Annotated in this window: 101 protein-coding genes, 4 pseudogenes and 2 riboswitches (1 of these 107 only partly in view); of the genes and pseudogenes, 48 read left to right on the top strand and 57 right to left on the bottom strand. The window is 72.6% G+C overall.

Annotated elements, in window-relative coordinates; translation table 11 throughout:
• Positions 1–36 precede the first annotated feature (36 nt).
• From ACQP1V_RS19885 to ACQP1V_RS19870, 4 genes are all read right to left on the bottom strand, one after another.
• Positions 37–891 (bottom strand): cytochrome c biogenesis CcdA family protein, encoded by an 855-nt coding sequence (locus ACQP1V_RS19885; protein WP_433425163.1) that lies wholly within the window; start codon positions 889–891, stop codon positions 37–39.
• The gene (locus tag ACQP1V_RS19880) at positions 888–1640 is read right to left on the bottom strand and encodes a DsbA family protein (protein ID WP_433425162.1); all 753 of its coding nucleotides are present in this window, start codon (positions 1638–1640) and stop codon (positions 888–890) included. Before ACQP1V_RS19880 ends, ACQP1V_RS19885 begins: the two co-directional genes overlap by 4 nt.
• A gap of 65 nt (positions 1641–1705) precedes the next feature.
• Positions 1706–2647, bottom strand: coding sequence for a M56 family metallopeptidase (locus ACQP1V_RS19875; protein WP_433425160.1), 942 nt, complete (start codon positions 2645–2647; stop codon positions 1706–1708).
• Positions 2644–3006, bottom strand: coding sequence for a BlaI/MecI/CopY family transcriptional regulator (locus ACQP1V_RS19870; protein WP_387415944.1), 363 nt, complete (start codon positions 3004–3006; stop codon positions 2644–2646). Before ACQP1V_RS19870 ends, ACQP1V_RS19875 begins: the two co-directional genes overlap by 4 nt.
• A 331-nt stretch (positions 3007–3337) precedes the next feature.
• Between ACQP1V_RS19870 and ACQP1V_RS19865 the strand changes: the two genes are divergently transcribed.
• The 6 genes and pseudogenes from ACQP1V_RS19865 (at position 3338) to ACQP1V_RS19840 (ending at position 8903) form a co-directional block, all read left to right on the top strand.
• Positions 3338–3724, top strand: coding sequence for an STAS domain-containing protein (locus tag ACQP1V_RS19865; protein ID WP_433425158.1), 387 nt, complete (start codon positions 3338–3340; stop codon positions 3722–3724).
• A 69-nt stretch (positions 3725–3793) separates the two neighbouring features.
• On the top strand, positions 3794–4441 hold the full coding sequence (locus ACQP1V_RS19860; protein ID WP_433425156.1) for a TetR family transcriptional regulator: 648 nt from the start codon (positions 3794–3796) through the stop codon (positions 4439–4441).
• A 37-nt stretch (positions 4442–4478) separates the two neighbouring features.
• Positions 4479–6062 (top strand): FAD-dependent monooxygenase, encoded by a 1584-nt coding sequence (locus ACQP1V_RS19855; protein WP_433425154.1) that lies wholly within the window; start codon positions 4479–4481, stop codon positions 6060–6062.
• Positions 6063–6161: 99 nt separating this feature from the next.
• Positions 6162–6719: an ArsR/SmtB family transcription factor gene (locus ACQP1V_RS19850; protein WP_433425152.1), complete on the top strand. Its 558-nt coding sequence runs from the start codon at positions 6162–6164 to the stop codon at positions 6717–6719.
• 14 nt (positions 6720–6733) lie between these two features.
• Positions 6734–7669, top strand: a pseudogene (locus tag ACQP1V_RS19845) (MFS transporter); the annotation flags it as partial.
• A 397-nt stretch (positions 7670–8066) separates the two neighbouring features.
• The gene (locus ACQP1V_RS19840) at positions 8067–8903 is read left to right on the top strand and encodes a hypothetical protein (protein ID WP_433425150.1); all 837 of its coding nucleotides are present in this window, start codon (positions 8067–8069) and stop codon (positions 8901–8903) included.
• A 283-nt stretch (positions 8904–9186) separates the two neighbouring features.
• Here the strand turns inward: ACQP1V_RS19840 and ACQP1V_RS19835 are convergent, their stop codons facing one another.
• Complete coding sequence (locus tag ACQP1V_RS19835; protein ID WP_433425149.1) at positions 9187–9357, bottom strand: hypothetical protein; 171 nt, start codon at positions 9355–9357, stop codon at positions 9187–9189.
• A 157-nt stretch (positions 9358–9514) separates the two neighbouring features.
• Here ACQP1V_RS19835 and ACQP1V_RS19830 point away from each other — a divergent pair.
• Together ACQP1V_RS19830 and ACQP1V_RS19825 are read left to right on the top strand one after the other, a co-directional pair.
• Positions 9515–10023: pseudogene (locus tag ACQP1V_RS19830) on the top strand (transposase family protein); the annotation flags it as partial.
• A gap of 606 nt (positions 10024–10629) precedes the next feature.
• Positions 10630–11007 (top strand): hypothetical protein, encoded by a 378-nt coding sequence (locus ACQP1V_RS19825; protein WP_433425148.1) that lies wholly within the window; start codon positions 10630–10632, stop codon positions 11005–11007.
• Positions 11008–11459: 452 nt separating this feature from the next.
• Here ACQP1V_RS19825 and ACQP1V_RS19820 read toward each other — a convergent pair whose 3' ends face one another.
• Positions 11460–12068 carry a TetR/AcrR family transcriptional regulator gene (locus ACQP1V_RS19820; RefSeq protein ID WP_433425146.1) on the bottom strand — a complete coding sequence of 203 codons (609 nt, stop codon included), beginning with the start codon at positions 12066–12068 and terminating at the stop codon, positions 11460–11462.
• Positions 12069–12189: 121 nt separating this feature from the next.
• On the opposite strand from ACQP1V_RS19820, the gene ACQP1V_RS19815 reads away from it, so the two are divergent.
• On the top strand, positions 12190–13116 hold the full coding sequence (locus tag ACQP1V_RS19815) for an NmrA/HSCARG family protein (protein ID WP_433425144.1): 927 nt from the start codon (positions 12190–12192) through the stop codon (positions 13114–13116).
• A complete protein-coding gene (locus ACQP1V_RS19810) occupies positions 13113–13994 on the top strand; it encodes a TIGR03620 family F420-dependent LLM class oxidoreductase (protein ID WP_433425142.1) in 882 nt (293 codons plus the stop codon). Before ACQP1V_RS19815 ends, ACQP1V_RS19810 begins: the two co-directional genes overlap by 4 nt.
• Positions 13995–14085: 91 nt before the next feature.
• On the opposite strand, the gene ACQP1V_RS19805 is transcribed toward ACQP1V_RS19810, so the two are convergent.
• On the bottom strand, positions 14086–15411 hold the full coding sequence (locus ACQP1V_RS19805; RefSeq protein WP_433425141.1) for an MFS transporter: 1326 nt from the start codon (positions 15409–15411) through the stop codon (positions 14086–14088).
• Between the two features lie 95 nt (positions 15412–15506).
• On the opposite strand from ACQP1V_RS19805, the gene ACQP1V_RS19800 reads away from it, so the two are divergent.
• Complete coding sequence (locus ACQP1V_RS19800; protein WP_433425139.1) at positions 15507–15998, top strand: winged helix-turn-helix transcriptional regulator; 492 nt, start codon at positions 15507–15509, stop codon at positions 15996–15998.
• Between the two features lie 32 nt (positions 15999–16030).
• A complete protein-coding gene (locus ACQP1V_RS19795; protein WP_433425137.1) occupies positions 16031–16621 on the top strand; it encodes a GNAT family N-acetyltransferase in 591 nt (196 codons plus the stop codon).
• Positions 16622–16708: 87 nt separating this feature from the next.
• Here the strand turns inward: ACQP1V_RS19795 and ACQP1V_RS19790 are convergent, their stop codons facing one another.
• The 8 genes from ACQP1V_RS19790 to ACQP1V_RS19755 form a co-directional block, all read right to left on the bottom strand.
• On the bottom strand, positions 16709–16978 hold the full coding sequence (locus ACQP1V_RS19790; protein WP_387415918.1) for a hypothetical protein: 270 nt from the start codon (positions 16976–16978) through the stop codon (positions 16709–16711).
• A 282-nt stretch (positions 16979–17260) separates the two neighbouring features.
• The gene (locus ACQP1V_RS19785; protein ID WP_387415916.1) at positions 17261–17476 is read right to left on the bottom strand and encodes a hypothetical protein; all 216 of its coding nucleotides are present in this window, start codon (positions 17474–17476) and stop codon (positions 17261–17263) included.
• A 32-nt stretch (positions 17477–17508) separates the two neighbouring features.
• Positions 17509–18339 carry a methyltransferase domain-containing protein gene (locus ACQP1V_RS19780; protein ID WP_433425135.1) on the bottom strand — a complete coding sequence of 277 codons (831 nt, stop codon included), beginning with the start codon at positions 18337–18339 and terminating at the stop codon, positions 17509–17511.
• A gap of 148 nt (positions 18340–18487) precedes the next feature.
• Positions 18488–19921: a lipase maturation factor family protein gene (locus ACQP1V_RS19775; protein ID WP_433425133.1), complete on the bottom strand. Its 1434-nt coding sequence runs from the start codon at positions 19919–19921 to the stop codon at positions 18488–18490.
• A gap of 20 nt (positions 19922–19941) precedes the next feature.
• Positions 19942–21384: a phytoene desaturase family protein gene (locus ACQP1V_RS19770; protein ID WP_433425131.1), complete on the bottom strand. Its 1443-nt coding sequence runs from the start codon at positions 21382–21384 to the stop codon at positions 19942–19944.
• 97 nt (positions 21385–21481) lie between these two features.
• Entirely contained in the window at positions 21482–24157 is a 2676-nt protein-coding gene (locus ACQP1V_RS19765; RefSeq protein ID WP_433425129.1) for a glycoside hydrolase family 3 N-terminal domain-containing protein, read from the bottom strand.
• A gap of 262 nt (positions 24158–24419) precedes the next feature.
• A complete protein-coding gene (locus ACQP1V_RS19760; protein ID WP_433425127.1) occupies positions 24420–26474 on the bottom strand; it encodes a catalase in 2055 nt (684 codons plus the stop codon).
• 76 nt (positions 26475–26550) lie between these two features.
• Positions 26551–31806 (bottom strand): ThuA domain-containing protein, encoded by a 5256-nt coding sequence (locus ACQP1V_RS19755; RefSeq protein ID WP_433425126.1) that lies wholly within the window; start codon positions 31804–31806, stop codon positions 26551–26553.
• Between the two features lie 320 nt (positions 31807–32126).
• Between ACQP1V_RS19755 and ACQP1V_RS19750 the strand changes: the two genes are divergently transcribed.
• Together ACQP1V_RS19750 and ACQP1V_RS19745 are read left to right on the top strand one after the other, a co-directional pair.
• Positions 32127–33329, top strand: coding sequence for an ROK family transcriptional regulator (locus ACQP1V_RS19750; protein WP_433425124.1), 1203 nt, complete (start codon positions 32127–32129; stop codon positions 33327–33329).
• A gap of 143 nt (positions 33330–33472) precedes the next feature.
• Positions 33473–34630, top strand: a complete 1158-nt coding sequence (locus ACQP1V_RS19745) for a sugar phosphate isomerase/epimerase family protein (RefSeq protein ID WP_433425122.1) — start codon at positions 33473–33475, stop codon at positions 34628–34630.
• Positions 34631–34658: 28 nt separating this feature from the next.
• Here ACQP1V_RS19745 and ACQP1V_RS19740 read toward each other — a convergent pair whose 3' ends face one another.
• Together ACQP1V_RS19740 and ACQP1V_RS19735 are read right to left on the bottom strand one after the other, a co-directional pair.
• Entirely contained in the window at positions 34659–35684 is a 1026-nt protein-coding gene (locus ACQP1V_RS19740) for a TerC/Alx family metal homeostasis membrane protein (protein WP_433425120.1), read from the bottom strand.
• Between the two features lie 239 nt (positions 35685–35923).
• A complete protein-coding gene (locus ACQP1V_RS19735) occupies positions 35924–37078 on the bottom strand; it encodes an epoxide hydrolase family protein (protein ID WP_433425118.1) in 1155 nt (384 codons plus the stop codon).
• 63 nt (positions 37079–37141) lie between these two features.
• Between ACQP1V_RS19735 and ACQP1V_RS19730 the strand changes: the two genes are divergently transcribed.
• Positions 37142–38095 carry a helix-turn-helix transcriptional regulator gene (locus tag ACQP1V_RS19730; RefSeq protein ID WP_433425116.1) on the top strand — a complete coding sequence of 318 codons (954 nt, stop codon included), beginning with the start codon at positions 37142–37144 and terminating at the stop codon, positions 38093–38095.
• A gap of 141 nt (positions 38096–38236) precedes the next feature.
• Here the strand turns inward: ACQP1V_RS19730 and ACQP1V_RS19725 are convergent, their stop codons facing one another.
• Positions 38237–38827 carry a DinB family protein gene (locus ACQP1V_RS19725; RefSeq protein ID WP_433425114.1) on the bottom strand — a complete coding sequence of 197 codons (591 nt, stop codon included), beginning with the start codon at positions 38825–38827 and terminating at the stop codon, positions 38237–38239.
• A gap of 118 nt (positions 38828–38945) precedes the next feature.
• Between ACQP1V_RS19725 and ACQP1V_RS19720 the strand changes: the two genes are divergently transcribed.
• The 4 genes from ACQP1V_RS19720 (at position 38946) to cobM (ending at position 42691) form a co-directional block, all read left to right on the top strand.
• Positions 38946–40001, top strand: coding sequence for a sigma-70 family RNA polymerase sigma factor (locus ACQP1V_RS19720; RefSeq protein ID WP_433425112.1), 1056 nt, complete (start codon positions 38946–38948; stop codon positions 39999–40001).
• Between the two features lie 218 nt (positions 40002–40219).
• Positions 40220–40636 carry a pyridoxamine 5'-phosphate oxidase family protein gene (locus ACQP1V_RS19715; RefSeq protein WP_433425111.1) on the top strand — a complete coding sequence of 139 codons (417 nt, stop codon included), beginning with the start codon at positions 40220–40222 and terminating at the stop codon, positions 40634–40636.
• Entirely contained in the window at positions 40629–41933 is a 1305-nt protein-coding gene (gene cbiE, locus ACQP1V_RS19710; RefSeq protein ID WP_433425109.1) for a precorrin-6y C5,15-methyltransferase (decarboxylating) subunit CbiE, read from the top strand. Before ACQP1V_RS19715 ends, cbiE begins: the two co-directional genes overlap by 8 nt.
• A 17-nt stretch (positions 41934–41950) precedes the next feature.
• The gene (cobM, locus tag ACQP1V_RS19705) at positions 41951–42691 is read left to right on the top strand and encodes a precorrin-4 C(11)-methyltransferase (RefSeq protein ID WP_433425892.1); all 741 of its coding nucleotides are present in this window, start codon (positions 41951–41953) and stop codon (positions 42689–42691) included.
• Here cobM and ACQP1V_RS19700 read toward each other — a convergent pair.
• Positions 42664–43779 carry a cobalt-precorrin-5B (C(1))-methyltransferase gene (locus tag ACQP1V_RS19700; protein WP_433425107.1) on the bottom strand — a complete coding sequence of 372 codons (1116 nt, stop codon included), beginning with the start codon at positions 43777–43779 and terminating at the stop codon, positions 42664–42666. The genes cobM and ACQP1V_RS19700 overlap by 28 nt on opposite strands.
• A gap of 62 nt (positions 43780–43841) precedes the next feature.
• Here ACQP1V_RS19700 and ACQP1V_RS19695 point away from each other — a divergent pair, with 62 nt between their 5' ends.
• Positions 43842–44597, top strand: coding sequence for a cobalt-precorrin-6A reductase (locus tag ACQP1V_RS19695; protein ID WP_432859471.1), 756 nt, complete (start codon positions 43842–43844; stop codon positions 44595–44597).
• On the opposite strand, the gene ACQP1V_RS19690 is transcribed toward ACQP1V_RS19695, so the two are convergent.
• The 3 genes from ACQP1V_RS19690 to ACQP1V_RS19680 are packed head-to-tail and all read right to left on the bottom strand — an operon-like array spanning position 44585 to position 48107.
• A complete protein-coding gene (locus ACQP1V_RS19690; RefSeq protein WP_433425105.1) occupies positions 44585–46099 on the bottom strand; it encodes a precorrin-2 C(20)-methyltransferase in 1515 nt (504 codons plus the stop codon). The genes ACQP1V_RS19695 and ACQP1V_RS19690 overlap by 13 nt on opposite strands.
• Before the next feature lie 5 nt (positions 46100–46104).
• Positions 46105–46731: a precorrin-8X methylmutase gene (locus tag ACQP1V_RS19685; protein WP_067126396.1), complete on the bottom strand. Its 627-nt coding sequence runs from the start codon at positions 46729–46731 to the stop codon at positions 46105–46107.
• Positions 46728–48107: a precorrin-3B synthase gene (locus ACQP1V_RS19680; protein ID WP_433425103.1), complete on the bottom strand. Its 1380-nt coding sequence runs from the start codon at positions 48105–48107 to the stop codon at positions 46728–46730. The genes ACQP1V_RS19685 and ACQP1V_RS19680 overlap by 4 nt, the downstream gene beginning before the upstream one ends.
• A 46-nt stretch (positions 48108–48153) precedes the next feature.
• Positions 48154–48327, top strand: a riboswitch (cobalamin riboswitch).
• A gap of 40 nt (positions 48328–48367) precedes the next feature.
• Here ACQP1V_RS19680 and cobN point away from each other — a divergent pair.
• Together cobN and ACQP1V_RS19670 are read left to right on the top strand one after the other, a co-directional pair.
• Positions 48368–51979 (top strand): cobaltochelatase subunit CobN, encoded by a 3612-nt coding sequence (gene cobN, locus ACQP1V_RS19675; protein WP_433425890.1) that lies wholly within the window; start codon positions 48368–48370, stop codon positions 51977–51979.
• 67 nt (positions 51980–52046) lie between these two features.
• Complete coding sequence (locus ACQP1V_RS19670; RefSeq protein WP_433425101.1) at positions 52047–53273, top strand: alpha/beta hydrolase fold domain-containing protein; 1227 nt, start codon at positions 52047–52049, stop codon at positions 53271–53273.
• A 1-nt stretch (position 53274) separates the two neighbouring features.
• On the opposite strand, the gene ACQP1V_RS19665 is transcribed toward ACQP1V_RS19670, so the two are convergent.
• From ACQP1V_RS19665 to ACQP1V_RS19655, 3 genes are read right to left on the bottom strand one after another with little or no spacing between them, the layout of a single operon-like run.
• The gene (locus ACQP1V_RS19665; RefSeq protein WP_433425099.1) at positions 53275–54615 is read right to left on the bottom strand and encodes a cobyrinate a,c-diamide synthase; all 1341 of its coding nucleotides are present in this window, start codon (positions 54613–54615) and stop codon (positions 53275–53277) included.
• Complete coding sequence (gene cobO / locus ACQP1V_RS19660) at positions 54609–55211, bottom strand: cob(I)yrinic acid a,c-diamide adenosyltransferase (RefSeq protein WP_433425097.1); 603 nt, start codon at positions 55209–55211, stop codon at positions 54609–54611. The genes ACQP1V_RS19665 and cobO overlap by 7 nt, the downstream gene beginning before the upstream one ends.
• A gap of 1 nt (position 55212) precedes the next feature.
• Positions 55213–57357, bottom strand: coding sequence for a putative cobaltochelatase (locus tag ACQP1V_RS19655; protein WP_433425095.1), 2145 nt, complete (start codon positions 57355–57357; stop codon positions 55213–55215).
• Between the two features lie 490 nt (positions 57358–57847).
• A riboswitch (cobalamin riboswitch) is annotated at positions 57848–58050 on the top strand.
• A 34-nt stretch (positions 58051–58084) separates the two neighbouring features.
• Between ACQP1V_RS19655 and ACQP1V_RS19650 the strand changes: the two genes are divergently transcribed.
• Genes ACQP1V_RS19650 through ACQP1V_RS19635 form a run of 4 tightly spaced genes read left to right on the top strand, consistent with a single transcriptional unit; the run spans position 58085 to position 60754 of the window.
• On the top strand, positions 58085–58762 hold the full coding sequence (locus ACQP1V_RS19650) for an energy-coupling factor ABC transporter permease (protein WP_433425093.1): 678 nt from the start codon (positions 58085–58087) through the stop codon (positions 58760–58762).
• A complete protein-coding gene (locus ACQP1V_RS19645; protein WP_433425091.1) occupies positions 58759–59121 on the top strand; it encodes an energy-coupling factor ABC transporter substrate-binding protein in 363 nt (120 codons plus the stop codon). Before ACQP1V_RS19650 ends, ACQP1V_RS19645 begins: the two co-directional genes overlap by 4 nt.
• A gap of 9 nt (positions 59122–59130) precedes the next feature.
• Positions 59131–59880: a cobalt ECF transporter T component CbiQ gene (gene cbiQ / locus ACQP1V_RS19640; protein WP_433425089.1), complete on the top strand. Its 750-nt coding sequence runs from the start codon at positions 59131–59133 to the stop codon at positions 59878–59880.
• Positions 59881–59917: 37 nt separating this feature from the next.
• Positions 59918–60754, top strand: a complete 837-nt coding sequence (locus ACQP1V_RS19635; protein ID WP_433425087.1) for an energy-coupling factor ABC transporter ATP-binding protein — start codon at positions 59918–59920, stop codon at positions 60752–60754.
• 42 nt (positions 60755–60796) lie between these two features.
• On the opposite strand, the gene ACQP1V_RS19630 is transcribed toward ACQP1V_RS19635, so the two are convergent.
• Together ACQP1V_RS19630 and ACQP1V_RS19625 are read right to left on the bottom strand one after the other, a co-directional pair.
• On the bottom strand, positions 60797–61438 hold the full coding sequence (locus ACQP1V_RS19630; protein ID WP_433425086.1) for a copper resistance CopC family protein: 642 nt from the start codon (positions 61436–61438) through the stop codon (positions 60797–60799).
• A gap of 163 nt (positions 61439–61601) precedes the next feature.
• Positions 61602–62273 carry a hypothetical protein gene (locus tag ACQP1V_RS19625; protein WP_433425084.1) on the bottom strand — a complete coding sequence of 224 codons (672 nt, stop codon included), beginning with the start codon at positions 62271–62273 and terminating at the stop codon, positions 61602–61604.
• A gap of 170 nt (positions 62274–62443) precedes the next feature.
• Here ACQP1V_RS19625 and ACQP1V_RS19620 point away from each other — a divergent pair, with 170 nt between their 5' ends.
• The gene (locus ACQP1V_RS19620) at positions 62444–65113 is read left to right on the top strand and encodes a GNAT family N-acetyltransferase (RefSeq protein ID WP_433425082.1); all 2670 of its coding nucleotides are present in this window, start codon (positions 62444–62446) and stop codon (positions 65111–65113) included.
• A gap of 31 nt (positions 65114–65144) precedes the next feature.
• Here the strand turns inward: ACQP1V_RS19620 and ACQP1V_RS19615 are convergent, their stop codons facing one another.
• Positions 65145–66017, bottom strand: a complete 873-nt coding sequence (locus tag ACQP1V_RS19615) for a universal stress protein (RefSeq protein WP_433425081.1) — start codon at positions 66015–66017, stop codon at positions 65145–65147.
• A gap of 53 nt (positions 66018–66070) precedes the next feature.
• Entirely contained in the window at positions 66071–66931 is an 861-nt protein-coding gene (locus ACQP1V_RS19610) for a universal stress protein (protein WP_433425079.1), read from the bottom strand.
• Between the two features lie 187 nt (positions 66932–67118).
• Here ACQP1V_RS19610 and ACQP1V_RS19605 point away from each other — a divergent pair, with 187 nt between their 5' ends.
• Positions 67119–67553, top strand: a complete 435-nt coding sequence (locus ACQP1V_RS19605) for an OsmC family protein (protein WP_387415852.1) — start codon at positions 67119–67121, stop codon at positions 67551–67553.
• 5 nt (positions 67554–67558) lie between these two features.
• Here ACQP1V_RS19605 and ACQP1V_RS19600 read toward each other — a convergent pair whose 3' ends face one another.
• Positions 67559–69046 (bottom strand): SDR family oxidoreductase, encoded by a 1488-nt coding sequence (locus tag ACQP1V_RS19600; RefSeq protein ID WP_433425077.1) that lies wholly within the window; start codon positions 69044–69046, stop codon positions 67559–67561.
• A 184-nt stretch (positions 69047–69230) separates the two neighbouring features.
• Here ACQP1V_RS19600 and ACQP1V_RS19595 point away from each other — a divergent pair, with 184 nt between their 5' ends.
• On the top strand, positions 69231–70511 hold the full coding sequence (locus ACQP1V_RS19595) for a cryptochrome/photolyase family protein (protein WP_433425075.1): 1281 nt from the start codon (positions 69231–69233) through the stop codon (positions 70509–70511).
• Between the two features lie 170 nt (positions 70512–70681).
• Here the strand turns inward: ACQP1V_RS19595 and ACQP1V_RS19590 are convergent, their stop codons facing one another.
• A complete protein-coding gene (locus tag ACQP1V_RS19590; RefSeq protein ID WP_433425073.1) occupies positions 70682–71494 on the bottom strand; it encodes a tryptophan 2,3-dioxygenase in 813 nt (270 codons plus the stop codon).
• Positions 71495–71688: 194 nt separating this feature from the next.
• Between ACQP1V_RS19590 and ACQP1V_RS19585 the strand changes: the two genes are divergently transcribed.
• Positions 71689–72117 (top strand): Lrp/AsnC family transcriptional regulator, encoded by a 429-nt coding sequence (locus ACQP1V_RS19585; protein WP_433425889.1) that lies wholly within the window; start codon positions 71689–71691, stop codon positions 72115–72117.
• On the opposite strand, the gene ACQP1V_RS19580 is transcribed toward ACQP1V_RS19585, so the two are convergent.
• Together ACQP1V_RS19580 and ACQP1V_RS19575 are read right to left on the bottom strand one after the other, a co-directional pair.
• A complete protein-coding gene (locus ACQP1V_RS19580; protein WP_433425071.1) occupies positions 72101–72586 on the bottom strand; it encodes a hypothetical protein in 486 nt (161 codons plus the stop codon). The two genes, ACQP1V_RS19585 and ACQP1V_RS19580, sit on opposite strands and share 17 nt — an antisense overlap.
• Before the next feature lie 194 nt (positions 72587–72780).
• The gene (locus tag ACQP1V_RS19575) at positions 72781–73734 is read right to left on the bottom strand and encodes a LysR family transcriptional regulator (RefSeq protein WP_433425069.1); all 954 of its coding nucleotides are present in this window, start codon (positions 73732–73734) and stop codon (positions 72781–72783) included.
• Between the two features lie 220 nt (positions 73735–73954).
• Here ACQP1V_RS19575 and ACQP1V_RS19570 point away from each other — a divergent pair, with 220 nt between their 5' ends.
• Positions 73955–74743, top strand: coding sequence for an ATP-binding protein (locus ACQP1V_RS19570; RefSeq protein ID WP_433425067.1), 789 nt, complete (start codon positions 73955–73957; stop codon positions 74741–74743).
• 47 nt (positions 74744–74790) lie between these two features.
• Here the strand turns inward: ACQP1V_RS19570 and ACQP1V_RS19565 are convergent, their stop codons facing one another.
• A complete protein-coding gene (locus ACQP1V_RS19565) occupies positions 74791–75915 on the bottom strand; it encodes a DUF418 domain-containing protein (RefSeq protein ID WP_433425065.1) in 1125 nt (374 codons plus the stop codon).
• A gap of 121 nt (positions 75916–76036) precedes the next feature.
• Between ACQP1V_RS19565 and ACQP1V_RS19560 the strand changes: the two genes are divergently transcribed.
• From ACQP1V_RS19560 to ACQP1V_RS19550, 3 genes are all read left to right on the top strand, one after another.
• The gene (locus ACQP1V_RS19560; protein WP_433425063.1) at positions 76037–77194 is read left to right on the top strand and encodes a sensor histidine kinase; all 1158 of its coding nucleotides are present in this window, start codon (positions 76037–76039) and stop codon (positions 77192–77194) included.
• Positions 77191–77856, top strand: a complete 666-nt coding sequence (locus tag ACQP1V_RS19555) for a response regulator (protein ID WP_433425061.1) — start codon at positions 77191–77193, stop codon at positions 77854–77856. Before ACQP1V_RS19560 ends, ACQP1V_RS19555 begins: the two co-directional genes overlap by 4 nt.
• A gap of 361 nt (positions 77857–78217) precedes the next feature.
• Positions 78218–80812: a collagenase gene (locus ACQP1V_RS19550; RefSeq protein ID WP_433425059.1), complete on the top strand. Its 2595-nt coding sequence runs from the start codon at positions 78218–78220 to the stop codon at positions 80810–80812.
• 64 nt (positions 80813–80876) lie between these two features.
• Here the strand turns inward: ACQP1V_RS19550 and ACQP1V_RS19545 are convergent, their stop codons facing one another.
• The gene (locus ACQP1V_RS19545; protein ID WP_433425057.1) at positions 80877–81389 is read right to left on the bottom strand and encodes an NUDIX domain-containing protein; all 513 of its coding nucleotides are present in this window, start codon (positions 81387–81389) and stop codon (positions 80877–80879) included.
• A gap of 96 nt (positions 81390–81485) precedes the next feature.
• Positions 81486–83597, bottom strand: coding sequence for a HelD family protein (locus ACQP1V_RS19540; RefSeq protein WP_433425055.1), 2112 nt, complete (start codon positions 83595–83597; stop codon positions 81486–81488).
• 64 nt (positions 83598–83661) lie between these two features.
• Between ACQP1V_RS19540 and ACQP1V_RS19535 the strand changes: the two genes are divergently transcribed.
• The gene (locus ACQP1V_RS19535) at positions 83662–84273 is read left to right on the top strand and encodes a TetR/AcrR family transcriptional regulator (protein WP_433425053.1); all 612 of its coding nucleotides are present in this window, start codon (positions 83662–83664) and stop codon (positions 84271–84273) included.
• A 351-nt stretch (positions 84274–84624) separates the two neighbouring features.
• Here ACQP1V_RS19535 and ACQP1V_RS19530 read toward each other — a convergent pair whose 3' ends face one another.
• The 3 genes from ACQP1V_RS19530 to ACQP1V_RS19520 all read right to left on the bottom strand — a co-directional run bounded on the left by ACQP1V_RS19530 (position 84625) and on the right by ACQP1V_RS19520 (position 86263).
• Positions 84625–84894 carry a metal-sensitive transcriptional regulator gene (locus ACQP1V_RS19530; protein ID WP_067126333.1) on the bottom strand — a complete coding sequence of 90 codons (270 nt, stop codon included), beginning with the start codon at positions 84892–84894 and terminating at the stop codon, positions 84625–84627.
• 60 nt (positions 84895–84954) lie between these two features.
• Positions 84955–85323 (bottom strand): VOC family protein, encoded by a 369-nt coding sequence (locus ACQP1V_RS19525; protein ID WP_433425051.1) that lies wholly within the window; start codon positions 85321–85323, stop codon positions 84955–84957.
• A gap of 76 nt (positions 85324–85399) precedes the next feature.
• Entirely contained in the window at positions 85400–86263 is an 864-nt protein-coding gene (locus tag ACQP1V_RS19520; protein WP_433425049.1) for an LLM class flavin-dependent oxidoreductase, read from the bottom strand.
• A 466-nt stretch (positions 86264–86729) separates the two neighbouring features.
• On the opposite strand from ACQP1V_RS19520, the gene ACQP1V_RS19515 reads away from it, so the two are divergent.
• On the top strand, positions 86730–87506 hold the full coding sequence (locus tag ACQP1V_RS19515) for a DNA glycosylase AlkZ-like family protein (protein WP_433425047.1): 777 nt from the start codon (positions 86730–86732) through the stop codon (positions 87504–87506).
• Complete coding sequence (locus ACQP1V_RS19510) at positions 87496–87864, top strand: DNA glycosylase AlkZ-like family protein (RefSeq protein ID WP_433425045.1); 369 nt, start codon at positions 87496–87498, stop codon at positions 87862–87864. The genes ACQP1V_RS19515 and ACQP1V_RS19510 overlap by 11 nt, the downstream gene beginning before the upstream one ends.
• Here ACQP1V_RS19510 and ACQP1V_RS19505 read toward each other — a convergent pair.
• Complete coding sequence (locus ACQP1V_RS19505; protein WP_433425043.1) at positions 87854–88075, bottom strand: hypothetical protein; 222 nt, start codon at positions 88073–88075, stop codon at positions 87854–87856. The genes ACQP1V_RS19510 and ACQP1V_RS19505 overlap by 11 nt on opposite strands.
• An 816-nt stretch (positions 88076–88891) precedes the next feature.
• Here ACQP1V_RS19505 and ACQP1V_RS19500 point away from each other — a divergent pair.
• Together ACQP1V_RS19500 and ACQP1V_RS19495 are read left to right on the top strand one after the other, a co-directional pair.
• Entirely contained in the window at positions 88892–89065 is a 174-nt protein-coding gene (locus ACQP1V_RS19500) for a hypothetical protein (RefSeq protein ID WP_433425041.1), read from the top strand.
• A pseudogene (locus tag ACQP1V_RS19495) lies at positions 89040–89540 on the top strand (DUF222 domain-containing protein); the annotation flags it as partial. The gene ACQP1V_RS19500 and the pseudogene ACQP1V_RS19495, both read left to right, overlap by 26 nt.
• A gap of 308 nt (positions 89541–89848) precedes the next feature.
• Here ACQP1V_RS19495 and ACQP1V_RS19490 read toward each other — a convergent pair.
• Positions 89849–90028, bottom strand: a complete 180-nt coding sequence (locus ACQP1V_RS19490) for a hypothetical protein (RefSeq protein ID WP_433425040.1) — start codon at positions 90026–90028, stop codon at positions 89849–89851.
• A 402-nt stretch (positions 90029–90430) separates the two neighbouring features.
• On the opposite strand from ACQP1V_RS19490, the gene ACQP1V_RS19485 reads away from it, so the two are divergent.
• The 3 genes from ACQP1V_RS19485 to ACQP1V_RS19475 all read left to right on the top strand — a co-directional run bounded on the left by ACQP1V_RS19485 (position 90431) and on the right by ACQP1V_RS19475 (position 92518).
• A complete protein-coding gene (locus tag ACQP1V_RS19485) occupies positions 90431–90742 on the top strand; it encodes an HNH endonuclease signature motif containing protein (protein ID WP_433425038.1) in 312 nt (103 codons plus the stop codon).
• 816 nt (positions 90743–91558) lie between these two features.
• Positions 91559–91984 carry a hypothetical protein gene (locus ACQP1V_RS19480; RefSeq protein ID WP_433425036.1) on the top strand — a complete coding sequence of 142 codons (426 nt, stop codon included), beginning with the start codon at positions 91559–91561 and terminating at the stop codon, positions 91982–91984.
• A gap of 24 nt (positions 91985–92008) precedes the next feature.
• Positions 92009–92518 (top strand): cytochrome P450, encoded by a 510-nt coding sequence (locus ACQP1V_RS19475; RefSeq protein ID WP_433425034.1) that lies wholly within the window; start codon positions 92009–92011, stop codon positions 92516–92518.
• Between the two features lie 210 nt (positions 92519–92728).
• On the opposite strand, the gene ACQP1V_RS19470 is transcribed toward ACQP1V_RS19475, so the two are convergent.
• The 6 genes from ACQP1V_RS19470 to ACQP1V_RS19445 all read right to left on the bottom strand — a co-directional run bounded on the left by ACQP1V_RS19470 (position 92729) and on the right by ACQP1V_RS19445 (position 96167).
• Positions 92729–93061, bottom strand: a complete 333-nt coding sequence (locus tag ACQP1V_RS19470) for a thioredoxin family protein (protein WP_433425033.1) — start codon at positions 93059–93061, stop codon at positions 92729–92731.
• A gap of 120 nt (positions 93062–93181) precedes the next feature.
• Complete coding sequence (locus tag ACQP1V_RS19465) at positions 93182–93811, bottom strand: NAD(P)/FAD-dependent oxidoreductase (protein ID WP_433425031.1); 630 nt, start codon at positions 93809–93811, stop codon at positions 93182–93184.
• Positions 93750–94121: a hypothetical protein gene (locus ACQP1V_RS19460; RefSeq protein WP_433425029.1), complete on the bottom strand. Its 372-nt coding sequence runs from the start codon at positions 94119–94121 to the stop codon at positions 93750–93752. The genes ACQP1V_RS19465 and ACQP1V_RS19460 overlap by 62 nt, the downstream gene beginning before the upstream one ends.
• A 237-nt stretch (positions 94122–94358) precedes the next feature.
• The gene (locus ACQP1V_RS19455; RefSeq protein WP_433425027.1) at positions 94359–94784 is read right to left on the bottom strand and encodes an ATP-binding protein; all 426 of its coding nucleotides are present in this window, start codon (positions 94782–94784) and stop codon (positions 94359–94361) included.
• A gap of 4 nt (positions 94785–94788) precedes the next feature.
• Positions 94789–94983, bottom strand: a complete 195-nt coding sequence (locus ACQP1V_RS19450; protein ID WP_067127488.1) for a DUF5999 family protein — start codon at positions 94981–94983, stop codon at positions 94789–94791.
• A gap of 5 nt (positions 94984–94988) precedes the next feature.
• Entirely contained in the window at positions 94989–96167 is a 1179-nt protein-coding gene (locus ACQP1V_RS19445; protein ID WP_433425025.1) for an alpha/beta fold hydrolase, read from the bottom strand.
• A 194-nt stretch (positions 96168–96361) separates the two neighbouring features.
• Here ACQP1V_RS19445 and ACQP1V_RS19440 point away from each other — a divergent pair, with 194 nt between their 5' ends.
• The 4 genes from ACQP1V_RS19440 to ACQP1V_RS19425 all read left to right on the top strand — a co-directional run bounded on the left by ACQP1V_RS19440 (position 96362) and on the right by ACQP1V_RS19425 (position 100339).
• Positions 96362–96742, top strand: coding sequence for a response regulator (locus tag ACQP1V_RS19440; RefSeq protein WP_433425023.1), 381 nt, complete (start codon positions 96362–96364; stop codon positions 96740–96742).
• Between the two features lie 117 nt (positions 96743–96859).
• Positions 96860–97708, top strand: coding sequence for a SpoIIE family protein phosphatase (locus tag ACQP1V_RS19435; RefSeq protein ID WP_433425021.1), 849 nt, complete (start codon positions 96860–96862; stop codon positions 97706–97708).
• 305 nt (positions 97709–98013) lie between these two features.
• Positions 98014–99933, top strand: a complete 1920-nt coding sequence (locus ACQP1V_RS19430; protein WP_433425019.1) for a sensor histidine kinase — start codon at positions 98014–98016, stop codon at positions 99931–99933.
• 181 nt (positions 99934–100114) lie between these two features.
• Positions 100115–100339, top strand: coding sequence for a hypothetical protein (locus tag ACQP1V_RS19425; protein WP_433425017.1), 225 nt, complete (start codon positions 100115–100117; stop codon positions 100337–100339).
• A gap of 25 nt (positions 100340–100364) precedes the next feature.
• Here the strand turns inward: ACQP1V_RS19425 and ACQP1V_RS19420 are convergent, their stop codons facing one another.
• From ACQP1V_RS19420 to ACQP1V_RS19410, 3 genes are all read right to left on the bottom strand, one after another.
• On the bottom strand, positions 100365–100853 hold the full coding sequence (locus tag ACQP1V_RS19420; protein WP_433425015.1) for a response regulator: 489 nt from the start codon (positions 100851–100853) through the stop codon (positions 100365–100367).
• A gap of 303 nt (positions 100854–101156) precedes the next feature.
• Complete coding sequence (locus ACQP1V_RS19415; RefSeq protein WP_433425013.1) at positions 101157–102911, bottom strand: glycoside hydrolase family 15 protein; 1755 nt, start codon at positions 102909–102911, stop codon at positions 101157–101159.
• Positions 102912–103002: 91 nt separating this feature from the next.
• Positions 103003–103662, bottom strand: coding sequence for a response regulator transcription factor (locus ACQP1V_RS19410; protein WP_387418066.1), 660 nt, complete (start codon positions 103660–103662; stop codon positions 103003–103005).
• Positions 103663–103805: 143 nt separating this feature from the next.
• Here ACQP1V_RS19410 and ACQP1V_RS19405 point away from each other — a divergent pair, with 143 nt between their 5' ends.
• Positions 103806–105656, top strand: a complete 1851-nt coding sequence (locus ACQP1V_RS19405) for a sensor histidine kinase (RefSeq protein ID WP_433425011.1) — start codon at positions 103806–103808, stop codon at positions 105654–105656.
• An 18-nt stretch (positions 105657–105674) separates the two neighbouring features.
• Here ACQP1V_RS19405 and ACQP1V_RS19400 read toward each other — a convergent pair whose 3' ends face one another.
• The 4 genes and pseudogenes from ACQP1V_RS19400 to ACQP1V_RS19385 all read right to left on the bottom strand — a co-directional run bounded on the left by ACQP1V_RS19400 (position 105675) and on the right by ACQP1V_RS19385 (position 108752).
• Positions 105675–106145 (bottom strand): sensor histidine kinase, encoded by a 471-nt coding sequence (locus tag ACQP1V_RS19400; protein WP_433425887.1) that lies wholly within the window; start codon positions 106143–106145, stop codon positions 105675–105677.
• A gap of 15 nt (positions 106146–106160) precedes the next feature.
• Positions 106161–106346: pseudogene (locus ACQP1V_RS19395) on the bottom strand (histidine kinase dimerization/phospho-acceptor domain-containing protein); the annotation flags it as partial.
• Positions 106347–106695: 349 nt separating this feature from the next.
• A complete protein-coding gene (locus ACQP1V_RS19390) occupies positions 106696–108408 on the bottom strand; it encodes a SulP family inorganic anion transporter (RefSeq protein WP_433425009.1) in 1713 nt (570 codons plus the stop codon).
• Positions 108405–108752, bottom strand: a complete 348-nt coding sequence (locus ACQP1V_RS19385) for an ArsR/SmtB family transcription factor (protein ID WP_433425007.1) — start codon at positions 108750–108752, stop codon at positions 108405–108407. Before ACQP1V_RS19385 ends, ACQP1V_RS19390 begins: the two co-directional genes overlap by 4 nt.
• A 288-nt stretch (positions 108753–109040) precedes the next feature.
• Here ACQP1V_RS19385 and ACQP1V_RS19380 point away from each other — a divergent pair, with 288 nt between their 5' ends.
• The gene (locus tag ACQP1V_RS19380; RefSeq protein ID WP_433425005.1) at positions 109041–109889 is read left to right on the top strand and encodes a maleylpyruvate isomerase family mycothiol-dependent enzyme; all 849 of its coding nucleotides are present in this window, start codon (positions 109041–109043) and stop codon (positions 109887–109889) included.
• 61 nt (positions 109890–109950) lie between these two features.
• Here ACQP1V_RS19380 and ACQP1V_RS19375 read toward each other — a convergent pair whose 3' ends face one another.
• From ACQP1V_RS19375 to ACQP1V_RS19365, 3 genes are all read right to left on the bottom strand, one after another.
• Positions 109951–111309: an MFS transporter gene (locus ACQP1V_RS19375; protein WP_433425004.1), complete on the bottom strand. Its 1359-nt coding sequence runs from the start codon at positions 111307–111309 to the stop codon at positions 109951–109953.
• Positions 111306–112418, bottom strand: coding sequence for a MerR family transcriptional regulator (locus tag ACQP1V_RS19370; protein WP_433425002.1), 1113 nt, complete (start codon positions 112416–112418; stop codon positions 111306–111308). Before ACQP1V_RS19370 ends, ACQP1V_RS19375 begins: the two co-directional genes overlap by 4 nt.
• Positions 112419–112586: 168 nt before the next feature.
• Positions 112587–112958, bottom strand: partial view of a phosphodiester glycosidase family protein gene (locus ACQP1V_RS19365; RefSeq protein WP_433425885.1) — the 3' portion only. Its footprint extends 3030 nt past the window's final position; only the last 372 of its 3402 coding nucleotides appear in the window; its start codon lies off the right edge, out of view — the gene reads right to left on this strand; its stop codon occupies positions 112587–112589.

Below are 112958 nucleotides of genomic sequence, written 5' to 3'. Positions count from 1 at the left end.
GAACCGAAGCAGCCGAGCCGCGAACCGCGGCGGGTGTCATCCGCCGCCGGGCGCGCCGTCGTCGCGGGAGCGGGCGGCGCGGCCGCGGTAGGCGCGCGCCGCGAGGACGGCCAGGGCGACCAGGACGAGCGCCAGCGGCAGCGCCGCGTCGGGCACGTGGCCGGCCACGTCCCGGAGCCACACCTGCAGTGAGAACTGCTCGTCCACGCCGGACAGCCCTCCGAGGGAAGCGGTGCCGTCCGTGACGAGGAACAGCACGCCGATGGCGATGAAGAGCAGCCCGGAGACCAGGCTGGTGGTGTGCGTGCGCAGCGGGCCGAGGCGGATCGGCCGGCCCCGCAGCCAGGACCTGCGGCCGAGGTCGAAGCGGTCCCACAGCAGCGCGAGGACGAACAGCGGCACGGCCATGCCGAGCGCGTAGAGCGCCATCAGCGCCGCGCCGTACGCGGGCGCGCCCCCGGCGGCGGAGACGGTCAGCACGCTGCCGAGCAGCGGCCCCGAGCAGAACCCGGCCAGGCCGTAGACCGCGCCGAGCGCGAACACCGAGGCGGTGGAGGAGATCCGGATCCGCGCCGCCGCCCGGCCGGCCGCGGCCACGCCGAAGCCCTTTCCCAGGACGGCGGCGCCGCCGAGGACGATCAGCACGACGCCACCGACGGTGGTCGCCACGTCGCGGTAGCGGGTGATCAGCGCCCCGATGGCGCCGACGCCCGCGCCCAGCGGCACGAGCACGACCGCGAGCCCCGCGTAGAACACCGCCGTGCGCCGGGCCAGCGTGCCCACCCGGTCGAAGGCGTACGCGAAGAACGACGGCAGCAGCAGCGCCGAGCACGGGCTGACGAGCGAGAGCAGCCCGCCGAGGAACGCGCCGAGGAACCCGACCTGCGTCATCCGCCCGCCGCCGCCTTGTCGATCATCGCGGTGAACTCCTCGATGGGCTGGGCGCCGAGCAGCGGCTGCCCGTTGATCAGGAAGGCCGGGGTGCTCGGGACGCCGAGGGCATTGCCCTCGAGCATGTCCTTCTCGATCGCCTCGTCGAACGCGCCGCCCGCCATGTCCTTGGCGAACCGGTCGAGGTCGGGCACCCCGGCCTGCTCGGCGAACTTCCGCAGCACGGCGGGGGTGAGGTCCGGGTGGCCGCGGTCCGGCGCGGCGCCGAAGAGCGCGGCGGCGAACTCCTTGTACTTGCCCTGGGCCCCGGCGGCGCGGGCCGCCTTCGCCGCGTTGATCGACTGCTCGCCGAAGATCGGGAAGTCGCGCCACTCGATGCGCAGCGTCCCCTTGCCGACGTAGCGCTCGACCAGTTTGGGCTCGGTGTCCCGGCCGAACTTGGCGCAGAACGGGCACCGGTAGTCCGAGTAGACGACCATCGTGACCGGTGCGTCGGTGCGGCCGATCGCGAGGGGGTCGTCCGGCGCGCGGCGGGCGGCCGAGGTCAGGGGGCCCGACTCGGCGGCGGGCGACCCGGACGGGGATGCCTCACCTGTGGAAGTCGCGCTCGCCGCGGGCGCGGGCCGCTTCGCCTCCTCCTGTGACGGACGGCTGACCAGGGAGACGACCAGGGCCACGGCGACCACCATCAGGACCGTGACCAGCACGGTGGTGCGCCTGGCGGTGGTGCGCCGGTCGTTCGTCTCCATAAGTCCTCCGTGTCGCCAGGCGTGATCTACTATCGAACATAGTAGTGACCCCGGGGAGCGCCGGGTCAGGCCGGGCTCACACTGAGGCAGTAGGTCAGTACCCCGAGCGCGACGACCCCGATCGAGACGAGCGCGGGCGCCAGGGCGAGCGCCGCCGCGAGAGCGTACCCGGCGCGGCCGGGCGGCCGTCCCGCCGCCCGCTCCCCGCCGAGCCAGCGGAGCCGCACCTCGACCGCGTCCCTGGACATGGCGAGCGCGGTGCTCGGCGCGCCCCGGCCGACCACGGCGAGGAGCCCGGCGCGTACGGACCCGGGGCCGTGCAGGCGGGCCGCGGCCGCGTCGGCGGCGAGCTCGACCAGCACCCGAATGGCTCCGGGCGCGCGGCGGCACAGCGGCACGAACGGCAGCGCCTCGGCCACGACGTCGGCGAGCAGCACCAGGAGGTGGTGCCGGCCGCGCATGTGCGCCCGCTCGTGCGACAGGATCGCGTCACGCTCGCGCGGGCCGAGCCGGGCGACGCCCCGGGTCGCCACGACGGCCCCGTCCCGCCCGCCGACGCTGTAGGCGAGCGGCGTGTCCTCGTCCACCCACAGGACGGAGCGCTCGCAGCGGGAGACCGCGCGCAGCAGCGCCAGGTGCTCCCTGCGCCACCGCCTGCGCCGCCACGACAGGCGCCCGGCCACCGCGGCCACCCACGCCAGGGCGCAGAAGACCGCCGCCGCTCCGGCCGCCCGCGCCACGTGCTCCCACACCGCCCCGCCGTCGGCGCGTACGACGTTGACGCAGCTGTGGCTCATGCCGATCAGGCCGTCGACGACGTACGCGCGAGGCGCCAGCAGCATCACGGCGGCGACCAGGGCCGTGAGGACCATCAGGGCGATCGAGCTGACCCAGCCCGCCAGGGCGAGCCCCGGCCGCACGCTCGGCGTCACGGCGGTGCGCAGGTAGAACGGGCCGGCGACGCCGATCACGACGGTGGCCACGAGCAGCCCGAGAGCGACGGTCATCCGCGGCCTCCCCGCCGGTTGAGCGCGCGGCGCAGGATGTCGGACTCCTCCGGGGTCGCGGAGCGGGCGAAGTGCAGCAGCACCCGCTCGGCGTCCCCGCTGGAGGCGAGCACGTCGCGCAGCAGTTTGGCGCCCGCCTCGGCGCGCGACTCGCTGGCGGTGTACTCGTAGGCGCGGCCGGCGCGGTTCCTGCGGACCCACCCCTTCCCGTGCAGGTTGTCCAGCACGGTCATGACCGTCGTGTAGGCCAGGGGGCGCGGCGTGTCGAGCCGTTCGAGCACCTCGCGGACGCGCAGGGGGCCGCTCGCCGACCACAGGACGTCCATGACCTTGACTTCGAGTTCGCCGAGACCGCGCATCGCCTCTCACCCTTCCCGAACGTGGGCTCCCGAACGTGGCCGCGAACCGGGCGCGAGAGCCCGCGCGCCGCCCTTGGACAGGACCGCCGGGCGAGCGGGGCCGGGCCCTCCTCGCCGTCCGCCACGGACGACAGTAACGGAGGACGCCGACACCCGGCCCGCCCCGCCTTTCCGCGTCCTCCGCCGCGCCCGGACGGCCCGGGAACGGCGGCGCCGAGCGACCGAGCCTTTACCAGGTCAGGGGAATGACGGGGAGGCAGCCCGCCGGGTTCCCTGTTACGAAGGAGACATAACCCCCACATTCATCCAAGCCGACGCACAGGAGGTCGTGATGATGTGGCTGGAGGTCGCGGTGGAAGCGGAGGGTCCGAACGCTGTCGTCCGTCCGCGCGGTGAGATCGACCTGACCACGGCGGGCATCCTGTGGGACACGCTCGACCGCGTCATCCAGCAGGTGGCGATCCCGAAGATCGAGATCGACATGGGCGACGTGTCGTTCATGGACTGCGCCGGCGTACGAACGCTCATACCGATCAAGCAACACGCCCGGGAGCAGGGCGGCACGTTCGTGCTGACTCACATCCCGCCGGTGGTCGAGCGGCTGCTCTCGGCCGTGGGACTCGACCACGAACTCGAACCGCGCGAGAGGGCCGCCAGGGCCCCGCTCCGCTCCGTGCCCGCGGAGCCCCTCGCCTGGCCATGGACGACCCCTCGATAATTACGCGTCACGCATATTTGCGTGCTCAGAATCTTTGCGGATCGCGCAAGAAATGCTACGGTCCTCGGCATGGACATCGAAAGTGAGCGTCCGGGGCTGCGCGAACGCAAGAAGCAGGAAACCCGCATCGCGCTGAGCTGGGCGGCCATCCGCCTCGCGGTGGAGCGCGGGCTGGACAACGTCCGGGTGGAGGACATCGCGGCCGAGGCCGGCGTCTCCCCGCGCACGTTCAACAACTACTTCTCCAGCAAGGGCGAGGCGATCGTGGCCCGGCATTTCGACCGGGCCCGGCAGATCGCCGAGGAGCTGCGGGCACGCCCGGCGTCGGAGCCCCTCTGGGAGGCGCTGGTCAACGCCGTGACGGCACGGTTCGCCCTCGGCCAGGACACTGGCGGCGAGAGCACGCCCGACCGGCAGTGGGTCGACGGCGTCCGGTTGATGATCAATGATCCGGCGCTCACCGGCACCTTCGCCGCGGCGGCGGCCGCCGCGGAGGCCGAGCTCGCCGCCGCGGTCGCCGAACGTACGGGCACCGACGCCGCCCTCGACCTCTACCCGCGGCTGGTGGCGGGCGCCGTCGGGGTCGCCATCAGGGTGGTCATGGAGCGGTGGCTGAACGCCGAGCCGCCCGTCCCGGCCGCCCGGCTCCTCCATGACGCGCTCGGTCAGCTCTCGGCCGGCCTGCCGGTCCCCCCGAAGGGGCCGTCCCGCCGCTGAAAATCCCCCTTTCCCCGCGTACGAGAAGGACCCCCCAATGGACGTCGACGTCGTCATCGCCGGAGCCGGGCCGAACGGGCTGATGCTGGCCTGCGAGCTGAGCCTCGCGGGCATCCGGCCGCTCGTGCTGGAACGCCTGCCCGAACGCACCGAGGAGAACCGGGCCAACGGCCTGGTCGGCCAGGTCGTGCGGATGCTCGACCGCCGCGGGCTGCACCGGCGGCTCAGCGGCAGCCCCGAGCCGCCCCGCCCCGGGCCCTCCTTCGTGTTCGGCGCGCTGCCGCTGGACCTGAGCGTCCTGGAGGACAACCCGCTCTACGGACTGCCCGTGCCGCAACGCCGCATCGAGCAGGTGCTGGAGGAGCGCGCCGTCGAGCTGGGCGTGGAGATCCGTCGCGGCCACGAGCTGACCGGCCTCACCGAGGACGACGACGGCGTGAACGCCGACGTCTCCGGCCCGGGCGGCCCCTACCGGGTGCGCGCCCGCTACCTCGTCGGCGCGGACGGGGGCCGCAGCCACACCCGCAAACTGGCCGGCATCGACTTCCCCGGCGTGACGAGGGACGACACCGTCCACCGCACCGCTCAGGCCACAGTTCCCGCGGCGCTGGTCGACCCGGCGACCGGAGAGCTCGACGTGCCCGGGTACGGGCCGATCCCGCCGTTCCGGCACCACCGCACCGAGCGCGGCATGTTCGTGTACGGGCCCTTCCCCAACCGTCCGCCCCTGGTGGGCACGACGGAGTGGCCCGCGGCCGGCGACGGCGCGGAGGCCTTCGACGCGCCCATGACCCTCGACGACCTGCGCCTGAGCGTCCGCCGCGTGCTCGGGGCCGACCTGCCGCTCGCGCCGCCCGACGGCCCGGGTCCGCACATGCTGCGCCGGCTGGTCGGCGGCAACACCCGGCTGGCGGACCGCTTCCGCGCCGGCCGGGTACTGCTGCTCGGCGACGCCGCCCACGTCCACTCGGCGATGGGCGGCCCCGGCCTGAACCTGGGCCTCCAGGACGCCGTCAACCTGGGCTGGAAACTCGCCGCCGAGGTCCACGGCTGGGCGCCGCCCGGACTGCTGGACACCTACGAGAGCGAGCGGCGACCGGCCGCCGAGCGGGTGATCACGCAGACCCAGGCCCAGTCCGCCCTGGTCGCGCCGGGCGCCGAGGTCACCGCGCTGCGCGCGCTTTTCGCGGAGCTGCTCGCCGACCGGGACGCCGTACGACGCGTCGCCGAACTCATGGCGGGGGCCGACATTCGCTACGACATCGGCGGGGCGCACCCGCTGACCGGCCGGTGGGCCCCCGACCTCACGCTGGACACGGGGAGCGGCCCGGTCCGCCTCGCCACGCTGACCGAGAACGCCCGGCCCCTGCTGCTGGACCTGACCCCGGACGCGTCGATCGCCGGGGAGGTCTCCGGCTGGCAGGACCGGGTGGACGCGGTCCCGGCCCGCGTTCCGGAGGCCGCCTCCGCCGTCCACGATCGGGCTCCGGTCACGGCCCTGCTCCTGCGGCCGGACTGCTACGTCGCCTGGGCCTCGGATTCGCCGAATCCGGGTGCCGACGAGCGCGCGGCCTTGCGCGCCGCGCTGACCCAATGGTTCGGAGCCCCCACGAGCCGGTAAGCGCGCGCGCTCACTGGTCACTCACCGCTCCGGCTTTTCTCCCGATGGATCTTCACGAGGGTATTGAGAAGATTTCTTTGCACAGTTATCTTCTCATCCATGGTGGAGATCCAACGGAGAGACCTGTCCGACCCCGAGGCCCTCAAGGCGCTCGCCCATCCGCTGCGCCAGCGGCTGCTCACCCGCCTCCAGCGGCGGGGCCCGGCCACGTCGGCGATCCTCGCCGACGAGTTCGGCGAGGATCGCGGTGCCACGAGCTACCACCTGCGATGCCTCGCCCGCTTCGGCTTCATCGAGGTGGACGCCGACCGCTCGGCGGGGCGGCGGAAGTACTGGCGGGCCGTCCCCCTCGACCTGCGGCTGCCCGGCCGCCCGGCGGACGCCGACGCGGAGGCGGCCGGGGCCGAACTGGGCCGGCGGTGGCGCGAGCAGGGCGAGCACGACCTGGCGGCGTTCCTCGCCGACGAGCGCGCCTTCGGCGAGTTCGGCGACGCGGCGCTGAGCTCGATCGGCGGCGCCACCCTGACGGCCGCCGAACTCGCCGCCTTCACCGAGGAGTACGTGGCGCTGCTCAACCGCTGGCGCCGCGATCCGGACGAGGCGCCCGAGGGCGCCCGGCACATCACCGTGATCTTCCACGCCTTCCCCACACCGTGACGGGGCGAGACGCGATGACCGAAGCCCCGGCCCGCCGGCCGTCTCTGTGGCGCAACCGCGACTTTCTCGTCCTGTGGAGCGGCCAGATCGTGTCCACCCTGGGTTCCCGGGTCAGCGCGATGGCCATGCCGCTGCTCGTGCTCTCGATCACGGGGTCCGCGGCCGACGCCGGCGTCGTGGCCGCCGCGTCCTCCCTCCCCTACCTGGTGGCGAACCTCCTCGCCGGCGCCCTGGTCGATCGCTGGGACCGCCGCCGCGTCATGCTGGCCGGTCAGCTCGCCGCGGGGACCGCTCTCGCCAGCGTCTGCGCCGCATGGTGGCTCGGCGCCCTCACGCTGCCCCACCTGGTGATCGCCGCGTTCGTCCAGGGCACCTGCTTCGTCTTCAACGGCCTCGCCGAGAAAGCCGCCCTGCCGCAGATCGTGCCCGCCCCGCTCCTGCCCGCCGCGATCGCGCAGAACGAGGCCAAGACCCGCGGCGCCGGTCTCGCCGGCCCTCCCATCGGCGGCGCTCTGTTCGGCATCGGCCAGGCCGTCCCGTTCCTGGCGAGCGCCCTCTCCTATCTGGTCGCCGCGTTCGCCCTGCTGTTCGTACGGTCCGACCTGCGAAGCGAACGCGCGGAGCCACCAGGATCGCTCTGGCGCGACACCACGGCGGGCCTGCGGTGGCTCTGGGGGCACCCGCTGATCCGCGCCGCCGTGCTCCTGGTCGCGGCGAGCAACATGATCTTCGCCGGGCTCTCCCTCGTGCTCGTCGTGCTCGCCCAGGAGATGGGCGCCTCCGCCGCCGAAACGGGGGTGATGATGGGCGTCTACGGCGGGGGCGGGCTACTCGGCGCGATCGTCGCCGGCCGTCTGCACCGCCGGTTCAGCCCCAGAACCGTGATCATCGGCGTCAACTGGGTCTGGGCCCTGCTCCTCCCGCTGATCGCGGTCGCCCCTCACCCACTGCTGGCCGGCTTGATCGCTGCGGCCCCACGTTCAAGCGCGTGCCACAGGCGTGCCAGACAGGGCGGTCAGCGAGGGGCATTCGCGGGGACTCACGGATGGCGTCGTACATCTCCCGACCTGCACACCAGCAGGTTGCGCGAGGGTGGCCTGAAGCCTTCCAAATTGGCTACGCGGGTTCGATTCCCGCCGTGCCCGTCATGTGCCAGATGGTTTCTCGTGCCCAATCGGCGGCCGGGCGTGCGGCCTGGGGGTCGGTCCCGGCCGCCAGACAGGGCGGTGACTGTGGGACAGGTCGCCATCAAGGCCATGGCAACCATCGTGCAAGCGATCGGCCGTAAACACGAGTTGCCACAGCGAATCGGGCCCGGCCCGGACCCAACCCGCAATGGAGAAGACGATGCGTACTCCTCGGAAGAGCATGATAGCCATCACGATGGCCCTGGCCGCTTTCTCGGTGACCGTCCCATCGGCGCGCGCCGACGACTCCTACAAGTACCGCGCCTATCACGACGTGAGCGGCGCACGGGTGTGGGACAGGCTCCCCATGCATGCCTCGGGGTTGCATCCGATGGCTTTCTCGGTCGGGCGGCAGAACGGACAGGAGAGATGGGCGATCTTCTCCGACAACAGGCCCGGCCCCGAATGGCAGCTGACCGTGACGGCCAGGGGGGACGCCGTCTATCAGCAGGAGTTCGACCGGTTCACCGCGATGGGCTACCAGCCCACCATGGTGACCGCGACGGGCAGCGGCGGGCAGGACGCCATGTTCACCGCCATCTGGGAGAAGAAGACGGGCAAGTTCTTCGCCCGCCACGGCAGCAACACCACCGGCTTCAACCTGGCCGACGTCCAAGCGCGACGTGACGGCTACATCCCCATCTCGGTCAACATGTACGGCACGCCGCCCAACCCGCGTTTCGCGGCAGTCTGGGCAGACAACCCCTCGCGCGTCACCTGGACCGTGACGACTTCCATTCCCGCATCGGAATACCAGGGCGTTTTCGATGTCCAGGTCAAGGCCGGATACCGGCCGTCCGCCATCGCGGTCGGTCCCAACGGCAAGTCCTACACCACCGTCTGGCGCAACGACAAGATCGGCAACTGGTCCGCCTTCCACGGGATGAGCGCCGCCCAGTACCAGGCGCGGTTCGACGAGATGACGGCCAAGGGCCTGTACCCGACCTGGATCGACATGGAGAACGGCGTATACGCCGCCATCTTCACCACCAGGTGACAGGACTCTAAGCGGACCAGTAGGCGGGGACGGAGAGTGCGCCGGCCGCGCCGACGAGGCCGGCGTCCTGACCGAGCTCGGCGAGGACGACAACGTCGGTCATCAGTCGGGGTGTTGCCGTATAGCAGCGGAGTACAGCAACACCCCCTCACACGATCACACCCGAACGGCCCGCATCTACCGGCCGAGCAGGACGAGGAGCCCTCTACATCGTGACTGGCTCCCGTTTGCAAGCAGGAAGTCAGGGGTTTGAACACCATCCCCGGTGAGGCGAGCGGACCGTCTACGGCTGGCCCAGCAGGAACATCGGCCCCTCGCCCCACAGCGCATCCCACAGCAGTGCCAGCGCCCAGAAAATGCCTGCTCCGATTGCGATACCCAACAGGAGAGTCACCACGACCAGCTTCACCAGCGCGCGCGGAGAGCGCCGGGCTGGGCGCTGGGGAGGCGTCATAGCAATGATCCTTCGTCACCAGTGAGCCATTGCCGGTAACGACCTGTTGCTCTCGGTAGCGGGCGAGGTCGACTGGCGCTCCAAGTGATCAGAAAGCGTAAAGCCCCTGGTAGAAGTGGTCTTGTCTAGAGATCAACTTCCGAACCAGAGGCTTCACGTGCCCACAAGTGTCACATACACCGCGACCTTGAGCATCCAGCGGGAGACCGTGCTGTTCCTGGCCGCTCTCCTGCGCGAGGAGCGCCACCGTCGCGGTACCCGGCGAGGCCGTCGGGCGATCACGTGCTTCACCCAGGCCGTGCTCATCCTGCGCTGGTTTCTGGACAACACCCGGATCAAGCGGCTCGCGATCGATCACGGCATCAGCGGCACGACCGCCTACCGCTACCTGCACAAGGGCATCGACGTTCTCGCTTCCATGGCACCTGACCTACGCCAAGCCCTGGAAGCCGCCAAGAATGCAGGCCTCACGCACGTCAAACTCGACGGCATCGTGATCGCCACTGACCGGGTCAGCACTCCCGGTCCCCATGGCGCCGATCTCTGGTGGTCGGGAAGCATAAGCATCATGGCGGGAATGTCCAGGTCATCTCTGCCCCGGACGGCTGGCCGTTATGGGTGTCGGATGTGCGGCCGGGCCGCGAGCACGACATGACCTGTGCCCGCCGACTCGGGAAGATCACTCAGGCGGCGCTCGTCCTGCTCAATCACGAGCACAACTGGACCATGTCGGCATCACACAACGTGATCTTCAGTTACTGACAATCGCTCATTCTCCCCGAATAGCCGCGAGCCTGCACTTCTGCAGGGGAAGACGACGGACTACTACTCTCAGAGGAGTGCCTGCAACGGGTAGTCCGCAAGCCCGAATGAAGCATTCGAGTGCGAGGGGGCCAAAGTGTCTCGTCCAGGAAGACCGGATGTGCGCGCGACGCACGCGCGGGAAATGGCTGCGCAAGTCGCGGCTGGGCTCAGCCTCCTGGGCCTCTGGATCAACTTCGTCCTGGCTGGTCTTATCGCCATGATCGGGCTAGTCCTTGCGGGCATCGGGGTCAAGGGGAACGTCAATAGAATGAGCATCTCCTACCGCTGGGTTGCAGCAGTCTGTCTGATTGTTCTCGTTGTCGTGGCGATTCGCTGGTACCTCTCGACTCCAGTGGAGTACGTTGTCGACCGAACCACGCGGCTAGGCGATGCGATTCCGAGCCCTGTCAATAACTAGCCCAGTCCTCCAGAGATTTCGCCGCAAAGCGGCCGAAAGGAAGACTGAGTATGCGGATCTCAATCCACCGATTCGTCGCATCAATCTCGGGCATCGCCGTCCTTCTCCCGGCGAGCGCGACGAATGCCGCCCCCAGCTGCCGCTCCCAAGACAACTCCTACCCGTCGATCCACGAAGGCGCATTTTCGTCGTGCAGCAGTAACGTGTACGGGTATGTGCACACGGTGCGCCTCACGTGCACAGTCAAGGGGCAGGAAAACCACTACACAGTGGATGGTCCATGGAAGCTCGTCGGCACCAACAAGGATGACCAGTCCATCGCCTGGCGTGACTGGTGGGACACGCTGACCTGGCACCAGTCGATCGTCACTGCGGTCAACACCCTCTCCAGTGAAGAACAGGCGCTGCTTTTCCAGGGCGGCTCCTGACCGAAACTCCGCGCAGTGCGCGGCGGAGAACCGCGGCCGGGTGGGTGGTCGAGGTCATCATCACGTCCATCCATGTTCGAGGCCTGGTCGCCATCGTCCCAATATGAGGTCGTGCGATCTCCAGCCTGTCGGCTACCGCCAGTAGCTCTGTAGCGGGCCCCTTGGAGACAAGTAGAGCCGTCCACCTCTTGAATGGGGTGGACGGTTCTCCTCCGTGTTCCTGGACGACAACAGTCCGTTGCTCTTCAACCACTTCTCCCACTCGGCGACAACACGTTCCGCCAACTCGGCGGCATCAACCACCTGGCCGTTCGACGCAAGCTCCCACTTGTGCCAGCCGAGCGTCATAGGCGGAGAGGCCTGCATCTGGGCGGCGCCGGCGACGATGGGCGCGAATTGATTGGGATCATCAGCGCTTTACCGGAACGAGTTCTTCGTGCAGCCACGGAGCCTCACTTGTGGGGCCGGGACGTCCGGCGAAGGCGTACTCCGTCGAGGGCGAGGTCGAGCAGTTGGCCGGCCTGGATCGGGCCGTCGGGTTCCCCTTCCGTGGCCAGGGCGATGGCGCTGACGAGTTTGAGTAGTTGGGTGATGGTGGCCTCGGGGCGTATGGCATTCGCCTGGCGGGCGCACGCAAGGAGTTCGTCGCCGGCGTTGATGATCATTGCGTGGCAGGTGCTTCCCAAGGTTGGGTCGCCGTGGCGGTCCCCGCGCATCAGCGATGCCCCGAGGCCGCGGTTGGCTACAGCGTGTGCGCCGACGGCGCGGAGCCAGGTAGCGAGCGCGGTTCCCGGGTCGGGGTCGGAGAGCAGGTCGTGCGCCGTGGCGCAGAGGGCCTCTACTCGGCTCTTGAAAACGGCTTCCAGGAGAGCCTGCCGGGTGGGGAAGTGCCGGTGGAGGGTGGCCGAGCCGACCCCGGCATTCCGGGCGATCTCCTCCAGGGAGGCCTCGGCGCCGTGTTCGGCGATGACTGTCTCGGCGGCGGCCAGAATGCGGTTGTAGTTGCGGCGCGCGTCGGCACGCATCGGCCGCGGAGCCGGGGCGACTGCGTCCTTGGGCACGGGATCTCCTGATGACTTGCTAACTGGGGTGGCCCTCCATATCGTATCGAACGATAACCGGAGGGCCACCCCAGTTATGGGGATGCGTCCTTCGTCGGCGTGGACGAAGTCGAGGAGAGACGTGGATTCGACAGCAAGGACCATCATCGTGGTGGGGGCGACCGGTCTGCAGGGCCGGGCGGTGACACAGCACCTGCTGAGCAGCGGTTGGCAGGTGCGCGCGCTCACGCGTGATCCGGACGGGGCGCCGGCCAGGGCGCTGGCGAGCATCGGCGCGCACATCGTGCGGGCGCGGATGGAGGACGTCGCGTCCTTGATCTCCGCAGCGCAAGGCACCTACGGCATGTTCAGCGTCCAGCCCACCGTCGGCTCTCCCGGCACCGCGCCGGGCTTCAGCGCCGACGACGAGGTCCGCTGGGGGATCAACGTTGCCGAGGCGGCACACGCCGTCGGCGTCGAGCATTTCGTCTTCACCTCGGTCGCCGGCGCAGACCGTCACGGTGGCGAAACGCTGCCGGAGAACCTGATCAGCAAGTGGCGGATCGAGCAGCACATCGCCGGACTCGGCTTACCCGCGACGATCCTGCGGCCGGTCTCCTTCATGGAGAACTTCACGAGCGAATACGCCCTGCAAGACGGAGCGTTGACCACCGCCCTCGCGCCCGAGGTTCCTCAGCAGATCATGGCCGTGGACGATGTCGGCTTCGTCACCGCGCTGGCGTTCTCCCGGCCCGAGGAGTGGATCGGCCGCGCGGTCGCGCTGGCGACGGACGAGCTCACGCCGGTCCAGATCGCCGCGACCATCGAGCGCGCGCTCGGACATCCGCTGCCGTATGCCCGGATCCCGATCGATACGATCCGGGCCCTCAGCGGGGACTTCGCGTTCGCCTATGAGTGGCTCAACGGACGCGGCTACCGCGCGGACATCCCCGCCACTCGCCGGATCCACCCCGGGGCGATGGATCTGCGCACCTGGCTGGAGCGCACTGGCGCTGCCCAGATCGCCGCCTTCCTGGCCACCCAGCGCACCGCGGAGGAGCAGGCGTGAGCGCCCGCGAGCGCGCCCTCGGGCGCATGGGGATCTGGGCGGGCGACCTCGACAGCTACCCCGCGACAGGAGTCCGCGAAGCCGCCGCCGCGATCGAGGACCTGGGCTACAACACAATGTGGTTCGCCGAGACCACGGGGCGAGAGGCCATGGCGCAGGCCGCGATCCTGTTATCAGCCACCCGGCGGATCACCGTGGCCGCCGGCATGACCGACATCTACGCACGCGACGCGGTGACGACCGCCGCCGCCCAGCGCACCCTGGAGGACGCGTTCCCCGGGCGATTCCTGCTCGGTCTGTGGGAGAGCCACCCCAGCCTCGCCGCGGACGTCCGCGGCCACCACTTCAGCCCACCACCAGCAACGATGTGCTCCTACCTCGACGCACTGGACACCGCCCCCTTCGGGCCACTCACCACAACGGTCCCGCCCCACCGCGTGCTCACCGCCCTTGACCCCGACATGCTCGCGCTCGCCGCCGAACGCACCCGGGGCGCCAACGTGCTGGGCATGCCTGTCGAGTACACCCGCATCGCCAGGGCGACGCTCGGCCCCGACGCGCTCCTGGCCATCACCCAACTATGTGTGCTGAGCCCCGACCGCTCTCGAACTGTCGAACTGGCCCGCACCACGGCAGCAGCGACCCTGCCCAACCGCCGCACACTCCTGCGCGACCTCGGATACAAGGACGCGGACACACTCGATGAACGACTCGTCGATGCGATCGTGGCCCACGGCCCTGCCGAGGAGATCGTCCATCGCGTCCATCAACACCTTGACGCCGGAGCCGACCACGTGAGCCTCCACCTGCTCACCGCGACCCCCACCACCCCGCCCGTTCGCCAGTGGGAGCGACTCGCCGCGCACCTCATTGTCTGATCCCGCGCATTCGGGCCAGGGAACAGCGAGGGCGACGGGCACGCCCTTGCGGGCGCTCTGAATCGACCGGCGCCTCCTCTGCCCTCCGGCCTCAGCGCCGGGTGGTGACGCGGCCGCCGTGCCGTGCGTACCGGACGTGGACGAGGGCCCACACGGCGAGCGCGAGCAGGCTGATCGCCCCGCCCAGCACGCACACCGCGCCCCAGCCGGCGGCCGCGTAGACAGCGGTCGAGGCGATGGCGCCGGTGGCGCTGCCGATCGAATAGAAGACCATGTAGCCGCCGATCAGCCGGCTGCCCGCGTCCGGGCGTACCGCGTAGATGACGCTCTGGTTCGTGACGTGGACGGCCTGGACGGCCAGATCGAGCACGACCGCGCCGACCGCCAGCGCCCACAGTGACCGCTGGGTGAAGGCGAGGGGCAGCCAGGACACGGCGAGCAGGGTCAGCGCCGTGCCGGTGGTCCACTCGCCGAGGCCGCGGTCATGCAGGCGTCCGGCCGGGGCGGCGGCCAGTGCCCCCGCCGCGCCGACCAGCCCGAACGCTCCGATCGCGGTGTGCGAGAGCGACAGCGGCGCGGCGCTCAGCGGCAGCGCGACGCAGCTCCACAGGGTGCTGAACGCGGCGAAGACGAGCAGGGCGAGCAGGGCGCGGAACCGGAACACGGGCTCTTCGGTGAACAGCGCGATCGTCGACGCCAGCAGCCGCCGGTACCCCATGGACGGCCCGCGCCGGTCGCGGCGCGGCAGCAGGCGGCGCAGGCAGAGGGCGATCAGGAGAGTGAGGACGGCGGAGGCCAGGTAGACCGACCGCCAGCCCGCGAGGTCCGCCAGAGCGCCCGAGACGGTACGGGCGAGCAGGATGCCGACGACCACCCCGCCGGTCACCTGGCCGACGACCCGCCCCCGCCGCTCCGGCCCGGCCAGGGACGCGGCGAACGCGACGAGCGTCTGGGTCACGACGGCGAGGAAGCCCACCACCGCGAGGGCGGCGAGCAGGACCGGAGCGCTGGGCGCGGCGCCCACCACGGCCAGCGCCCCCGCGAGCAGCGCCGACTGCGTGACGACGAGGCGGCGCGGCTCGACCAGGTCGCCCAGCGGCACCAGGAAGAACAGGCCGAACCCGTAGCCGATCTGCGTGAGAGTGACGACGGCGCCGACGGCCGCCGGACCGATCGCGAGGTCGTGGCCCAGAGTGACCAGGAGGGGCTGCGCGAAGTAGACGTTGGCGACCGCCGTCCCGCACGCCACGGCGAACAGCGCCGTGACCCAGCGGGAGGGCGCGGGCGGCGCCGTCCCCTCACCCACCGATGGCGGCGGCGCGCCCTCGCCCTCTGGTGAGGGCGGCGCGCTCTCCCGCGCCCCCTCCCGTGTCCCCACGTGCTCGTCCGCCGTCGTCGTCTCCTGCGGGCAGGTCACAACCCCTCCTCCAAATCGGTTGCATATTGCTACCACTCGAACGCTAGAGGAGATTGGTAGCATGTTGCAACTGGCACTGAACGAGGGAGGACGCGATGGTCAGGCGGACCCGCTTCAACGACAGCGACTGCCCGGTCGCGCGTTCGGTCGACGCGATCGGCGACTGGTGGTCGCTGCTGATCGTCCGCGACGCGTTCGACGGCAGCCGCCGCTTCGGCGAGTTCCAGCGCAGCCTCGGCGTGGCCAAGAACATCCTCACGGCGCGGCTGCGCGCCCTCGTGGACGGCGGCGTCCTCGAGGTCGTCCCCGCGTCCGACGGCAGCGCCTACAACGAGTACGTCCTGACCCCCAAGGGCCGGGATCTCTTCAACGTCATCGTCGCGCTGCGGCAGTGGGGCGAGGCCCACTTCTTCGCTCCGGACGAGCCGCACTCGGAGATGGTCGACCGCCGGGACGAGCGCCCCCTCCACGCGCTGGAGGTGCGCTCCGCCGACGGGAGGCGAATCGGTCCCGACGACGCCGTAGTGAAGAAGGTCGCGCCGCCCGCCGCCGCACGTACGCCCAGCGCTCCCAGTGTTCCCAGTTGAGACACCCTGCACCGACCCCGTATTGGAGTGGCATGTCATCGCTCGCCCGTCCCGCCGACCACGCCGACGTGGAAGCGGCCGTACGCACGCTCACCCGCGCGTTCGCCGACTATCCGTGGATGCGGCACACGGTCGCGGCAGACGACCACCTCGGCCGGATCGGCCGGTTTCAGGAGCTGTTCGTGACCCGCATCGGCCTGCCGCACGGCCGGGTCTGGGTCACGCCGGACTGCGCGGCGGCGTCCGTCTGGACCACCCCCGAAAGCACCGGCATCGGCGAGGTGTTCGCGGAGCTGGCGCCGGTCTTCGCCGAGCTGAGCGGCGACCGGGCGCCCTTCGCCGCCTCGGCCGAGGCCGCGCTGGCTCCGTACCGCCCGGCTGAGCCCGTGTGGTTCCTCGGCTCGGTCGGGGTCGATCCGGACCACCAGGGCAAGGGGCTGGGCCGGGCCGTGATCGAGCCCGGAATCAAGGCGGCGGAGGAGGCGGGGGTCCCCGCCTTCCTGGAGACGTCCACCGAGGCGAACGTCGGGTTCTATCGGCGGCTCGGATTCGAGGTCACCGCCGAGGTGGAGCTGCCGGACGGCGGCCCGCGCACCTGGGCGATGATCCGCCGCCCGCGCTGAGCCAGGTCCTCCGCAGGGGCGGCCGGAGGTCCGTCAGGCTATATGGACGCGCACGGGGCGGCGGCCGCCCCGTGCGCGGAGGTCAGATCAGTGACCGGCGGTACCCGGGGTGACCACGGTCTGCCCCTTGCCGTGCTTCTTGCCCCTGTGGTGGTGCCCCTTCCCCTTGCCCCTCTTCATGCCCTTCCCGTGAAGGACGCCGCCGCTCCGGTGGCTGTGGAGCTGGGCGGAGACGTTGTGGCCCGCCGAGCTGGCGTGGCTCTCGGCGAGGGCCACACCGCCCCCCGTGCTCCCCGTCCAGACGACTCCGGCGACTGTCAGGCCCAGTGCGGCCACGGCGAAACGCGTGACGTTCAACTTCCCCTCCGATGACTACAGACGGCGATGTCGCCATCACTGTAGATGACGAAGGGGTGCTGACAGCGAGTACTCGCGCACGTCGTCATCTTGCGTTCAGGGTCGGGCGCCGCGATGGAGATCCAGCAGAGATGGAGCGGCCCTCCCGTTCCCCGAGTGGGGACCGGGAGGGCCGCGCGGCGGATCAACGGTAGGAGCGCTCGGCGGCGGGACGGGCGCCGCTCATCACCTCGTCTGCGCAGGTGCGCGGCCTCGCCGAGGACGCCGGTTCCGTGGCCCGGCTCAGTCCTTCGGCCGGGCGAAGAGTTCGAGGTGCGAGCACCGGACGCATCGGTACGCGTCGATGATCCAGCGCGGTTTGCCAAGGCGTCTGGCACCGCCGAACACGCCCCGTTCAAGGGGGCCCGGGATCCAGCGGCCGTACCCCTGAGAATGCTCGCCGCTGTCTTCGATGAACCCCTGCTCCAGATTGGGGCTGCCGCAATGGGTGCATTTCACATCCCAAGTATGTGGGCCACCCCCTCCCGCGATCACGCGGTCTCCCAGGCCGGCTCTCCAGCGGTTGTGGGGGTAGCCCTCCGGCCCGCAGACGGGCGGCGTCCGGCGGCCAGGAACAGCGGGACCGCCATGAACAGCCGCCCCGCGCGGGCCCGCTCGGCCTGCTCGGCGACCCACGCGGTGGCCTGCTCGTCCGAGACGCCGCCTTTCGAGCGGGCGGCCCGGCCGATCCGCGCGATCATGGGCATCGCGGCCGCGTCCGTGAACAGCGCGACCCGCGCCTCCACGGTCACGTCGTCGAATCCGCCGTCCAGCAGCATGTTCCGGTACTGCCGGGCGGCGCGGGGGCGCGCGACGGTGTCGGCGCGAGCGTGCACGATCAGCCGCGTGAGGACGGGGTCATCCGAATCGATGACGAAGGTGTCCCAATCCTGGCCGATCAGGACGATGCGACCGCCGGGCGCGAGCACCCTGCGCGCCTCGGCGAGCGCACGGGCCGGGTCGTCGATCTCGTGGTAGACCTTGTCGGCCCGATACCCGTCCAGCTCGCCGTCCTCGAACGGCAGCCGGTACGCGTCACCGACCCGCAGGTCCGCCCGGGGCCGGATCCGCCGCCCGGTGTCGATCATCCGCTCGCTGTGGTCCACGCCGATCGCCGTCACGCCGCGATCGGCCAGCTCCTCGACGGCCAGCCCCGTGCCGCAGCCGACGTCGGCCACGCGGGCCCCGGGGGCGGCCCCGAGCAGTTCGTACGACCGGGCGCGGTACTCCGCCGAGCCCGGCTGGGAGTCGACCGCCTGGAGCAGTCGGATCAGATCGTCGGCGGCGCTGTGCTCGCCGTCCAAAGTGGTGTCGCTGGACATGCGATCAAGCATCCGACTCGCCGACATGAAGTCAATCGACGCGTTGGGCATCGGGGAGGCGGCCGCGTCCGTGAACAGCGCGACCCGCGCGGGCAGCGCGGGCAGCGCGGGCAGCGCGGGCAGCGCGGGCAGCGCGGGCCGGTCGGCGTCAGTGGGAGCGGCCGAGCCTGACCGGCGGCAGGTACTCCTCCACCAGTTCGCGCTCCCACCACTGGCCGGTCGCGCGCCGCTCCCGGTGTGTGGTGAAGCTGTAGCGGTAAAGGAGGGCGCGGACGAAGGTCGGCGGGGCGTCCGGGAAGGGGACCTCCCGCAGCAACCGCAGCGTCGCCTCGTCGTTCGTGAGCAGCTTGCGCGCGAACGGCATGAGCCACGGGTGCGCGTACGCCGCTGACAGCCCGGCGAACCACATCAGCCAGTCGAGCCGCAGGTGGTACGGCGCGAACTGGGGCGGCAGCCGCCCCGGCGCGCCCGGCTTGCCCTTGAACTCGTACTCCCGCCACACCGTCTCCGGCGTGACCGCCGGGTCGCGGGTGCCCTCGATCACCACCTCGTAGCGGGCCCTGGTCACGCTGCCGAAGGCGCCGTACGTGTTGACCAGGTGGAACGGGTTGAAGCTGGCGTTCATCACCTGGTGCCGCGACACCAGGTTGCGGGCCGGCCAGTAGCTGAGCACGACGACGAGCACGGTCACGGCGAGGACCACCCCGGTGAACCACAGCGGCTCGGCCGTGGGGTGCGGCGGTGGCGGAAGCCCCAGCATGCGGACCAGGTCCGCCCACGAGACCACCGAGGCCGCCAGCACGACGGTGAGCCAGTTCAGCCAGGCGAAGTTCCCCGAAAGGATCAGCCAGAACTGGGTGGCGATGATCACGCCCGCTGCCACGCTCGCGTACGGCTGGGGCGCGAACAGCCCGAACGGCGCGACGAGCTGGGCGACGTGGTTGCCCGCGACCTCGACCCGGTGCGCCGGCCGGGGCAGCCGGTGGAAGTACCAGCTCAGCGGGCCCGGCATCGGCTGAGTCTCGTGGTGGTAGTAGAGGCAGGTCAGGTCGCGCCAGCAGCGGTCGCCGCGCATCTTGATGAGGCCGGCGCCGAACTCCAGCCGGAACAGCAGCCAGCGCAGCAGCCACAGCACGAGCACGGGCGGGGCGGTGCCCCCGTTGCCGAGGAAGATCGCGAGGAAGCCGGCCTCGCACAGGAGCGACTCCCAGCCGAAGGCGTACCAGACCTGGCCCACGTTGACGATGGACAGGTAGAGGACCCACAGGAGCGCCCACAGCGACATCGCGCCCCAGAGCGGGAGCAGGTCGGCGAGCCCGGTCAGGAGGACCGCGGACAACAGCGCGCCCGTCCCCGCGACCAGGGAGAAGAACCGGTCCGAATAGTGGAGGTGGAAGATGCTCGGCGCGCGCGGGAACGGCACCCGGCGCAGGTACGTGGGCACCGGCGTCAGTCCGTTCTCGCCGAGCAGCGCGGGGAACTGGTTCAGCGCGACGAGGAACCCGATCAGGTAGATCGCGGCCAGGCCTCGCTGGAACACCATCCGGCTGAGCCAGTAGTCCGGCGCCGCGAACCAGTCCATGATCGTCACCCCCTTCGGTGCTACTCCCCCGGGGCGCCCCCGAAGACCCTGCGCAGCGCGGCGCGCGCCGCGTGGTAGCCGCACATGCCGTGCACTCCGGGTCCCGGCGGGGTGGCCGAGGAGCACAGGTAGACCGTCCGGTCCGGCGTGGCGTACGGCAGGACGGCCGGGCGCGGGCGCAGCAGCAGGCGCAGCCCGTCGCACCGGCCGCCCGCGATGTCGCCCCCGGGGTCGTTGCGGTCGCGCGCCTCGATCTCGGCGGGCCCGGCGGCGGCCCGGGCCAGGACGCACTCGCGGAATCCCGGGGCGAAACGCTCGATCTGGCGCTCGATCGCCTCCGTGAGGTCGCCGCGCCAGCCGTTCGGCACGTGCCCGTAGACCCACAGGACGTGCCGGCCGGTCGGCGCCCGGGTGCCGTCGAACAGGCTGGGCTGCGCGGCGATCAGGAACGGGACGCGCGGCACGACTCCCCGGTGATCGGCGCGCAGGGCAGCGCCGATCTCCTCGAACGTCGGCCCGATGTGCACGGTGCCCGCGCGAGCGCACTCCGCCGCCGTCCACGGGACCGGCCCGGACAGCGCGTAGTCGATCTTGAAAACGCCGGGGCCGTGACCGTAGCGGCGCATCCGGGCCGCGAACCGCTCCGGCAGCCGGTCGCCGGCCAGGACCGCGAGGTCCTCCGGCATGACGTCGAGCAGGTACGCGCGGGCGGGCGGCAGCTCGGCGAGGCTCGTGACGGGGCGTCCGGTCTCGATCCGTCCGCCGAGGGCGCGCAGCCGCGCCGCGAGCGCGTCCGCGAGCGCCTGCGAGCCGCCGCGCGGGAACGGCCAGCCCACCTCGTGCGCGGCGAGCGCGAACAGCAGCGCGACCCCGCCGGTGGCCGGGGAGCCGAGCGGGGCGACCGCGTGCGCGGCCAGCCCGGCGAGCAGGGCGCGGGCCCGCTCACCGCGGAAGAGGCGGGCGAGCAGCGCGGCGGGCGCCACCGCGCGCAGGCCGAACCGCGCGAGCAGCCACGGATGGCGGGGCAGCCCGGCGAGCGGCGCGCGCAGCACGTCCGGCGCGAGCGCGTCCCACCGCCCGAGGAACGGCTCCACCAGGCGGCGGTACACCGCGCCGTCCCGGAGCACGCCGTGGGCGAGCGAGGCCGCGGTCTCCTCGGCGGAGCGGGCCAGCGTCACGGCGGTGCCGTCCGGGAACGGGTGGGCCAGCGGGAGGGGCGGCTCCACCCAGGTCAGGCCGTGCTCCTCCAGCCGCAGCTCGCGGAAGGCGGGCGAGCCCGCCCCCAGCGGGTGGACCGCCGAGCAGACGTCGTGGTGGAAGCCGGGCAACGTCAGCTCCCCGGTCCGCGCCCCGCCCCCGACGGTCGCCGCCGCCTCGTACACGTGTACGGCGAGGCCGGCCCGGGCGAGCGTGACGGCCGCCGTCAGCCCGTTCGGCCCGGCGCCCACCACGACCGCGTCCACCTCGGCCCCTACCCCGGCCCTCTGCCGCGGCTCGGTTCCGGCCACAGTCGCCGACTGCCCACCGCGGCGATCCTTACCCGGGCCCGGGTCGAGCGGATCAGGTGAGCCCGGAACAGGTCTGGGCGTCGGCGTCCTTGGCGGCGCCGGGCACCCAGCGGACATTCGCGAACGACGCGGAGAACGCCCCGTCCGTGTAGACGAGGAACGGCGTGTTGACCGCCTCCAGGTCGAGACCGGCCTCCGCGAAACAGGCGATCGGGACCTTGACCGTCGCCGTGGTCCCCGTGGGCAGCCGCTGGAACAGGGACGTCGCCGCCACCTCCGACATGCACGGGTAGACGCAGTGCACGCCCAGAACGGTCCGCGCCGCCGGGGGCCGGTGGACGATCACGTCGAAGACCAGCGCCGCACCGGCGTTGAGATAGCCGCGCAGGTCGGTGCCGCCTGCCGGGTCCTGCATGTAGATCTGCCCGGGGCCGCCGCCGGTCCAGGTCACCTTCAGGCCGTCCTGCTGCACGTTGACGTCGGCCGGGACCACGCTGATCACGGAGTGCGCCGCCTCGCCGTCCACACCGATCTCGGTGCCGCCCCAGTTTTCGGCGGAGCCGATGTAACTCCGGTATGGCGCGACGTCCGTACGGTTGTGGATCTCCAGGTCCTCGGTCGCGGTGCCGCCGCCACCGTTGCCGGAGCACCCGGCCGCAGGCGACGTCTCATCGAGCGTGCCGACGGATCCCGCCTGCCCGTCGCGCAGGCCGTACCCAAGCGGGAAGAGCGGGTCGTAGCCCTCGTCGCCCGCGTTGAGCGGGGTCTGGCACGCGGTCTTCGGCCAGGAGTACGGAAGGGTGCCGGTGAAACCGCCGCCGGGCCTTCCCCCGTGCCGGGACCGGACGAGCAGGTCGGCCACGCCGCCGCCCTCGGTGCCGGGCAGCCAGGCGACGACGAACGCGTCCGAGCGGTTCAGCTCCTTGTTGACCCACAGCGGGCGGCCGGTGACGTAGACGGTGACCACGGGGACGCCCTTGCCGCTGACCTTGTCCAGCACGGCGAGGTCGCCGGGATAGAGCTTCGCCGCCTCCAGCGAGCGCCGCCCGATGTCTCCGACCCCTTCGGCGTACGGCGTCTCGCCGAGTACCGCGATGACCGCGTCGAACGTGGTGGGATCGACGTCGTCAGCCGTCTCGGCGAAGGTCACGTTGGCCGCGCCGAGCGCCTCACGCAGCCCGCCGAGGATCGTCGTGCCGCCGGGGAAGTCGGCGTTGGTGTTTCCGGTGCCCTGCCAGGTGAGGGTCCAGCCGCCGGTCTGGTTCTGCAGGCTGTCCGCGCTCTTCCCGACGACCAGGACCTTCGCGCCCGAGGCCAGCGGCAGGACCTTGCCGTTGTTCTTGAGCAGGACCTGTGACTCGCGCACGGCCTTCCTGGCCAGCGCCTTCGCCTCCAGCGCCGACGCCGACCCGGCCCCGGCGCGGGCGGACGGCTTCGGCGCGTCGAACAGGCCGGCCCGCAGCTTCACCCGCAGGATGCGGGTCACCGCGTCGTCGATCCGCGCCATCGGGATCTCACCGGCCTCGACCTGCGCGACGGTGTTCGCGATGAACGCCTTCCAGTCGTTCGGCACCATCACGACGTCGATGCCGGCGTTGATCGCCCGCGCGCAGCTCGCGTTGGTGCACCCGGCCACCTGGCCGATGCCGTTCCAGTCGGAGACGACGACGCCGTCGAAGCCCATCTTCCCCTTGAGAATGCCGGTCAGCGCCCGCTCGCTGCCGTGAAGCTTGCCCTCGTCGATGCCGAGGTCGCCGTTGGTCCAGCTGTTGAAGGACACCATCACGGTCTGCGCCCCGGCGGCCAGCGCACCGTAATAGCCCTGACCGTGAATGTTGATCATCTCGGCCTCGGAGGACGGGTTGACGCCCTGGTCCTGCCCCTTGAGGGTGCCTCCGTCGCCGATGAAGTGCTTGGCGGTCGCGATTACGCTCCGCTCCCCGATGCCGCGCGGGTGGTCGCCCTGCAGCCCGCGGACCATCTCGTATCCGTAGGCGCGGGTGATTCGGGGGTCTTCGGAGAAGCCCTCGTACGTGCGGCCCCAGCGGTCGTCCCTGACGACGGCGAGGGTGGGCGCGAACGCCCAGTCCTGGCCGGTCGCCCGGATCTGCGTGGCGGTCGCGGCCCCGATGTCCCTGACCAGGCAGGGGTCGTGCGCCGCCCCGAGCCCGATGTTGTGCGGGAAGACCGTCGCGCCGTAGACGTTGTTGTTGCCGTGCACGGCGTCGATGCCCCAGATGACCGGGATCTTGGTCCGGGTGGCGACGGAGGCCGCCCAGTACGCGTCGGCGAGGTCGAGCCAGGCCCGCGTGGACGCGTGCTTGTCCCGGCCGGGCCAGGAGCCGCCGCCGTTGAGCACCGAGCCGATGCCGTACTGACGGACCTCCTCGGGGGTGACGGCGCCGATCTCCGGCTGGGTCATCTGCCCGACCTTCTCGGCGAGCGTCATGCCGGCGAGGATCTTCGCCACCCGCTTCTCGTCGGCCGGGTTCCTCTTGATCCGGCTGGTGACTTTCGGCCAGTCGGGGAGCGTGGCGAGGCTCGCGTCGGCGCGGGCGCATCCGTCGCGGCCCAGGGGCGGCGCCCCGACCACCGGCTGGGCGGGGCTCTCACCCGCCCCCGCGTTCGCGCCGGGAACTCCGGCGAGGCTCCCTGCCAGTACGGCGAGGCCGGCCAGCACCGCGGAGGTGCGTCGACGCGCCCGTAACCGGGCGAACGGTCGTGTCATGGGGGGTCCGTTCTCAAGAGGCGGCAACGGCGATCGTGACGGCCCCGTGGGCCACCGCGTTGCGCAGATCCTCATCCCGGCCCGGCGGTCAGTCAACAGTCTGAGAGCGCTCTCCAACGGCACCCTCGTTCACCTGGGAAACAGTGACTTCATCGAAGGCGTCCCGGGAGAGCGTTTTCTCGTTGACACGCGGACCCGACAGCGCGGCGAGGCGCTCCCACATCGCCCCGCCGCGCCGTATCGCCGTGCCCGGATGCCGAGCTCAGGCCGAGAACGTCGCCACGTCGCGGTCGTAGTGCCGGTGGACCTTGACGGCGTCGGCGAAGGCCTGGACGAACGCGCCTCCCGACGCGTCGGGCCCGATCACGCCCTGGGTGCCGGGCAGCCGGGCCGCCTGCAGCAGGCCCGAGCCGCCCGGCAGCGCCGCGATGGCCTTGCCGTGCTTGAACGCCTCACGGACGAAGTGGACCGCGGGCCCGTCCTCGGCCAGGAGGCCGCCGTCGGCGAGCAGGACCGCGTCGTACAGCACGGAGTTGGTCGCGGTGAGCTGGCGGTCCACGGCCAGCGAGGCGGCGTCCCCCTCGTGCGGCCCGATCAGTTCGCAGATCGCCCCCTGGCCCTCCAGCGCCTCCTTGACGGGGGTCAGCGCGCCCGCGTCGGTGGCGTCGGTGACCAGGATCGCGATCTTGCGGGTGGCGATCGTCTCACGCGCCGAGTTGGCCTGGCTCAGCGCGGGCGACGCCTTGCCGTGGTTGGCCGGGCCGCCCGCGGGCACCGGCATGCCGAGCCCGAGGGCGACCTGGGTGGCGAGCTCGTGGTCGATGTGGACGAGGTGCCCGACGACCTTCTCCTTGATGTTCCGGCGCTCGACGTGGCCGAGCTCGAAGAGGAAGGCGTTCACGATGTGCCGCTTCTCCCAGAAGGACATGCTGTTCCAGAACAGCGTGGCCTGGCTGTAGTGGTCCTCGAAGCTGGGGCTGCGCTTGCGGATCTTCCGCCCGTCCACCCGCTCCTGGTAGTGCTGGAACACGCCGGAGAAGTCGCCGCTGACCATGCCGGACATCGGGCAGCCGCCGCTGATCGAGTTGATGGAGTAGCTGGTGCCGCTCTGGTGGATCATCCGCTGGTGGTAGCCGTCGCGGTTGTCGTTGTGCACCGGCGCGACCGGCTGGTTGACCGGGATCTGGGCGAAGTTCGGCCCGCCCAGCCGGATGAGCTGGGTGTCGAAGTAGGAGAAGTTCCTGGCCTGCAGCAGCGGGTCGTTGGTGAAGTCGATGCCGGGCACGACGTTGGCGGTGCAGAAGGCCACCTGCTCGGTCTCGGCGAAGAAGTTCTCCGGGTTTCGGTTGAGCGTCATCCTGCCGACCGGGCGCACCGGCACGATCTCCTCGGGGATGATCTTCGTGGGGTCGAGCAGGTCGAAGTCGAAGGCGTGCTCGTCCGACTCGGGCACGATCTGCAGGCCGAGCTCCCACTCGGGGAAGGCGCCGCGCTCGATCGCGTCCCACAGGTCGCGCCGGTTGAAGTCGGGGTCGTTGCCCTGGACGCGCAGCACCTCGTCCCACACCAGCGAGTGGGTGCCGAGGAGGGGTTTCCAGTGGAACTTCACGAACGTGGCCCGGCCCTCGGCGTTGACCAGCCGGAACGTGTGCACGCCGAACCCCTGCATCATGCGGAAGCTGCGCGGGATCGCCCGGTCGGACATCAGCCACATGACGAAGTGCAGGGTCTCCGGCTGGCACTGCACGAAGTCCCAGAGGGTGTCGTGCGCCGACTGGGCCTGCGGGATCTCGTTGTGCGGCTCCGGCTTGACCGCGTGCACGAAGTCGAGGAACTTGATGCCGTCCTGGATGGGGAAGACCGGCATGTTGTTGCCGACCAGGTCGTAGTTGCCCTGCCGGGTGTAGAACTTGGTCGCGAACCCACGCACGTCCCGTACGGTGTCGGCCGAGCCGCGCGAGCCGGCGACCGTGGAGAAGCGCACGAACACCGGGGTGACCAGCGACGGGTCGCACAGGAAGTCGGCGACCGTGTGCTCGGCGAGCGACTCGTACACGCGGAACTGGCCGTAGGCGCCGGAGCCGCGGGCGTGGACCACGCGTTCGGGGATGCGCTCGTGGTCGAACCGCATGATCTTCTCGCGGAAGTGGAAGTCCTCCAGGAGCGTCGGACCGCGCTCCCCGGCCTGGAGCGAGTTGTCGGTGTCGTCGATCAGCACGCCCTGGTCGGTGGTGAGCCGGGTGCCCTGGAGATCGACACGGTGCTGGTCGAGTTGCCGCTGCTTCTCGTCCTTCTCGACGGCGTCCTCGTGGCGCACGGGTCCCCCTTCACGGTTGGTGGTCTCTGTCCGTTCGGGGGGACCTTGGGGTCTATACCCTCGTGCGCCACATCGGTTAAACAGGGATCAGACGGTCAGCGCCGGTCGGGCGCAGCCCCGCGATCAGGGCGTCCGCGTCGCGGACCAGCACGGCGCGGGCGGCCGCGTCGGCCACCTCGGCCGCCGCCGACCGGAACTTCTCCAGGTGGTGGATCGCCTGGTCCGGGTGGTCCTTGACGTCCTGGTGGTTCGCCGCCTTGAGGAAGTCGGCGAGCTGCGCGCCCAGCGTGCCGCCGACGGAGAACCGGTCCAGCAGGGTCCGCAGGTCGCCGAACGACGCGGTCACCGTCAGCGTCCTGACCTTCTCGGCGGTGTTCCCCGCCTTGTCGGTCGCGGTCGCCTTCAGGGTGTGCTCGCCGAGCGCCAGCGTGTGCAGGTCGAGCGGCTCGCCGAGGGTCAACTCCTCACCGTCGAGGGTGGCCGTCACCGCGTCGATCCCCGAACCCTCGTCCGCGGCCTCGGCGGTGACGGTGACGCGGGCGGCGTCGCCGTACGTGCCGTCGCCGGTGACGCCTCCGACGGTGAGCGTGGGCGCGGTGGCGTCCAGCTTCACAGTGACCTTCTTGGCCTCCTCCGTGTTGCCGGCCTTGTCGGTGGAGCGGAACGCCACCGTGTGCGTGCCGTCCTTCTTGAGGGTGAACGGCTCGGTGTAGGCGGTCCAGTCGCCGTCACCGTCGCCGACGCGGTACTCGGTCGTCGCGACGCCCGAGCCCTCGTCGGTCGCCGTCAGGGTGACGGTCACCGGCGCGGTGTGCCAGCCGCTCGGCCCCTCCTTGGGATCCAGCGCGGCGGCGGTCACCGGAGCCGCCTTGTCCGCGGCCGCCCGGGTCAGGGTGAAGTCGTCCACGTCGAAGTTCGCCCCGGTGAAGACCAGGTAGAGCTTCGCGCTGCCGGAGGGGACGTCCGTGAGCGTCGTGGAGACGTCGGCGTACGACTCCCAGCCGCCGGTGTTCGGCACGGTGACGCGGCCGTGCACGGGACCGGTCGGGGAGCCGGTGCGGATCTCGAAGCCGCCGGTCGGGCCGGGCGAGGCGACCCGGGCGGTGAAGCCGGTGACCCCGGTCAGGTCGAGGTCGTCGTAGGCGGCCCAGTCACCCGGGTCGGCGTAGCCCAGCACGGTCCCGCCGTGGGCGGGGGCGTGCGGATAGGTCTGCACACCGTTGGCCTGCGACCAGTTCTCCGCCTGGACGGTCACGTCACCGGTGGCCGGCCCGAGCTCCTTGATCCGGATGTTGCGGAACGCCACCTCGTCGCCCGCGCCGTGGTTCTGGATGCCCACGTACCCCTGCTGGAGCGAGCGGGCGGGGTCGGTGTTGGTGAAATCGTTGATCTGCGTGCCGTTGAGAAAGACCCGCAGCCGCTCCCCCTCGACCCGGATCTCGTACGTGTTCCACTGGCCGGGCGGGTTCAGCGCGGCGTCGCGCGCGGCGAGATCGGCGGACTGGAAGCCGTAGACGGAGCCGGTGGTCTTCTCCGGGGCGTCCGTGGCGTCGATCTGGATCTCGTAGCCGTTGTTCACCGCCGACCACGGGTCGTCGGAGGCGGGGAAGCCGACGAACACGCCCGAATTGTCGTCGCCCCGCATCTTCCAGTCGAGCTTCAGCGAGTAGGAGTGGTACTCCTTCGCCTTGTACCAGAACAGGCCCATACCGCCCTGCGAGGTCAGCGTGCCGTCGGCGTTGGCGAAGCCGCCGGGGCCTGCCTGCTGCCAGCCGGTCGTGTCGCCGACGTAGATCGCGGTGTAGCCGGTCTCCGGCCGGCAGTCCGCCTTGGCGTCGCCCATGGCGTAGGCGATGCCGCCGCGCAGGTGCTCGCGGAAGGCGGGCTCGGCGAAGGAGGCCGCGGTGTGCCCGCCGCCGGTGTAGAAGGACCGGCCCCCGTCGTACGGCTTGCACCAGGCGATGGGGTGGTCGGCTCCCATCTTCCCGCCGGAGTAGGTCGACTCGTCCAGCGTGGCCAGCACGTGGGCGGTGGTCCGTGCGTTGGACCTGTAGTCGTACCACTCGTCGGTCCGGCTCCAGGACGGGCCGAGGTGCGCGGTGGCCGGGTGCGCCCGGTCCTCCACCTTGACCGTGGCCCGCTGGACCGCCGGGTGCGAGGCGAACCAGGCGCCCACCAGGCCGCCGTACCAGGGCCAGTCGTACTCGGTGTCGGCGGCGGCGTGGACGCCGGCGTAGCCGCCTCCGCCCTTGACGTAGGACTCGAACGCCGTCTGCTGGGCGTCGTTCAGCACGTCGCCGGTGGTGCTGAGGAAGACGACGGCCTTGTACTTCGCCAGGTTGGCGGTGGTGAAGGCGCCCGGGTCCTCGGTCGCGGTGACCGTGAAGCCCAGGCCCTTGATCGCCTGGATGCCCGCCGGGATCGAGTCGTGCCGGAAGCCCGCCGTACGGGAGAAGACGAGCACGTCGCCCGAGCCGCCGGTGCCGCCCGAGGCCGGGAGGACGAACTTCTGCGCCGCGCCACCGTCACACGTCCTGATGACGAGCTGGCCGGTGTCGGCGCCGTCGAGGCAGCGGCCGGACTGCGGGTTCTTCAGCGAGCCGTCCGGCCCGGCGGTCCACTGCTGGGCGCCGGTGTAGTTGCAGGTGTAGATCTGCACCTTGGTGCCGTCGGCGGTGGCGCCGTCGGCGATGTCCAGGCACTTACCCAGCGCCTTGACGGTCGTTCCCTCGATCGTCCAGACCTGCGCGCCGGTGTAGTTGCAGGTGTACAGCTGCACCTTGGTGCGGTCCGCGCTGTTGGCCCCGGCGACGTCGACGCACAGCCCGCCGGGTCCGGTGATCGGCCCGATGGCCGGGCCGGTGCTCGCCGACTCCTTCAGCAGGGTGAAGTCGTCCAGGTCGAACAGGGCGCCGGAGCTTCCGACGAAGACCAGGTAGAGCTCGGTCGTGCCGGACGGCGCGCCGTTCAGCGGCGCCGAGACGTCGACGAAGGTCTCCCAGCCGCCGGTCACCGGCACGGACGCCCTGCCGAGCAGGGTGCCGGTCGCCGAACCCGCCCGGACCTCGATCGTGCCGCCGGCGCCGCCCGAGGAGACGCGCGCGGTGAAGCCCTTGGCCTCACTCAGCTCGTAGGGTTTGAAGGAGATCCAGTCGCCCTTGTGGACGTCGCCGACCGTCCTGCCGCCGTGCGCCGACGCCTTGTTGATCTGGGAGACGCCGGACATCGCCGTGTAGTGCTCGGCCTGGCGGTGCCGCGGCTGCAGGATGTGCTGGGTGTGCGTGGTCAGCCCGCCCTTGTCGGTGTACTCCGCGTCGAACACGGCGAAGATGTTGGCCGCGTCGTCGTGCTCGCCGTCGGACGGGATGGTCAGCTCACCCGAACAGCCGTTCTTCGAGGTGATCTGGTGGCCGTGGCTGTCGTGGCCGAGCACGTACGTCATCGTGACCTTGGCGCAGTCGACGTCCCCGTCCTCGGGGTCGGTCACCTTGATCGTGAACGGTACGGTGTCGCCCCAGTCGAACAGCCGCCCGGGGCCGGGCGCCTCGATGGTGACGGTCGGCGCGGTGTTGCCCACCGTGATCAGCACACTGGCGCGCCCCGTGTTGCCGCCGGGGTCCTTGACCGTGAGGGTGGCGGTGTACTCACCGTCCTCGGTGTAGGTCGTGGTCGGGTTCGGGGCGGTGGAGGACGTCCCGTCGCCGAATTCCCAGGCAAAGGTGAGCGGCTCGCCCTCGGGGTCGGCCGAGCCGGCCGAGGAGAAGGAGACGGTCAGCGGCGTCTTGCCGGAGGTCTTGTCGGCCTTGGCCACGGCGTGCGGCGCTCGGTCGCGTCCCTTGATGTACTCGATCCGGTACAGCGCGGAGTTCTGGTCGCCGCCGAAGTAGCCCGAGCCGTAGTCGAGCACATAGAGCGCGCCGTCGGGACCGAAGGCCAGGTCCATGACCTGGGTCCCGGTCCACGGGAAGTTCGCGATCTCACCCCGGGTGCCGTCGGCGGCGACGTCGATCGCCTTGATCCAGCGGCGGCCGAACTCGCCGGCGAAGAAGTGGCCGTCCAGCTCGGCCGGGAACTTGACCTGGGAGTCCAGGTCCGGGTCGTAGCGGTAGATCGGGCCGCCCATCGGGGACTCGGACCCGCTCCCGAACTCCGGCGGTGAGCCCTCGTCGCCGCCGTACTTGATCCACGAGGGCCGGGCGGGCGGCAGTGTGTCCATGCCGGTGTTGCGGAAGGAGCGGTTGGCCGGGCCGCCGGCGCAGTCGTGCTTCGGCCCGGACGGGCCGGACGGGAAGGTGAACGCGTTGTAGGTCTCGGCCGCCGTGTTCGTGCCGGTGCAGTACGGCCAGCCGTAGTTGCCCGGGCCGGTGACGCGGTCGAACTCGACCTGGCCGCTCGGGCCGCGGTTGGGGTCGGAGCTGCCCGCGTCGGGGCCGTAGTCGCCCACGTAGACGACGCCCGTGGTCTTGTCCACGCTCATCCGGAACGGGTTGCGGAAGCCCATGGCGTAGATCTCCGGCCGGGTCTTGGGCGTGCCGGGCGGGAAGAGGTTGCCCGCCGGGATGTCGTAGCTCCCGTCCGGCTTGACCTTGATCCGCAGGATCTTGCCGCGCAGGTCGTCGGTGTTCCCGGCGCTGCGCTGGGCGTCGTACGCGGGGTTGCGGTCGGGCCGCTCGTCCAGCGGGGAGTAGCCCGCCGAGTCGAAGGGGTTGGAGTCGTCGCCGGTGGACAGGTAGAGGTTGCCCTGGGCGTCGAAGTCGATGTCGCCGCCGACGTGACAGCACATGCCGCGGTCCGCGGCCACGTCGAGGATCTTCACCTCACTGGCCGTGTCGAGCGTCCAGTCGGGCTTGATCGTGAAGCGGGCGAGCCGGTTCACGCCCTGCCAGGCGGAGAAGTCGGTCCCGGTCACCGGGGCGTCGCCGGCCGGGGTGTTCAGGCGCGGCGCGTAGTAGAGGTAGACGAACCTGTTCGCGGTGAAGCCGGGGTCGGCCGCCACGCCCTGCAGTCCCTCCTCGTCGTGCGTGTAGACGTTGAGGGCGCCGACGACCGTCGTGTTCCCCTCCGCGTCCGTACGGCGCAGCGTCCCGTCACGCGAGGTGTGCAGCACGGACAGGTCGGGGAGCACGCTCATCGTCATGGGCTCGCCCATCTCGGGCACGCCCTTGGCCAGCTCGATCCGCTGGTAGTCGGCGGGGTCGACGGCCGCGTGGGCGCGGGCGGGCGCGGCCGGGCCGATCGTCGTGGTCAGCGCGGTGAGGCTCGTGAGAGCCAGCAGTAAGGCGCAGATCCGCGCGACCCAGCGGGTGGCGCGGCTGGTCCGCCTGGGGGGCATGGCGGGGTTCCCTTCGCTTGGGGGGTGGTCGCGTCCCGGTGAGGTGGCACAGGGGCACGGGACGGAGAAGCGGGGGGGTGACGGACCCGGGTGGCACTCGCCGCGCCCCGCCGTCTCGGCGCGGCGGCGGAGCGGGCGACCGGGCCCGACTGGACGGGAACGGCTACCGATATCGAATTACCGGCGACATACGTCGGATGTCGTCCGTATTTCGCGAAAGTAAGCCGGACTTATGCCGACTGTCAACGAAAGGAAAAGATCCGCTGATGTAACATCGCGGGAAAGCACCGGGTCCGGACGTCGGTTGATGGGAGACGCGCTTGACGCACGGCACTGTGAGCGAGCCCGGCGGCGGAGCGGCCCCGGGCGCGGGGGCCCTGCTCGCGATCCTGCGGGACGGCCAGGCCCGCACCCGCGCCGAGCTGGCCCAGCTCACCGGCCTGGCCAGGTCCACCGTCTCGCAGCGGCTCGACGTGCTGATCGACCACAAGTGGATCGTCCCCTCGCGGGACACGGTCTCCTCCGGGGGACGGCCGGCCACCGCGTTCGCGTTCAACCGCGGCGCCCGCATCGTGCTGTCGGCCGACCTCGGCGCGACGCACGCCCGGCTGGCGGTCACCGATCTCGGCATGGCGGTGCTGGCCGAGCGGGCCGCCGAGCTGCCGATCGAGCGCGGCCCGGAGCCGACGCTGTCCTGGCTGGTCACCGCGTTCGAGGAGATGCTGGCCGAGGCCGGGTACCCGCTCTCCCAGGTCTGCGGCGTCGGGCTCGGTCTGCCCGGGCCGGTGGAGCACGTGACCGGGCGGCCGGTGAACCCGCCGATCATGCCGGGCTGGGACGCCTTCCCGGTGCCCGAGTGGCTCGGCGCGCGGCTCGCCGCCCCCGTCCTGGTCGACAACGACGTGAACATCATGGCCCTCGGCGAGCACTGGATCGCCAGCCCGGAGGTCGACCACCTGCTCTTCGTGAAGATCGGCACCGGCATCGGGTGCGGCGTCATCGCCGACCGGCGGCTCCACCGGGGCGCGCAGGGCGCGGCCGGCGACGTCGGGCACATCCGGGTCGGCACCGCGGGCGACGCGCTGTGCCGCTGCGGCAACACGGGCTGCCTGGAGGCGGTCGCGAGCGGCGCTGCGATGGCCGCCCGGCTGCGCGAGGCGGGCGTCGACGCCGCCGGCAGCCGTGACGTCGTACGGCTGATCCGCGGAGGCAGCGCGCAGGCCGCGCAGGTCATCCGGCAGGCCGGGCGGGACATCGGCGGCGTGCTCGCGGCCATCGTCAACTTCTTCAACCCGTCGGTCATCGTCGTCGGCGGCGACATCGCCGAGGCGGGCGAACACGTCCTCGCCGGGGTGCGCGAGGCGATCTACAGCCGCTCGCTCCCCCTCGCCACCCAGCACCTGACCATCCGGGCGAGCGAGCTGGGCGACCGGGCGGGCGTCATCGGGGCCGCGGTCATGGTGGTCGAGCACGTGCTCGCGCCGGGGACGGTGGACCAGGCGGTCACCCCCGCCGCGCATTGACCCGCCGCCGACGGTGCCGTAACAATGAGGGCGCCCTGATCCTCCGCGACGGTGGCACGCCGCCGGGATCGCCGGGCGCCTGCGCACCCCAGCGCGCCCCTGACGTGTTCGGCGCACGCGTCCGCACCGAGAGGACGGCTGCGATGACCGCACACGAAGATCCCACCGAGACCTCGTCCGCCCTGCGCCGCGCGCTCGGGCTGAGCCGGCGCCGCTTCCTGGCCGCCACGACGGGCGTCACCGCGGCGACGGCCCTGGCCGCGACCGGCCCGCTCGCCGCGGCCGCGAGCGCCGCCACGAACACGGCCGCCCAGAGGGGCGGCAACGGCGTGCTCGTGCCCCCGGGCAAGCGCGGCATCATCCTCTACACCGTCCGCGACGCGATCGGACGCGACCCCGGCTCCACCCCGCTCGCGTCCGGCTTCCGCCGGGTGTTCGAGGAGCTGGCCCGCATCGGCTACAAGCAAGTGGAGTTCGCCGGCTACGGACAGCACCCGAACGCCGAGGGCGGCGCCAACCTGGAGAACGTCGAGGGCGCCCGGCTGCTGCGCCGCTGGCTGGACGACAACGGCCTGCAAGCGGAGGGCAACCACGGCTTCATTCCCGGCTCGTGGCCGCTCACCACGGCCGACCTCGACCGATTCAAGCTGCACCTGGAGATCGCGAACATCCTCGGCCTCGGCCACATGGGCACCGGCGGCGACCCCACCGGCAGCGCCTACCGGGCCGACTGGGACGTGGCCGCCGAGAAATGGAACCACCTGGGCTCGCTGGCGACCGCGGCCGGGATCAAGCTGTACACCCACAACCACGACGTGGCGTACGGATTCCTCCTCGACAGCGGCCCGCCGGACGCGGCCGGGCGGCCCACCCGCTCGTCGGGCGTCCGCAAGCTGGAGTACTTCCTCACGATCACGGATCCGGCGCACGTCTACCTGGAGATGGACATCTTCTGGGCGCACGTGGCCCAGTTCAAGTTCCGGACCTACACCGCGCCCGACGGATCGGCGCAGACGGCCGTCTTCGACCCCCTCGCGGTCGTACGCGCCCAGACGAAGCGCTTCCCGCTGTTCCACGCCAAGGACGGCAAGCACAACCCGGCCGACGCCAACGGCTACGCCATGGTGCCGTTCGGCACGGGTGACATCGACTACGCCGGCTTCTTCGCGAACATGGGGGCCAAGGGCTACCACAACCCGATGTACGAGCAGGACAACGCCCCCGGGGACGCGGCGGACCCGGGCCGCTCCCTGCGGTACGCCGAACTGAGCTACGCCAACCTGGCCGCGCTGCGCGGCTGACCCGCCGCGCCGTACCCCGCCTCCGCGCTCACTTCTCGTCGCCGCGCGCCGCCTCCGGCTCCGGCTCGGGCTCCCGTTCGGGGGCGCGCAGCGTGCCGGCGTGGGCGCGGGCGGCGGGGTCGCGGCGCGACCTGAGCAGGCTGGCCACGGTGGTGACGGCCAGCACGACGACGATGACGCCCAGCGAGAGCATGGTCGAGATCTGCGGCACACTGTCGCTGAGGCCGTGCGCCCAGTGCAGCACCAGCTTCACGCCGATGAACGCGAGGATCAGCGCCAGCCCGGTGGACAGGTAGACCAGCCGGTCGAGCAGCCCCTTGACGAGGAAGAACAGCGCCCGCAGCCCGAGCAGGGCGAACACGTTGGCCACCAGGACGATGTACGGCTCCTCGGTCACGCCGAACACCGCCGGGATCGAGTCGAGCGCGAAGAGCAGGTCGGTGCTGCCGATCGCGATGAGCACCACGAACAGCGGGGTGACCACGCGCCGGCCGCCGACCCGCGCGATCATCTGGCCGCCGACGTAGTCGGAGGTAACCGGCAGCACGCGGCGGGTCAGCCGGACCAGCGCGTTGTCCTCGACGCTCGGATCCTCCTGGCGGTGCCGGTAGAGCTGGACGGCGGTCCAGATCAGCAGCGCCCCGAACACGAGGAACATGAACGAGAACAGCGACAGCAGGGCCGCGCCGAGCACGATGAAGGCGACCCGCATCACCAGCGCGATCATGATGCCGAGGGTCAGCGCCTTGCGCTGGTGCTCGGCGGGCACCGCGAACGTGCTCATGATGATCACGAAGACGAAGAGGTTGTCAACCGAGAGGCTCTTCTCGACGACGTACCCGGCGAAGTATTCGGCGCCGTACTCCCAGCCCGCGTAGGTGGCGAAGACCAGGCCGAAGGCCACCGCGACCGCGATGTAGAAGACCGACCAGCCGACCGCCTCGCGGAAGCCCACCGTGTGCGGCCGGATGATCCCAAGAGTGAGATCAAGCGCGAACAGCAGCACTATCACGCCGGCGGTCAGCGCCCAGCCGACCGGGGTTATCTCCAGCACGGGATGACCTCCACCATGTCCGCGACCATGTCCGCAGGCATGGTCGCGTCGTTCCGTGCGGATCGCCCGTCGCCGCTGCTCGGCATGCCACGGCGTCCGGGCCGGGGTTCACGGGGTTCGTCCGCGCTCGCTCGTCCGCCTAACGCGCGCCGGGCGGCCCAGGTTCCGCCCCCGGCACCCGAATCCCCCGGCGCCCGAATTCCCCGCGTCCCGGGCCTTGCCGTCCGCCGACCCTGCCGTCAGCGGACCCGGCGGAAGAAGGCGCGAACGTCGGCCACGAGCAGGTCCGGCGCCTGGAGCGCGGCGAAGTGGCCGCCGCGGTCGAACTCCGACCAGTGCACCACGGCGTGCTCGCGTTCGGCGAAGGCCCGCACGGTGGAGTCTCCGGGGAAGACCGCCATGCCGGTCGGGACGGGGCAGCGCTCGAACCGCCGTCCCCAGGAGGCGGCGGCCTCCTTGTACAGGCGCGCCGCCGAGCCGGCGGTACGGGTCAGCCAGTGCAGCGTGACGTTGGTGAGGATCGCGTCCCGGTCCACGCCGCCGACGCCCTGCCCGTACCCGTCGAACCATTCGAGGTACCAGGCGAGCTGCCCGACCGGCGAGTCGAGCAGGGCGTAGGCGAGGGTCTGCGGCCGGGTGCTCTGGATCGCGGCGTAGCCGGACCGCTCGCCGTTCCAGCGGGTGATCCCGGCCAGCCGGGCGCGCTCGGCGTCGGTCAATCCGTCCGTCTCGCCCGGGTCGCCCGACGGGAGCGCGAAGAACGCGTTCACATGCAGGCCCGCGACGTGGTCGGGCGCGGTCCTGGCCAGCTCCGGCGAGATCCGCGCACCCCAGTCGCCGCCCTGCGCCCCGTAGCGCGCGTAGCCGAGGCGGCGCATCAGCTCCGCCCAGGCGCGGGCGACGCGGGGGACGTCCCATCCGGTCGCCGTGGTCGGGCCGGAGAACCCGTACCCGGGGATCGACGGGACCACCACGTGGAACGCGTCGGCGGGGTCGCCGCCGTGCCCGCGCGGATCGGCCAGCGGCCCGATCAGGTCCAGGAACTCGGCGACCGACCCGGGCCAGCCGTGGGTGAGGATCAGCGGCAGCGCGTCCGGCTCCGGCGAGCGGACGTGCAGGAAGTGCACGTTCTGGCCGTCGATCGTGGTGGTGAACTGCGGGAAGCCGTTGAGCCTGGCCTCGTGCGCGCGCCAGTCGTAGGCCGTACGCCAGTGCTCGGCCAGCTCCTTCACCCGGCCGAGCGCCACGCCGTACGACCAGGCGGTGCCGGGGATCTCGTCCGGCCAGCGGGTGGCGGCGATCCGGGCGCGCAGGTCGTCCAGATCGGACTGGGGGATGTCACTACGGAACGGCCGGATGTCGGTCGCGTCAGTCATGTCGCTTATGTCGTTCATGGCGGTGACCGTAGGGACGAACGCGGCCAGGTTCCGGCCGCGATCAGTGCGAGACTGGCCGGCGTGTTGGAGACCTCGGCCCGGCTGCTCCGCCTGCTGTCGCTGCTCCAGTCGCGGCGCGACTGGAGCAGCGCCGATCTCGCCGACCGGCTCGGCGTCGCGCGGCGCACGGTCCGGCGCGACGTGGAACGGCTGCGCTCCCTCGGCTATCCGGTGCACGCCACCCCGGGCGTCTTCGGCGGCTACCGGCTCGGCGAGGGCGCCGCCCTGCCGCCGCTGCTGCTCGACGACGAGGAGGCGGTCGCGGTGGCGGTGGGGCTCCGGTCGGGCGCCGCCGGAGGCGTGGCCGGGATCGAGGAGACCTCCGTCCGCGCCCTGGCCAAGCTGGAGCAGGTGCTGCCGTCCCGGCTGCGGCGCCGCGTGGCCGCGTTCCAGACCTTCACCGTGGCGATGCCCGGCACAGGCCCGACCGTCGACGTGGACGTGCTCACCGCGCTGACCGCCGCCTGCCGCGACCACGAGCGGCTGCGGTTCGACTACACGGCGCACGACGGGTCGGTGGGCGTCCGCACGGTGGAGCCGCACCGCCTGGTGAGCTGGGGCCGCCGGTGGTACCTGGTGGCCTGGGATCTGGACCGCGACGACTGGCGCGTCTTCCGCGCCGACCGGGTCCGGCCCCGCGTCCCGACCGGCCCGCGGTTCGCGCCCCGGGACTCCCCCGACGGCGACGTGGTCGCCTTCCTGTCCAGGCGGATGGGCACGGGAATGTGGCCGTGCCGGGCCCGGGTCCGGGTCCACGCCCCCGCCGAGGCCGTCGCCGGGAAGATCACCGGGGTGGTGGAGCCGATCGACGACCGGAGCTGCGTGCTGACCGTCTGCGGTGACTCGCTGCAGACCATCGCGGTGATCCTGGGCTTCCTCGACGAGGACTTCGACGTCGTCGAGCCGTCACTCCTCACCGAGCACCTGGCCCGGCTCGCCGCCCGCTACCAGACCGCCGCGCGCCCGGGAGAATAGGGATTCGCATGACCCCGGAATACGCCTGAGCGGCACTCGTCCAGCGACGGCGGTCGGCCACCCCCACGCTGTCCCGGCGCGGGGGTGGGTGGCACCGGCTGAGCAGGGCGGCTTCAGCAGTGCGGGTTCAGCAGTGCGGGTTCAGCTGCGGCCGACCTCCTGCGCCACCCGCTCCAGCCGGTTCCGGTAGTCCTCCCACCACGCCTGGTCTCCGGAAGCGATTCGGCCGTCGCCCTCCCGTGTTCCGACGACGCCGTCGATCAGCTCCCGGACGATGTCGGCGTGCCCGATGTGCCGGTGGGTCTCGGCGATGATGTGGACCAGGACACGGTGCAGTGTCGCCTTGCCGTACTCCGGAGACCACCACTCCACATGGCCGACGGTGTCCAGCCCCAGTGCCTGGATCGTGGCGTCCGAGTGTTTCCACGCACGCCGGTAAAGGCCGACGATGTACTCGCGGGACTGGTCCGCGGTGGCCCACATGTCCACGTTGGCTTCGGCGTGGCGGCCGAACCAGGACACCGGCTCGTCGAAATGCCGGTCGAACACATAGCCCAGGTACTGCAGCTCGACGGTGGTCAGATGTTTGACCAGCCCCAGCAGGTTGGTGCCGGTCGGCGTCAGCGGTCGGCGGATGTCGTACTCCGAGAGCCCGTCGAGTTTCCACAGCAGCGCCTCGCGCGCTTCCTGCAGGTATCGGTGAAGGTCGGCTTTCAGATCTGCTTCGGTCATAGTGGAATGCCTCCTGTGAAGTGATGCCCTCTCCTGCGAGAGGGACGGAGAGGGCAGGTCGTCGGTGCCTCGCGGCCGTCGAAGAGGAGACTCCCCCCGTGGGGCAGAATCGTCGCCCGTGAGCGAAGTTTTTTCCGCCACCTCCGCGGATACGGCAGTGGAGGGCGCCGAGGATCCGGACCTGGCCCTGGCACGCGACGGGGACGACGCCGCGTTCACCCGTCTCATAGAGCCACTTCGCCGGGAGCTGCACGCCCACTGCTACCGCATGCTCGGCTCCACCCACGACGCGGACGACGCCCTGCAGGACGCCCTGCTGCGGGCATGGCGAGGTCTCGCGCGCTTCGAAGGCCGCAGCTCACTGCGCTCGTGGCTGTACACCGTGGCCACCCGTACCTGCCTGGACATCGTCGAAACCCGCGGCAGACGGGCCCTGCCCGTCGACCTCGGCCCGTCCAGCGACCACACGGTGGTCGGCGACAACCCACTGGCCGACATCGCCTGGCTGGGCCCGTACCCCGATGCCGGTCTCGGGGACGGACCGGCCGGCCCGGACGCGCGCTATGAGCAGCGCGAAGCCGTCGAACTCGCCTTCGTCGCCGCTCTACAACACCTGCCGGGCAACCAGCGGGCGGCGCTGCTGCTCTTCGAGGTCCTCGGCTTCTCCGCCGCCGAGATCGCCACCACGATGAACACGTCGACCACGTCGGTGAACTCGGCCCTGGCGCGAGCCCGCAAGGTCGTCGAGGAGAAGGTTCCCTCCCCCACCCAGCAGCGGACGCTGCGAAAGATCGACGACGCGCGCCTGCGAGAGATCGTCGCCGGGTTCTCCACCGCGCTGGAACGCGGTGACGCCGACACCCTGGCCGCTCTGCTCACCCAGGACGTCACCTGGTCGATGCCGCCGATGGCGCACTGGTACCACGGCATCGAGGCCGTCATCGACTTCGCCCTGCGGGTCCCGCTGACCGGATGCGGCTCCTGGCGGCACCTTCCGACCAGCGCGAACGGCCAGCCCGCCGTGGGCTTCTACCTCTGGAACGACGACCTCGGCGCTTACCTCAACTGGTCGATCAACGTGCTGACGCTGCGCGGCGAGCGAATCGCCGAGATCACCACGTTCATCGGCCCCGACCACTTCCCGTCATTCGGGCTGCCCGCCTCGCTGGCCTGACCAGGATCGATGCCCGGTCCGGACGGCGTCGGCGCCGCTCGGACCGGCTCGGCGCAGCTGCCCGTCGACCCCCGAAGCCGGCCGCCGTCGTGGAGCGGCTCCTCACGGCCCGATGATCGGCCGACCGGGCGCCGCGTAAACTGACACCCCGCCCAAGGGGACGTTCCACCCGCGAACGGACGTTTCCGCCAAATTGACGATTGTTCGAGGTGAACGCGATGCCGGCGGGAGCCGCACTGCCCGACCTGACCGGGCTCGGCGAGGGGTTCCACGCCTTCTGGCGCGAGCGGCATCTATGCACGCTCACCACGGTGCGCCCGGACGGGACGCCGCACGTGGTGCCGGTCGGGGTGACCCTGGACGCCGAGGCGGCGGTGGCCCGGGTCATCACCTCACGCGAGTCGCACAAGGCCCGGCTGGTGGCCGCCGCCGGGCCGTCCGGCGTGGCCGTGGCCGTGTGCCAGGTGGACGGGCGCCGCTGGTCCACCCTTGAGGGCCGCGCCGTGATCCGCGACTCCCCCGAGGAGGTCGCCGACGCCGAGCGCCGGTACGCGCTGCGCTACAAGCCGCCGCGGGAGAACCCGCGACGCGTGGTGATCGAGATCCGCGTCACCCGGGTACTCGGCAATGTCTGAGCCGCGCGAGGCGATGTCCGATGCCCGCGAGGCGATGGCCGATCCGCGGGACGACGTCGGCGTCGTCACCGTCGTCGGCGTCGGGACGGACGGCTGGACCGGCCTCGGCCCCGCCGCGCGCACGGCCGTACGGGCGGCCGAGGTCCTCATGGGCAGCGCCCGGCAGCTCGACCTGGTCCCGGACGGCGGCGCCGAGCGGGTCACCTGGCCCTCTCCCCTGCTTCCCGCGCTGCCCGGGCTGCTCTCGGCGCACCGGGCGCGGGCGGTGTGCGTGCTGGCCAGCGGGGACCCCCTGTTCTTCGGCATCGGCTCGACGCTGGTCCGCCTGCTCGGCGCCGACCGGGTGCGGGTGCTGCCGCACCTGTCGTCGTTGTCGCTCGCCTGCGCCCGGATGGGCTGGGCCGTGCAGGAGACCGAGGTGGTGAGCCTGGTCGGCCGCCCCGACACGCTGCTGCACCCGGCGGTCCTGCCCGGACGCCGGGTGCTGGTGCTCTGCTCGGGGAGGGACGCGCCCGCCCGGGTCGCCGCCCTGCTCACCGCGCGCGGGTACGGCGCGAGCACGCTGACGGTGCTGTCCGACCTCGGCGGCCCCGGCGAGAGCCGCTCCTCCGGTACAGCGCGGCGGTGGGCGGCGGACACCCCCGACGCGTCCTCTCTCCGGGTCGTCGCGGTGGAGTGCCGGTCCGACCCGGGGGTGACGCCGCTCCCCCGCGTGCCCGGCCTACCGGACGACGCGTACGAGCACGACGGGCAGCTCACCAAGCGGGAGGTGCGCGCCGTGACCCTGTCCCGGCTCGCGCCCGTGCCCGGAGAGCTGCTGTGGGACGTGGGCGCCGGGGCGGGCAGCATCGCAATCGAGTGGATGCGCAGCCATCCGGCCTGCCGGGCGATCGCGGTGGAGAGCCGCCCCGAGCGGGCGGAGCGCGCGGCGCGCAACGCCGCGGCGCTGGGCGTGCCCGACCTGGACATCGTCGTGGGCGCGGCACCGGCCGCGCTCGCCGGGCTGGACGTCCCCGACGCCGTCTTCGTCGGCGGCGGCGCCACCGCGCCCGGCCTGCTCGACGCCTGCTGGGCCGCGCTGCGGCCGGGAGGGCGGCTGGTGGCCAACGCGGTCACGCTGGAGTCGGAGGCGGTCCTGACCGGCTGGCACGGCCGGCTCGGCGGCGACCTCGTGCGTCTCGCGGTCACCCGCGCGGCCCCGGTCGGCGGCTTCACCGGCTGGCGGGCCATGATGCCCGTGACCGTCTGGTCGGCGGTCAAACCATGGACGGATCTCGGCGAGGAGGAGCGATCGTGACGGACGCGCGGGGCGGAATGGTGCGTTTCGTCGGGGCGGGGCCCGGCGCCGCCGACCTCATCACGGTGCGCGGCCTGCGGGTGATCGCCACCTCCCCGGTGTGCCTGTACGCCGGATCGCTGGTGCCCCGGGAACTGCTGGACGACTGCCCGCCGGGGGCGCGGCTGGTGGACACCGCACGGCTCACCCTGGACGAGATCGTCGCTGAGATGGCCGCCGCGCACGCCGCCGGGCTGGACGTCGCGCGGCTGCACTCGGGCGATCCGTCGGTGTTCAGCGCGATGGCCGAGCAGATGCGCCGGCTGGACGCGCTCGGCGTGCCGTACGAGGTGGTGCCCGGCGTCCCCGCCTTCGCCGCCGCGGCCGCCGCGCTGAAGCGGGAGTTCACGGTGCCGGGCGTCGGGCAGACGATCGTCCTGACCCGCACGGCAGCGCGGGCGACCCCGATGCCCGAGGGCGAGGACCTGGCCACGCTGGGCGCGAGCCGGGCGACCATGGTGCTGCACCTCGCCGTGCAGCGCGTCGAGGCGGTCGTCGAGGAACTGCTCCCCGCCTACGGCGCGGACTGCCCGGTCGCCGTCGTGGCCCGGGCGAGCAGGGACGACGAGCTGGTCCTGCGCGGCACGCTGGCCGACATCGCCGCGCGGGTCCGCGAGGCCGGGGTGGTGCGCACCGCCGTGATCGTGGTGGGCCGGGTGCTGACCGCGTCGGCGTTCCCCGACAGCCACCTCTACTCGGCGGAACGGTGCCGGGATTGACCGGTCTCCCCCTGGGCGCCCGCGCGGCCGACGATCACGCCCGCCCTGTCGATGACCACGACGTCCGCCTCGACCGGCGCGCCGCGCAGCACCTCGCGCGCGGTCCGCAGCGCCCGCTCGGCCACCAGGTCGCCGAGCGGGAGTCCGGCCTCCTGGCACAGCCGCAGCGCGTGCAGCGCCGTGTTCGCGGCGCGTACCCGCTCGGCGAGGGCCGGGTCGCCTCCGGCGCCGAGCACCAGCCCGGCGAGCAGGTCGGGGTTGACCTGGGAACGGCCGGAGTGCAGGTCGAGGTGGCCGTCGGCGAGCTTGGACAGCTTGCCGATCCCGCCGGCCACGGTGAGCCGGGGCACGGGGTGGCGGCGCAGGTACTTCAGCACCGCGCCGGCGAAGTCGCCCATGTCGAGCAGCGCGTCCTCGGGCAGGCCGTACAGTTCGGCGGCCACCCGCTCGGAGGTGCTGCCGGTGCAGCCCGCCACGTGGGTGCGACCGGCCGCGCGGGCGACGTCCACGCCGCGCCGGATGCTGTCGATCCACGCCGAGCACGAGTACGGCACGACGATCCCGGTCGTCCCCAGGATGGACAGGCCGCCGAGGATGCCGAGCCGCGGGTTCCAGGTGCGGCGGGCCAGCTCCTCACCCCCCTCGACGGAGATCTCGACGACCACGTCGCCGGTCCCGCCGCAGCGCGCGGCCACCTCGGCGACGTGCTCGCGCATCATCCGCCGCGGCACCGGGTTGATGGCGGGCTCGCCCACGTCGAGCGGCAGCCCCGGCTTCGTGACGGTGCCCACGCCGGGCCCGGCGAGGAAGGTAACGCCGCTGCCCGGGAGGCCGGGCCGTACGGTCGCGGAGATGAGCGCGCCGTGGGTGACGTCGGGGTCGTCGCCCGCGTCCTTGACCACGGCCGCGGTCGCCTCCCCGTCCGCCAGCCGTTCGCGGGCCAGCGCGAACGCCGGCCGCTGCCCCTTCGGCAGCGCGATCTCGACCGGGTCGGGGAAGGTGCCGGTGAGCAGCGCCGTGTACGCCGCGGTCGTCGCGGCGGTGGCGCACGCCCCGGTGGTCCATCCGTGGCGCAGTGGTGTGCTCATCGGGCCGGCCTCACGAAGCTGAAGGAGCTGAAGGAGCTGGTGGATCTGACGGAGGTGGAGGCATGACGAGACGGCTGCTGATCCTGGGCGGCACCGCGGAGGCCAGAGGGCTCGCCGAACGGCTGGTCGGACGTCCCGGGCTGCGCGTGGTGTCCTCGCTGGCGGGACGGGTGGCCGACCCGCGGCTCCCGGCCGGCGAGGTGCGCGAGGGCGGTTTCGGCGGGCCGGACGGCCTGGCCGCCTGGCTGCGGGAGCACCGGATCGACGCCGTGGTGGACGCCACCCACCCCTTCGCCCGGCGCATGACCGCCTCGGCCGTCGCCGCCTCCGCCGAGACCGGGGTGCCGCTGCTGGTGCTGCGCCGCCCCGGCTGGCGGCGGCGTCCGGACGACGACTGGCGCTGGGCGGCGACGCTTGAGGAGGCCGCCGCGCTGCTGCCCGGTCTGGCCGGCGACGGCGGGCGGGTGTTCCTCACGACCGGCCGCCGCAGCCTGGCCGTCTTCGCCGGCCTGGACGACCTGTGGTTCCTGGCCAGGTCGGTGGATCCGCCCGAGCCGCCGATGCCCCGGCACACGCATGTGGTGCTGTCGCGCGGGCCGTACACGGTGCCGGGCGAGCTGGCGCTGATGCGCGAGCACCGGATCGATGTGCTCGTCACCAAGGACAGCGGCGGTGAGATGACCACGGCCAAGCTGGCCGCCGCCCGCGAGCTGGGGCTGCCCGTGCTCGTCGTACGGCGGCCGCCCGCCCCGGACGGCGTCCCTCTCGTGGACACCGTCGAGGCGGCCGTGGCCTGGGTCGGGGCTCACGCCGGATAGCGGCGCGGCGTGTAGACGACGGGCCGTCCGTCCCGGTCGACGACCCTCGTCGTGGAGGAGCCGACGATCAGCAGGGTGCGCATGTCGATCTCGGCCGGGTCGAGGGCGGCCAGCTCGACGACGCGGACGCTCTCCCCGGGCCCGCCGACGTCCCGGCCGATGACCACCGGGGTGTCCGGGGCGCGGTGTTCGAGCAGCAGGTCGCGCATGGCGGCCACCTGCCAGGAACGGCTGCGCGACGCCGGGTTGTAGATCGCGAGCACCAGGTCGGCCTTCGCGGCGGCGGTGATCCGCCCGGCCACGACCTCCCACGGCTTGAGCAGGTCCGACAGCGACAGCACGCAGTAGTCGTGGCCCAGCGGCGCGCCGGCCCGGCTCGCCACCGCCTGGGCGGCGGTGAGGCCGGGCACCACGCGTACGGCGACGCCGGCGAACCGGGGCTCGGCCGCCACCTCCAGCACCGCGCTGGCCATGGCGAACACACCGGGGTCCCCGGACGACACCACGGCCACCCGCGATCCGGCCGCGGCCAGTTCCAGCGCGTGCGCCGCCCGCTCGGCCTCGACCCGGTTGTCCGTCGGGTGCCGGAGCTGGCGCGGGTTGGGCGGCACCCGGTCGAGGTAGGGCCCGTAGCCGACCAGCTCGTCGGCGGCGGCGAGCGCCTCCTGCGCCTCGGGGGTGAGCCACGGCCGTCCGGCGGGACCCAGCCCGACCACGACCACCTCGCCCGCGCGTACCGGCTCGGGGGCCGGATCCGTCGCCGGGGCGCCGGCCGGGGTGAGCGGGCTCGGCAGCAGCGCGAGCGAGAAGTACGGCACGGTGGCCGGGTCCACCTCGGCGAGCGGCTCGACGCGCTGCTTCTCGGTGGTGGCCCGCTCGACGTACCAGGCGTCGTCGAGGCGCCCGGCCTCGGCGAACGCCGCGCGCACCTTCTCGAAGGTGCGGCCGAGCTTGAGCACGGCGGCCGAGTCGGCGGCGGCGAGCCGTTCGGTCAGGACGTCCGCCGGGAGCGTGCCCGGCAGCACGGTGAGGGTCTCGTCCCGCTCGACCAGCGGGCGACCGAGCACCGCCGACGCCCCGCTGACGGAGGTGACGCCCGGCACCACCTCGGTCGGATAGCGGTGGGCGAGCCGCTTGTGCATGTGCATGTAGGAGCCGTAGAAGAGCGGGTCGCCCTCGCACAGCACGACCACGTCCCGGCCCGCGTCCAGGTGCGCGGCCAGCCGGACGGCGCACTCGGCGTAGAAGTCGTCCAGCGCGCCCTGGTAGCCGCCGGGATGGTCGGTGGTCTCGGTGGTGACCGGATAGATCAGCGGTTCCTCGATCTGGTCGCCCCGCAGGTACGGCAGCGCCACCGACCTGGCGATGCTCCGCCCGTGCCGGGCGCTGTGGTAGGCGATCACGTCGGCGGCGCCGAGAAGCCGGGCCGCCTTCACCGTCACGAGTTCGGGGTCGCCGGGCCCCAGGCCCACCCCGTACAGGCGACCGGGCTGTGCGCTCATGTGGTTCACTCCTCCTCGCTGGCGATCGCGTTGACGGCCGCCGCCGCCATGGCGCTGCCGCCCCTGCGCCCGTGCACCACCAGGTGCTCCAGGCCGGACGGATGCTCGGCCAGCGCCACCTTGGACTCGGCGGCGCCGATGAAGCCGACCGGGACACCGAGCACGGCCGCCGGGCGGCCCGCGCCCTCCTCGACCATCTCCAGCAGGCGGAACAGCGCGGTCGGCGCGTTGCCGATGGCGACCACGGCGTTGTCGAGCCGGTCGCGCCACAGTTCGAGCGCGGCGGCGCTGCGGGTGGTGCCCATCCGGGCCGCCAGCTCCGGGACCCTCGGGTCGCCGAGCGTGCACAGCACCTCGTTGTCCGCCGGGAGGCGGCGCCGGGTCACGCCGGAGGCGACCATCATGGCGTCGCACAGGATGGGCGCGCCGGCGAGCAGCGCCTCGCGCGCCGCCGTCACGACCCCCGGCGACCAGGCCAGGTCGTCCACCAGGTCGACCATGCCGCAGGCGTGGATCATGCGGACGGCGACCCGGGACACGCCCGGCGGCATCCCGCCCAGGTCGGTCTCGGCGCGGATGGTGGCGAAGGACCGGCGGTAGATCTCCGCCCCGTCCCGGATGTAGTCGATCACAGTCCCTCTCTGGTCGCCGCGACGGCGGCGCTCGTCTGCTCGGCGCCGGGGAACGCACGGCTGACGCCGTCCGCCTCGACGCGGTATCCGTGCGTGGTCGCGACCACGTCCACGACCCGGCCGCGCGGCCGCCCGCAGCGCCGCTCGCACCCCGCCCAGTGCGCGGGGATCCGTCCGGCATCGGTCGGTGAGCGTACGGCATCGCGGGAAACGTCCGCATCCGGCCGGGGGTCGCCGAGTGCGGCGCGGATGTCGGCGTGGACGTCGGCGCGGGACTTGGCGCATCCGGGACGGCCGGCGCAGGCGGTCACGCCGAGCCACGGGGACGCCGGGTCGGCGACCAGGCCCGCCTCGGCGAGCCTCGCCCGCCACCGCCCGGCATCCGCGGGCGTCAGGTCGGGCACGACGACCGTGCGCCAGGGCGTCACGCGGACCTCTCCGGCGCCGTCGCCGGCGGCCGCGGCGAGCGCCTCCGCCTGGGCCGGGGTGAGCCGCCCGAGCGGGGGGAGGACGGCGAGAGCCACCCGCCCGTCCGGTTGCCCGACCACACCGACCACACCGACCACGCCGTCGGCACCGCCCGCGCCGGTTTCGGCGGCGTACGCCTCGGGAGGACGGGCCGCGGACCGGCGCAGCCGGGGCTCCAGCTGGACGGCGCGGGCCGCGACGCGGGCGGGACCGTCCGCCAGCTCGCGGAGTCGCCACGCGCGCGACCCCTGCGCGGCGCGCTCGGCCAGGAACGCCTCGGCGACGGCGAGCAGGCCCGCCGTCTCCGCCCCCGAAGGGGCGCGCAGCCCGGGGTCGGCCCCGGCGAGCAGCAGCGCGGCCTCGCTTTCGTCCGCTGCGGCCACCGGCCGCAGCGTGACGTCGGCCTCCAGGGCGGCCACGTCGCCGGAGCCGTCGTCCAGCGCGAACAGGAAGCGTCCGGGCAGCTCGGCGAGGCCGGGCCGGGCGCACAGCGCGCGGTCCAGCTCGGCGACCAGGGGGCGCACGTCGCGCCCGCCCGCGGCGCTCCGCCCGGCGAGCGGCGAGGCCACGATGTTGCGCACCCGCTCGTGCGTGGCGGACGGCAGCAGCCCGGCGGCGGCCATCCGCGCGGCGAAGTCCGGAGCCTCGGCGGGGACGCGCTCCGCGCCCCCGCAGGCGTCCGGCGGGAGCCGCAGGCCGCGCACCTGGAGGTTGGCCCGGGAGGTGAGCTCGATCACGCCGGACCCGAGCTCGCGGGCCGCGGCGGCGACCGCGCGGAGCTGGCCCGCCGTCACCGCGCCTCCGGGGATCCGGACCCGCGCCAGGCCACCGTCGGCGGCGGCGTGGACCTGGAGCGCGCCGGGGCAGGCGTCGGGTCCGGAGCGTCCGGGAAGGTCACTGTTGAACACGCAGAGGATGCTAACGCCCTGTTTTCGGGGGATGTCCGCCTGGCATAGTGTGATCCCAGACGACGGCAATGGGAGGAAGCCGGTGTAAAACCGGCGCGGTCCCGCCACTGTAACCGGGGAGCGACCCCCACCGACGGCCACGGTCCGGCAACGGACGGGAAGGCCGGGGCGAGCGTCGATCCGGGAGCCAGGAGACTCCAGCCGTCGTGACGACCACGACCTGGGGCGAGGACCCCAAGGGAGGATTTCGCGTGCGCTTCGTGCCGTCCACCGGGCAGGCCGACGTCCTGCTGTTGTCGACCTCCGACACCGACCTGCTCAGCGCCCGGGCCTGCGGCGCGGGCTACCGGCTGGGCAATCCCGCCCGGATCGACGTGGCCGACCTCCCCGCGCTGGTGGAGGGCGTCCGGCTCGTCGTCGTACGACTCCTCGGCGGGCGACGCGCCTGGGAGGACGGGCTGGACGCCCTGCTCGCCGGCCCCCGCCCGGTCGTGGTGCTCGGCGGCGAGCAGGCGCCCGACGCCGAGCTGATGGAGCTGTCCACGGTGCCGGGCGGCGTCTGCGCCGAGGCGCACGCCTATCTCGCGCACGGCGGCCCGGCCAACCTGGCCCAGCTCCACGCGTTCCTCTCCGACACGGTGCTGCTGACCGGGCACGGGTTCGCCCCGCCGGAGCCGCTGCCGAGCTGGGGACCGCTGGAGCGGACGGCACGGCGCTCGGACGGGCCGACGATCGGCGTGCTCTACTACCGCGCCCACCACGTGGCGGGGAACACGGCGTTCGTCGAGACGCTGTGCCGGGCGGTCGAGGACGCGGGCGGGCAGGCGCTGCCCCTCTACTGCGGCTCGCTGCGGACCGCCGAGCCCGAGCTGCTCGACGCCCTGCGCCGGGTCGACGCCCTCGTCGTCACCGTGCTCGCGGCGGGCGGCACCCGCCCGGCGACCGCGTCGGCCGGGGGCGACGACGCCGCGTGGGACGTCGGCGCGCTCGCCGAGCTGGACGTGCCGATCCTGCAGGGGCTGTGCCTGACCACCGGGCGGGACGCGTGGCGGGAGGACGACGACGGGCTGTCCCCGCTGGACGCCGCGTCCCAGGTGGCGATCCCCGAGTTCGACGGCCGGATCATCACGGTGCCGTTCTCGTTCAAGGAGATCGACGCCGACGGCCTGACCGTGTACGCCGCCGACCCCGAGCGGGCGGGCCGCGTCGCCGGCATCGCCGTACGGCACGGCCTGCTGCGGCACGTCCCGGCGGCGGAGCGGCGGATCGCGGTCATGCTCTCCGCCTATCCGACGAAGCACTCCCGGATCGGCAACGCGGTCGGCCTGGACACCCCCGCGAGCGTGGTCCGGCTGCTGGCCGCGATGCGCGAGGCCGGCTACGACCTCGGGGAGGGCTTCCCCGGGGTGGACGGGCAGGACGGCGACGCGCTGATCCACGCGCTCATCGCGGCGGGCGGCCAGGACCAGGAGTGGCTCACCGAGGAGCAGCTCACGGCGAACCCGGTGCGGATCCGGGCCGACCGGTACCGCGCCTGGTTCGAGACGCTGCCCGAAGACCTGCGCGGCGACGTGGAGAGTCACTGGGGGCCGCCGCCCGGGGAGCTCTTCGTGGACCGGTCGCGTGACCCCGGCGGCGAGATCGTGCTGGCCGCCCTGCGGGCGGGGAACCTCGTGGTGCTGGTGCAGCCCCCGCGCGGCTTCGGGGAGAACCCGATCGCGATCTACCACGATCCGGACATGCCGCCGAGCCACCACTACCTGGCCGCCTACCGCTGGCTGGCGGACGAGTTCGGCGCGCACGCGATCGTCCACGTCGGCAAGCACGGCAACCTGGAGTGGCTGCCCGGCAAGTCGGCGGGCATGTCCGCCTCCTGCGGGCCCGACGCCGCCCTCGGCGATCTCCCGCTGATCTATCCGTTCCTGGTGAACGACCCGGGCGAGGGCACCCAGGCCAAGCGGCGGGCGCACGCCGTGCTGGTCGACCACCTGGTGCCGCCGATGGCACGGGCCGAGACGTACGGCGACATCGCCCGGCTGGAGCAGCTGCTGGACGAGCACGCCTCGATCGCGGCCATGGACCCGGCGAAGCTGCCCGCGATCCGCGCGCAGATCTGGACGCTGATCCAGGCCGCCCGGCTCGATCACGACCTGGGCATCGCCGGCCGCCCGCACGACACCGAGTTCGACGACTTCCTGCTGCACGTGGACGGCTGGCTGTGCGAGGTCAAGGACGCCCAGATCCGCGACGGTCTGCACATCCTCGGCGTCGCCCCCGAGGGCAAGGCGCGGGTGGACCTCGTGCTGGCCATGCTCCGCGCCCGCCAGATCTGGGCCGGCCGGGAGGCGCTGCCGGGCCTGCGCGAGGCGCTCGGCCTGGCCGAGGACGGCGCCGCCGCCCGGGTCAGCGTGGATGAGGCCGAAACGCTCGCCCGCGCGCTCGTCGAGGGCATGGAGGCGGGCGGCTGGGACCCGGCCGCCGTTCCCGGCGTGACCGCGTCCGTGCTCGGCGCGGCCGAGCGGGCCGCCGCCGTACGCGAGGTGCTGCGGTTCGCGGCCGAGGAGATCGTGCCCCGGCTGGCCCGGACCCCCGACGAGATCGGCGCGTTGCTGCACGCCCTCGACGGCGGGTACGTCCCGGCCGGGCCGAGCGGCTCGCCGCTGCGCGGGCTGGTCAACGTGCTGCCCACCGGGCGGAACTTCTACTCGGTCGATCCGCGCGCGGTGCCGAGCAGGCTGGCCTGGGAGACAGGCCAGGCGATGGCCGACTCGCTGCTCGACCGCTACCGCGAGGAGACCGGCGAGTGGCCGCGCTCGGTCGGCCTGTCCGTCTGGGGCACCAGCGCGATGCGCACGGCGGGCGACGACGTGGCCGAGGTGCTCGCGCTGCTCGGCGTGCGGCCGGTCTGGGACGAGGCGTCGCGTCGGGTCAGCGGTCTCGAACCGATCCCTGCGACGGAGCTGGGCCGTCCCCGCGTCGACGTGACCGTGCGCGTCAGCGGGTTCTTCCGGGACGCCTTCCCGCACGTCGTCGCGATGCTGGACGACGCCGTACGGCTGGTGGCGGGCCTGGACGAGCCCGCCGAGGTCAACTACGTGCGGGCGCACGCGGAGGCCGACCGGACGGTCCACGGCGACGACCGGCGGGCCACGCTGCGGATCTTCGGCTCCCGGCCCGGCGCGTACGGCGCGGGCATCCTCCCGCTCATCGACAGCCGCAACTGGCGCGACGACGCCGACCTGGCCGAGGTGTACGCGGTGTGGGGCGGCTACGCCTACGGCCGCGACCTGGACGGCGTGCCCGCCCGCGAGGACATGGAGAACGCGTACCGGCGGATCGCGGTCGCGGCCAAGAACATCGACACCCGCGAGCACGACATCGCCGACTCCGACGACTACTTCCAGTACCACGGCGGGATGATCGCCACCGTGCGCGCGCTGACCGGCCGCGCCCCGGCGGCGTACGTGGGCGACAGCACCCGGCCGGACGCGGTGCGCACCCGGACCCTGCACGAGGAGACCGCGCGGATCTTCCGCGCCCGGGTGGTCAACCCCAACTGGCTGGCGGCGATGCGCCGGCACGGTTACAAGGGCGCGTTCGAGCTGGCGGCCACCGTGGACTACCTGTTCGGGTACGACGCCACGACCGGCGTGGTCGCCGACTGGATGTACGACCGGCTGGCCGAGACGTACGTCCTGGATCCGGAGAACCGGGCGTTCATGTCCGAGTCGAACCCGTGGGCGTTGCACGGCATCGCCGAGCGTCTGCTGGAGGCAGCCGACCGCCGGATGTGGGAGCACCCGGACCCGGAGGTCCTGAAGGCGTTGCGCGCGGCTTACCTGGCGGTCGAGGGCGACCTCGAGGACCGCTGAGGCTCCCGCCCGCCGTCGTTCGGAAATGGGTCTCCCGCCCGGGAAACAGCGGGGTTAGGGTCGGCAGATGCCCGCGAAAACGCGGTTGCCCAAACGGCTGGCGCGACGCCTCGCGCTGGGCGTGGCGATCGCGGCGGCGGTCCCGGCCGTACCGGTGGCGGCGCTGATCGTCCTGCCCTTCCCCACCCGGACCTTCTGGATCCTGACGGTGTTCGCCCGCGAGTACAGCCTGCTCGGCGCGCTGGCCGCCCTGGCGGCGACGGCGGCGGCCGTCGCCGCGCTGTGGCTCGGCGCGCGGCGGGCGGGCGTGGTGACCGCCGTTGTAGCGGCGCTGTGCCTGGTGGCCACGCTCGTCCCCGTGGTGACCGCCCATCGCGACGCCCGCCGGCTCGGCGTGCCCCTGTCCTACGCCGACTACTTCCAGCGCCCCGCCACCGCGGCGGACCGCGGGCCGGACGCCACCGTGGCCTACGCCCGCCCCGGCGGCGCCGAGCTGCGGCTGGACGTGTGGCGACCCCGCTCCCCGGCGGAGAAGCCCGGCCCGGCGGTGGTGCTCGTCCACGGCGGAAGCTGGACCAAGGGGCGGCGCGGCATGACGCCCCGCTGGAACGAGTGGCTCACCGAACGCGGCGCCACGGTCTTCGACATCGACTACCGGCTCGCGCCGCCCGCCACCTGGAACCAGGCCCCGGGCGACGTGCGGTGCGCCGTCGGCTGGGTGCGGCGCAACGCCGCGCGCTACGGCGTCGATCCCGGCCGCGTCGCGTTGATGGGCATGTCGGCCGGCGGCCACCTGGCGCTGCTGGCCGCCTACACCTCCGGCCACGCGGAGGGGGAGAAGGCGTTCCCGCCGAGCTGCGAGACCGGCGACACCTCGGTCAGCGCCGTCGTCTCGCTGTACGGCCCCTACGACCTGGCCTACTCGTACGACCTGGCCGTCCCCTGGTGGGCCGCGAAGTGGCTCTCGGACGGCGAGGGGCGGGTGATGACGCACGACTTCATCGGCGGGCCGCCGGAGAAGGAGCCCGCGGCCTACCGGGCCGCGTCGCCCATCACCTACCTGCGGGCGGACGTGCCGCCGACCCTGTCCGTGCAGGGCGGGCACGACCAGATCGTGTACCCCGACGACGGCCGCCGCGCGGCACGCCTGGCCCACGCGGCGGGCGCGTCCCACCGGTACGTCGAGATCGGGTACGCCGGCCACGCCTTCGACCTCGCCTGGGGCGGGTTCGGCGCGCAGATGGCCAGAGCCGAGATCGGCGACTTCCTCCGGCGCACCATCCGGACGGGGTGAGTCAGCCGCCCGCGGGGGCACAGGCGGCGACGAGGCGCGCGGCGAGCTCGGGGCTGCCCGCCCAGTGCAGGTGGAGGTACGACGCGGCCAGCAGCGGTTCGCCGAAGCCGTCGGCCCCGCCGCGCCAGCGGAACAGCGGCGGCTCCGCGTGCCCGGGCTCGGTGGCGGTGCGGTGGAACTCGTGGCCGCGATAGCGCTCGCCCTCCCGGGTGAGCACCGAGTGCGCGGTCGCCACGGCGTCACGGTAGCCGAGCGTCAGCCTGCCGGTCATCGTCGCGGTGATGGGGAGCCGGCCGCACATGGGGTGTCCGTCCAGCTCGCGGGCGAGGTAGAGCAGCCCGGCGCACTCGGCCGCGATCGGCCCGGCGAAGGCCGCCACCCGCCGCCGCAGCGGCTCGTTGGCCGACAGGTCGGCGGCGTACACCTCGGGGAAGCCGCCGCCGACGACGATCGCGCCCGTGCCCTGCGGGAGGCGCTCGTCGCGGAGCGGGTCGAACGTCACCACCTCGGCTCCGGCGGCGGCCAGCAGCTCGGCCTGCTCGGCGTACCCGAAGGTGAAGGCCGGGCCACCCGCCACGGCCACGACCGGCCGCGCGCCGGACGGGGGCCGTTCCAGGGAGGAACCGGCGCTCCAGGGGCGCGCGGCGAGGGGCGGCGCGGAGCGGGCCAGCGCGACCAGCGCCTCCAGGTCGCAGGACGCGGCGACCAGCTCGCCCATGCGCTCCACGGCGGACACCGCCTCGGTGCGGCGCTCGGCGGCGGGGACGAGCCCGAGGTGGCGGGACGGGGTGGCCACCCCGTCCGCGCGCGGGATCACGCCGAGCACCGGCACGCCGCTCTCCGTCAGCGCGGAGCGGCAGATCTCCTCGTGCCGCGGCGAGCCGACCCGGTTGAGGATCACCCCGCCCAGCCGTACCCGGGTGTCGAACGCGGCGAACCCCTGCACCAGCGCGGCGACGGAACGGCCCTGCCCGGCGGCGTCCACGACCAGGACCACGGGGGCGCCGAGCAGCCGCGCGACGTGCGCGGTGGAGGCGAACTCCTCCAGCCCGGCGCCGTCGTACAGGCCCATGACGCCCTCGACCACGGCGACGTCGGCGTCGCGCGCCCCGTGCAGGAACAGCGGCTCGACCAGGTCGGCACCGGTCAGCCACGGGTCGAGGTTGCGACCCGGCCGGCCGGTGGCCAGCGCGTGGTAGCCGGGGTCGATGTAGTCGGGGCCCACCTTGTGCGGCGAGACCCGCAGCCCCCTCGCGCGCAGCGCCGCCATCAGGCCGGTCGCGACCGTGGTCTTCCCGCTGCCCGACGACGGCGCCGCGATCACCAGACGCGGGATCACCATTCGATGCCCTTCTGGCCCTTCTGCCCGGCGTCCATCGGGTGCTTGACCTTGCCCATCTCGGTCACCAGGTCGGCGGCCTCGATCAGCCGCGGATCGGCGTCCCGTCCCGTGATCACGATGTGCTGGGCGCCGGGCCGCGCCGCCAGCGTCTCGACCACCTCGGCGACGTCCAGCCAGCCCCACTTCAACGGGTACGTGAACTCGTCCAGCACGTAGAAGCGGTAGGTCTCCGCGGCCAGGTCGCGCTTGATCTGCTCCCAGCCCTCGCGGGCGGCGGCGGCGTGGTCCTCGTCGGTGCCCGGCCGCTGGATCCACGACCAGCCCTCGCCCATCTTGTGCCAGGTCACCGGGCCGCCCTCGCCGGAAGCGCCGAGCACCTGCAGGGCGCGCTCCTCTCCAATGCGCCACTTGGCCGACTTGACGAACTGGAACACCCCGATCGGCCACCCCTGGTTCCAGGCCCGCAGCGCCATCCCGAAGGCGGCGGTCGACTTCCCCTTGCCGGGGCCGGTGTGCACGATCAGCAGCGGCCGGGTGCGGCGCTGCCGCGTGGTCAGGCCGTCGTCGGGCACGACGGCTGGCTTGCCCTGCGGCATCTCAGACCGCCTTCCTGTAGTCGTTCCGGTGTCCGCCCGCCGGTCCCGCGCCGCGCCTGTGCTCGTGTCTGTGCTCGCGGACGAGGTCGCGCAGACCGCCCTCCGCGAGCGCGTCGAGCCGTACGGCGGGCACGCCCAGCCGCTCCGCGAGGTCGAGCGCCAGGCCCAGCCGCACCGGGCCGCTCTCGCAGTCCACGACGACGCCGGGCGTGCCGGCGAGCCGGGCAGCCGGGCCGGCCACGTCGCTCCCCGCCGTGGCCCGGCCGTCGGTGACCACGACCAGCAGCGGCCGCCTGGAGGGATCGCGCATCCGCTCAACGCGGAGCACCTCGGCCGCGCGGCGCAGCCCCGCGGCCAGCGGGGTCCGGCCACCGGTCGGCAGCTCGCGCAGCCGCGCCGCCCCGGCCTCCACCGAGGAGGTCGGCGGCAGCGCCAGCTCGGCGTCCGCCCCTCTGAACGTGATCAGCCCGACCTTGTCCCGCCGCTGGTAGGCGTCCAGGAGCAGGCTCAGCACGGCCGCCTTGACCTCCCTCATCCGCCGGCGCGCCGCCATCGAACCGCTCGCGTCCACGACGAACAGGACGAGGTTGCCCTCCCTGCCCTCCCGGACCGACTCACGCAGGTCGGTGTCGCGGATCAGCAGGCCCGGCCCGGTGCGGCCGCGCTCGCGCTGGTGCGGCGCGGCGGCGCGCAGGGTCGCGGGCAGGTGCGGCCGCTGGAGGCGCCCGGAGGGCAGCCGCGCGCCGACGGTGCGGCCGTTCGGGGTGCGCGCCCGCGAGCGCCGCCCCGCGGCGCCCTCACCCAGCCCCGGCACGCGGAAGGGCCGCACCCGGTACGGCTCGCCGGCGGCGATCACCCGCTCGCCGGGCGTGGCGCCGTCAGGGGCGGCGCCGTCAGGGGCGGGGCCGTCGCCCTCGGGGGCACTCCGGTCCGCGCCGCGAGGGTCGCCGGGATCGGCCGAGTGGTCCGCGCCGTCCGGGGTGGGTCCATCAGCGCCGTCCGGGCCGTCCGCGCTGTTCGGGTTCGGGCTGTCCGGGCTGTCCGCGCCGTCCGGGCCCTCGGGTCCCGGGTCGTGCGGGCCCTCGGGGCCGGGGCCGGACGGACCGGGGTCCGGGTCGTCGTCCGGGTCCGGGGTGTCGTGCCGGGACAACAGGTCGTCGAGCTGGTCCTCGTCGAGGCCGGGCGCGTCGAACGGGTCGCGCCTGCGGCGGTGCGGCAGGGAGAGCCGGGCCGCCTCGCGCACGTCCTCGCTCGTCACCGTGGCACGGCCCCGCCACGCCGCGTGGGCGATGGCGGCGTTGGCGGTCACCAGGTCGGCGCGGAGCCCGTCGACCTCGAAGCCGGCGCACACGGCCGCGATCTGGCGCAGCCGAACGTCCGGCAGGACGACGTCCGCGACCCGCTCCCTCGCCCGCAGGATGCGCTCGGCCAGCGCCGCCTCCTCCTCCCGCCACCGCGCGGCGAACCCCGCCGGGTCGGCGTCGAAGGCCAGCCGCCGCCGTACGACCTCGGCCCGCTCGTCCGGGTCGCGGGACGCCCGCACCTCGACGGTCAGCCCGAAGCGGTCCAGGAGCTGCGGCCGCAGCTCGCCCTCCTCCGGGTTCATGGTGCCGACGAGCAGGAAGCGCGCCGCGTGCCGTACGGAGACCGACTCGCGCTCGACGAAGCAGGTCCCGAGCGCGGCGGCGTCGAGCAGCAGGTCCACGAGGTGGTCGTGCAGCAGGTTGACCTCGTCCACGTAGAGCACGCCTCGGTGGGCGGCGGCGAGCAGGCCCGGCTCGAACGCCTTGACGCCCTCGGTGAGTGCCCGCTCGATGTCCAGCGCCCCCACCAGCCGGTCCTCCGACGCGCCCACGGGCAGTTCCACGAGCGCGGCCGGGCGCGACCGGCCCTGCTCGCCCTCGGCGTGGGGGCCGTCCGGGCAGGAGGGATCGGGAGCCGCGGGATCGCACGCGAAGCGGCATCCGGCGACCACGTCGACCGGGGGGAGCTGCGCGGCCAGGGCGCGGACGATCGTCGACTTGGCGGTGCCCTTCTCGCCGCGCACCAGCACGCCGCCCACCCGGGGCGAGACCGCGTTGAGGATCAGCGCCAGTTTGAGGTCGTCGAGCCCCACGACGGCGCTGAATGGATAGGCGGTGATCACATCGGTCCCTTCTCGATGGTCCGGCCGGGCGCGGTCGGCCGCCGCACGGCACGGCGGCGTCGCGGAAGAGCGCGGGATCCGGGACCCCGCGCGGAGGCGCGGGTCAGGAGGCGGTGGCGGTAGGAGGGACGCCGGGCGCGGCGGAGCCGCAGCCGTGATCGTGGTCGTGGGGGCGTGCGATCGCCGACCCGCTCATCGATGCCTCCTTGGGATGACGCGTCCCGCCAGACGAGGACGCGGCGGCCAAGTGACCTGGCTCCCGGAACTCTCGTTCCGGATACAGTGGCGCGACCGCACCGGCATCTCACCGGACTTCCCTCGGACCACCGCGAATCCTCGGGAACGTATCCCGCGCCCATCGCGAGCGTCAACTTCGTCCGTTCTCCGCCCGGCCGGGGGCGTCCGTCCCGGCGCACCCGGCACCGCTGTCGCGGCCACTGTTGCCACCACTGTGCAGTTACCCCGTCTTGTCGATATCGAGAGACCAGGCTTACGCTGAACGCGCCTCGGCAAACGGGAAGTCCGGTGCGCGCCCCATCCGGGACGCAATTCCGGCGCGGCCCTCGCCACTGTGATCGGGAATGCTCTCGCTCATCCGCGTACGCGGAAGCCACTGGGTGCCAGCCACCTGGGAAGGCGAGCGAGATGTGCCAACCCGTCAGCCAGGAGACCGGCCAAGGCGCGGAAACACCATCCACGAGGTGCTGGAAAGGTCGGCGTTTCAATCATGCACATTGCCGAGGGATTCCTCCCTCCGCTCCACGCGGCGGCCTGGACCGTCGCGGCCGCCCCCTTCGTCGTCCACGGTGTCGTACGACTCAATCGGCAGTTGAGGGAGAACCCCGAGGCGAAGCTGCTCCTCGGAGCGTCCGGGGCCTTCTGCTTCGTCCTGTCCGCCCTGAAGATCCCCTCAGTCACCGGGAGCTGCTCCCACCCCACCGGCACCGGCCTCGGAGCCATCCTGTTCCGGCCGCCCGTGATGACCGTGCTCGGCACGATCACGCTGCTCTTCCAGGCCCTGCTGCTCGCCCACGGCGGGCTGACCACGCTCGGGGCCAACGCCTTCTCCATGGCCGTCGTCGGCCCCTGGGCCGGATACGGCGCGTACGCGCTGACCCGGCGGCTCGGCGGCGGGCTGCTCGTCGCGGTCTTCGCCGGCGCCTTCACCGCCGACCTGGTGACGTACTGCGTGACGTCGGCGCAGCTCGCGCTCGCCTTCCCCGACCCGGCCGGCGGCTTCGCCGGGGCGCTGACCAAGTTCGGCGCGATCTTCGCGGTGACCCAGATCCCGCTCGCCGTCAGCGAGGGCCTGCTCACAGTGCTCGTCGTCCGCCTGCTCCGCTCCACCAGCGCGGCCGAGCTGATCCGGCTGCGCGTCCTCAAGGAAGGCCGGGTGGCCTCGTGAAGCGCAACGTCGTCGTCAACCTGCTCCTGCTGGCCGCCGTCGCCGCGCTCGCCGTGCTGCCCCTGGTGATCGGCGCGGGCGACGGGCACGAGGAGCCGTTCGCGGGCGCGGACGCGCAGGCGGAGACCGCGATCGCCGAGCTCGCTCCCGACTACAAGCCCTGGTTCGCCTCGCTGTACGAGCCGCCGTCCGGGGAGATCGAGTCGGCGCTGTTCGCCCTGCAGGCCGCGATCGGCGCCGGGTTCCTCGGCTACTACTTCGGTGTGGCGCGCACCCGGAACCGGTTGCGGCCCGTGTCCGCGGCGGACCTGGCGCCGGGAGCGGACCGCGGCGGGGCGGCCGAGCCCGGCGGCGGGTGAGCTCGCCACGTGCTCGCGATCGACGCCGCCGCCTACCGCAGCCCGTGGCGGCGGCGCCACCCCGCGGCGAAGGCGGTCCTGGCGGGGACGCTGCTCCTGTGCGCCCTGGTGCTGCCGCCCTGGCCGGGCGCCCCGATCACGGCCGCGATCGCCCTCGCCATCGCGCTCGGCTGGGCCCGGGTGCCGCCGCGCGCGTTCCTGCGCTCGGCCCGCGCCCCGCTCGCGTTCATCGTCACCGGCTCGCTGACCTTCCTCGTCAGCGTGGACACGTCCGGGCTCACCTGGGCGCCCGGCGGGGCGGCGCGGGCGGCTGAGGTGATCGGCCGCTGCGTGGCCGCCGTACTCGCCCAGCTCCTGTTCGCCATGACGACGCCGCTCGCCGACGTGCTGCCCCGTCTGGCCCGCCGGCGCGGCCTGGCCGGCCTCGCCGAGGTGGCCGGGCTCGTCTACCGGATGCTGTCCGTCGTGCTGGAGACGGTCGACGCCGTACGGCGGGCCCAGGCGGACCGGCTCGGGGCTCTGTCGTGGCGGGCCAGGTGGAGATCGGTCACGGGGCTGGCCGCCCAGGTCTTCGTCCTGTCCTTCGAGCGGGCGCGGCGCCTGGAGGACGGCCTGCGCGACCGCGGCTACACGGGCGAGCTCGCGGTCAGCGTCGGGCCCCTCCCCCTGCGCGGCCGTTTCCTCGCGCTGGCCCCGCTCCCCGGGGTGGCGGCGGCCGTGCTGACCGTCGCGCTGTCCCTCGTGCCGGGCCTCGGCTGAGGCCGGCCCGTCCCCTCCTCCGAAAGGGATGCCCGCCATGACCGCGGTGCTCGCCGCCGACCGGCTCTCGTACGCGTATCCGGGGTCCGCCCCGGTGTTCTCCGAACTCAGCCTGGAGGTGGCCCGGGGGACCTCCCTCGCCGTGCTCGGGCCCAACGGCGGCGGGAAGACCACGCTGCTGCGCCTCCTGTGCGGGGGGCTGCGCCCGGCCGCGGGCCGGATCCTGCTGGACGGCCGGCCCGTCGCCTACGGCCGCGCCGCGCTCGCCGAGTTCCGCACGCGGGTCCAGTTCGTGCACCAGGATCCGGACGACCAGCTCTTCGCCGCCACGGTCGGACAGGACGTCTCCTTCGGCCCGCTGAACCTCGGCCTGCCTCCGGAGGCCGTCGCGGCGCGCGTGACGTCGGCCCTGGAGGACATGGAGATCCCCTTCCTCGCCGACCGGCCCACCCACCTGCTGTCCTTCGGCCAGCGCAAGCGGGTCGCTATCGCGGGGGCGCTCGCGCTGCGCCCGGTGGTGCTCATCCTGGACGAGCCCACGGCCGGTCTCGACCCGGCGGGCACGGAGGCGCTCCTGGAGACGCTGCGGCGGCTGCAGGCGGACGGCACCACGATCATCGCGTCCACGCACGACGTGGACTTCGCCCACCGATGGGCTCGGGACGCCGCGATCATCGCGCGGGGAGAGCTGCGCGCCGGGCCGGCGGACGCGCTACTCACCGACGCCGCCCTGCTGCGCGCCGCCTCGCTCCGCCCGGCCTGGGGCCCGGCGGTGGGGCGGGCGCTGCGCGCCGTCGGCGGGCTGCCCGCGGACGCGCCCGACCCGCGCAGCCCGGAGGAGGTGCTCGGTCTCCGGCCGGAGCCCCGGCCCTGATCGGAGGCCGAAGCCCGGCCGCGGAGGCCGGGCCCCGCCGGCCTAACCCGCCTCCCCCTGGCCGGGGGACGCTCCCCTGCTGTTACGCAGCCAGATCACGACTCCGACCACGGCCAGGGCGAGGAGGCCGGCCCAGATCCACCCTCCGGCGCCGCGCCCGCCCGCCACGTCCCGGGCGGCCGACGCGGACGGCTGCGCGGCGGGCAGGGTGACCACGGACGGGGTGGTCCCGGGCGTCGGCTCGCTCGCGGCGGCGACGCTCGACGCCGAGATGGAGGCCACCGGTGTGGCCGCCCCGGCCGCGCCCGAGCCGGTCACCGTGAAGGGGATCTCCCCTTCGATGGGGTGGCCGTCCGAGGAGACGACCCGCCAGGCGATCACGTAGCCGCCGGGCGCCAGCGGCGTCGTGACGTCGGCGCGGACCTTGGCCCCTTCGACGATGTGCGGCGCGCCGATCGCGACCGGCTTCCCGGCGCCATCGCGCATCGCGACGACGGGGAAGCGGACCTGGGCGCTGTAGTCGAGCTCGATCGTCGTGAGCTCGGTGACCTCGGCGTTCTCGGCGGGGGTGCTGCTCTTCAGGCTGTCGTGGGCCTGGGCGGCGGTCGTCGCGGCGGTGAGGAAGATCCCGCAGCCGAACGCGGCTATGAGGCCGCCGCGGATGAATCGTGGCAGGAATGCCATCTCTGACTCCATACAAGATCCCGGACGTGGGCCGGAAAACCGGAAAGCGCTCTCGCCGTACGGCGGAGCGGGTGAGCGTCGGGAGCGCCCGGCGGCGGCGGTCCGGCGGAGGCGGCCACGTCGTCCGCACCGCGAAGCGGGGGTCGACGTACGGCCGCGCCGGTCAGCCCTGGGCCGGCGCGGGGCGAAGCGGCGGGCCGCGCCGGTGGATCGCCGCCTCGACCTCTCTGCCGACGTGCGGCCCGGGCTCGGACGGCGGAACGGGACGGGCCAGCGGCGCGAACACCCCGGCCGAGAGGGCGCGGATCCACCGGAGCACGCCCAGGGGGGCAGGGCTCCACAGCCGCAGCATCAGCCACACCGCACGCTCACCGCGATACAGCCACCAACCGGTGGTCACGGCGAGGGCCAGGTGCGCCAGCGACATCCCCTCGTCGAGCTGGCCGGCGGGTCCGGCCTCGGCGAGGGGCGCCGGCACCGGCGGCAGGCCGCCCACGGCCGGCCCGATCTCGGCGACCGGCACGGGCGGGAACGGCACGGGCGGGAACGGCACGGGCGGGAACGGCACCGCGGGCCCGGCCGGAGCGGATCGGGCGAACAGCTCGTGCAACAGGGCCTGGGCGCCGATCGTCGCCGCCAGCACCATCTGGGGGCCGCGCTCGCGGCCGTTCAGCGGGTACGCGACGGCCAGCGCGCCGACCGCGCCGAGCGCCATCACCCCGGGCGAGACCGTGCCGCCGCCGGCGAAGGCGTGCGCGACCGCGGAGACGACGACGCACACCGCCGCGAACACGACGGCTCGCGGCAGGCGCAGGGCCGGCTCCCCGGATGACATGCCAAGCATCCTCCCAGGAGGGGAGGTCGGTGAGAAGCTTGGCCCGCTCGGACGTGGGCCGGCCGCACGGGCGGAGCGGCGGCCTCCCATGGGCCGGAAGGACGAGAGCCCGTGCCGGGCGGGTACAAAGACCCTGTTTGCCATGATTCGTCCACTTAGAGGGTGGAAGCATGAAACGAGCGCCCTCCGGTGAATGCGACGTCCTCCTCCGCGACGGCGGGATCGCCCATCTGCGTCCGCTGCGCCCCGCGGACCGGCCCGCCCTGCACGACCTGGTCGAGCGGACCAGCGAACGCTCCGCGTACCTGCGGTTCTTCAGCGGGGGCCGGGCCTCTGCCCACGTCCACGCCGACCATCTGACCGATCCGGACTACGCCGGCCACGCCCTCGTCGCGCTGATGAACGGCCGGCTGGTGGCGGTCGCCGAGTACGTGACCGACGGCACCGGCGAGACGGCCGACCTCGGCATCCTCCTCGACGACGGCGTGCACGGCCTGGGGCTCGGCACGCTCCTGCTGGAGCACCTGGCCCTGGACGCGGCCGAGGGCGGCGTACGCGAGATGGTCGCCGACGTCCTGGCCGAGAACCGGCCCATGCTCGACGTCGTCCGGGACCTGGGCCTGGAGGTGGGGCGGCGGCACGAGGGCGAGCAGGTGGAGCTGCGGATCGTCCTGCGGCCCACCCGCCGTCTCCTGGCGAAGGTCGAGGAGCGCGCGCACGAGGCGGAGCGCGCGTCGCTGGCCGGGCTGTTCTCACCGGACTCGGTGGCCGTCGTCGGCGCGGGCCGCGACCCGTCGAGTGTGGGCCACCGGGTGCTGCGCAACCTGGTCGAGGGCGGCTTCCCCGGCCCGATCTACCCGATCAACCCACGCGCGGACCGGATCTGCGACCGCACCGCCTACCCGGACCTGGACAGCGTCCCCGGACCGGTCGGGCTGGCGGTCGTCGCCGTGCCCGCGTCGGCCGTGCTCGACGTGGCGCGCGACTGCGCCAAAGCGGGTGTGGGGGACCTGGTCGTGGTGAGCGCGGGCTTCGCCGAGACGGGCGACGCGAAACAGGAGGCGGAGCTGCTGGCGATCTGCCGCGGGGCGGGGATGCGCCTGGTCGGCCCCAACTGCCTGGGCGTCGTGGACACCGGGTCGCAGCTCAACGCCAGCTTCCTGCCCACGGCTCCCGCGCCCGGCCGGCTGGCCCTGATGTCGCAGTCGGGCGCCGTCGCGGTGGCGCTGATCGACCGCGCCGCCGAGGTCGGCCTCGGCCTGTCCGGCTTCGTCTCCGTCGGCAACAAGGCGGACGTGAGCGGCAACGACCTGCTGGAGTACTGGGAGGACGACGACCGGACCGGCGTGATCGGCCTCTACCTGGAGTCCTTCGGCAACCCGCGCCGCTTCGGCCGGATCGCCCGCCGCGTCGGCCGCGCCAAGCCGATCGTGGTGGTCAAGAGCGGCCGCAGCGCCTCCGGCGACCGGGCCGTGCGCTCGCACACGGCGGCCGCGGCGACCCCGGACACGGCGGTGGACGCGCTGCTGACCGGCGCCGGCGTGATCCGGGTGGACACCGTCCAGGACCTGCTCGACACGGCCCGGCTGCTGATCGGGCAGCCGCTGCCCGCCGGCGGCCGGGTGGCGATCGTCGGCAACTCCGGCGGCCCCGAGGCGATGACGGCCGACGCCTGCGAGCGGCTGGGCCTGGAGGTGCCCGAGCTGTCGGCCGAGACGAAGCGGCGGCTGCGCGAGCGGCTGCGGCCGGGCGCCGCCGTGGGCAACCCGGTCGACCTCACCGCCGACGGCGACGCGGACGAGCTGGGCTTCGCCGTCTCCGCCGTGCTGGACGACCCCGGCGTGGACGCCGTCGTCGTGGTCTACACGCCGCCCTTCGGCTCCGGCCGGGTCCGTACGGAGGCCGCCATCGAGGAGGCGACGCGTGACACGGGCAAGACCGTGCTCGCCTGCGTCGTGGGCCACGACGGGCTGATCGGCGGCCGGGTGCCGACGTACGCGTTCCCCGAGCAGGCGGTGCACGCGCTGGCCCGCGCGGTCTGCTACGCCCGCTGGCGGGCCCGTCCGGAGGAGCCGGAGACGGAGACGGACTCCGAGCGGGAGCGGCGCGCGGTCGCGACGGCGGAGGAGATCGTCTCCCAGGAGCTCGCCCGCGCGCCGGGCGGCGGCTGGCTCGACCACCGCACCGCGTCCCGGCTGCTCGGCTGCTACGGCGTTGAGGTGTGCGAGTCCATCGGCGTTGACGGGCCGGAGAGCGCGGCCGAGGCGGCGGCGCTGGCCGGGCTGCCCGCCGTCCTGAAGGCCACCGGGCCCGACCTGGTGCACAAGAGCGACGTCGGAGGGGTGCGGCTGGGGCTGCGCACGCCCGAGGAGGCGGCCGCGGCGTACCGGGAGATGGCCGAGCGGATCGGCCCGGCGATGACCGGCGCGATCGTGCAGCGGATGGTGACCGGCGGCGTGGAGATGATCGTGGGGGGCGTCCGGCACGCCGCGTTCGGCCCGCTGGTCATGGTCGGCATGGGCGGGGTGACCGCCGAGCTGCTGGCCGACCACGCGTTCCGGGTGCCGCCGCTGACCCACGCGGACGCGGCCGAGATGATCAGCGAGTTGCGCTGCGCGCCGCTGCTCTTCGGCTACCGAGGACGCCCGGAGGTGGACGTGAAGGCGCTCGAGGAGCGGATCGTCCGCATCGGGCGGCTGCTCGACGACCTGCCCGAGGTCGCCGAGCTCGACGTCAACCCGCTGCTCGTCACCCCGCGCGGGGTCGCGGCGGTGGATGTCAGGGTACGGCTCGCGCCGGCCGCTCCCCCGCCCTCGCCGTTCCGCCGCCGGCTGCGGTGAACGGCCGGCGACGGAGCGGCGGACCGGCGGGTCAGCGGGGGCTCAAGTGGCGGGAGGACACGACCGCGACGGGGCAGTGAGCGTGGTGGAGCACGCCGCGGCTCACCGAGCCGAGCACCATCGCGCCGATCCTGCTCCTTCCGTGGGAGCCGACGACGAGCACGGCCGCGGCCGCGGCCACGTCGACCAGCGCGCTGACGGGGTGGTCGCAGACGACCTCGACCTCCGCCCGCACGTCCGGATATCTCGCCCGCCAGGCGGCGATCCGGCCGACGTCGAGGGTCTGCCGGAGTTGCCCCGCCTCCTCGGGGTCGAAGACGGAGTACCCGGCGTAGACCTCGGGAGGCGGCCGCCACCCGTACACGGCGCGCAGCCCTCCGCGGCGCAGCCGCGCCTGCTCGAACGCGTAGCCGAGGGCGGGCTCGCACCCCTCCGACTCGTCCACGCCGACGACCACCTCGGTCGCGTCCGCCGTCGTGCGGCCGGGCCGTACGACGACGACGGGGACGGCGGCGTGGCCGGGGAGGTGCCCGCTCACCGAGCCGAGCAGCATCCCGGCGAAACCGCCCCGGCCGCGGCTGCCGACCACCAGCTCGGAGGCGCTCTCCGCCTCGCGGAGCAGGACGCGGGCCGGGGCGCCCTCGAGGAGCCGGGTGGACACGTCGAGGCCGGGGTGCCACTCCCTGGCGATCTCCTCGGCCTCACGCAGGAACTCGCCACCGGCCCGGCTCAGCGCGTCATCCAGCCCGGGGATCGGGTACGACCGGGCCCCGTGCGGGGGACGGTAGACGGCGTGGACCAGGCGCAGCGGCGTGCCCTTCCTGGCCGCGTCGTCGGCCGCCCAGGCGACCGCGGCCACGGCGGGCGGGGATCCGTCCACGCCGACGAGGATCGGCTCGGCCATCTCTCCCCCTCTCCGTCCTCCCGTCCCCGCGCGGGGCGGTCACGGACGGGCGGTCACGGACGGACGATCACGACCGGGCCGCGCGCATGATGCAGGACGGCGTGCGCGACGAAGCCGAGGCCGAGCAACGAACGGCCTCCTTCGTGCGCGCCCAGGATGGTGAGGTCGTGCTCGGCGGAGGCCTCGATCAGCGCCTTGGCCGGGTGCGCGCGCACGACCTGCTGGATCAGCTCGACGTCGGGCCGGATCTCGCGCCATCCGGCGACGGCCTGGGCGAGCAGGGCCTCCTCCTCCTGCCCGACGGCCTCGACGTCGTACACGAGGGGCAGCATGTCGCCCGGCCCTGTGCTGGTCGGGTGGGTCCAGGCGTGCAGGACGCGCAGGACCGCCCCGCGCAGCTCGGCCTCCCGGAAGGCGAAGTCCAGGACCGCGCTCCGGTCGGCCCGCCCGGTGACGCCCGCGACGATCTGGCCGCGCGCGTGCGGGTGCGGCCCGCGGACGACGACCACGGGGCACGGCGACCGGGAGGCGGTGTAGCGGCTGACGGAGCCGAGCAGCAGCTCGGCGAAGCCGCCGCGTCCCCGGTTCCCCACGACCAGGAGCTGCGCCCCCTTGGCCTCGGCGACGAGCGCCTCGCCCGCGCCGCCCTCCAGGATCTCGGTGGTCACCTGTACGTCCGGGCGGCCCGCCCTGACCTGGTTGGCCGCGCCTTGGAGCAGCTCCTCCAGGGCCCCGGCCCGCTCCTCGCCCCAGCGGCCGGGCTCGGGCACCAGCGGGATGTGGTGGGCCCATTCCGTGGCCACGTGGGCGACCCGTACCGGCGCGCCGCGCAGCGCGGCCTCCCGTCCGGCCCATTCGGCGGCCTGCAGCGAGACCGGCGACCCGTCGACGCCGACCACGATCGGTTCTCTCATGGCGCCCCCTCTCCCGCGGGCCGTACTGCGCCCTCTGTCGGTATATATCCGTGCGCCCCTCTTTCAGTACGTCCCTCCATCAACACACCCCTCTAATCCGACATATCACCTTTTGTGGTGGTTTTTCGCGGCGCAGGGTGGGCAGCGGCATTTCTTTGGAGCATCAGTCACGAGCGTGGAGCCAGCCATGGCCGAGAGCAGGAGCGAAACCCTGAGGGTCGCGTGGCACGGCGGCGACCGCTTCGAGATCCAGATCCGCGGGCACTCCGTGCGGGTGGACGAGCCGAAGGACTTCGGCGGAAGCGACACCGGGCCCACCGCGACCGAACTCTTCGTCGGCAGCCTCGCCGCGTGCGTCGCGGACTGCGCCGAGCGATACCTGCACCGATGCCAGCTTCCCGCCGGCGTCACGGTCACCGCGCGGTACGACCTCGGCCTGCAGCCGGCGCGGTTGAGCAAAGTCGCGCTCGACGTCGAGGCGCCCGGGCTGCCCGAGGGGCTGCGCGAGTCCTTCACCGCGGTCATCCGGCACTGCCCGGTGCACAACACCCTGTTCCGCGCGCCGGAGGTGACCTTCCACGTCCTCACCTCCGGGCACGAGGCGGTCTGCCACCACCCGTGAGAACGTCACCCGGGGCGCGGCGGCGGAAGGGCCGCCGCGCGGGCGATGTTGCGGGGCATCCGGCCGAAGATCAGCCCGTGGAGCGGCGTGATCGCCCACCAGTACAGGTGGCCGAGCAGGCCGCGGGGGTGGAAGATAGCCCGCTGGCCGTATACCGTGCGCCCTCGTTCCCGCCGGCAGGTCAGCTCCAGCCAAGCGAGGCCGGGTAGCCGCATCTCGGCGCGGAGCCGCAGCAGGGAGCCGGGCACGATCTCCTCGACCCGCCAGAAGTCGAGCGCGTCGCCGACCCGGAGCCGCTGCGGGTCGCGCCTCCCCCGGCGCAGGCCCACGCCGCCCATCAGCCGGTCGAGAAGACCGCGTACCCGCCAGGCGACGGGGAGGGAGTACCACCCGTTCTCACCGCCGATGCCCTCGATCACCCGCCACAGCCGCTCCGGCGGCACGTCCAAGGTTCGGCTCCGCTCGTCCACGTACAGGCTGCCGCCCGCCCAGTCGGGGTCGGTGGGCAGCGGGTCGCTCGGCGCGCCCGGCGTGGAGGCGCAGGACCAGCGGGTCGCGACGTCCGCCTCCTTGATCCGGCGGAGCGCGAGGTCCACCGCCTGGGTGAACCGGATCAGCCCCTCGGGCGGGTCGGGCACGTACCGGGCGATGTCGTGCTCCCGGCAGACCGCCTCGCCCCGCAGCGACTCGACCAGCGGCCGGGCCACCCTGGCCGGCACCGGTGTGACCAGCCCCACCCAGTAACTGGACAGGCGCGGGGTGAGCAGCGGCACCGGCAGGATCACCCGGCGCGGCAGCCCGGCCACGGCCGCGTAGCCGCGCATCATCTCGGCGTACGTCAGGACGTCGGGGCCGCCGATGTCGAACCCCCGGTGCACGTCCTCGGGCAGCTCCGCGCATCCCACGAGGTAGCGCAGCACGTCGCGGATCGCGATCGGCTGGGTCAGGGAGCGCACCCAGCGGGGCGTGATCATGACCGGCAGCCGCTCGGTGAGGTGGCGCAGCATCTCGAACGACAACGACCCGGAGCCGATGATCACGGCCGCCCGGAGCACCGTCGTGGGGACGGCGGAGCCGAGAAGGATCCGCTCCACCTCGGCCCGGGAACGCATGTGCGGGGAGGGCCGCTCGGGCGGCGTGAGCCCGCCGAGGTAGACGACCCGCCGCACGCCCGCCTCCCGCGCCGCTGCGACGAACACCGCGGCCGCCTTCCGGTCCCACTCCACGAATGCGCGGGCGGACCCCATGGTGTGGATCAGGTAATAGGCGACGTCCGTCCCCTCAAGGGCCCGCACGGTCTGCCCCCGGTCCATGGCGTCCGCCTTCGCGATCTCCACGTCTCCGTGCCACGTCCGGTCGCGCAGCCGTCCCGGCGACCTGGCCATGCAGCGCACGCCGTACCCGGCGGCGAGCAGCTCGGGGACCAGCCGCCCGCCGACGTAGCCGGTGGCACCCGTCACCAGGCAGCGGGCCGCCCGCTCAGGCTGTGACACGGTCGCGCAGCGCGTTGCCGCGCGTGAGGCGGATGCTCGTCGTATCGTCCACTGATCCCCCCGGTTCTGGACGCCGAACCCGCTCGAATCTATTGATACGGAGGCACCTGGCGGACAAACAACCAGCTCAGCGCAGGAACACCGCAAAGACTACGCCGGATGCAACCGCAGGGGGGCCGTGCCGATGGACACCGTGATCGTGCTGTTCACGCGGGATCTGCGCGTGCGCGACCACCCGGCACTGACCGCCGCCTGCGCCCGCGGCGGCCACGTCGTGCCGCTCTTCGTGCTCGATCCCAAGGTGCCCGCCGGCCGCCGCGCCGGCTTCCTGACCGACTGCCTGGCCGATCTGCGCGCGTCGCTCAGGGCCCGCGCGGGCGACCTGCTGGTACGGCGCGGCGACACGGTGGCCGAGACGATGCGGCTCGCCGCCGAGGTGGGCGCGTCCGAGGTTTACGCGAGCGCCGACGTCAGCGCGCTCGCCCGCGGGCGGGAGCGCCGGCTCGCCGGGGAGCGGATCGGCCTGCGCCTCTTCCCCGGTCTGACGATCGTCCCGCCCCGCGAACTCCTGCCGTCCGGGGGCGGGGATCACTACCGGGTCTTCACGCCCTACTGGCGGGCGTGGGCGGCCCACCCGCGCCGCCCGGTGCTCCCGGCTCCGTCGCGCGTCCCGCTGCCGCCCGGTCTGGAGCACGGTCTGGAGCACGGTCTGGAGCCCGGCGACCTGCCCGGCCACGCGCCCCACCCGGCGCTGCGCGGCGGCGAGCCGGCCGCGCGGGCGCGGCTGGAGCTGTGGCGGCGCGAGGGCCTGGACGGCTACGCGGACGGGCACGACGATCTGGCCGGCGACCGCACCTCCCGGCTGAGCCCGTACCTGAGGTTCGGCTGCCTCTCCCCGCTGGAGGCCGCATGCGTCGCGCCCGTCGAGCACCCCTTCGTCCGGCAGCTCTGCTGGCGCGACTTCTTCCACCAGGTGACGCTGGCCTTCCCGGCGATCGGCCGCCGCGACTACCGCCCGCGCCCGCGGCGGTGGCGAGACGACGCCGAGGCGGTGAGCGCGTGGAAGGCGGGCATGACGGGGATCCCGATCGTGGACGCGGGTATGCGCCAACTCCTCGCCGAGGGCTGGATGCACAACCGAGCGCGCATGATCGTGGCCGACTACCTCGTCAACCACCTGGGCGTGGACTGGCGGGTCGGCGCCGCGCACTTCTTCGACCTGCTGCTCGACGGCGACGTGGCCGACAACGGCGGCAACTGGCAGTGGATCGCGGGCACCGGCAACTCGCCTCGTCCCGGCCGGGTGCTCAACCCGCTCCGCCAGGCGCGCCGCTTCGACCCCGTCTCCGGCTACATCCACCGGTACGTCCCCGAGCTCTCCGGTCTGGTGCCGGCGGAGGCGCGCGAGCCGTGGCGGATCGGCGGGGTGCGCGGCTATCCCGCCCCGCTCACGGCGCTGGAGTAGGCCCGACACCTTTACGATGTAGATTTTTCGCTGAATCGGCGGCGGGACGGCCGGAATTTCGCGGGCGAGGATGTGTCAGCGCCCGTGACCATTCATGTGGCGGTGACAGCCCAGGCTACGCGCGCGGCTGGTGCACTCCGGCGCCGAGGCTCGCCCGCTGCCCGCCGTTGTCACATGGCGGTGCGGGCGGACCACAGCTCGGGGAAGACGTCCCGCCGCATCGAGTGCTCCAGCCAGCCCGCGCCGCTGGAGCCGCCGGTGCCGATCTTGGCGCCCATCGTGCGCCGAACCGCCATCAGGTGGCGGTGCCGCCACTCGGAGAACCGCTCGGCCACGTCGGTGAGCGCCTCGGCCAGCTCCCACAGGGCGTCGCCCGGCCCGAGCTCGGTGTAGACGCGCACCCACGCCGCCTCCACCACCGGGCTCGGCTCGTACGGCTCCGCCGGGTCGTGAGTGAGGGTCGCCGCGGGGATCGGGTGGCCGATGCGGGACAGCAGGGCCAGCACGGCGTCGTACAGGCTCGGCGCGCGCAGGGCGGCCAGCAGCTCCCGATAGGCCTCCGGGCTCCCCCGGTGCGGGCGGGTCAGCGGCTCGGACTTGTTGCCAAGGAGGAACTCCACGTGGCGGTACATCGCCGACTGGAACCCAGACGCCTCGCCGAGTTTCTCGCGGAAGGCGTTGAACCGGGGCGGGGTGAGCGTGCCCAGCGCCGACCAGGCCGCGGTCAGCACGTCCAGATAGCGCGTGACCCGGCGCAGGACCGCGGTCGCCCCGGCGGCGTCGTCCTCGTCCAGCCGCCGGACGGCCAACCCCAGCTCGGTTCTGATCAACCCGAAGTACAGCTCCATGACCTGCGTGGTCACCAGGAAGGCGGGCTCCTCGGGCTCGTCGGTCCGCGGTCTGAGGAGCGCGTGCAAGACGTCGGTGCCGACGTACTCGTCATACGGCGTGCGATGCGCGAAGTCCACCGTGGGCGTTCTCATGTCTCTCTCCTCGTTCCACCTCCAATGGTCCGCTTCTACGACAAAGCATGAAATATCCTGTGAAAGGCGATATGCCGTTTGGACCTTCCGTTCGGAAGCCAGATCGGCGGTTCGCTTTGCGTGTCCGCGATCGGCGGCTCGCACGTCGTCGGCGCTGCGGCGCGGAGTCATCGGGAGGCGCGGTCGTGGACGCGATGGACTGGGCGATCCTGGCGGAGTTGCAGGCGGACGCGCGGCTGTCGTACAGCGAATTGTCCCGCCGGGTGCACATGTCGGCGCCCGCCGTGGCGGAGCGGGTCCGGCGACTGGAGGAGTCCGGGGTGATCTCGGGCTACCACACCCACGTGGACCTCGGGCTCGCCGGGCGTTCGGTGCGGGCGCTGATCCGCATGGACTGCTACGGTCCGCGGTGCGTGCTCCGCGACGCGGAGGCGCTGACCCGGCCGGAAATCCTCCAGGTGTACCGGGTCACCGGCGACACCTGCTGCCTGCTCCTGGTCGCGGTGCCGTCGATGGAGGAGTTCGAGGCGCTGATCGACCTGCTCGCCCAGCACGGCCGGCCCTCCAGCACCATGGTCCTGTCCAGCCCGGTGCCGTGGCGGCCGGTCACCGCTCCCGAGTGAGCGCTCCTTCTCCCCGGTACGCGAACGCCCCCGAGGGGACGTCGCGGTCGCCTGTCCGCTGCTCGAAGGCGCGGATCACCCGCGCGGTCGGATCCGGCGCCTCGGGCAGGCGGAGGCGATCGGTGAGCAGGAATCCGGGCAACTCAAGCGTGGAAGCGTGTTCGCTCTCGGTCAGGATGTGCGTCCCACCACGGGCATCGGGCTCCCAACCGTGCTCCACGGCATGCACAACGAGCGCTCGCACGTCCTGCGGAGCCGGGTACGCGCCGTCGGTGGCGCATGCGCCCCAGGGCGCGGGCCAGCTCTTCGACAGCAAGTCGGCCTGCAGAGCGCGGCCGGTCTTGCCCGCACCCCATATCCGCACCCGGATGCACCGATGGCAGTCACCCTCACCGCGCACGTGACGGATCTGCGCGCGCCACAGGAACTCCCGCCCGCCGATCCGCAGCTTCCGCAACCTCGTCCGCACTCACCCACCCCGCATCGCCATTCGATTCCCGAACCTACGATCGTCCCCTTCGCGATCACCACTTCGGCCCCGAGCCGAACGGGACGAGAGTGCCGTGAGGTCTTGACGGCGGACCTCCTATGGCGTTTTGATTAGGAAAGTTTCCTAATGGAAACCGCCTTTCCCGCAGCTCACAGGACCCAGAGCACCGGGTCTCACACCAGTGGATGCACTTCGGGGTGTGCCCCCCACCAGCGTCCGAAGACAGGGTTGTCGTGCACATGGTCGATGAACGCCGCGGCCAGGCCGCGATAGAGCGCCCCGGCGGCCGCGTCGCCCAGGCGGTCCCTGCGCCACGCGACGAGCAGTCGTGCCATCTGCGGCTCCCCCGCGAGCGGCCGTACGGCGGTGCCCGCCGGTGCGGGCCAGCAGGGATCGACCAGCCGCACGCCGTGCCCGTCCGCCACCAGGGGGCGGGCGGCGCCGCTCGGCGCCTCGAAGCGCACGTCGGGCTCGAAGCCGGCCGCCCGGCACGAGGCCCGCAGCGCGGCGAGGGAGCCGTCGTCGGCCCCCGGCGGGCTGATCCACGCCTCGTCCCTGAGGTCGGCCAGCCGGATCTCCTCGTTTCCGGCGAGCGGGTGCGCCGCCGACAGCGCGACGAATATCGGATACCTGGGGACCAGCGTCCGGCTGACGACCGGCGGCGCCAGGCTGACGTCGAACCCCTCGATGACGCCGAGCAGCGCCGCGTCGAGCCGCCCGTGCGTGAGCGCCTCGGCCAGCAGCACCGCGGAGGGCTCGATGCGCAGTGAGATCTCACGTCCGGGCAGGACGTCGCCGACCCGGTTGACGATGCTGCCCACGCAGCCGACGTGGACCGAGCCCAGCCGCAGCGATCCGGCCTCGGACGGCCCGAGCAGGTCGCCGAACAGCGCGTCGACCTCGGACAGGACGATCCGGGCGCGGGCGATGACCTGGTTGCCGAGCGGCGTCGGCTCCACCCCGGTGCGGCTGCGGACGAAGAGCTCGCCCCCGATGAGGGTCTCGACCCGGCGCAGCAGGTTCGTCATGGCCGGCTGGGAGAGCCCCACCTGGGCCGCCGCCCTGGTCAGGCTGCCCGATTCCGCTATCGCACAGATCATTCGCAGATGCCGGATATCGAGATCCATAACGGGAAATTATGCGGCAATGAATAACCAGTGGCTTTCTCGGGACAAACTTCCGGCTGTCTCTCCCATTACCCGCCACCTGCCCACCACCGTTTCGCCCCGCCCCCACCACCGGCCCGCCGATTCCGGCCGCACCGCTCGCGGTACGGCTCGGCGGGAACAACGCAAAGGAGCCCAACATGATGTCGATCAGAGGTGACGTCCGCACCGGAAACGTGTCATGGACATCTCGACGAGGCTGAGCGACGGCGGCTTCCCGGCGTGGCCGTTGCCGCTGGACGCGACCTGCGCCGAGTTCGCCCGGTCGATCGCGCGCGCCCTGTGCCGCGAGTTCCGCCTGCCGCGCGACGTCACCTGCGACGTCACGCTGATCGCCTCGGAGCTCGCCACCAACGCCCTCCTGCACGCGTACCGGACCACGCCTTCCGGCGGGGGGCGCCCTGAAATGTGGGCCTACCTGCGGCGGCACGCCGGACCGGAGATCGTGTTCAAGGTGTTCGACCCCGTGGTGTGGAAGGGGCCGCCACGCCGCCCGCCGCAGTCGCCGCCCACGGACTCCACCGGCGGGCGCGGCCTGCACCTGGTGGACGCGCTGACCGCCGAGCACGGCGGACGCTGGGGCGTCCACCCGACCCGCGGCCGCCTCGGAGCGTCGCCCGCGCTGGGAAAGGCGGTGTTCTTCACCGTTCCGCTCCCGGTCCCGCTCGCCGCCCCGGTCCCGGAGCGCGCCCCGCGCCTCCCCCCGGTACGGCCCCGGCCGTGGTCGCGCCGCCGGTCCGCCGAGCGGATCCAGGCGCTGCTCGCCGCCCGCGGCCTGCGCGCGCACCTGTCCTGCGACGGGAGCCTGCGGCAGGAGCGGGGCGCGTGGCAGGTGTGGGTGCGCGAGGAGTGGATCTCCTACCGGCTGCTCGACGGCGAGGGCGTCCGGCTTCCCGCCTCGGACGTGATCGAGGTCGTCGAGCGGATCGTCCGGCACACCGAGGAGCGCACGACGGTCTGCTCCCTGTGACCTGCTCCCTGTGACCTGCTCCCTGTGCCAGGCCCGCCGCGTACCCCCTACGAAAGGGCACGCAGGGGCGGTCGGCGACCCCAGGTGGCCCAGCGCCAGAGCCACTCAAGGGGGCCGAAGCGATACCGGCGCAGCCAGAGGGTGGACCACACCCACTGGAGCGCGAGGATGACGCCCGCGGTCAGGAACATCGCGGTCCACGACCGGCCGACCGGCACGCCGAACAGCCGCGCGGCCACCAGGACGAGGACCGTGGCGGTCAGGTAGTTGGTCAGCGCCATCCGGCCGAGCGGCGCGAAGACGACCTGCAGCGCGGCCCGCAGCGGCGTCCGGAGCAGGACGAGGATCGCGCACACGTACAGGCCCGCGAGCAGCGTCCCGGACACGGAGAGGGCGGAGGACCACAGGGCGCTCGTGCCGTCGGTCCGCGACGTGATCTGCCACCAGAGGGCGGGCGCCGCCGCGACCGCGAAGACCAGGCCGAGCGCGGCGGGCACCCGGGTCGACCGCTCGATCCGGTCGACCACCCCGTACCGGGTCAGCGCCGAGCCCAGCAGGAACAGCCCCGCGATCAGCAGGAATCGGTCGCCGTGCATGACCCACGACGCCGCGAAGAACACGGGAGAAAGGGCGGCCACGGCCCATCGGGGCAACCAGGTCGAGGGCAGCAGCACCAGCAGGCCCATCACGGCGTAAGTGCTCAGGATGTCGCCCCGCCACAGCAGCAGGAAATGCGCGACGCCCATCGCGAACAGGATCAGCAGCCGGCGCAGCAGGAGCCGGCGCGGATGGGCGACGCGGCCCCCGGCCGACTCCAGCAGCAGCGAGAACCCGATCCCGAACAGCAGGGAGAAGATCGGGAAGAAGCGCTGCGCGACGAGTAGGCCCATCCACTCCTCCGCCGGGCCGCTTGCCGACCCGGGCGCGGCGAGGTCGACGACGCTCGCGATCGGCTGGACGTTGGCGAGCAGGATCCCGCACAGGGCGACCCCGCGTACGACGTCGAGCGCGGCGATGCGGGGACGCCCGGGAGAAGCACCGGAAGAAGCACCGGGTGAGGCGGGCGCGCGGCCGTCCTGTGCGCCGGGGCCGGCGAGGTCCGCCGGACGCCCGCCGCTGTAAGCACCGCCACCTTCGGTCCGGATGCTCGAAGAACGATCTGCATGTGACATGGCGCTCATCCTGGGGACCGCGGCCCGGTGGCGGCACCGGCCGAAAGGGCGGTTCTCCGCATCGGGATCGTACTTTCGGCCGGTACGGCCCGCTGGTGATCATCTCGTAGCCTCGACGCTTGTGAACGTTCCCGAGTGGCTGGCCGGGCGGGCCAGGAACGCGTCCGACATCGGGCTCGCGGTCGTCTTCGCCGCGGTGCTCGCGTTCTGGGCGTCCCGGATCGCGGAGAGCTGGGGAAGCGGCTACTGGCAGTTCGACTGCGTCGCCGGGGCGGTGGTGTGCCTGATCGCGCTGCTGCGCCGGCGTGAGCGGGCGTGGGCGGCGATCGCCGGGCTGGCCGTGGCGGCGGTCGCGATCCCGGCCGCCCTGTTCGGCGGTCTGCCCGCCGAGCCCGGCCCCGCCATGACCCTCGGCCTGTCCGTGCTCGTCGGTTCCGCGGTCAGGACGCTCCCGGCCCGCTCGGCGGGCGCGATCGCGGCGGGCGGGCTGGCGGTGGTCGCCGCGAGCCTGTTCAGCGCTCGTACGCTCGCCTTCGGCGTCCCGGCGGTCACGATGCTGAACGGCGCGGGATGGCTCGCCGCGGTCGCGGCCGGGCTGGCGCCGCGGCTGCTCGCCGCCCGCCGGAGAGCGGCGGCGGACAAGGTGCGCCGCGACGAGCGCCTGGCGCTGGCCAGGGAACTGCACGACGTGGTCGCCCACCACGTCACCGGCATCGTGCTCCAGGCGCAGGCGGCCCAGATCGTGGCGCGCAAGCGCCCCGAGCAGGTGGACGCCTCGCTCGCGGGCATCGAGGCCGCCGGCTCCGAGGCACTCGCCGCGATGCGCCGCGTCGTCGGCCTGCTGCGGGACGCCGACGGCGCGGACCCCGCGACCCGCTCCCCCGAGCGTCTGGAGGATCTGGTCGAACGCTTCGGCGGCGACGGCCGGACGGTGCGCCTGCGGCTGCCGGACGACGACGAGGCGGCGGCCTGGCCGCCCGAGGTCGCGAGCACCGTCTACCGGGTCGTACGGGAGTCGCTGACCAACATCGCCCGCCACGCCCCGCAGTCCCGCACCGTCACGGTCGGCGTCGCGCGGGATCGGGACGCCGTGACCGTCGAGGTCACCGACGACGCGCCGCGTCCGTCCGCCCGGTCCCCCCGTCGCCGCGGGTACGGCCTCGTCGGGATGCGGGAGCGCCTCGAGGCGCTCGGCGGGACGCTGCGCGCCGGACCGCGCGAGGACGCCGGCTGGTCCGTGTGCGCCACCCTGCCCGTCCCGACGCGGGAGCGGCGATGACCATCAGGGTTCTGCTGGCGGACGACCAGGCGATGGTCCGCGGTGGCCTGCGGCTCATTCTGGAGGACCAGCCCGACATCAGCGTGGTCGCGGAGGCCGCGGACGGCGCCGAGGCGGTCGAGCTGGCCCGGCGGCTGCGCCCGGACGTGTGCCTGGTGGACATACGGATGCCGCGTCTGGACGGCATCGACGTCACCCGCGCGCTGGCCGGCCCCGGCGTCGCCGACCCGCTCCGGGTCGTCGTCGTCACCACCTTCGACCTCGACGAGTACGTCTACGGCGCGCTGTGCGGCGGAGCGGCCGGCTTCCTCCTGAAGGACGCGGGCCCCGCGCTGCTGGTCGAGGCCGTGCGGGCGGCGCACGCCGGCGACGCCCTGGTCTCCCCGTCGGTCACCGTCCGGCTGCTGCGCCATCTGACCGCCGGCCCGGCCCCCGGCGCGGCGAGATCGGCCGCGCCCGACCGGCCGCTGTCCGACCGGGAGATCGAGGTCGTCCGGGCGATCGCCCGGGGCCGGACGAACCAGGAGATCGCCGCCGAGCTGTTCATCTCGCTGAGCACGGTCAAGAGCCACGTGTCCGCCATCCAGGCCAAGCTCACGGTGCGCAACCGGGTCGAGATCGCCGCCTGGGCCTGGGAACATCACCTGATCGGGCCGATGTAGCGCCGGGACGTATGCCGGGGGCCGGGCGGCGCCCCCTGGAACGGGCCACACCGATCCGCTCCCGCCGCAGGTCAGGCCGCCGAACGCACGGGAACCGCCGCGGCCCGAGCCATAACCCGGCCATAACGGAGACTTATGCCCCCGTTTATGGCCGCTGGTTTGATTTCGTCATCAAACTACGGGCGGCACACCCCTTCGACCCTCCGGCGGTGAATCCCCCGGAGCCACCTGGCCGCCCGCGGCAGAGCCCCGCCGCGTCCCCTCGCGTCCCCTCGCGTCCCCTCACGTCCCGGGGCCGCCGCGACGTCCCCCGTCACATCCAACCTCACGCTCGTTCCTCGACACCCCCCGGAGGTCGCACGTGGGAGTCACCCCACCCCTGCGCGCACGCAGAAGGCCGACACTGGCCGCGCTCGTTCTCACCCCCGTCCTCGGTCTGGGGCTCGTCCTCCAGCCGGCAGCCGCCGCCGTCGCCGTCGCCGAGGCACCGGCGACGACCGTTTCGGCGGGCAAAACGCCGCCCCCCGCCCCGCCGCTGCTCAGAAACGACGGCGTCGACAGCGCCGATCACTTCCGGCGCTCCCCGCTCCCGGTCGACGAGCGGGCGCCGCTCCCCTCCTCCACCGAACGGCTGCGGCGCGACTACGACCGGCCCGATCCCGCCCCGGCGCACCCGCGCCCGTCCGCGAAGGAGAAGGCGACGTCCGCCGCGCGGGCCGGGGCGGCCGCCACGTGCGACGTGCGCGACTTCACCAGCCGGACCGGAAGCGCGCTCGTCCAGCAGATCAAGTCGTCCACCACGGAGTGCGTCAACACACTCTTCATGCTGACCGGCTCCGACGCGGCCGCCGCGTTCCGCGAGTCGCAGATGGCGAGCGTCGCCTACGGCCTGCGCGACAACGCGGTCTCCTATCCCGGCGACAACACCACCGGCACCGCCCAGCTCGTGCTCTACCTGCGCGCGGGCTACTACGTGCACTGGTACTACCCCTCGACCGTGGGCGCGTACGGGCCCGCGCTGAAGACGGCGATCCAGTCCGGGCTGGACGCGTTCTTCGCGAACTCCCGGTCCTCGACGGTCGGCGACGCCAACGGCGAGGTGCTCGCCGAGGCCGTCACGCTGATCGACAGCGCCGAGGAGAACGACCGCTACCTCTACGTGGTGAAGCGGCTGCTGAACGGCTACACCGGCGCCTACGACGCGTACTGGTGGATGCTGACCGCGGTCAACAACGTCTACACGGTGCTCTTCCGCGGGCACCAGGTCCCGGCGTTCGTCACCGCCGTCCAGGCGGACCCCAGCGTGCTGGACACGCTGAACGCCTTCGCGACGAACCATCTCAATCTGCTCGGCACCGACCGCGCGTACCTGACCTCGAACGCGGGCCGGGAGCTGGGCCGCTTCCTCCAGCACGCGACGCTGCGGGCCACGGTGCGGCCCCTGGCCACGAACCTCCTCCAGCGCAGCTCCATGACCGGGCCGACCGCGCCGCTGTGGGTGGGCGTGGCCGAGATGACCGACAGCTACGACAAGGCGAACTGCTCCTCCTACGGCACCTGCGACCTGCAGGCCCGCCTCGCCGCGACCGTCCTGTCCATCACCTACGACTGCGGGCCGAGCATCAAGGTCCGCGCCCAGGACATGACGGCGGCGCAGCTCGCCGACTCCTGCGCCAGCCTCACCGCCCAGGACGCGTACTTCCACAACCTCGTCAAGGACAGTGGCCCGGTCGCGAACGACAACAACACCACGATCGAGGTCTGCGTGTTCGATTCGAGCACGGACTACCAGACCTACGCGGGGGCGATCTTCGGCATCGACACCGACAACGGCGGGATGTACCTGGAGGGCGACCCGGCCGCCGCCGGCAACCAGCCCCGCTTCATCGCCTACGAGGCCGAGTGGGTGCGTCCCGCGTTCCAGATCTGGAACCTCAACCACGAGTACACCCACTACCTCGACGGCCGGTTCGACATGTACGGCGACTTCGGGGCCGGCGTCACCACCCCGACCATCTGGTGGATCGAGGGCTTCGCCGAGTACGTCTCCTACTCCTACCGGAACGTCGTCTACGACGCCGCGATCGCCGAGGCGGCGAAGCGGACGTACGCGCTGAGCACGCTGTGGGACACCACCTACTCCCACGACACCACGCGCGTCTACCGCTGGGGCTACCTCGCGGTCCGGTACATGTTCGAAAAGCACCCCGCCGACGTCGCGACCGTCCTCGGCCGCTACCGGACCGGCGACTGGAACGGCGCTCGCGCCTTCCTCACCGGCACGATCGGCGCCCGCTACGACGCCGACTGGCAAGCGTGGCTGGCCGCTTGCGCGTCCGGGGCCTGCGCGGGCGGCGGGAGCGGCGGCAACCAGGCGCCGCAGGCCGCGTTCACGTTCACCGCGAACGGCCTCGCCGTGAACTTCACCGACACCTCCACCGACCCCGACGGCACGATCACCGCGCGCCGCTGGGACTTCGGTGACGGCTCGTCGTCCACCTCCGCCAACCCCTCGCACACGTACGGCGCGGCCGGCACGTACCCGGTGACGCTGACCGTCACCGACAACGGCGGTGCGACCGGCACGACCACCCGGCAGGTGGCCGTGTCCTCCGGGCAATCCATGCCGGAGTGCACCTCCGCCGACACCCGGGAGCTGGGCAAGAACTGCCGGCGGAGCGGCGTCTCCGCGACCGCCGGGAACTACGCCTACTTCTTCCTGTACGTCCCGGCCGGCACGGCCCGGCTCGTCATCACGTCGTCGGGCGGCACCGGGAACGCCGACCTCTACTACAGCGCCGGCTCGTGGGCCACGACGTCGGCGTACACGCAGCGGTCGGCCGGGTCCGGCAACGACGAGACCCTGACGGTGACCAACCCGGCGGCCGGCTACCACTACGTCAGTCTGTACGCCGCCCAGGCCTTCTCCGGGGCCTCGGTGCAGGTCGAGTACTGACGCCCGCCGCCGTTCCGTGACGATCACCTCGGCCGGGACCGGACCTCGCGTCCGGTCCCGGCCCTCACGGCGTGGCGGGCCGGGCGGTCTCCCCTCTGATCAGCAGGCGGTGCCCCTCCTGCAGCTCTTCCGGGAGGTCGTCGGGCGAGAACCACCCGGCCTCCAGGATCTCGAAGCCGTCGGTCCTGAGCGTGCCACCGAGGAACTCGGCCTCGTAGGCCACCTCCAGCCGCAGCCGGAAGCCACTCTTGAGCAGGACGAGCCGGTGCGCGCGGACCTCCAGCCCGGTCTCCTCGCGCACCTCGCGGGCGACCGTGTCCTCGAACGTCTCCGACCGCTTCGCGTACCCGGACGGCAGGCCCCACTGGCGGCCCTCCGGCCACAGGCGGTGCTTCAACAGCAGCACCCGCCCCTCGGAGTCACGGACGATCCCGGTGACACCGACCATGAACGTGGCGTGCGCGAGCCACAGCAGACGCCACTGCATCGGGCCGCGGATGGCCCGCCACAGGCGGGCGATGAGCCTCTTCACGTCGTTCCCCCGGGGCGGTGTGCTGATGATCGCGAGTCCGTCCACGATGGCGCAACCGCCGCCGGATTTCCAACCGCCGCGATTCCCGAGTCGCGGCCGGTGCCGGGTGCCGGGCTCGGGTGCCGGGTCGCGGGTCGCGGGTCAGCGGCCGGCCGGCTCCGGGAAGCCGGCCGGCAGCGGCCGCGCGTGCAGCACGTCCAGGCGCGACACGGCGCGCGTCAGCACCACGTAGAGCCGGTTGAGCCCGCGCTCCTCACCCTCGACGATGTCGGCGGGCTCGGCCACGACCACGTGGTCGTACTCCAGGCCCTTGGCCAGCGACGCGGGCAGCACCGTGACCCGGGCAGGGCCGTCCGCCGGCTCACCGGGCGAGGCGGTCAGCGCGCCGACGGCCTCGCCCGGCAGGCCCTCCCGCAATGTGGCGGCGAGCGCGTCCACCGCTCCGCCCGGCGCGATCACCGCGATCGACCCGTCGTGCCGCAGCGCCTCGCGTACGGCGTCCAGAGTCGCGCGCGGCAGGTCGGGCGTCCGCGTCACGTGGACCCGGCCGTCGGCGCGGAAGGAGCGGGTCGGCGGCACGTCCGCGTCCAGGACGTCCAGCAGGTGGTTCGCGAGCCGCGCGACCGCGCCGGGGACCCGGAAGCCGGTCGTCAGCGCGATCACCCGCGCCTCCGGCTTGCCCAGGTGCCCGAGCAGGTCACGCCAGTCGCGGGCCGCCCACGGCGTCGTCCCCTGCGCGAGGTCGCCGAGCACGGTGATCGAGCCGTACTCGCTCCTGCGCGCGACGACTCGGCACTGCATCGCCGACAGGTCCTGCGCCTCGTCGACGATGACGTGGCCGTACCCGGGCGCGCGCCGCAGCAGGCCGGCGACCTCGTCGAGGAGCACCAGGTCGGCGGCCGACCACCGGGCGCTCCGGTACGTGCGCGGCGGCCTCGCCCACAGGATCGCCGCCTGCTCCTCCGGCGTCAGGACGCCGTCCGCCGCCCGCGCCAGCGTCTCCGGGTCGCCGAGCACCCCGGCGACCACCTCCTCGGGCCGCACGTCCGGCCAGACCGCGTCGACGAACGGCGTCGCGGCGCGGGACGTCCGGCGGGTCCAGACCCCGTCGAGGTTCCGCCCGCGCGCCTCGGCCTGCCGTCCCAGCGCGGCGACGACCCGGGCGATGACGCGCTCGCGTCCCACCGCGTACGGCGCGGCCTCGCGGCGGGTGCCGTCCACGATGCGGCGCAGTTCCTCCTCCGGCACCCGCCACCGGTAGGAGCCGTCGGTCACGGTGACCGGCCCCTCGGGCCGGCGCACCCGCGCGTACAGGGCCCGGCGCAGGACGGCCGCCATGCGGACGTCGTGCTTGACGGCGGCCGCCGCGGCGACGTCCTCGGCGTAGCCGTTGATGTCCGCCTTGATGTCCCCCTTGGCCTCCCCGGCTGTTGTCCGGGCGCGGGTCCGGGCCGGCGCCGCCTCGCGGGCCAGCAGGCGCTCCATGGTGGTCTGCTCGACGTCCACCTCGCCGAGCACGGGCAGCACCGCCGAGATGTAGTGGAGGAACGCGGGGTTCGGCCCGAGCACGAGGACCCCCGACCGGGAGAGCCGCTGCCGGTGCGCGTACAGCAGGTACGCGGCGCGGTGCAGGCCGACGGCGGTTTTTCCGGTTCCGGGCGCGCCCTGGACGCAGATCGACTCCTCCAGCTCGGCCCGCACCAGCTCGTCCTGCTCGGGCTGGATGGTGGCCACGATGTCGCGCATGGGACCGACGCGGGGGCGTTCGATCTCCGCCGCGACGATCCGGCTCGCGGCCCCCGCGTCCTCGCCCCGGTCGAGGTGCTCGTCCTCGTATCCGGTCAGCTCCCGCTCCGCCCAGCCGAACCTGCGGCGTACCGCGATGCCGAAGGTGGCGCCCGCGCCGGCCCGGTAGAACGCCCGCGCCACCGGCGCGCGCCAGTCGATCACCATGGGCGGCTCGCCCGGCCCGCCGGAGATGTGCCGTCGGCCCATGTAGTAGCGCCGGCCCCGGTGGTCGCCCGCGTCCGCGCCCGAGCCGAACTCCAGCCGGCCGAAGAACGGCGGCCCACCGGGCTCCTCGGTCAGCTCCTTGGCCAGGCTTTTCAGGTGGCGCCCGAGCCGCTCGGCGCTGTACCGGTCGCCCGCCACCTGTTCACCGATGACGACGTTCAGCCGGGCGCCGTCCAACATCGCACGCAGCCCCTCGTCGCAGCGCGCGGCGTACGCCTTCTCCTCGTCGAGTCCGTTCATCACACCACCTTAAGTTAACCGAGTTAATAGATTAACCGAGTTAACACGTTGCTATGCTGGCGGCGTGACAGGACTTCGGCGGCTGAAGCGGCAGCGGACCCACGACGCGATCTCCGCGGCGGCGATCTCGTTGTTCCTGAAGCGCGGTTTCGACGAGGTGTCCGTCGCCGAGGTCGCCGCGGCGGCGGAGGTGTCCAAGCCCACGCTGTTCAAATACTTCGCGACCAAGGAAGACCTCGTCCTGCACCGCATCGCCGACCACAGGGGTGAAGCCGCCCGGGTCGTACGGCACCGCGCGCCCGGGGTGGACCCGCTGGCCGCGCTCCACGCGCACTTCCTCGACGGCCTCGCGCGGCGCGACCCGGTCACCGGGCTGAACGACGACCCCGAGGTCATCGGATACCACCGGATGGTCTTCTCCACCCCCTCCCTGGTGGCCCGCCTGTTCCACCACATGGCCGCCGACGAGGAGGCCCTCGCGGCCGCGCTCGGCGAGGACGCGGACGATCTCACCGCGCGGCTGCTGGCCGCTCAGGTGATCGCGGTCCAGCGTGTACTCGCCCGCCGCAACTGGGCGGCGCTCGCCGGGGGAATGAGCGCGGACGACTCCCACCCCTCGGCCGTCTCCGCCGCCGACCGGGCGTTCGCCCAGCTTCGCGACGGCGTCAGTACCTGAGCGCGTACGGGCGGCACGGAACGGGCCGGCCCGGAAGAGGACAGCGGGGACGGCTCAGAAATGGACAGCTCGGACAACGACAGCTCAGGCACGGCGACCGGCGGCATCGGCGGCACGCCGTACATGTTCGCGGGCCCCAGATGCTGGTAGAAGCCCGGGATCGGCAGCGAGGCCTCGAGCAGCTCGTCGGCCAGCCGGTCCGGGTCGTCGTATGCGAGCATCGGGTTGCCGGCGATCTCGTCCCCGATCGTGGAGGTGTGCCGGCCCGCCCCGCTCACCGAGCAGAACGATCCCTCGCCGAGAGTCAGAAAAGGTCCCGGCCGGACCGGGGGTGATGCGCACCCCCGGAGGTCAGGCCAGGGACAGGAACAGCTTCTCCAGCTCGGCGACGCTCATCGGCGGCTCCTCGCCCCGCTCCTGGGCGGCCTGGCAGCACCGGAGGCCGCTCGCGACAATCTTGAACCCCGCCCGGTCGAGCGCCTTGGAGACGGCGGCGAGCTGGGTGAGCACCTTGGCGCAGTCCTCCCCCGCCTCGATCATCGCGATCACGCCGGCGAGCTGGCCGTGCGCCCGCCGGAGTCGCGTCACCGCGTCGCCGACCATCGACTCGTTCATCTCCATGGCCTCAAAGTACCCCCAGGGGTATGCCGAGGCAAATCGCACCGACGCCGGCCCGTACGGTCAGCCGCGGCTGGTGTCGATGACGCAGAAGCGGTTGCCGTCGGGGTCCGCGAGCACCACGAAGTCGGGGTCGTCCGGGTAGAGGTCCCAGTCGACGCGCCGCGCGCCCAAGGCCACCAGGCGCTCGACCTCGGCGACCTGCTCGGCCGCGTCATCGGCGTACAGATCCAGGTGGACCTGTGGGTGCTCCTGGACCGGCGTCTCGCTGAGACCGAGTGACAGTTGCGGCCCCGCCCCCTCCGCCGGGACGAGCACCACCCAGTCGTCCTCCATCTCGTCACGCGGGACGTAGCCCAGCGCCTCCATCCAGAACGCCGCGGCACGTGGCACGTCCGAGACACCCAGCACGACGGATCCGAACCTCAGCATGACCAGATTCTGGCAGACGGCGACGGCTCCCGATCATCCGCGTGCGCGGCGACGGGCCCGGTGAACGCCGGCCGCATCAGCGGTGGAGCGCCTCGGCGACGCGGTCGACCTGGCCCGCGTCAGCGGACCAGCAGTACAACATGACCTCGTCGGCGCCAATGTCACCGAACGCGCTCACGGCTCGCAGGACCGCCTCCGGGGTGGTCAGCATCCCTTCGGCGACGCGGTCCCGGTACTCCGCGAAGGTGTAGTACGCCCGGACGGCCTGCCGGGCCTCATCCACCACCCGGTCCGGACCGAGCGCCACGTTGGCCTGGGCCACCAGCCGAGGACCGCCGGAACGTCCCGCCTCCTGCCACGCCCTCTCCACAGTGCGGAAGAACCGGCCCATCTCCTCGGGCGAGAACATCGCGCCCAGGAACCCGTCTCCCCATCGCGCGACGCGCTCAGCGGTGGCCGGGACGAACCCGCCGAACAGCACCTCGGGGCCACCGGGCCGCACGGGCGCGGGCCCGATGGGGCCGATGTCCCCGCTGTCCCCGCCGTACGGCTCGCCCGCCCAGACCCGCCGCAGGACCGCCATCTGCTCGTCGAGACGGCGACCGCGACGCCGGTAGTCGACACCCGCCGCCCGGAAGTCGTCCTCCCTCACGCCCACCCCTATGCCGAGCGTGAACCGGCCGCCGGAGATCCGGTCGAGTGTCGCGGCCTGCTTGGCCAGCAGGGGCGTCTCCCGTGTCGGGGCGATCAGCACCTCGGTCATCACGCGGATCCGCGAGGTCGCTCCGGCGACGGCGGCCAACGTGACCAGCGGCTCGGGGTTGTGGTACACGAGGCGGTCCAGCATCGCCAGAGTCGTGAACGGACCGTCCTCGGCACGGCGCACCCAGGCCGACAGCGAGCCGGGGTCCGCGATGGGCAGACCGAGTCCCACTTTCATGACGATCCTCCCTTTTCCTGCTTCCCTTTCCGCCAGTCCCCTTCTTGTCGAGCCCCCTTCCCGCCAGCCCCGCTTCCTGCCAGCCCCTTCCTGTCGGCCCCCTTCCCGCCGGGCCCCCTTCCCGCCGGTCCGACCGACGTCCGCGATGCCGTACAGGCGTGCGCCCCGGGCGGCGTGCCGGGCCGTTGCAGGGGAACGGCGGCGTGTGGGACATGTGCCCGCTGCTCCGCGTCCGATGCGGAGGTCCGCAAGGTCACACCGGCAGCGCTCCGTGTCGGCGTCAGCGAGATCGCCGTCCACACCATCCGTCCATGCCGCCCGCCCCCCGCCGGTGGCCCCAGCCCGGCGTCCTGCCTGCGCTCTGTACGCGTGCGAACCGAACGGCCCAGCGGGACGAGCGCCAGGGAGCGCCGGACAGAGACCAAGCCCGGACAGAGACCAAGGCCAGGGACGGAATAATCCGGCCATGAGGCTCACTGCGCGACAACTCGCCCTGGCTACCCTGGACCGTCAACTCCTGCTCGAACGCCGGCGCCTTGATGTCGCGGAGGCGGTCCGCCGGGTCTGCGCTCTGCAGGCGCAGACACCGGCATCGCCGTACCTGGCGCTGTGGAACCGCGTACAGGACTTCGCGCCCGAAGATCTCGACGCGGCGTTCGCGGACCGCCGGATCGTGAAGGCGACCCTCATGCGGATCACGCTGCACGCCGTCCACACCGAGGACTACGCGCCCTACCACGCCGCCATGCTGAGCAGCCTGCGGGCGGCGCGGCTGTACGACCGCCGTTTCACCTCGACAGAGCTGACCCACTCCGACGCCGACGCGCTGCTTCCAGAGCTTGCCGGTTTCCTGGCGCGACCCCGCACCGGCGCCGAGGTGAAGGACGAGGTCATGGGGCGGTTCGGCGAGCACGCGCACCGTGTTTGGTGGGCACTGCGGACGTACGCGCCGATGCATCATGTGCCGACCGGCGGCCCGTGGTCGTTCACCCAACCGAACACCTACCTCGCTTCCCCGGCGGCCCTGGGCGCCGCGCCACAGGAAGCGGGTGCCGGGGTGCGGCGGCTACTGCTCGCCTACCTGCAGGCGTTCGGACCCGCATCGGCCCAGGACTTCGCCCGGTTCACCCTGCTGCGGAGCGCCGTGATCGCCCAGGCGCTGCACGAGCTCGGCGACCAGGTGGGTGGCAGGCCCGGGCCGCGCCGCACTGTTCGACCTGTCGGACGCCACCGTGCCCGCTGAGGACACCCCGGCGCCGCCGAGGCTGCTGCCGATGTGGGACAGCACCCTGCTCGCTCACACCGGCCCCGGTCGGGTCGTGCCCGAGGATTACCGGCCGCTGGTCGTCCGGCGCAACGGCGACGTGCTGCCCTGTCTGCTCGTCGACGGGCAGGTCGCCGGAGTGTGGCGCGCAGCCGACGGCGGGCTGGAACTGACCGCCTTCCGCAAGCTCGGCAAGGCAGCGTGGCATGGCCTGACCGAGGAGGCAGAGAAGCTGTCAGCGCTGCTCGCCGACCGCGATCCAGCCGTCTACCGGCGCCACGGGCACTGGTGGGACAAGGGGTTCCCCGGCGTCGAGAGCACGATCGTCAAGAACTGACCACACCGCCCGACTCCGTCCCTCGGCTCTCATGACTGACGCCCTCACCCACCCCCGCGGCGACCAGGAAATCAGCCAGTTGACAGCAGCACCATTTGCCCCGCTGCCAGGCCACCACCAAGCCGATGCCGTCGCCGTACGGTGTGACGATGCGCGGCAGCCGGTTGCCTTCGTCGTCATCGATCTCGCGTACGCGAACCCGTTCAGTCACGCGCGGAGTCTGCGGCGATCACGCGGGCCGTGGTGAGAGCTCGATTCGACATGTCCCTACGAAATAGGGCAAACCAAAGCTGGCCGGAACTCGATACAGATAAATACCTTAACTAGACGCCATAGAAATGTCCCGGATAGGCACTTAATAGGCACCAAACAGGCATCAGCCAGGCGCGAACTGGGCGCCCAGATAGCATCGCTGCCCGATTTTTACTGACATATAGATCGATATTTTCCTCGAAATTCTTTGCGAATTCGACTTGATTAGCGCTGCTGCCTTTGTCATTATTCATACAGGCGTTCCAATCGCGATCGGGGGTGGGTCATGGCTCGACTCTTCGAGTCCGCCGGGTTCTTTCCGGAGGAGTTGTCGGGTCGTGATGAGTCCCGCTCTTGTGATGCTGACTGGCGGGAGCGCGCCACAACCCCCAGGCCAGCCAAAACGGGCGAAACGCCCCGTAGTGCCGCCATATTTACGATTGACGACTTTCTCCCCAATACGGCGAAAGGACGCAATTCAACGGCGAATAACGCGACTTCGACAAAAACCGTGCCCCCTTTCCTTGGTCGCCTGGGTCCGGACGCGGCTTCGGCAAAGCCGCCGGCGGCGGCGGAATCGCCGGTGGGTGAGTCGGTGCCGGTGTCCGAGGCTCACCCCCCGACCGCGTCGGACGACGGTGACGAATCCCCCCGCGCAGCCTCCGACCCCGACCCGTCCGACGCGGACCCGTCCTCTGCCGGGTCCGGGTCCGGGTCCGCGTCCATGGCCGGGCCCGCGTCCATGGCTGGGTCTGGTGAGGGTCGGGGTTGTGGGGTGTCGTGGCCGTTGGTGGCGCAGGTCCGGCAGGTCGCGTCGGCGTTGGCGGTGGGGGTGGTGCCGGACGCGCCGGGGGTGTGTCTGGCGGAGGCGGAGGATCTGCTGTTCGCGCGGGACCGGCTGATTTCGGCGATCGCGGCCGCGGGTGGAGCGGGTGCATGCCGCGGGTGAGGCCAGGCGGGCTGGGCATGCCTCGACGCGGTCGTGGTTGCGGGGGGCGGCGGGGATGAGCGTGGCCGGGGCGGGCCGGGTGCTGGCGTTGGCGACCGAGCTTGCCCGCCTGCCGACCGTGCGGGCGCGGTTCGCGGAGGGGAGCCTGGCTGAGGGTGCGGTGACGGCGATCTGTTCGGCGACCGCGCGGCTGACGGATGAGCAGGCGGCGTTGGCGGAGCCGATTCTGGTCGGGCTGGCGGACCAGGCAACTCCTGCGGAGATCGCACGTGCGGGGCGGTATCTGCGTGCGGTGCTGGACCCGGACGGGGAAGCCGACGACGGCGAGGCGGATTATCGGGAGCGGTTCCTGTTGGTACGGGAGAGCGCTTCGGGCGGGGTGGAGGGGGAGTTCCGGCTGCCTCGGGAGGCGGGGGCGCGGTTGCGGACGTTGTTGGATGCGTATGCGAAGCCGAGGGTGGCGGGGGATGAGCGGCCGCTGCGGGTGCGGAACGCGGATGTGTTGATCGCGTTGTTGGAGCAGCAGATCGGTACCGAGTTGCTGGTGTTGATCAACGCCGAGTCCCTTCCCGACGACCCGCCCGCCTCCTCACCCACTGAGACGTCCGACTCCTCATCAGCGGGAACGCCCGCGCCTTCGCGGTCGAAGGCGTCCGACCTGGGCGAGACGAGCCGTCTGCCCCCGACCGGCGCGAGACATTCGGCCCTTCGCGCAGCGAGGTGTCCGACTCCACACCGGCCGGAACGTCCGCCTTCTCGGGTGGGCAGGCGTCTGCCTTTTCGTCAGCCGATGCGTCCGGCTCGCCGGAAGGCAGCGCTCACGATGGCGTGCGGCACAAACCGGAACCGCAGCAGACCCGGCAGCCCGAGGACGACGGCGGGCGAGGCGATCAGGCTGCTCACGATGGCGTGCGGCTCCATCGCCCTGCCCGGGACAATGAGCGGCTCGGCCAGATCGATCAAGATGACACGAGCCGCGATCGGAACGCCCGCAGCAACGGGCAACCTGACCATAGCGCTGGGCGCGACGCAGACGGACGCGGTCAGAGAGCGGAGCGCGGTCAGAGAGCGGGCGGCCGGGGCACCCGGGCCGGTAGGCCGAGCGATCGGCCTGCCCGCGATGGCGGACAGCGCAAACAAGGCCAGGCACGGGAGCGGGGACAGGCACGGGGCCAGGCGCGGGGGCCGGGACAGGGACAAGGCCAGGCACAGAGCCAGGGACGGGGGCGGGGTTCGGACTGGGCGACGCCCGGCGGGCTCATCTCAGGACGCACGCTGCCCGGGCTGCTGCTCGCCACCGGACAGCTCCTGCCCGTCACCGACATCCACCGCCTCGCCCAGACCTCCGGACTCACCCGCCTGGTCATGGATGCCGACGGCTGCGTCCTCGACGTCGGACGCACCGCCCGCCGCGCCACCCGACGACAACGCCGGACCATCCTCACCCGCTACACCCGATGCATGGTCGACCACTGCCCCATGCCCGCCCACCTGTGCCAGATCGACCACATCACCAACTGGTCCGACGGCGGCACCACCGACCTGGACAACCTCGGACCCACCTGCCAGTTCCACAACCGCGACCGCTACCGCAACCCCGCCCACTACCAACTCCACCAGGTCGGCAAGAACCGCTGGGGATTCACCTACATCAGCCCCCGAAACCAGCGAACCTGAACCCCACGCAGCCACCGTCCACCGACGGGGCCCAGGCACCTGAACGAGGCTTTCAGCACGCCCCCGGCACTCCCCCGGCGGCCAGACCTGCCCGGCGCGGCGATACTCAGGCAGCCCCGGCCGCGAGCAAACGGCCCGGCAGAAGCTTGACGTGTCGCGGCAGATGATGTTGCTGTAGCCGAGGATGCCCCAGGTCCCGGCTGTGCCCGTGGGCGACGGAGCGGACTCGCGCCGGGATCGCCCAAGCCCCCTCCTGGTCAGCGATCTGGGCAATCCCCTGGGTGTGCTGCCAGGTCAGCCCGTAGAACGGCTCGGCGTGAGTCAGCGAACGCGAAGCCCGTGACCGCAGTTCGGGCCGAAGACGCCCAGCTTCATCGCGTGAACATGACCCGTCCGCCGCCCCCGGGTGTACGCCAACGGCGCGCGCCGCGAATCGGCGCGGGCCCCACCCTGAACCCGCGCTGCGGCATGCCGGGGCTTCCCCGGCCCGGGCGACCGTGATCCGCTCAGAGGAGCGGGTCGGTTTCCCCCGTTCGCGAGACTCTTTGAGGCAGTCCATGTAACCCCCCCATCCGCCTGGACGTCACGGGCAGCGACATCCACGCCGAGGCCGCCCGCCTCCGGGCCGCCGGCCGAGCTACCCCGATACAACTCCCCGATGGCGTGGCCGCGTGGGCGGTCACCGACCCCGCGCTGCTTGAGCGGCTGATCGGCGACCCCCGCGTGTCGTAGGACCCGCGCCGGCACTGGCCCGCGTTCATTAACGGCGAGATCCCGCAGGCCTGGCCGCTCTATCTGTGGGTGGCGGTGCGCAACATGTTCACCGCCTATGGCGAGGACCACCGCAGGCTGCGCCGGCTGATCTCCACCACGTTCACCCCGCGCCGCGTGCAGGCGATGCGCCCCCGCGTCGAAAGGATCACCCGCGAGCTCCTCGACCAGCTGGCGGGTTCCTCACCGGGCACGGTCAGCGACCTGCGCGAGACGTTCACCTATCCCCTGCCCATGCGCGTGATCAGCGAACTGTTCGGGCTCGCGGAGAGCGCGCGCGAGGATTTCCGTCGCCTCATCGCCGGCATCTTCCGCACCACGACGGACGCGGAGGAGGTGCTGGCCATCCAACGCGACACGCACACCCTGCTGTCCGACCTGGTCACGGCCAAGCGGCACACGCCGGGCGACGACATGACCACCGATCTCATCGCCGCGCGGGACGAGGGCGGCGCCCGCCTCACCGAGTAGGAACTCATCGACACACTGCTGCTCATGATCTCCGCCGGGCACGAGACCACCGTCAACCTGCTCGGCAGCGCCGTCGTCGCCCTGCTCACCCACCCCGACCAGCTCGGCCTCGTCCGGTCCGGCCGCGCGACCTGGGAAGACGTGATCGACGAGACCATGCGTTGGCAGGCGCCCCTCGCCAACCTGCCGCTGCGCTACGCCGTCGAGGACATCTCCGCGGACGGCGTCCAGATCCGGAAAGGGGAGGCGATCCTGGCCGGATACGCCGCCGCCGGTCGCGATCCCGGCCGGTACGGCGCCACCGCGGACCGCTTCGACATCACCCGCCCCACCAGGCGCGACCACCTGTCATTCGGCCACGGCGTCCATTACTGCCTGGGCGCGCCGCTGGCGCGGCTGGAGTCCGAGGTGGCGCTGGCGACCCTGTTCGACCGCTTCCCCGGCCTCGCCCCCGCGGTCCCCCCGGCGGAGCTGGCCCCCATCCCTTCGTTCCTCAGCAACGGCTACCGGACGCTGCCGGTCGTGACCGGTTAGCCGGGCCCGCCATACGCCGACCCCGGTCCCTGTGAGAGGGGCCGGGGTCTGTGGGAGGGACCGGGGCCAGGCGACGGCCGGGGTCGCCGGGGCCGATGAGAGGGCCGGGGCCGATGAGAGGGCCGGGGCCGGTGAGAGGGCCGGGGCCGGTGAGAGGGCGGGGGCCAGCGGGAGAGCCGGGCCTGTGAGAGGGCCGGGGCCGGTGAGGGGTCAGCGCAGGCAGGCGGCGAGCTTCTGCTCCAGCACCTGCTTTGGCGCGGCACCGACCCACGACCCCTTGGTCTCGCCGCCGGAGTAGACGACGAAGGCGGGGACGGCGGTGACACCGTGCCGGGCCGCCAGCTCTGGCTCCTGCTCGATGTCGACCTTGACCACGTCGAGCGTGTCCGCGCGATCGGCGGCCAGCTCCTCCACGATCGGGGTGACCATGCGGCACGGACGGCACCACAAGGCCCAGAACTGGATCAGGACGGGCCGCTCCGCCCGCAGCACGCGGGCGGAGAAGGTCTCTTCGGTGACGCTGTCCACGGGGGTCGCGGGCATGCGGGGGATCTCCTTGTCCGAGGTACGAGGTACGGGATCCGAGGTACGGGTGGGGTTGTCGCCGTCACGGCGGAGCGAAAGCGCGGGGCGGCGCGGCGCGGTGAGCTGCGGGGCGGTGGCTCAGCCCGCGTGTCCGCCGGGCGCGACGACGTCGGCGAGCGGCTGAGGGAAGGCCGGGGACGCCGCCTCCGCGACGCGGTGGTTCTCGACGTCCCGCGCGATCTCCTCCTCCACCAGGTCGTGGTTGACGGCGATCGCGGCCGCCGACGCCATACCGGCCGCGGTGATCACCTGCACCCGCCGGTCGGCGACGTTGCCCACGGCCCACACACCGGGGACGCTCGTACGGCCCGACGGGTCGGTGATCAGCTGGCCGCTCTCGTCCCGGGCGCACCCGAGGCCGGTCAGCAGGTCGTCGTGGGGCACCATGCGCGGGAAGACGAACACCGCGCCGCGCGGCACCACGCTGCCCTCGGCCAGCTCGACGCCGCGCAGCCGGTCGTCGTCCACCACCAGCCGCTTGACCGGGCCGTCGACGACCCGCACCCCGCGCGCGGCCAGCCGCTCGCGCTCGTCGCCGGTCAGGTCCATGGTGTGCGGGAAGAAGACGATGTCGGCCGACCACTGCCGCAGCAGCATCGCGTGCCGCACCCCTTCCGGGTGGGTGCCCAGCACCCCGATCGGCTCGTCACCGACCTCGTAGCCGTGGCAGTACGGGCAGTGCAGTACGTCCCTGCCCCACCGCTTCACGCACCCCGGGGATGTCCGGCAGCTCGTCGCGCAGCCCGGTGGCCACCACGACCCGCCGCGCCGGGAGCACCGGGCCACCCGCCAGGTGCACCTGGAAACCGTGCTCGATGTGGTCGATGTCGTCAATGTGGTCGATGTGGTCGGCCCGGCCCTCGATCACGTCCACGCCGTATCCGGCCACCTCGGCCCGGCCCGCCTCCAGCAGGGCCGCCGGAGGCATCCCGTCCCGGGACAGGAAGCCCTGCATGTGGGAGGCCGGGGCGTTGCGCGGGCTCCCGGCATCCACCGCCACGTTCTTCGTATCGCTCACGGCGACCACCTCCGCCCATAGGCTGCGGCCGCCGGCCCGGAAGTGCCAACCTTCGTTGCCAATTCTGGGAACGCTGTCGTGGCGGCCCGCCTCAGTACGGCAGCCGCCGCCCGCCGGGTGTCCGCAGGTCCAGCGGGGCCACGGTGGACTTTCTGCCCTTGGCCTTCCTGATCCGCCGCATCTCCAATCGCCCTCTCAGCTCTCCAGGCTCGGCTGTCCGGTCTCGGCGCTCCAGAATCAGACGTCCAGCTCGAACCAGACGGCCTTGCCCGCGCCCGTACGCTCGACGCCCCAGTCGCGGGACAGGGCCTCGACGAGGAGCAGCCCACGCCCGCACTCCTCCTCGGGCATGTGCTGCACCTGGGGAAGCGCGGGGCTCGCGTCGGCGACCTCGCCGCGCAGGACGCCGCCCGAGGAGGAGAGCGTGACGACCGGCTCTCCCACGCCGTGGCGCAGCGCGTTGGCGATCAGCTCGCTCACCAGGAGTTCCGCGAGCTCGCTGTGCTCGCCGTACCCCCAGGCGGCGAGCTGGGCGCGGACGAGTCGCCGCGCGGCGGGCGTCGAGGACAGGTCGCGCGGGAGGATCCACGAGGCGCGCCGGTCGCGCGTCGCCGTGGCGGTGTGGGCGGCTCCGGCGTACCCGCAATGGCCCGGCAGCCGCATGTGATCACGCGGCCCGAGCATAGGAAGCCCTGTGTGCGGGGACGCTGCGCCCATCGGGCAGCAGCTCGCCGGTGTCCTCGAAGACCACGACGCCGTTGCAGAGCAGACCCCAGCCCTGTTCGGGATGGAAGGCCACGAGGCAGGCGGCGCAGTGATCGGGAGCGTCCGCGGACGGACACGGCGGGATGTGCCGGCACATATCAGTCACCTCGCTCGTCCGACACCGGCGAAGCCGGAGCCGGAGAATTCATGGAAGGCCGACGGCCGGGCGGCCCGGCGCAGCAACTCCCCGAGCGAGGAGTTGACGGTGCGCGGCCTTTCTAGCATCAGGTTGTGGCCGGTGCGCGGGAGGACGACGAGAGCGGCGCCCGGCAGCGTGTACGCGATCGCCTCGCTGTGCTCGACCGGCGTGACCATGTCGTCCCCGCCGACCAGGATCAGCGTGGGCACGTTCCGCAGCACCGCCAGGGCGGCCCGCCCGTCGTGCGCCAGCAGCGTCGCGTAGAAGTCCCCGATCACCTCGATCGGAGTGGAGTCGATGATCCGGACGGCGGCCGCCCACACCGCGGGCGACACGTTCGACGCGAACGAGTACCGCCGCACCAGCAGGTGCAGGAGGTCGGCGACGGCGCGGTGCCCGTGCCCGCCCATGATCGATGTCCCCGCCAGCACCTTGAGCAGTCCGGGGACGAACGGCTGCAGCAGCCGCGCGCCGTACGCGGGCAGCCCCAGCGTGACGTGGTCCAGCCCGCCCGCCGAGGTCGCCATCAGCGCGACCCCGGCGACGCGGTCCCGGAACAGGTCCGGGTGCGCCTCGGCCAGCGCCATGATCGCCATGCCGCCCATCGAGTGTCCGACCAGGACCACCGGCCCGGACGGGACGACCTCTTCCAGGACCCGGTACAGGTCCCGGCCGAGCTGGGTGATGGTCGCCGATCCGGCGGGGCCGCGACCTGACCGGCCGTGGCCGCGCTGGTCGTACAGGACGAGCCGGGCCTGGTCGGCGAACGCGGTCCGCTGGTCGCTCCAGCAGTCAAGGTGGAGCGCCAGGCCGTGGCAGAAGACCATGGTCAGCTCGGCGTCGGCGCGGCCGCCGACCTCCACGTACAGCTCCAGGCCGTCGTCGGCCGCGACGGTACGCGCCGTACGGGCGGCCGGGGCCGCGTCTCGGGAGTCGCGCGGAACATCCGTGACGGCGTTCGGCAGCGCCTCGGCCAGCTCAGAGGCCAGCTCAGAGGCCAGGCCAGAAGCCAGCTCAGAGGTCCGGGCAGAGATCCGGGCAGAGGTCCGGGCAGAGGTCCGGTCCACTCGGGGGCCGAGCCCGCGGATGGTGGTGCCGTCGTACCCGTCCGACGACGGTCCGTGGGGGCGATCGCTGAACATTGCCGCCTCCCTCCGCTCATCAATCGGGCTCCTGGGCGATGTCATCGCGATAACCTGCTTTCGCCTCCCACAATCGCGCCGTAAGTCCCCGATGTCTGCGCGGGCAGCCGCCATCTTGCGGGCATGCCTGCGGCCATCCCGGCTTTCCTGCTAGCTGCAATGACGAGGCGGCGACCGGCTGTGACCCTGGAGACGTGCCCTTGAGTTGCCTCATCGTGGACGACAGCGATCACTTCAAGGAGGCCGCCCGCCGGTTGCTCGAAGCGGACGGCATCGCCGTGGTCGGTGTCGCGTCCACCATGGCCGAAGCGCTGCGCCAGACCGGCGAGCTCCGGCCGGACTGCGTGCTGGTCGACATCGACCTCGGCGAGGAGAGCGGGTTCGATCTGGCCCGGCTGCTCACGGACGTGACGGCCGGCGGTCCGCCGTACGTCATCCTGATCTCGACCTACGATGAGGGGGATTTCGCGGAGATGATCGCGGCCAGCCCGGCTGTCGCGTTCCTCCCGAAGCCGAACCTGTCGGGCGTGGCGATCGGCTCCGTTCTGCGCGCGGCCGTCGGCGAAGGGGCTTGAGCCGGGGTCTCCCGGTCCTAGCGGTAGTGGGCTGGGGTTGCCGAAGGCGTGGTAGCAAAGAAGCATGGCTTTCCGAAGGCATCTTGCGGCCTGCGGCCGGTCATGGCTCGTGGCTTGGTGGCGGTTCCGTTCGCGCTGATCGTCGCGATCACCGTCGTCAACTTGGCCACCCCCAGTCACCTGCACCTCAGACCGCTCCTGGTGGCCGCGCCGGCGCTCGCCGCAGTGATCCTGGGGCACAGGCTGACCACGTTGACCGGCGTACTGGCCCTGGTCGGTCAGGTAGCCATCGGCGTCACTCTCAGGGACCTCTCCACGACGGACCGCATTGCGCAGATGGCCTCCGTGGTGCTGGTCTCCGTCTTCGCGGTGCTCCTTGCCGATCTGCGCGAGCGGCAGGTTAGGGAGCTGACGCAGGTGCGCCAGGCTTCCGAGATCGCCCAGAGCCTGGTCCTACGCCCGCTGCCCCCACGGATCGGACCACTGCGTGTGGCCGCTGTGTACCTGGCGGCAGAGGCTGAGATGCAGATCGGCGGCGACCTGTACGCGGCGGCCCGGACCACCTCCGGCACCCGGTTGATGTCGGCGACGTCCGCGGCTGCGGCCTCACCGCCGTTAGTGACGCCGCGCTGCTGCTGGGCGCGTTCCGAGGGGCCGCGCATCGGCACGTCGGCCTGGCGGATGGGAGTGCCCTGCCACCAGGTCGACACCTTCGATTTCAAGGCCGGCGACATGCTCCTGCTGTACACCGACGGAGTCATCGAAGCCCGCAACTCCCAGGGCGACTTCTACCCACTCGCCGAGCGCGCCGCAGCCTGGGCAGGGAAACGCCCGCACGTCCTCCTGGAGCGACTCCGCACCGATCTACTCGCATACGCCGGCGGATATCTGGGCGACGACGCCGCCATGATCGCGATTGAGCGCCCAGGTCCGGTCTCAGATCAGCAGACAACCCCGGTGGCATAAGCCGACAAGCCGAATCCTGAGTAGACACGCTGACGAGCACACGGCGAGGAGATACGCTCTCACCGGCAGCACCTGATCGCGACCGTCAGCGCCTCCGCTCCGAAGCTTCTGGAGCGCCCCGGGATCGGCCCCGACACGGCCGCGGCCCTCCTCATCACCGCTGGTGACAACCTCGAGCGGCTGACCGGCGAGGCAGCCTTCGCCGTCCTGCGTATTTCGATAAATGTCCTGCCAATTCCGGAGATGGATGCGGCCAAAAGGTCCTTTGCCCATCTCTTTCGTGACACGCGAGTACATTGACGGTTATGTGCGCGCGACAGTCGTCGCTCTTGCAGCACCCGATACGCCCGCCGCTCGCTTGGGGGATCCTTTTCTCCGTCGTCTTCGTCGCGGCGGAGATCGTTCTGTCCCTGGCACTGCAGTTCTATACGGGCAGCAAGGCCCTGGGCGTCGTGTACCTGCTCGGTGTCCTGGTGGCCTCGTACCTGTGGGGGCTGTGGCTGGGGTTGGCGATGGTGGTCGTCAGCGGCCTCGCCTTCAACGTCTTCAACCTCGAGCCCTTCGGAGGCTTGGGGTTCACGGAGAAGTGGGCCTGGCTGCATCTGCTGGTCTTCATTTCCGCCAACACGGTTTCCTGCGTGATCGCGGCGCTGGCGCGCTCGCGAGCCATCGAGGCCGACGAACGCCGGCAGGAGGCGGCCCTCGCGGCCGACCTGGCCCACCTGCTACTGGCCAGCGAGGATCCGGGCGCGGCACTGCCCGTCGTCTCGCGCCGCCTGGCACGCGGCCTCCGCTTGCCGGGGCTGATGCTCGAACGAGGCACAGCTGCCCCCGGACAGGGCCGGACGGCCCTGCCGCTGGGCGCGAACGGCGAGCGGGTCGCCACGCTCACCTATCCCACCGACCTCACAGAGGACGTACGGCGCCGCCTCTCCGACCGGATGGTCGCCTCGCTCGAGGCGCTGTTCCAGGCGGCGCGCGACCGGGAAGCCGTCGAGATCGCCTTGGAGGCGAGCCGGGACGAGAACCGCAGGGTCGCCGAGGAGCAGGCGGCGTTGCGCCGGGTGGCGACGCTGGTCGCGCGCGACACCTCGCCGACGGAGCTGTTCAACGCGGTCGCCTGCGAGATGGGGCTCATCCTGAAGGCCGACCACGTCGCGGTGAGCCGGTTCGAACCCGGCCACGCAACGGTGGTGGGCGCCTGGAGTGTCCTGGACAGCCCCAAGGCGAAGAAGATCATCGGCTCGCGCTGGCCCCTTGACCAGCCCGGTGTCTCCGGCCGGGTGTGGCGCACGGGGCGGCCAGCCCGCATGACGGGCTACGACCGGGCCACCGGGCCCATCGCCGAATGGGCGCACGGCGAAGGGATCGTCCTGTCTGTCGGCTGCCCCGTCCTCGTAGAGGCGCGCCTCTGGGGCATGGTGATCGCCTTCGCCACGGATCCGAAGAAGGAGTTCGACGGCGCCGAGGAACGCATGCTCGCCTTCACCGAACTCGTCGCCACGGCGATATCGAACGCCCAGGCACGGGCCGACCTCGCCGCCTCCCGCGCCCGGGTGGTCGCCGCGGCCGACGAGTCCAGGCGTCGCATCGAGCGTAATCTTCACGACGGGGCCCAGCAGCGGCTGGTCTCCCTCGGCCTGGCGCTGCGCGCTGTGGAGGCCGACGTACCGGGGGAGCTTGCTGGGGTTAGAGGGCGGCTGTCGCAAACCGCCCAGGGGCTGACGGAAGTGCTGGAAGACCTGCGGGAGCTGTCACGCGGCATCCACCCGGCGGTCCTGTCGAAGGGCGGTCTCATGCCCGCGCTGAAGATGCTCGCCCGGCGCTCGGCCGTCCCCGTCGAACTCGACGTGGAGCTCGACCGGCGGCTGCCGGAAGTCGTGGAGGCGGCTGTCTACTTCGTGGTCTCGGAGGCGTTGAGCAACGTGGCCAAGCACGCGTCCGCATCCGAAGCGCGTGTCTCGTTGCGGGCCGACGCCAGGGCCGTCCACCTTCTGGTCCGGGACGACGGGCGCGGCGGGGCCGACCCGGAGCGGGGCTCGGGACTGGTCGGGCTGCGCGACCGCGTCGAGGCGCTCGGCGGCAGGCTGGACATCGCGAGCCCGGCGGGGCAGGGCACCTCGCTGTCGGTCGAGGTCCCGCTCAACGGAGACTCCGATCCCCTGCCGTTCTCGCTGCCTTTCGCGGGACCAGGAGACCGACGAGGAAGCCGACGCCCAGCGTAGATTAGATTCTCGTTCGTTCAAGAGAGAGTCCTCGGCACCTCATCACGTCGTCCACGCCCGTCGGGCTGGTCGTCCGATTCCACACGGCGTCGCAGGTCAAGGACCTTCTGCCCTATCGGCGGACGGTTCCCGCGACCGACCCTGGCAGCAGACCATGCCCGACGCAGGCAGGGTGGTAGCAGTGGAACGTTCGAACGACCAGGTCGCGGACCTGCTGCAGGAATACGCGGACCTGATCGCCGATGACTCCCGAGCCAGGCCCGGGGCGTTATGGGCATCCTCCTGCTATCGGCGCACGTGGAGATCGACCAGGCGATGGAGCATCATGGCGCGGATGCGGCTGCCGGAGACCGAAGACGATCATCGCCGCGTGCTCGCGGTGATCACGTTCCTGGAAGCCCGTTGACCGGAGCGTCGAGGCGTGAACCGTCTCAACTGCCCGTGCCGGCCGCTCTTCGCAGGATCTCGTAGATCGCGCCCCCCGAAAGGCTCGGCTTCGGCAGGAACGCGACGGCGGGGCTGGCCGCGATCATCTCCGCGAAGTCCATCTCGTCGTAGGTCGAGATCAGGATGATGTTCGGGGGATCCCCACCGACCGCGTCCACAAGCCGCAGGGTCAGGTCGAATCCGCTCTCCTCGCCGAGATCGATGTCGACCAGCACGAAGTCCGGCCGGAGCTCGGCGAACCGGCGAAGCGCCTCGGCGGTCGTGGACACGGCGCCGAGTACGGCGATGCCGTCCGCTTCGAGCAGTTGACGAGCGGCCTCCTTGAAGTGATCGTTGTCATCCACGATCAGGCAACTGAGGGGCACGCATCCAGGATCCCAGCCGATCGCCGACGCGTCATTGCAGCTAGCAGGAATACCAGGGCTGCCGCAGACATGTCTGGAATCGATGATCCGGGCGGCGGCCTGCTGCACCGCCGACGGCACGTCGGCGCAAGAACGATCTCCTCACGCCGGTCGAGCACAGCGAGCGGATCGCGTGCACGCGGCACACCACAGGCAGGGAGCAGGTCATGCACAACTGGCACACGCCCTGCGCCCGGGGACGAGGACGGCCGCGGCCTGCTCCTCGTCGACGCCCTGTCCAGCTCCTGGGGCACCGGCCGTACGGGCAGAGGCAAGGTCGTCTGGTTCGAGCTGGACGCGTGAACGGAGGCTGTCATGCAAGACGGCCTACCGGATCACATCCCGCAGATTGATCACAATCCGATACGCGCCCTAGCTGAGCGCCAGGGCCGTATGGATCAGATGGAGGTGGGTGAACGCCTGAGGGAAGTTGCCCAGATGGCGCGCCTGGACGGGGTCGTACTCCTCGGCAAGCAGACCCACGTCGTTGGTGAGGGCCAGCAGCCGCTCGAACAGGTCCATGGCCTCGTCCTTGCGGCCGATGAGGTAGAGCGCTTCGGCCAGCCAGAAGCTGCAGGCGAGGAAGGCGCCTTCGGTTCCGGGCAGGCCGTCGATGTCGTTGCTCTCGGAGGTCGGATAGCGCAGCACGAAGCAGTCGGTCTTCAGCTCGCGTTCGATCGCGTCGATCGTGCCGATGACCCGGGGGTCCTCAGGGGGCAGGAAGCCGACGATCGGGATGAGGAGCAGCGCCGCGTCGAGTTCGCGAGAGCCGTACGACTGGGTGAACGTGCCGCGCTCGGTGTCGAAGCCCTTGTCGCAGACCTCGGCGTGGATCCGGTCCCGCGTGGCCCGCCAGCGCTTGAGGGGGCCGCTGTGGCCGAGCTCTTCGATCACCCGTACCTGCCGGTCGGCCGCCACCCACGCCATGACCTTGGAATGGACGAAGTGCCGCCGCGGGCCACGGATCTCCCACAGGCCCGCGTCGGGCTGGGCCCAGTTGCGCTCCAGGTAGTCCATCAGCCTGCAAACGGTGAACCAGGCGTAGTCGTGGGGCGGCATCCCCAGCTTACGGGCCCGGTAGAAGCAGCTGAGCACCTCGCCGTAGACGTCGAGCTGAAGCTGGCTGGCCGCGCCGTTGCCGATCCGCACCGGCCGGGAGCCTTCGTAACCGGGAAGCCAGTCGAGCGTCTGCTCTGGCAGGCGCCTTTCGCCTGCCACGCCATACATGATCTGGAGGTCCTCCGGGCGGCCCGCGATGGCGCGGAGCAGCCAGTCAAGCCAGGCGTCCGCCTCGGTGATGTATCCGGATTCGGTCAGGGCGTCGAGTGTCATCGCGGCATCGCGCAGCCAGCAATATCTGTAGTCCCAGTTACGCACCCCGCCGAGATGCTCGGGCAGCGACGTGGTGGGAGCCGCCATGATGCCGCCGGTCGGGCTGTAGGTGAGCGCCTTGAGCGTGATGAGGGAGCGGATCACGGTGGCGCGGCAGCGGCCCGGGAGCCAGCAGCGGGAGACCCACTCCTCCCAGAACAGGCTGGTCTTGGTGAGTTGCTCGCTGGGATCGATGCCGCAGGGTTCCGGCTGATGCGAGGGGTGCCACGTGAACACGAACGACCGGCGTTGCCCTGCGGCGATCGTGAAGGTGCCGGTGTGCCGGTCGCCGCTGCCCTTCAGGTGGAGGGGAGCGTCGATCCAGACCGAGTCGGGTCCGCCGATGGCGTGGAGGCGGCTGTCGAAGCGGCGGGCCCAAGGGATGATCCTGCCGTAGTCGAACCGGATGCTGATCTCTGTGGTCATGTCCACCGTCCCGGACACGCCGTCCACGATCCGGACCAGGGTGGGGTTGGCGTGCCGGGGAGGCATGAAGTCGATGACCTTGACGGTCCCTGTGGAGGTCTCCCATACGGTCTCGAGGATCAGCGTGTCGCTGGCGTACGCGCGTCGCGTGGCCATCTCATGCCCGGCTGGGGCCAGCCGCCAGAACCCGTTGGACTCGTCGCCGAGGAGCTTGGCGAAGCATGCGGGGGAGTCGAACCGGGGAAGGCAGAGCCAGTCGATCGACCCGTCGCGACCGACGAGGGCGGCTGACTGCGTGTCCCCGATGAGGGCGTAGTCCTCGATCCGCATGTGGACCACGCTACTCGCCGGGCTGCGTGTCATCGCTCGGGCGTGTCAGTTCGCCCGCAGCGGTGGAGGCGTTCTGCCAGCAGGTGAGGCCCTAGCGCGACTCCAGGAAGGCGAGCACCGCGAGGACCCGGCGGTGGTCGTCCTCCGTCTCCGGCAACCGCATCCGGGACATGATGCTGCGCACGTGCTTCTCGACGGTGCCCTCGGTGATCCAGAGCTTGTGCGCGATGCCGGCGTTGGAGCGCCCCTCCGCCATCAGGGCGAGCACCTCGCGCTCGCGGTCGGTCAGCAGCTCCAGCGGGTCGTGTCTGCGCCGCGCGGTGATGAGCTCCGTCACCAGGGCGGGATCGACGACCGAGCCTCCGTGGACGATCCGTTCGAGCGTCTCGACGAAGTCGGCCACGGCGGTGACCCGGCTCTTGAGCAGATAGCCGACCTGGTGCCCGGCGGCGAGCAGCTCCATGGCCTGGTCGACCTCGACGTGCGCCGACAGCATGAGGACGCTCGTCTCCGGGAACTCCTCGCGGATCACGCGGGCCGCGTCGAGCCCCTCGGTCGTGTGCGTGGGGGGCATCCGGATGTCGACGACGGCCAGCTCCGGGCGGTGTTCGCGGACGAGGGCGAGCAGCTCGTCGGCGTTCCCCGCCTGGCCGACGACCTCGAACCCCGACCGCTCCAGGAGGCTCGCCAACCCCTCCCGCAACAGGACGTCGTCGTCCGCCAGGACCACCCGCGTCCGATCCTCGTCCACCACATCGCCGCCGTTTCGCGTGGGTCTGCCGCGCCCGCGGGGCGCAGGGGACGGAACGCCGTGCCGTACCGGCCGGCCACGGTCGCTCTGACCTGCGCCAACATCGAACGCGCCTCCGGTTTCGTACGGAGTAACGTGGAGGCATGCGCGCGCGGCTGATGTCGTTGCTGCTACGCCCGACGCGCCTGCCCATCCTGTGGGGCGTCATCGTCAGCGCCTTGTTCGTAGCGGCGGAGACCTTCCTGACCGACCCGCTGGAGAGGTGGGCACCGGGCAGCTCTCTGGGAGTAGTTTACCTACTCGGCGTTCTCGTGGTCTCGTACATCTGGGGGCTGCGGCTGGGAGTCGCCACCGCTGTGATCAGCGGTTTCGCGTTCGACTACTTCCACCTTCCCCCTGAGCACACGATCACGGTCTTCAGCAGCTGGTCGTGGATCGCGCTCGTCATCTTCGTCGTCGTCGCCATTTTGGCCGGCTGGGCCGCGGCGCTGATGCGCTCCCTCGTCATCGAGGCGGACTATCGGCGCCGGGAGGCCGACACCGACGCCAAGATGTCCCGGCTCCTGCTGCGCACCGAGCGGGTGCGCTCGGCGCTGCCGGCCGCCTCCCAGCGCCTGGCCAAGGGGCTCGGCCTGCCGTTCCTGACGATCGAGGTCGACACGGTTCCGGGTGACGAGGAGCGCATGGCGCTGCCGCTGGTCGATGGCACCACCAGGCTCGGCACGCTCCTCGTCCCCGCCGGCCTGCCCGGCACGACCATGCGCCGCCTGCGCGAGCGTGTCGTGCCGTCCCTCGAGGCGCTCCTGCACGCGGCCCGCGACCGCGAGGCGATCAGCCAGGCGCTGGAGACGAGCCGCGACCAGCTACGCCGGATCGCCGAAGTGCAGGCCGCACTGCGCCGGGTCGCGACGCTCGTCGCGCGCGGAGTCCCGCCGACGGACATTCTCGACGCCGTCGCCTGCGAGACCGGCCTCCTCCTGCGGGCGGACTACACGGTGATCGAACGCTACGAGCCTGACGGCACGATCGTCCTGGTGAGCTGGTGGAGCAAGGAGGGCTCCACCTCAATGCCGCCCGTGGGCTCGCGCTGGCCGGCCAGCGAGCACAGCGTCGCCGGCCTGGTGTGGAAGACCCGGCGTCCGAGCCGGATGACGAAGTACGAGGCCCCGACCGAAGAGATGGCCGAGTGGGCCCGCACGCAGCGGATCGTCTCCGCGGTCGGCACCCCCATCGTGGTCGAGGCGCGGCTGTGGGGCGTCATGGTCACCCTCTTCCGCGCCCCGGAGCCCCCATCACAGGCCCACGAGGAGCACATGCGCGAGTTCACCGAGCTCATCGCGACCGCGATCTCCAACGCCCAGGCCCGCGACGAGCTTGCCGCCTCCCGCTCCCGCGTCGTCGCGGCCTCCGACGAGACCCGGCACCGCATCGAACGCGACCTGCACGACGGGGCCCAGCAACGTCTCGTCTCGCTCGGGCTGGAACTGCGGACCATGGAGTCCGGCGTGCCGGAGGAGCTGGCGGAACTGAGGCAGCGGCTGTCCGGCGCCGTCGACGGGCTGACCCTCGTGCTGGAGGACCTGCGGGAGCTGTCCCGGGGCATCCACCCGGCGATCCTCTCCAAGGGGGGTCTGGGGCCCGCGTTGAAGATGCTCGCGCGCCGCTCCCCCGTCCCCGTCGAGCTCGACGTACGCGCCGACCGGCGGCTGCCGGAGCGGGTCGAGGTGGCCGCCTACTACGTGGTGTCGGAGGCGCTGACGAACGTGGCCAAGCACGCCCAGGCGTCCATGGCCCGGGTCGAGGTGGACGCGGACGACGCGTGCGTCACGATCTCGGTCCGCGACGACGGGGTCGGCGGAGCGGACACCCGCGTCGGTTCCGGGCTCATCGGCCTCAGCGACCGCGTCCAGGCGCTCGACGGCACGCTGGAGATCGTCAGCCCTGCCGGTCAGGGGACCACGCTGACCGCGACGATCCCCCTCGGCACCGGCTGACGGCCGCCACGCCCGTGTTCATAGGACGTCGAGACGGTCGGCGAGCGGCAGGCGGACGACGAACCGCGCGCCGCCCGACGCCGACTCCTCGACCGTGACGGTCCCGCCGTGGGCCTCGGCAATGTCCCGGACGATTGCGAGGCCCAGCCCGGCGCCCCCGTGGCTCCGGCTGCGGGCCGTGTCCAGCCGGGCGAACCGTTCGAAGATCCACGCACGCTCGGCCGGGGGGATGCCGCACCCGTCGTCGGCCACGACCAGCTCGGCGTGGCCGCCGTCCTCGCGCACCTCGACCTGGAGCACGTGCTTGCCGTGCCGCTGCGCGTTATCAAGGAGATTGGCGACGAGTCGCCGGACCTCGTGGCAGACGACCTCGACCGTCGTTCCCGGCGTGAGCCGCGGCAGCACCGGCAGCGGGTCGGCGCGCGTGGCGATCTCGGTCTCGACCAGCTCCGCCAGATCCACCCGGACCGGCTCACCGGACGCTCGCATCCCGACCTTGGCCAGCACGAGGAGATCGGAGACGATCGCCTGGAGGCGGTCCACGTCCCGCAACGCGCGGCCGAGGAGCTTGTCCAGCTCCGTCGTGTCCGGGTGGAGCTGGGCCTCCTCGAGCTGCGTACGGAGGCCCGCGATCGGGGTGAGCAGCTCATGTGCGGCGTCGGACACGAACTGCCGCTGCTGGGCGAGCATCCGGTCGATCCTATTCCGGAGGCTCTCCGCCTCGTCCGACGTCGCGCCGTTCACGGCCGAGGACGGGCGGGAGCTCCTGTCAGGGGCCGGAGCGGCCACCGACGTGCCGTTCACCCCGCCGACGGGGACGGGTCTCGGGTCGCGCTGACACATGACGCCCATCCAGAGTTCTTGTCACGTCCAGGAGAGGCACCGTCCGGACCTGCTCGTCCGTGGTCCGGAGAGCCGAGGGGTGCCTTTCTTCAACGATGACGTCCCTTCGCCGTGCTGTCTGTGCGGGTAGCCACCATTTCCACCCCCATGCCAGCAGGGTTCCCGGCATTACCGCCAGCCGGTAGGCCGGGACCGCCTACTCTCCCACCACGTCCGGTTCGAGAGCCGCGGGCAGCACGCCGGTCCGGTGGAGGTGGTCGCGAGCGGCGGCGATGGACTCGGGCGTGGTGGCGAAGACGTGGCCGGCCCGGTCGAGGTCGGCGATCACGCCCAGCGCGTGCAGGGGCTGGTGGTGGCCGTCTCTGATGCCGGAGATGTAGACGGTGATGCCGCGCCGTCGCAGCCGGGTGATGGCGTCGCCGAGGACGAGGGCGCCGCTGGCGTCGATGGCGGTGACCCGGGACATGCGCAGGATGACCACCGACACGTCGGCGACGTTGGAGAGTTGCAGCAGGAAGCGGTGGGCGGCGGCGAAGAACAGCGGCCCGTCCAGGCGGTAGGCGACGATGTGCTCGGCGAGCAGGGCGTGCTCCTCGTCGGTGTGGTCGCCGGGCAGGTCGGGGCGCAGTGGCATGGCGTCCAGGCGGACGTCCCGCGCGATGGCCCGGAGCGCGAGCGCCCCGGCCACGATCAGGCCGAGGATGACGGCCTGGACCAGGTCGAGCGCGACGGTGGCCAGCGCGGTCAGCACCAGGACGACGGCGTCGCCGCGGGTGGAGCGCAGCATCGCCTTGACCGAACCGGCCTCGACCATGCGGAAGGCGGTGGCCAGCAGCACGCCGGCCAGCGCGGCCAGCGGGATCTTGGCGACCAGCCCCGAAGCGGTGAACACGATCACCGCGAGGATCGCGGCGTGGGCCAGCGCGGCCAGCCGCGACTGGGCCCCGGACCGGACGTTCACCGCCGTACGGGCGATGGCGCCGGTGGCGGGCACACCGCCGAACAGCGGCGCGACAAGGTTGGCCAGGCCCTGCCCGAACAGCTCCCGGTCGGGGTCGTGCTTGTGGTTGACGCTCATGCCGTCCGCGACGGCGGCCGACAGCAGCGACTCCAGCGCGGCCAGCGCGGCCACGGCGACGGCGGGGGCGAGCAGCGAGCCGAGGGCGGAGACGTCGAGGAACGCCAGGGACGGCGCGGGCAGGCCGGCGGGCAGCTCGCCGATGCGGGGCACGTCCAGGCCCGCCAGCTCGGCGGCCACGGTGGCGGCGGCCACGGCCAGGAGGGAGAAGGGGACGGTCGGGCGCAGCCGCGCGCCCGCGAGCATCAGCGCGGCCACGGCGCAGGCGATCGCCGCCGGCCACCAGTTCGGGTGGGCGAGGAAGTCGCGGGCGGCCTGCCAGGTCACCACGGTGACCTTGTCGCTGTGGGAGGCGGGCACGCCGAGCGCGCCGGGGATCTGCTGCAGGCCGATCACGCAGGCGATGCCGAGGGTGAACCCCTCCACCACCGGGGCCGGGACCAACGCCATGTACTTGCCCGCGCGCGCCAGCGCCAGCGCGATCAGCAGCAGCCCGGCCAGTACGCCGACCGTCAGCACGCCGGAGGCGCCGTGCGCGTGCATGATCGGCACCAGCACCACCGTCATCGCGCCGGTCGGTCCGCTCACCTGCAGCCCCGAGCCGCCGAAGACCGCGGCGATCGCCCCCGCGACCACCGCCGTGGCCAGCCCGGCGGCCGCGCCCAGCCCGGAAGAGATGCCGAACCCGAGCGCCAGCGGCAGCGCCACGATCGCCACGGTCAGCCCGGCCAGCAGGTCGCGGCGCGGACGGCGGGCGTAGGCGGCGATCTCGGCCCGCTCGGGCAGCAGCGAACGCAGGCGGGCCCGGCTCGCCGACATCAGCGTGCTCATGAGACGCCGCTGTTCGCTTCGTCCGCCAGCAGCTCGCTGAGCAGCTCATTCTGTCCCGTCAGCTTCTCGGTGAGGAGGACACGGGCGGCGCTCAGCAGCTCGGCCACCCGCCCGCCGGCCAGGGCGTACACCATGGTGTTGCCCTCGCGCTGCGCGGTGACCATGCTCGAACGGCGCAGCACGGCCAGGTGCTGCGACATGCCGGTCGGCTCCACCTCGATCGCGGCCAGCAGCTCGCGCACCGACATCGGCCCGTCCTGGAGCAACTCCAGCACCCGGATCCGCACCGGGTGGCCCAGCAGCCGGAACAGCTCCGCCTTGGCCTCGTACAGCGGCACCGACATCACACGTCCGCCTTACCGGCCGGCCCCGCGGCGCCGTCCTTGCCGGGGCGCGGCCGTGCCGCACCCTGCCTCCTCGCGGACGGCTCCTGCCCGGCCACGCCGGCGAATGCCCTGATCACGTCACTCCCGTGGTCCGTTATCGCATAAGCGACAGAATGCAATTGCGCATTTTCGCAATTACGATACATCGGCGCACCGCATGCCCCGCGCACAGGGGCCGGTGGCGACGGAACCTCGCCGGGCAATATCGGGATGCCGACCGCGCACGGCGGTCAATAGGGTGATGTGATGACGATCTTCGGCCCGGTCATCGACGTACGCCCCCTGTTCCCCCGCGAGCGACGGGCCATGCTCGACCTGCTGCGCGCCCTGGATCCGGCCGACTGGGCCAGGCCGACGGTCTGCCCGGGCTGGGATGTGCACGACGTCGCCGGCCATGTGCTCAACGACTACATGCGGCGCCTGTCCGGCAGCCGGGACGGGTACGGCGGCGCCGTCTTCGGCGACGGCGAGACGCTTCCCACCTATCTCGCGCGTACCAACGAGGAGTTCGTCCGGGCGACTCGCCAGCTCAGCCCACAGCTGCTGATCGAGCTGCTGGAGCACCTGGGACCGCGCCTGGACGCCGTCTGGGCCGCACAGGATCCGGAGGCGCCCGCCGGCCTGAACGTGTCCTGGGCGGCGGTGGACGTCGACAGCCCCGCCTGGCTGGACATCGGACGCGAATACACCGAATTCTGGAGTCACCAGCAGCAGGTGCGCGACGCCGTCGCGCGTCCCGGCGCGACCGAGCCGGACCTCATGGCGCCCGTCCTGGACGTCTTCGCCCGCGCCTTGCCGTACGCCCTGCGAGGGCACGACCGTCCGGAGGGCACCGCCGCGCACCTGGAGGTGATCGGGCCGGCGGGCGGCCGATGGAGCGCGGCGTGGCAGGGCGGCCGGTGGCGGATGGCGACGCCGGGAGACGAGCCGGCCGCGCGCGTCTCGATGGATCAGGACACCTTCTGGCGGCTCGCGACCAGGGGCATCACCGTCGAGGAGGCCCGCCGGCGCTCGGAGCCGAGCGGCGACCCGGAGATCACCGCCGCCATGACGACCCTGCTCGCGGTCGTCGCGGAGAACGGCGACGGCCGCTGACGACGCGGGCTTCTTCGAGCTTGACGGCCCCGCAGGCGATCGAGCGCTTGATCTTCGGGCGTCATTCGCGCGGCCGGGCCGGGACAGCGGCTCTCGGCGGGGCGGAGGTCGCGGACCGGGCCGTGTGGTTCCGCAGCTCTGGCACCGCCCAGGCGATCGCCGCCACGGTCACCGTTGTGAGCAGCCCGCCGGCGCAGATCACCACTCGGGGATCGAGGAGTGACGTGGCGGCCCCGTGCAGCAGGTTCGCGATGTGCGGGCCGCCGCAGAGGACGACGGTGAGCGATCCCTGGATCCGGCCGCGCATGGCGTCGTGGGTGTGTGCTTGCGTGATGGCGTTGCGGAAGGTGCTCAGCACGAAGTTGACCGCACCGCCGAGGACGAGCGCCGCCAGCGCGACCCACAGCTGTGCGGCCAGTCCGAGGAACACGACGGTGCTGCCCCAGGCGGCGGCCGCCCCCGCCATGAGCGCACCGTGGCGTCGGGCGCGAGTGAACGTGCCCGACAACAGCCCGGCTGCGACGACCCCGGCCGGATAGGCGGCGTAGAGCAGTCCCAGCTCCAGGCCGCCTCCGGCGGGTCCGCCGTAGGTGTGCTGGGCGAGTTCCGGAAACAGGGCTGTCGGCATGCCGAAGACCATCGCCGCGAGGTCCACCGCGAGCACCGCCACCAGCAGCCGGCTGGCCGCCAAGTACCGGAAACCGGCCACTACCTGGCCGATCGTGGGGCGACGCCGGCGGTGCCGCGCGGCCGGATCGCGCGATGATCCGGCCGGGTGCGGCTGCGCCGGCAGCGGCGGAAGCGGTGGAAGTGGCGGCAGCTTGGCGACCGCCCACACAACGGCCATCAGCGCGACGGCATCGAACAGGTACAGCGTGTCGAGCCCGACTATCGGGATCAGGACCCCGGCGAGCGCCGGTCCGACGATCGACCCGGCGTAGCGGGTCAGCGAGCTCAGGCTGTTCGCCGCCGGTAACAGCTCGACGGGGACGAGGCGGGGCACCACCGCGCCCATCGTGGTCATGATCGCCGCGAAGGACAGGCCCTGGCAGGCGACCAACAGCATCACGACCGGGACGGACCGCCCGCCGAGCACGGCCTGGGCCCACAAGGCCGCGTACGTGAACGCGAGGCCGCAGTCGGCCGCCAGTAGCACTCTTCGCCGGTCCATGAGATCGGCGAGCGCACCGGTCCACAACGCCGCCACGACCAGCGCGGCGAACGACACCGCCGCCGCCGCGCCCACGACCGCCGAGGAGCCGGTCACCGTGTACAGCTGCGTCGGCACGGCGACCACGCTGAACGAACCGCCCACCGCGCAGGCCGCCGACGCCACCCACAATCGCCGGAAGGCCGCGACGGCCAGCGGGCGGCGGTCCACCGCGTAGGCGCCGAGTGACCGGACGTTCGACGTGCTCACCGCCCGGTGCCCGCGGGCCTGGCCGCGGCCGGCGCGTCCAGGCTCACCACGTCGGCGACGACGCAGGCGATGTTGTCGGGGGCGCCCGCAGCGTACGCCCGCGCGACCAGTTCGTCGAGCACGTGCTGGGGTGCGGCGGGCCCGGTCAGCACCTCGCGCAGCGACCCGGCGGGGACGACGGCGGACAGGCCGTCGGAACACAGCAGGTACCGGTCACCGGCCGCGGCCTCGTGCAGCGACAGGTGCAGCTGGGCCCCGCCGGTACCGATCAGCGCTCGCGCGAGCAGCGAGCGTCGCGGATGCGAGGCCGCCTCCTCCTCGGTCAGCCGGCCCTCGTCGACCAACGACTGGACGTAGGTGTGGTCATGGGTGATCTGGAACAGTTCGCCGTCACGTACGAGGTAGGCCCGGGTGTCACCGATGTGCACCAGCGCCAGCCGGGAACCCGACCACAGCAGTGCGGTCAACGTGGTGACCGCCTCACCCGACGGCGTCGACGCGGCGATTTCCCCGATCATCCGGTCGGCTTCGCCGACCGCGTCGGAGAGAGCGCCCAGCAGATCCTCGGCCGGGACGGCCATGGTCTCCAGCGGCTTGAGCGCGTCGACGGCCGCCGCGCTCGCGAGGTCCCCGGCCGGGCCGCGGACCCCGTCGGCCACCGCCAGCAGCCGGGGGCCGGCGTACGCGGTGTCTTCGTTGCTCGTGCGCACCAGTCCCGACTCTGACCTGGCGGCGTAACGGATCCCCAGTACGGTCGCCGTCTCTTCCACGGTGCTTCCTCTTCCCGACAGGTAGTCGACGAGGAACGTGGCCAACTGCCCGCGGGCGGCGGTCTCGGCCAGCACCTGCTCCCAGTAGCGGGCGATCTCTTCGGCCGCCGCGCTCGCCGGCAGGTCGCACACCTGCCGGATGCGGGCCAACGGCATGCCCAGCCGCCGCAGCCAGGCGATCAGCCGGGCCCGCTCCAGCTGCGCCGGATCGTAGAACCGGTATCCGGACTCTCCGTCCACCGCGGCCGGGCGCAGCAACCCGAGCTCGTCATACAGCCGCAACGCCTTCGGCGACAGCCGGGCGGCCCGAGCGAACACCCCGATCGTCAGCAGCCGCACCACTCCTCCTCGTCCCGGCCGCCGTGGCCGGTACGGACGATGCTGCTGCTTCACCCAGGGGGAAGGTCAACACGCCGCCGTGTTCCCGGCGTCGGCCGTCCGGCGTACGCGGGCCCTCCCGCGGCGCGGCGACGCCGTACCGCGGGAGGGCCCGTTCGAGGGCGCGGGTCAGGCGGCCGCGCGGGCGGCCAGCGCGACCGTGGCCTGGCGGGTGACACCGTTCACGGTGACGGCGACCACGACCTGCCCCGGGCGCAGCGCCGTGATGGCCCCGGTCTCCGGGTCCAGCACCGCGACGTGCCACGGCTTGGCGCCGGCGCGATCGCCGACGTGCAGGTTCGGGGAGCCGGACCAGTCGGCCGAGGCCGGATAGGCGGCGGGCACCGTACGACCGTCCTGCGTCAGGGTGGCCGACACGCGGCCGGACTCGCCGACCTTCATGGAAGCGGGCGCGGTGAGGGTCAGCTCGTCCACGTGCGGGCGGACCTGCGTGCCGATCCAGGTCGGTGCGTCCACGAACCAGTTGCGCCGGACGTGCTC

Origin of the sequence: Microtetraspora malaysiensis, assembly GCF_050947145.1 — a bacterium.
GTDB lineage: Bacteria > Actinomycetota > Actinomycetes > Streptosporangiales > Streptosporangiaceae > Microtetraspora_A > Microtetraspora_A malaysiensis.
This window is presented reverse-complemented; position numbering and strand designations above follow the sequence as displayed.

Coding starts and splice junctions, on each gene's coding strand:
- ACQP1V_RS19725 (WP_433425114.1), bottom strand. CDS start 38,827: ATGACCGAAGCAGATCTGAAAGCCGACCTTCACCGATACCTGCAGGAA.
- ACQP1V_RS19595 (WP_433425075.1), top strand. CDS start 69,231: ATGGACACCGTGATCGTGCTGTTCACGCGGGATCTGCGCGTGCGCGAC.
- ACQP1V_RS19380 (WP_433425005.1), top strand. CDS start 109,041: ATGACGATCTTCGGCCCGGTCATCGACGTACGCCCCCTGTTCCCCCGC.
- ACQP1V_RS19590 (WP_433425073.1), bottom strand. CDS start 71,494: ATGAGAACGCCCACGGTGGACTTCGCGCATCGCACGCCGTATGACGAG.
- ACQP1V_RS19615 (WP_433425081.1), bottom strand. CDS start 66,017: ATGGCCGAGCCGATCCTCGTCGGCGTGGACGGATCCCCGCCCGCCGTG.
- ACQP1V_RS19430 (WP_433425019.1), top strand. CDS start 98,014: ATGTGCGCGCGACAGTCGTCGCTCTTGCAGCACCCGATACGCCCGCCG.
- ACQP1V_RS19800 (WP_433425139.1), top strand. CDS start 15,507: ATGGTCAGGCGGACCCGCTTCAACGACAGCGACTGCCCGGTCGCGCGT.
- ACQP1V_RS19405 (WP_433425011.1), top strand. CDS start 103,806: ATGCGCGCGCGGCTGATGTCGTTGCTGCTACGCCCGACGCGCCTGCCC.
- cobM (WP_433425892.1), top strand. CDS start 41,951: ATGGTGCGTTTCGTCGGGGCGGGGCCCGGCGCCGCCGACCTCATCACG.
- ACQP1V_RS19700 (WP_433425107.1), bottom strand. CDS start 43,779: ATGAGCACACCACTGCGCCACGGATGGACCACCGGGGCGTGCGCCACC.
- ACQP1V_RS19795 (WP_433425137.1), top strand. CDS start 16,031: ATGTCATCGCTCGCCCGTCCCGCCGACCACGCCGACGTGGAAGCGGCC.
- ACQP1V_RS19585 (WP_433425889.1), top strand. CDS start 71,689: ATGGACTGGGCGATCCTGGCGGAGTTGCAGGCGGACGCGCGGCTGTCG.
- ACQP1V_RS19875 (WP_433425160.1), bottom strand. CDS start 2,647: ATGACCGTCGCTCTCGGGCTGCTCGTGGCCACCGTCGTGATCGGCGTC.
- ACQP1V_RS19885 (WP_433425163.1), bottom strand. CDS start 891: ATGACGCAGGTCGGGTTCCTCGGCGCGTTCCTCGGCGGGCTGCTCTCG.
- ACQP1V_RS19775 (WP_433425133.1), bottom strand. CDS start 19,921: ATGGACTGGTTCGCGGCGCCGGACTACTGGCTCAGCCGGATGGTGTTC.
- ACQP1V_RS19690 (WP_433425105.1), bottom strand. CDS start 46,099: ATGAGCGCACAGCCCGGTCGCCTGTACGGGGTGGGCCTGGGGCCCGGC.
- ACQP1V_RS19530 (WP_067126333.1), bottom strand. CDS start 84,894: ATGGAGATGAACGAGTCGATGGTCGGCGACGCGGTGACGCGACTCCGG.
- ACQP1V_RS19415 (WP_433425013.1), bottom strand. CDS start 102,911: ATGCGGATCGAGGACTACGCCCTCATCGGGGACACGCAGTCAGCCGCC.
- ACQP1V_RS19455 (WP_433425027.1), bottom strand. CDS start 94,784: ATGCGGCTGCCGGGCCATTGCGGGTACGCCGGAGCCGCCCACACCGCC.
- ACQP1V_RS19525 (WP_433425051.1), bottom strand. CDS start 85,323: ATGCTGAGGTTCGGATCCGTCGTGCTGGGTGTCTCGGACGTGCCACGT.
- ACQP1V_RS19665 (WP_433425099.1), bottom strand. CDS start 54,615: ATGGTGATCCCGCGTCTGGTGATCGCGGCGCCGTCGTCGGGCAGCGGG.
- ACQP1V_RS19880 (WP_433425162.1), bottom strand. CDS start 1,640: ATGGAGACGAACGACCGGCGCACCACCGCCAGGCGCACCACCGTGCTG.
- ACQP1V_RS19850 (WP_433425152.1), top strand. CDS start 6,162: ATGGTGGAGATCCAACGGAGAGACCTGTCCGACCCCGAGGCCCTCAAG.
- ACQP1V_RS19825 (WP_433425148.1), top strand. CDS start 10,630: ATGCGGATCTCAATCCACCGATTCGTCGCATCAATCTCGGGCATCGCC.
- ACQP1V_RS19620 (WP_433425082.1), top strand. CDS start 62,444: ATGAAACGAGCGCCCTCCGGTGAATGCGACGTCCTCCTCCGCGACGGC.
- ACQP1V_RS19695 (WP_432859471.1), top strand. CDS start 43,842: ATGACGAGACGGCTGCTGATCCTGGGCGGCACCGCGGAGGCCAGAGGG.
- ACQP1V_RS19625 (WP_433425084.1), bottom strand. CDS start 62,273: ATGTCATCCGGGGAGCCGGCCCTGCGCCTGCCGCGAGCCGTCGTGTTC.
- ACQP1V_RS19715 (WP_433425111.1), top strand. CDS start 40,220: ATGCCGGCGGGAGCCGCACTGCCCGACCTGACCGGGCTCGGCGAGGGG.
- ACQP1V_RS19470 (WP_433425033.1), bottom strand. CDS start 93,061: ATGCCCGCGACCCCCGTGGACAGCGTCACCGAAGAGACCTTCTCCGCC.
- ACQP1V_RS19390 (WP_433425009.1), bottom strand. CDS start 108,408: ATGAGCACGCTGATGTCGGCGAGCCGGGCCCGCCTGCGTTCGCTGCTG.
- ACQP1V_RS19610 (WP_433425079.1), bottom strand. CDS start 66,931: ATGAGAGAACCGATCGTGGTCGGCGTCGACGGGTCGCCGGTCTCGCTG.
- ACQP1V_RS19385 (WP_433425007.1), bottom strand. CDS start 108,752: ATGTCGGTGCCGCTGTACGAGGCCAAGGCGGAGCTGTTCCGGCTGCTG.
- ACQP1V_RS19515 (WP_433425047.1), top strand. CDS start 86,730: ATGAGGCTCACTGCGCGACAACTCGCCCTGGCTACCCTGGACCGTCAA.
- ACQP1V_RS19835 (WP_433425149.1), bottom strand. CDS start 9,357: ATGACGCCTCCCCAGCGCCCAGCCCGGCGCTCTCCGCGCGCGCTGGTG.
- ACQP1V_RS19780 (WP_433425135.1), bottom strand. CDS start 18,339: ATGTCCAGCGACACCACTTTGGACGGCGAGCACAGCGCCGCCGACGAT.
- ACQP1V_RS19855 (WP_433425154.1), top strand. CDS start 4,479: ATGGACGTCGACGTCGTCATCGCCGGAGCCGGGCCGAACGGGCTGATG.
- cobO (WP_433425097.1), bottom strand. CDS start 55,211: ATGCCGCAGGGCAAGCCAGCCGTCGTGCCCGACGACGGCCTGACCACG.
- ACQP1V_RS19735 (WP_433425118.1), bottom strand. CDS start 37,078: ATGAACGACATAAGCGACATGACTGACGCGACCGACATCCGGCCGTTC.
- ACQP1V_RS19540 (WP_433425055.1), bottom strand. CDS start 83,597: ATGAACGGACTCGACGAGGAGAAGGCGTACGCCGCGCGCTGCGACGAG.
- ACQP1V_RS19485 (WP_433425038.1), top strand. CDS start 90,431: ATGGATGCCGACGGCTGCGTCCTCGACGTCGGACGCACCGCCCGCCGC.
- ACQP1V_RS19400 (WP_433425887.1), bottom strand. CDS start 106,145: ATGCGAGCGTCCGGTGAGCCGGTCCGGGTGGATCTGGCGGAGCTGGTC.
- ACQP1V_RS19575 (WP_433425069.1), bottom strand. CDS start 73,734: ATGGATCTCGATATCCGGCATCTGCGAATGATCTGTGCGATAGCGGAA.
- cbiE (WP_433425109.1), top strand. CDS start 40,629: ATGTCTGAGCCGCGCGAGGCGATGTCCGATGCCCGCGAGGCGATGGCC.
- ACQP1V_RS19765 (WP_433425129.1), bottom strand. CDS start 24,157: ATGACACGACCGTTCGCCCGGTTACGGGCGCGTCGACGCACCTCCGCG.
- ACQP1V_RS19870 (WP_387415944.1), bottom strand. CDS start 3,006: ATGCGCGGTCTCGGCGAACTCGAAGTCAAGGTCATGGACGTCCTGTGG.
- ACQP1V_RS19755 (WP_433425126.1), bottom strand. CDS start 31,806: ATGCCCCCCAGGCGGACCAGCCGCGCCACCCGCTGGGTCGCGCGGATC.
- ACQP1V_RS19670 (WP_433425101.1), top strand. CDS start 52,047: ATGCCCGCGAAAACGCGGTTGCCCAAACGGCTGGCGCGACGCCTCGCG.
- ACQP1V_RS19555 (WP_433425061.1), top strand. CDS start 77,191: ATGACCATCAGGGTTCTGCTGGCGGACGACCAGGCGATGGTCCGCGGT.
- ACQP1V_RS19865 (WP_433425158.1), top strand. CDS start 3,338: ATGATGTGGCTGGAGGTCGCGGTGGAAGCGGAGGGTCCGAACGCTGTC.
- ACQP1V_RS19635 (WP_433425087.1), top strand. CDS start 59,918: ATGACCGCGGTGCTCGCCGCCGACCGGCTCTCGTACGCGTATCCGGGG.
- ACQP1V_RS19475 (WP_433425034.1), top strand. CDS start 92,009: ATGATCTCCGCCGGGCACGAGACCACCGTCAACCTGCTCGGCAGCGCC.
- ACQP1V_RS19860 (WP_433425156.1), top strand. CDS start 3,794: ATGGACATCGAAAGTGAGCGTCCGGGGCTGCGCGAACGCAAGAAGCAG.
- ACQP1V_RS19450 (WP_067127488.1), bottom strand. CDS start 94,983: ATGTGCCGGCACATCCCGCCGTGTCCGTCCGCGGACGCTCCCGATCAC.
- ACQP1V_RS19520 (WP_433425049.1), bottom strand. CDS start 86,263: ATGAAAGTGGGACTCGGTCTGCCCATCGCGGACCCCGGCTCGCTGTCG.
- ACQP1V_RS19565 (WP_433425065.1), bottom strand. CDS start 75,915: ATGTCACATGCAGATCGTTCTTCGAGCATCCGGACCGAAGGTGGCGGT.
- ACQP1V_RS19480 (WP_433425036.1), top strand. CDS start 91,559: ATGTTCACCGCCTATGGCGAGGACCACCGCAGGCTGCGCCGGCTGATC.
- ACQP1V_RS19630 (WP_433425086.1), bottom strand. CDS start 61,438: ATGGCATTCCTGCCACGATTCATCCGCGGCGGCCTCATAGCCGCGTTC.
- ACQP1V_RS19745 (WP_433425122.1), top strand. CDS start 33,473: ATGACCGCACACGAAGATCCCACCGAGACCTCGTCCGCCCTGCGCCGC.
- ACQP1V_RS19445 (WP_433425025.1), bottom strand. CDS start 96,167: ATGTTCAGCGATCGCCCCCACGGACCGTCGTCGGACGGGTACGACGGC.
- ACQP1V_RS19570 (WP_433425067.1), top strand. CDS start 73,955: ATGGACATCTCGACGAGGCTGAGCGACGGCGGCTTCCCGGCGTGGCCG.
- ACQP1V_RS19650 (WP_433425093.1), top strand. CDS start 58,085: ATGCACATTGCCGAGGGATTCCTCCCTCCGCTCCACGCGGCGGCCTGG.
- ACQP1V_RS19605 (WP_387415852.1), top strand. CDS start 67,119: ATGGCCGAGAGCAGGAGCGAAACCCTGAGGGTCGCGTGGCACGGCGGC.
- ACQP1V_RS19840 (WP_433425150.1), top strand. CDS start 8,067: ATGCGTACTCCTCGGAAGAGCATGATAGCCATCACGATGGCCCTGGCC.